111 protein-coding genes, 1 other RNA gene and 2 pseudogenes (1 of these 114 only partly in view) are annotated in these 113319 nt (G+C 69.5%); 45 read left to right on the plus strand and 69 right to left on the minus strand.

The features are described from left to right. Positions 1–465: 465 nt before the first annotated feature. A complete protein-coding gene (locus tag AAD496_RS07545; RefSeq protein ID WP_433913743.1) occupies positions 466–1176 on the minus strand; it encodes an SOS response-associated peptidase in 711 nt (236 codons plus the stop codon). A 121-nt stretch (positions 1177–1297) separates the two neighbouring features. Between AAD496_RS07545 and AAD496_RS07550 the strand changes: the two genes are divergently transcribed. The 6 genes from AAD496_RS07550 (at position 1298) to AAD496_RS07575 (ending at position 6912) form a co-directional block, all read left to right on the plus strand. After that, positions 1298–1792 (plus strand): MarR family winged helix-turn-helix transcriptional regulator, encoded by a 495-nt coding sequence (locus AAD496_RS07550; protein WP_349828047.1) that lies wholly within the window; start codon positions 1298–1300, stop codon positions 1790–1792. Positions 1793–1992: 200 nt separating this feature from the next. After that, a complete protein-coding gene (locus AAD496_RS07555) occupies positions 1993–3159 on the plus strand; it encodes an acyl-CoA dehydrogenase family protein (protein ID WP_349828048.1) in 1167 nt (388 codons plus the stop codon). A gap of 5 nt (positions 3160–3164) precedes the next feature. Continuing rightward, the gene (locus AAD496_RS07560; RefSeq protein WP_349828049.1) at positions 3165–4256 is read left to right on the plus strand and encodes an enoyl-CoA hydratase/isomerase family protein; all 1092 of its coding nucleotides are present in this window, start codon (positions 3165–3167) and stop codon (positions 4254–4256) included. Next, positions 4253–5047: an enoyl-CoA hydratase gene (locus AAD496_RS07565; protein ID WP_349828050.1), complete on the plus strand. Its 795-nt coding sequence runs from the start codon at positions 4253–4255 to the stop codon at positions 5045–5047. Before AAD496_RS07560 ends, AAD496_RS07565 begins: the two co-directional genes overlap by 4 nt. Before the next feature lie 182 nt (positions 5048–5229). Continuing rightward, positions 5230–6231, plus strand: a complete 1002-nt coding sequence (locus AAD496_RS07570; protein WP_349828051.1) for an NAD(P)H-dependent flavin oxidoreductase — start codon at positions 5230–5232, stop codon at positions 6229–6231. A gap of 84 nt (positions 6232–6315) precedes the next feature. Further along, positions 6316–6912 carry a hypothetical protein gene (locus AAD496_RS07575; protein ID WP_349828052.1) on the plus strand — a complete coding sequence of 199 codons (597 nt, stop codon included), beginning with the start codon at positions 6316–6318 and terminating at the stop codon, positions 6910–6912. Between the two features lie 169 nt (positions 6913–7081). Here the strand turns inward: AAD496_RS07575 and AAD496_RS07580 are convergent, their stop codons facing one another. The 7 genes from AAD496_RS07580 to nrdH all read right to left on the minus strand — a co-directional run bounded on the left by AAD496_RS07580 (position 7082) and on the right by nrdH (position 12911). Beyond that, positions 7082–7402: a type II toxin-antitoxin system PemK/MazF family toxin gene (locus AAD496_RS07580; protein ID WP_349828053.1), complete on the minus strand. Its 321-nt coding sequence runs from the start codon at positions 7400–7402 to the stop codon at positions 7082–7084. Further along, on the minus strand, positions 7399–7701 hold the full coding sequence (locus AAD496_RS07585; protein ID WP_349828054.1) for a hypothetical protein: 303 nt from the start codon (positions 7699–7701) through the stop codon (positions 7399–7401). Before AAD496_RS07585 ends, AAD496_RS07580 begins: the two co-directional genes overlap by 4 nt. Before the next feature lie 168 nt (positions 7702–7869). Then, entirely contained in the window at positions 7870–8466 is a 597-nt protein-coding gene (locus tag AAD496_RS07590) for an FkbM family methyltransferase (RefSeq protein WP_349828055.1), read from the minus strand. A gap of 514 nt (positions 8467–8980) precedes the next feature. Then, positions 8981–9955 (minus strand): class 1b ribonucleoside-diphosphate reductase subunit beta, encoded by a 975-nt coding sequence (nrdF, locus tag AAD496_RS07595; protein WP_349828056.1) that lies wholly within the window; start codon positions 9953–9955, stop codon positions 8981–8983. A 105-nt stretch (positions 9956–10060) separates the two neighbouring features. Continuing rightward, a complete protein-coding gene (nrdE, locus tag AAD496_RS07600; RefSeq protein ID WP_349828057.1) occupies positions 10061–12223 on the minus strand; it encodes a class 1b ribonucleoside-diphosphate reductase subunit alpha in 2163 nt (720 codons plus the stop codon). Then, positions 12193–12606, minus strand: coding sequence for a class Ib ribonucleoside-diphosphate reductase assembly flavoprotein NrdI (gene nrdI, locus AAD496_RS07605; RefSeq protein ID WP_349828251.1), 414 nt, complete (start codon positions 12604–12606; stop codon positions 12193–12195). The genes nrdE and nrdI overlap by 31 nt, the downstream gene beginning before the upstream one ends. Before the next feature lie 59 nt (positions 12607–12665). Further along, positions 12666–12911 (minus strand): glutaredoxin-like protein NrdH, encoded by a 246-nt coding sequence (gene nrdH, locus AAD496_RS07610; protein WP_349828058.1) that lies wholly within the window; start codon positions 12909–12911, stop codon positions 12666–12668. Between the two features lie 528 nt (positions 12912–13439). Here nrdH and AAD496_RS07615 point away from each other — a divergent pair. Genes AAD496_RS07615 through AAD496_RS07640 form a run of 6 tightly spaced genes read left to right on the plus strand, consistent with a single transcriptional unit; the run spans position 13440 to position 19052 of the window. After that, a complete protein-coding gene (locus AAD496_RS07615) occupies positions 13440–14600 on the plus strand; it encodes an AAA family ATPase (RefSeq protein ID WP_349828059.1) in 1161 nt (386 codons plus the stop codon). Further along, positions 14600–15502: a DUF58 domain-containing protein gene (locus AAD496_RS07620; protein WP_349828060.1), complete on the plus strand. Its 903-nt coding sequence runs from the start codon at positions 14600–14602 to the stop codon at positions 15500–15502. The genes AAD496_RS07615 and AAD496_RS07620 overlap by 1 nt, the downstream gene beginning before the upstream one ends. Further along, positions 15492–15950, plus strand: coding sequence for a hypothetical protein (locus tag AAD496_RS07625; RefSeq protein WP_349828061.1), 459 nt, complete (start codon positions 15492–15494; stop codon positions 15948–15950). Before AAD496_RS07620 ends, AAD496_RS07625 begins: the two co-directional genes overlap by 11 nt. Beyond that, positions 15941–16918 carry a vWA domain-containing protein gene (locus tag AAD496_RS07630; RefSeq protein ID WP_349828062.1) on the plus strand — a complete coding sequence of 326 codons (978 nt, stop codon included), beginning with the start codon at positions 15941–15943 and terminating at the stop codon, positions 16916–16918. Before AAD496_RS07625 ends, AAD496_RS07630 begins: the two co-directional genes overlap by 10 nt. Continuing rightward, positions 16915–18069 carry a vWA domain-containing protein gene (locus AAD496_RS07635; RefSeq protein WP_349828063.1) on the plus strand — a complete coding sequence of 385 codons (1155 nt, stop codon included), beginning with the start codon at positions 16915–16917 and terminating at the stop codon, positions 18067–18069. Before AAD496_RS07630 ends, AAD496_RS07635 begins: the two co-directional genes overlap by 4 nt. Next, complete coding sequence (locus AAD496_RS07640) at positions 18066–19052, plus strand: hypothetical protein (RefSeq protein WP_349828064.1); 987 nt, start codon at positions 18066–18068, stop codon at positions 19050–19052. The genes AAD496_RS07635 and AAD496_RS07640 overlap by 4 nt, the downstream gene beginning before the upstream one ends. Before the next feature lie 16 nt (positions 19053–19068). Here the strand turns inward: AAD496_RS07640 and AAD496_RS07645 are convergent, their stop codons facing one another. From AAD496_RS07645 to AAD496_RS07725, 17 genes are all read right to left on the minus strand, one after another. Next, the gene (locus AAD496_RS07645) at positions 19069–19314 is read right to left on the minus strand and encodes a hypothetical protein (protein ID WP_349828065.1); all 246 of its coding nucleotides are present in this window, start codon (positions 19312–19314) and stop codon (positions 19069–19071) included. Between the two features lie 16 nt (positions 19315–19330). Beyond that, positions 19331–19564 carry a DUF4258 domain-containing protein gene (locus AAD496_RS07650; RefSeq protein WP_349828066.1) on the minus strand — a complete coding sequence of 78 codons (234 nt, stop codon included), beginning with the start codon at positions 19562–19564 and terminating at the stop codon, positions 19331–19333. A 75-nt stretch (positions 19565–19639) separates the two neighbouring features. Beyond that, positions 19640–20350: a glutamine amidotransferase-related protein gene (locus tag AAD496_RS07655; RefSeq protein WP_349828067.1), complete on the minus strand. Its 711-nt coding sequence runs from the start codon at positions 20348–20350 to the stop codon at positions 19640–19642. After that, positions 20347–21249, minus strand: a complete 903-nt coding sequence (locus AAD496_RS07660; protein WP_349828068.1) for a serine hydrolase — start codon at positions 21247–21249, stop codon at positions 20347–20349. Before AAD496_RS07660 ends, AAD496_RS07655 begins: the two co-directional genes overlap by 4 nt. Positions 21250–21287: 38 nt before the next feature. Further along, the gene (locus AAD496_RS07665; protein ID WP_349828069.1) at positions 21288–22322 is read right to left on the minus strand and encodes a S66 peptidase family protein; all 1035 of its coding nucleotides are present in this window, start codon (positions 22320–22322) and stop codon (positions 21288–21290) included. Beyond that, on the minus strand, positions 22319–23971 hold the full coding sequence (locus AAD496_RS07670; protein ID WP_349828070.1) for an ATP-binding cassette domain-containing protein: 1653 nt from the start codon (positions 23969–23971) through the stop codon (positions 22319–22321). The genes AAD496_RS07665 and AAD496_RS07670 overlap by 4 nt, the downstream gene beginning before the upstream one ends. A gap of 106 nt (positions 23972–24077) precedes the next feature. Continuing rightward, positions 24078–25043, minus strand: coding sequence for an ABC transporter permease (locus tag AAD496_RS07675; RefSeq protein WP_349828071.1), 966 nt, complete (start codon positions 25041–25043; stop codon positions 24078–24080). After that, positions 25043–26092, minus strand: coding sequence for an ABC transporter permease (locus tag AAD496_RS07680; RefSeq protein WP_349828072.1), 1050 nt, complete (start codon positions 26090–26092; stop codon positions 25043–25045). The genes AAD496_RS07675 and AAD496_RS07680 overlap by 1 nt, the downstream gene beginning before the upstream one ends. Positions 26093–26094: 2 nt before the next feature. Next, on the minus strand, positions 26095–27966 hold the full coding sequence (locus tag AAD496_RS07685) for an ABC transporter substrate-binding protein (protein WP_349828073.1): 1872 nt from the start codon (positions 27964–27966) through the stop codon (positions 26095–26097). A 104-nt stretch (positions 27967–28070) separates the two neighbouring features. After that, entirely contained in the window at positions 28071–29033 is a 963-nt protein-coding gene (locus AAD496_RS07690) for a carbohydrate ABC transporter permease (RefSeq protein WP_349828074.1), read from the minus strand. 27 nt (positions 29034–29060) lie between these two features. Next, positions 29061–30023 carry a carbohydrate ABC transporter permease gene (locus AAD496_RS07695; protein WP_349828075.1) on the minus strand — a complete coding sequence of 321 codons (963 nt, stop codon included), beginning with the start codon at positions 30021–30023 and terminating at the stop codon, positions 29061–29063. Beyond that, entirely contained in the window at positions 30023–30736 is a 714-nt protein-coding gene (locus AAD496_RS07700; RefSeq protein WP_349828076.1) for a metallophosphoesterase family protein, read from the minus strand. The genes AAD496_RS07695 and AAD496_RS07700 overlap by 1 nt, the downstream gene beginning before the upstream one ends. A gap of 48 nt (positions 30737–30784) precedes the next feature. After that, on the minus strand, positions 30785–31255 hold the full coding sequence (locus AAD496_RS07705; RefSeq protein ID WP_349828077.1) for a tyrosine-protein phosphatase: 471 nt from the start codon (positions 31253–31255) through the stop codon (positions 30785–30787). Positions 31256–31260: 5 nt separating this feature from the next. Further along, positions 31261–31431, minus strand: coding sequence for a hypothetical protein (locus AAD496_RS07710; RefSeq protein ID WP_349828078.1), 171 nt, complete (start codon positions 31429–31431; stop codon positions 31261–31263). Continuing rightward, complete coding sequence (locus AAD496_RS07715; protein WP_349828079.1) at positions 31385–32185, minus strand: ABC transporter ATP-binding protein; 801 nt, start codon at positions 32183–32185, stop codon at positions 31385–31387. Before AAD496_RS07715 ends, AAD496_RS07710 begins: the two co-directional genes overlap by 47 nt. 188 nt (positions 32186–32373) lie before the next feature. After that, positions 32374–33300 carry a MurR/RpiR family transcriptional regulator gene (locus AAD496_RS07720; protein WP_349828080.1) on the minus strand — a complete coding sequence of 309 codons (927 nt, stop codon included), beginning with the start codon at positions 33298–33300 and terminating at the stop codon, positions 32374–32376. 229 nt (positions 33301–33529) lie between these two features. Next, the gene (locus AAD496_RS07725; protein WP_349828081.1) at positions 33530–34675 is read right to left on the minus strand and encodes an ATP-binding protein; all 1146 of its coding nucleotides are present in this window, start codon (positions 34673–34675) and stop codon (positions 33530–33532) included. Positions 34676–34826: 151 nt separating this feature from the next. On the opposite strand from AAD496_RS07725, the pseudogene AAD496_RS07730 reads away from it, so the two are divergent. Beyond that, positions 34827–35126, plus strand: a pseudogene (locus AAD496_RS07730) (amidohydrolase family protein); the annotation flags it as partial. A gap of 61 nt (positions 35127–35187) precedes the next feature. Beyond that, positions 35188–36609 carry an ABC transporter substrate-binding protein gene (locus AAD496_RS07735; protein ID WP_349828082.1) on the plus strand — a complete coding sequence of 474 codons (1422 nt, stop codon included), beginning with the start codon at positions 35188–35190 and terminating at the stop codon, positions 36607–36609. A gap of 53 nt (positions 36610–36662) precedes the next feature. Here AAD496_RS07735 and AAD496_RS07740 read toward each other — a convergent pair whose 3' ends face one another. The 17 genes from AAD496_RS07740 to AAD496_RS07820 all read right to left on the minus strand — a co-directional run bounded on the left by AAD496_RS07740 (position 36663) and on the right by AAD496_RS07820 (position 55539). Next, entirely contained in the window at positions 36663–37406 is a 744-nt protein-coding gene (locus tag AAD496_RS07740; RefSeq protein WP_349828083.1) for an SDR family oxidoreductase, read from the minus strand. Positions 37407–37545: 139 nt separating this feature from the next. After that, positions 37546–37922, minus strand: a transfer-messenger RNA (tmRNA) gene (ssrA, locus tag AAD496_RS07745). 139 nt (positions 37923–38061) lie between these two features. Then, positions 38062–38565, minus strand: a complete 504-nt coding sequence (gene smpB / locus AAD496_RS07750) for an SsrA-binding protein SmpB (RefSeq protein WP_433913745.1) — start codon at positions 38563–38565, stop codon at positions 38062–38064. A gap of 157 nt (positions 38566–38722) precedes the next feature. Beyond that, positions 38723–40039 (minus strand): peptidoglycan DD-metalloendopeptidase family protein, encoded by a 1317-nt coding sequence (locus tag AAD496_RS07755; protein ID WP_349828085.1) that lies wholly within the window; start codon positions 40037–40039, stop codon positions 38723–38725. A gap of 4 nt (positions 40040–40043) precedes the next feature. Next, complete coding sequence (gene ftsX / locus AAD496_RS07760; RefSeq protein ID WP_349828086.1) at positions 40044–40958, minus strand: permease-like cell division protein FtsX; 915 nt, start codon at positions 40956–40958, stop codon at positions 40044–40046. Beyond that, on the minus strand, positions 40955–41842 hold the full coding sequence (gene ftsE, locus AAD496_RS07765) for a cell division ATP-binding protein FtsE (protein WP_349828087.1): 888 nt from the start codon (positions 41840–41842) through the stop codon (positions 40955–40957). Before ftsE ends, ftsX begins: the two co-directional genes overlap by 4 nt. 235 nt (positions 41843–42077) lie before the next feature. Further along, positions 42078–43706 (minus strand): amidohydrolase, encoded by a 1629-nt coding sequence (locus tag AAD496_RS07770; protein ID WP_349828088.1) that lies wholly within the window; start codon positions 43704–43706, stop codon positions 42078–42080. Beyond that, entirely contained in the window at positions 43703–45343 is a 1641-nt protein-coding gene (locus AAD496_RS07775; RefSeq protein WP_349828089.1) for an amidohydrolase, read from the minus strand. The genes AAD496_RS07770 and AAD496_RS07775 overlap by 4 nt, the downstream gene beginning before the upstream one ends. Before the next feature lie 147 nt (positions 45344–45490). After that, positions 45491–46624 carry a peptide chain release factor 2 gene (gene prfB, locus AAD496_RS07780; protein WP_349828090.1) on the minus strand — a complete coding sequence of 378 codons (1134 nt, stop codon included), beginning with the start codon at positions 46622–46624 and terminating at the stop codon, positions 45491–45493. 342 nt (positions 46625–46966) lie between these two features. Next, positions 46967–48631, minus strand: a complete 1665-nt coding sequence (locus AAD496_RS07785; RefSeq protein ID WP_349828091.1) for an ABC transporter substrate-binding protein — start codon at positions 48629–48631, stop codon at positions 46967–46969. An 89-nt stretch (positions 48632–48720) separates the two neighbouring features. After that, complete coding sequence (locus AAD496_RS07790) at positions 48721–48984, minus strand: hypothetical protein (RefSeq protein WP_349828092.1); 264 nt, start codon at positions 48982–48984, stop codon at positions 48721–48723. 2 nt (positions 48985–48986) lie between these two features. Continuing rightward, entirely contained in the window at positions 48987–50084 is a 1098-nt protein-coding gene (locus AAD496_RS07795; RefSeq protein ID WP_349828093.1) for an ABC transporter ATP-binding protein, read from the minus strand. Further along, entirely contained in the window at positions 50084–51106 is a 1023-nt protein-coding gene (locus AAD496_RS07800) for an ABC transporter ATP-binding protein (RefSeq protein ID WP_349828094.1), read from the minus strand. The genes AAD496_RS07795 and AAD496_RS07800 overlap by 1 nt, the downstream gene beginning before the upstream one ends. A gap of 9 nt (positions 51107–51115) precedes the next feature. Beyond that, the gene (locus AAD496_RS07805) at positions 51116–52003 is read right to left on the minus strand and encodes an ABC transporter permease (protein WP_349828095.1); all 888 of its coding nucleotides are present in this window, start codon (positions 52001–52003) and stop codon (positions 51116–51118) included. Between the two features lie 31 nt (positions 52004–52034). Next, complete coding sequence (locus tag AAD496_RS07810) at positions 52035–52979, minus strand: ABC transporter permease (protein WP_349828096.1); 945 nt, start codon at positions 52977–52979, stop codon at positions 52035–52037. A gap of 8 nt (positions 52980–52987) precedes the next feature. Beyond that, positions 52988–53590, minus strand: coding sequence for a hypothetical protein (locus AAD496_RS07815; RefSeq protein ID WP_349828097.1), 603 nt, complete (start codon positions 53588–53590; stop codon positions 52988–52990). Positions 53591–53886: 296 nt separating this feature from the next. Further along, a complete protein-coding gene (locus AAD496_RS07820) occupies positions 53887–55539 on the minus strand; it encodes an ABC transporter substrate-binding protein (protein WP_349828098.1) in 1653 nt (550 codons plus the stop codon). A 275-nt stretch (positions 55540–55814) separates the two neighbouring features. On the opposite strand from AAD496_RS07820, the gene AAD496_RS07825 reads away from it, so the two are divergent. Further along, positions 55815–56150 (plus strand): hypothetical protein, encoded by a 336-nt coding sequence (locus tag AAD496_RS07825; RefSeq protein WP_349828099.1) that lies wholly within the window; start codon positions 55815–55817, stop codon positions 56148–56150. A gap of 12 nt (positions 56151–56162) precedes the next feature. Here the strand turns inward: AAD496_RS07825 and AAD496_RS07830 are convergent, their stop codons facing one another. Both AAD496_RS07830 and AAD496_RS07835 read right to left on the minus strand, forming a co-directional pair. Next, on the minus strand, positions 56163–57269 hold the full coding sequence (locus AAD496_RS07830; RefSeq protein ID WP_349828100.1) for a tyrosine-type recombinase/integrase: 1107 nt from the start codon (positions 57267–57269) through the stop codon (positions 56163–56165). Then, a complete protein-coding gene (locus AAD496_RS07835; RefSeq protein WP_349828101.1) occupies positions 57238–57900 on the minus strand; it encodes a helix-turn-helix domain-containing protein in 663 nt (220 codons plus the stop codon). Before AAD496_RS07835 ends, AAD496_RS07830 begins: the two co-directional genes overlap by 32 nt. A 101-nt stretch (positions 57901–58001) precedes the next feature. On the opposite strand from AAD496_RS07835, the gene AAD496_RS07840 reads away from it, so the two are divergent. From AAD496_RS07840 to AAD496_RS07920, 17 genes and pseudogenes are all read left to right on the plus strand, one after another. Then, complete coding sequence (locus AAD496_RS07840; RefSeq protein ID WP_349828102.1) at positions 58002–58187, plus strand: helix-turn-helix transcriptional regulator; 186 nt, start codon at positions 58002–58004, stop codon at positions 58185–58187. Positions 58188–58216: 29 nt separating this feature from the next. Next, on the plus strand, positions 58217–58480 hold the full coding sequence (locus AAD496_RS07845; protein WP_349828103.1) for a hypothetical protein: 264 nt from the start codon (positions 58217–58219) through the stop codon (positions 58478–58480). Continuing rightward, entirely contained in the window at positions 58477–58878 is a 402-nt protein-coding gene (locus tag AAD496_RS07850) for a hypothetical protein (protein ID WP_349828104.1), read from the plus strand. The genes AAD496_RS07845 and AAD496_RS07850 overlap by 4 nt, the downstream gene beginning before the upstream one ends. Continuing rightward, positions 58875–59204, plus strand: coding sequence for a hypothetical protein (locus tag AAD496_RS07855; RefSeq protein WP_349828105.1), 330 nt, complete (start codon positions 58875–58877; stop codon positions 59202–59204). The genes AAD496_RS07850 and AAD496_RS07855 overlap by 4 nt, the downstream gene beginning before the upstream one ends. Continuing rightward, positions 59201–61057 (plus strand): AICE element replication initiation protein, encoded by a 1857-nt coding sequence (locus AAD496_RS07860; RefSeq protein ID WP_349828106.1) that lies wholly within the window; start codon positions 59201–59203, stop codon positions 61055–61057. Before AAD496_RS07855 ends, AAD496_RS07860 begins: the two co-directional genes overlap by 4 nt. Before the next feature lie 148 nt (positions 61058–61205). After that, positions 61206–61436, plus strand: coding sequence for a hypothetical protein (locus AAD496_RS07865; RefSeq protein WP_349828107.1), 231 nt, complete (start codon positions 61206–61208; stop codon positions 61434–61436). Further along, positions 61433–61684 carry a hypothetical protein gene (locus AAD496_RS07870; RefSeq protein WP_349828108.1) on the plus strand — a complete coding sequence of 84 codons (252 nt, stop codon included), beginning with the start codon at positions 61433–61435 and terminating at the stop codon, positions 61682–61684. Before AAD496_RS07865 ends, AAD496_RS07870 begins: the two co-directional genes overlap by 4 nt. Next, a complete protein-coding gene (locus tag AAD496_RS07875; RefSeq protein ID WP_349828109.1) occupies positions 61674–62000 on the plus strand; it encodes a hypothetical protein in 327 nt (108 codons plus the stop codon). The genes AAD496_RS07870 and AAD496_RS07875 overlap by 11 nt, the downstream gene beginning before the upstream one ends. 14 nt (positions 62001–62014) lie before the next feature. Then, on the plus strand, positions 62015–62914 hold the full coding sequence (locus AAD496_RS07880) for a hypothetical protein (RefSeq protein ID WP_349828110.1): 900 nt from the start codon (positions 62015–62017) through the stop codon (positions 62912–62914). A gap of 1101 nt (positions 62915–64015) precedes the next feature. Continuing rightward, a pseudogene (locus AAD496_RS07885) lies at positions 64016–64987 on the plus strand (TadA family conjugal transfer-associated ATPase); the annotation flags it as partial. 101 nt (positions 64988–65088) lie between these two features. Further along, complete coding sequence (locus AAD496_RS07890) at positions 65089–65964, plus strand: type II secretion system F family protein (RefSeq protein WP_349828111.1); 876 nt, start codon at positions 65089–65091, stop codon at positions 65962–65964. Between the two features lie 6 nt (positions 65965–65970). Beyond that, complete coding sequence (locus AAD496_RS07895) at positions 65971–66912, plus strand: type II secretion system F family protein (RefSeq protein ID WP_349828112.1); 942 nt, start codon at positions 65971–65973, stop codon at positions 66910–66912. Positions 66913–67106: 194 nt separating this feature from the next. After that, complete coding sequence (locus tag AAD496_RS07900; RefSeq protein WP_349828252.1) at positions 67107–67292, plus strand: hypothetical protein; 186 nt, start codon at positions 67107–67109, stop codon at positions 67290–67292. Positions 67293–67320: 28 nt separating this feature from the next. After that, a complete protein-coding gene (locus tag AAD496_RS07905; protein WP_349828113.1) occupies positions 67321–67725 on the plus strand; it encodes a TadE/TadG family type IV pilus assembly protein in 405 nt (134 codons plus the stop codon). After that, a complete protein-coding gene (locus AAD496_RS07910) occupies positions 67722–68189 on the plus strand; it encodes a hypothetical protein (RefSeq protein ID WP_349828114.1) in 468 nt (155 codons plus the stop codon). The genes AAD496_RS07905 and AAD496_RS07910 overlap by 4 nt, the downstream gene beginning before the upstream one ends. Continuing rightward, positions 68186–68644: a pilus assembly protein TadG-related protein gene (locus AAD496_RS07915; protein ID WP_349828115.1), complete on the plus strand. Its 459-nt coding sequence runs from the start codon at positions 68186–68188 to the stop codon at positions 68642–68644. Before AAD496_RS07910 ends, AAD496_RS07915 begins: the two co-directional genes overlap by 4 nt. Positions 68645–68720: 76 nt before the next feature. Next, positions 68721–69263, plus strand: a complete 543-nt coding sequence (locus tag AAD496_RS07920) for a hypothetical protein (protein WP_349828116.1) — start codon at positions 68721–68723, stop codon at positions 69261–69263. A gap of 39 nt (positions 69264–69302) precedes the next feature. On the opposite strand, the gene AAD496_RS07925 is transcribed toward AAD496_RS07920, so the two are convergent. Both AAD496_RS07925 and AAD496_RS07930 read right to left on the minus strand, forming a co-directional pair. Then, entirely contained in the window at positions 69303–71135 is a 1833-nt protein-coding gene (locus AAD496_RS07925; protein WP_349828117.1) for a phospho-sugar mutase, read from the minus strand. Then, positions 71135–71980, minus strand: coding sequence for a purine-nucleoside phosphorylase (locus tag AAD496_RS07930; RefSeq protein ID WP_349828118.1), 846 nt, complete (start codon positions 71978–71980; stop codon positions 71135–71137). Before AAD496_RS07930 ends, AAD496_RS07925 begins: the two co-directional genes overlap by 1 nt. A gap of 52 nt (positions 71981–72032) precedes the next feature. Here AAD496_RS07930 and AAD496_RS07935 point away from each other — a divergent pair, with 52 nt between their 5' ends. After that, a complete protein-coding gene (locus AAD496_RS07935; protein WP_349828119.1) occupies positions 72033–73025 on the plus strand; it encodes a histone acetyltransferase in 993 nt (330 codons plus the stop codon). A gap of 51 nt (positions 73026–73076) precedes the next feature. On the opposite strand, the gene AAD496_RS07940 is transcribed toward AAD496_RS07935, so the two are convergent. After that, entirely contained in the window at positions 73077–73484 is a 408-nt protein-coding gene (locus tag AAD496_RS07940; RefSeq protein WP_349828120.1) for a hypothetical protein, read from the minus strand. 88 nt (positions 73485–73572) lie between these two features. Next, positions 73573–73767 (minus strand): helix-turn-helix transcriptional regulator, encoded by a 195-nt coding sequence (locus tag AAD496_RS07945; RefSeq protein ID WP_349828121.1) that lies wholly within the window; start codon positions 73765–73767, stop codon positions 73573–73575. Between the two features lie 153 nt (positions 73768–73920). On the opposite strand from AAD496_RS07945, the gene AAD496_RS07950 reads away from it, so the two are divergent. Next, complete coding sequence (locus AAD496_RS07950; RefSeq protein WP_349828122.1) at positions 73921–74445, plus strand: hypothetical protein; 525 nt, start codon at positions 73921–73923, stop codon at positions 74443–74445. A gap of 467 nt (positions 74446–74912) precedes the next feature. Here the strand turns inward: AAD496_RS07950 and deoC are convergent, their stop codons facing one another. The 7 genes from deoC to AAD496_RS07985 all read right to left on the minus strand — a co-directional run bounded on the left by deoC (position 74913) and on the right by AAD496_RS07985 (position 82802). Next, a complete protein-coding gene (gene deoC, locus AAD496_RS07955) occupies positions 74913–75587 on the minus strand; it encodes a deoxyribose-phosphate aldolase (RefSeq protein WP_349828123.1) in 675 nt (224 codons plus the stop codon). Positions 75588–75598: 11 nt separating this feature from the next. Continuing rightward, a complete protein-coding gene (locus AAD496_RS07960; protein ID WP_349828124.1) occupies positions 75599–76912 on the minus strand; it encodes a thymidine phosphorylase in 1314 nt (437 codons plus the stop codon). A 12-nt stretch (positions 76913–76924) separates the two neighbouring features. Then, positions 76925–77398: a cytidine deaminase gene (locus AAD496_RS07965; RefSeq protein ID WP_349828125.1), complete on the minus strand. Its 474-nt coding sequence runs from the start codon at positions 77396–77398 to the stop codon at positions 76925–76927. Positions 77399–77446: 48 nt separating this feature from the next. Further along, positions 77447–78700: an ABC transporter permease gene (locus tag AAD496_RS07970; protein WP_349828126.1), complete on the minus strand. Its 1254-nt coding sequence runs from the start codon at positions 78698–78700 to the stop codon at positions 77447–77449. Further along, a complete protein-coding gene (locus AAD496_RS07975) occupies positions 78697–79983 on the minus strand; it encodes an ABC transporter permease (protein WP_349828127.1) in 1287 nt (428 codons plus the stop codon). Before AAD496_RS07975 ends, AAD496_RS07970 begins: the two co-directional genes overlap by 4 nt. Further along, on the minus strand, positions 79980–81551 hold the full coding sequence (locus AAD496_RS07980; RefSeq protein ID WP_349828128.1) for an ABC transporter ATP-binding protein: 1572 nt from the start codon (positions 81549–81551) through the stop codon (positions 79980–79982). The genes AAD496_RS07975 and AAD496_RS07980 overlap by 4 nt, the downstream gene beginning before the upstream one ends. 168 nt (positions 81552–81719) lie before the next feature. Next, positions 81720–82802, minus strand: a complete 1083-nt coding sequence (locus AAD496_RS07985) for a BMP family lipoprotein (protein ID WP_349828129.1) — start codon at positions 82800–82802, stop codon at positions 81720–81722. A 294-nt stretch (positions 82803–83096) separates the two neighbouring features. Here AAD496_RS07985 and AAD496_RS07990 point away from each other — a divergent pair, with 294 nt between their 5' ends. Further along, positions 83097–83645 carry a MarR family winged helix-turn-helix transcriptional regulator gene (locus AAD496_RS07990; RefSeq protein ID WP_349828130.1) on the plus strand — a complete coding sequence of 183 codons (549 nt, stop codon included), beginning with the start codon at positions 83097–83099 and terminating at the stop codon, positions 83643–83645. A gap of 9 nt (positions 83646–83654) precedes the next feature. On the opposite strand, the gene AAD496_RS07995 is transcribed toward AAD496_RS07990, so the two are convergent. From AAD496_RS07995 to rsmA, 3 genes are read right to left on the minus strand one after another with little or no spacing between them, the layout of a single operon-like run. Then, complete coding sequence (locus AAD496_RS07995) at positions 83655–85535, minus strand: ABC-F family ATP-binding cassette domain-containing protein (protein ID WP_349828131.1); 1881 nt, start codon at positions 85533–85535, stop codon at positions 83655–83657. Between the two features lie 52 nt (positions 85536–85587). Continuing rightward, positions 85588–86601 (minus strand): 4-(cytidine 5'-diphospho)-2-C-methyl-D-erythritol kinase, encoded by a 1014-nt coding sequence (locus AAD496_RS08000; RefSeq protein ID WP_349828132.1) that lies wholly within the window; start codon positions 86599–86601, stop codon positions 85588–85590. Further along, positions 86598–87512: a 16S rRNA (adenine(1518)-N(6)/adenine(1519)-N(6))-dimethyltransferase RsmA gene (rsmA, locus tag AAD496_RS08005; RefSeq protein ID WP_349828133.1), complete on the minus strand. Its 915-nt coding sequence runs from the start codon at positions 87510–87512 to the stop codon at positions 86598–86600. The genes AAD496_RS08000 and rsmA overlap by 4 nt, the downstream gene beginning before the upstream one ends. Positions 87513–87549: 37 nt before the next feature. Between rsmA and AAD496_RS08010 the strand changes: the two genes are divergently transcribed. The 5 genes from AAD496_RS08010 (at position 87550) to AAD496_RS08030 (ending at position 92097) form a co-directional block, all read left to right on the plus strand. Then, the gene (locus AAD496_RS08010) at positions 87550–88752 is read left to right on the plus strand and encodes a THUMP-like domain-containing protein (RefSeq protein ID WP_349828134.1); all 1203 of its coding nucleotides are present in this window, start codon (positions 87550–87552) and stop codon (positions 88750–88752) included. A gap of 49 nt (positions 88753–88801) precedes the next feature. Then, positions 88802–89707, plus strand: coding sequence for a sulfurtransferase (locus AAD496_RS08015; RefSeq protein ID WP_349828135.1), 906 nt, complete (start codon positions 88802–88804; stop codon positions 89705–89707). An 83-nt stretch (positions 89708–89790) separates the two neighbouring features. Then, positions 89791–90375 (plus strand): SRPBCC domain-containing protein, encoded by a 585-nt coding sequence (locus tag AAD496_RS08020; protein ID WP_349828136.1) that lies wholly within the window; start codon positions 89791–89793, stop codon positions 90373–90375. Further along, positions 90372–91520, plus strand: a complete 1149-nt coding sequence (gene tsaD / locus AAD496_RS08025; RefSeq protein ID WP_349828137.1) for a tRNA (adenosine(37)-N6)-threonylcarbamoyltransferase complex transferase subunit TsaD — start codon at positions 90372–90374, stop codon at positions 91518–91520. Before AAD496_RS08020 ends, tsaD begins: the two co-directional genes overlap by 4 nt. After that, on the plus strand, positions 91504–92097 hold the full coding sequence (locus AAD496_RS08030; RefSeq protein WP_433913744.1) for an NUDIX domain-containing protein: 594 nt from the start codon (positions 91504–91506) through the stop codon (positions 92095–92097). The genes tsaD and AAD496_RS08030 overlap by 17 nt, the downstream gene beginning before the upstream one ends. 15 nt (positions 92098–92112) lie before the next feature. Here AAD496_RS08030 and AAD496_RS08035 read toward each other — a convergent pair whose 3' ends face one another. Continuing rightward, positions 92113–93225 (minus strand): glutamate--cysteine ligase, encoded by a 1113-nt coding sequence (locus AAD496_RS08035; RefSeq protein ID WP_349828138.1) that lies wholly within the window; start codon positions 93223–93225, stop codon positions 92113–92115. Between the two features lie 59 nt (positions 93226–93284). Between AAD496_RS08035 and AAD496_RS08040 the strand changes: the two genes are divergently transcribed. After that, entirely contained in the window at positions 93285–95072 is a 1788-nt protein-coding gene (locus tag AAD496_RS08040; RefSeq protein WP_349828139.1) for a glycoside hydrolase family 3 N-terminal domain-containing protein, read from the plus strand. Positions 95073–95075: 3 nt separating this feature from the next. On the opposite strand, the gene AAD496_RS08045 is transcribed toward AAD496_RS08040, so the two are convergent. The 9 genes from AAD496_RS08045 to phnE all read right to left on the minus strand — a co-directional run bounded on the left by AAD496_RS08045 (position 95076) and on the right by phnE (position 105155). After that, positions 95076–95624, minus strand: a complete 549-nt coding sequence (locus AAD496_RS08045; RefSeq protein ID WP_349828140.1) for a GNAT family N-acetyltransferase — start codon at positions 95622–95624, stop codon at positions 95076–95078. Then, positions 95621–96427 (minus strand): tRNA (adenosine(37)-N6)-threonylcarbamoyltransferase complex dimerization subunit type 1 TsaB, encoded by an 807-nt coding sequence (gene tsaB, locus AAD496_RS08050; RefSeq protein ID WP_349828141.1) that lies wholly within the window; start codon positions 96425–96427, stop codon positions 95621–95623. The genes AAD496_RS08045 and tsaB overlap by 4 nt, the downstream gene beginning before the upstream one ends. After that, the gene (gene tsaE / locus AAD496_RS08055) at positions 96424–97014 is read right to left on the minus strand and encodes a tRNA (adenosine(37)-N6)-threonylcarbamoyltransferase complex ATPase subunit type 1 TsaE (RefSeq protein WP_349828142.1); all 591 of its coding nucleotides are present in this window, start codon (positions 97012–97014) and stop codon (positions 96424–96426) included. The genes tsaB and tsaE overlap by 4 nt, the downstream gene beginning before the upstream one ends. Continuing rightward, positions 97011–98312 carry an alanine racemase gene (locus AAD496_RS08060; RefSeq protein ID WP_349828143.1) on the minus strand — a complete coding sequence of 434 codons (1302 nt, stop codon included), beginning with the start codon at positions 98310–98312 and terminating at the stop codon, positions 97011–97013. The genes tsaE and AAD496_RS08060 overlap by 4 nt, the downstream gene beginning before the upstream one ends. A gap of 196 nt (positions 98313–98508) precedes the next feature. Further along, a complete protein-coding gene (locus AAD496_RS08065) occupies positions 98509–100062 on the minus strand; it encodes a bifunctional ADP-dependent NAD(P)H-hydrate dehydratase/NAD(P)H-hydrate epimerase (RefSeq protein WP_349828144.1) in 1554 nt (517 codons plus the stop codon). 76 nt (positions 100063–100138) lie between these two features. After that, positions 100139–101401 carry a M20 metallopeptidase family protein gene (locus tag AAD496_RS08070; RefSeq protein WP_349828145.1) on the minus strand — a complete coding sequence of 421 codons (1263 nt, stop codon included), beginning with the start codon at positions 101399–101401 and terminating at the stop codon, positions 100139–100141. A gap of 30 nt (positions 101402–101431) precedes the next feature. Continuing rightward, the gene (locus tag AAD496_RS08075) at positions 101432–101872 is read right to left on the minus strand and encodes a holo-ACP synthase (RefSeq protein WP_349828146.1); all 441 of its coding nucleotides are present in this window, start codon (positions 101870–101872) and stop codon (positions 101432–101434) included. A 2-nt stretch (positions 101873–101874) separates the two neighbouring features. Continuing rightward, positions 101875–103749, minus strand: coding sequence for a glutamine--fructose-6-phosphate transaminase (isomerizing) (gene glmS, locus AAD496_RS08080; protein ID WP_349828147.1), 1875 nt, complete (start codon positions 103747–103749; stop codon positions 101875–101877). Between the two features lie 155 nt (positions 103750–103904). Next, positions 103905–105155 (minus strand): phosphonate ABC transporter, permease protein PhnE, encoded by a 1251-nt coding sequence (gene phnE / locus AAD496_RS08085; RefSeq protein WP_349828148.1) that lies wholly within the window; start codon positions 105153–105155, stop codon positions 103905–103907. On the opposite strand from phnE, the gene coaA reads away from it, so the two are divergent. Next, positions 105154–106233, plus strand: coding sequence for a type I pantothenate kinase (gene coaA, locus AAD496_RS08090; protein WP_349828149.1), 1080 nt, complete (start codon positions 105154–105156; stop codon positions 106231–106233). The two genes, phnE and coaA, sit on opposite strands and share 2 nt — an antisense overlap. Before the next feature lie 219 nt (positions 106234–106452). Here the strand turns inward: coaA and AAD496_RS08095 are convergent, their stop codons facing one another. Further along, on the minus strand, positions 106453–107199 hold the full coding sequence (locus tag AAD496_RS08095) for a phosphonatase-like hydrolase (RefSeq protein WP_349828150.1): 747 nt from the start codon (positions 107197–107199) through the stop codon (positions 106453–106455). Between the two features lie 137 nt (positions 107200–107336). Here AAD496_RS08095 and AAD496_RS08100 point away from each other — a divergent pair, with 137 nt between their 5' ends. From AAD496_RS08100 to AAD496_RS08110, 3 genes are all read left to right on the plus strand, one after another. Then, entirely contained in the window at positions 107337–108476 is a 1140-nt protein-coding gene (locus AAD496_RS08100; protein WP_349828151.1) for a TIGR03364 family FAD-dependent oxidoreductase, read from the plus strand. 163 nt (positions 108477–108639) lie between these two features. Next, positions 108640–111348 carry a nitrite reductase large subunit NirB gene (nirB, locus tag AAD496_RS08105; RefSeq protein ID WP_349828152.1) on the plus strand — a complete coding sequence of 903 codons (2709 nt, stop codon included), beginning with the start codon at positions 108640–108642 and terminating at the stop codon, positions 111346–111348. Positions 111349–111443: 95 nt separating this feature from the next. Continuing rightward, positions 111444–113319 carry the 5' portion of a uroporphyrinogen-III synthase gene (locus AAD496_RS08110; protein WP_349828153.1) on the plus strand. The gene runs 665 nt beyond the window's last position, so the window shows 1876 of its 2541 coding nt (coding positions 1–1876); the start codon lies at positions 111444–111446; the stop codon falls past the right edge of the window.

Genomic DNA, 113319 nt, shown 5'->3' on the forward strand with positions numbered 1-113319 from the left:
GTGCGACACGCGGGTGAAATAGTTGGCCTGGAGACCAATTGTTTGGCACCATCACGAATGGAAGTACTAGGTACGCTATTGAGTTCTCAAAGAACAGACGCTCACCACCACTACCCCCGGCACATCCAGACGCATGGACCCGAAGGTTCATGTCCTGTTCGTGTCGGCCTCGTGGTGAGGCAACTTCTCCATCCTAGACCCGGACCGGCATCCGGTCCAAACCCTGCCCGTGTGACCCTGACCACGTGATCGTGGCCGGTACCCGGACTGACCAGGAGAAACACGGACACGTAACGCCCTGCCCGTCACCCGGTCGGGTGGAGATTCGATTGTCGTTCCCCGCCTACCGTGGCGGCGAACGAGGTAAAACTCTACTCACCAGTTCGGGCTACGCGCAACTCGGATTCGAGTGACCCGCACCACAGCTGCAGGGAACCCTCACCACAGCTCCAGGAATCCCCGACATCACTCCTCGACCGGCTCCATGAGCTCAGCCCCTTGGTTCCGCACGTTCCCCACGGCTTTCCCGACCCGGTACCGGGCGACCGCGTCCACGTCCATCCGCTCGATCCGATCGAAGAGCACCCCTTGGGCCTCCTTCCCGGAGAGCGACCCGTCGGTCCACTGCCCCACACCCGCCGCATCGACCATGACCGGCATGCGGTCGTGCACCTCGGCCAGATGACCGTGCGCCTCGGTCGTGAGGATCGTCGTCGACACGAGCCAGCCGTCCTGCACCGAGGGATCCATCGTCTCCCGCTCGTCCTCCCCGCGCTTACGGAACTCGAACAAGCCGAGCATGTACAACGCCGGCGCCTTAGCCGCGTGCATGAGCCACGGCTGCTTGTCGTCACCGACCTTCTGCCACTCGTAGTACCCCGTCACCGGGACCACGCACCGTCGCTCGGCGAAGGCCTTGCGGAACATCGGCTTCTCGGCCGCCGTCTCCGACCGCGCGTTGAAGGCACGGAACCCGATTTTCTCGTCCTTCGCCCACCCGGGCACCAGTCCCCATCGCGCCGTCTCCATGCGCCGCACGAGCGCGCCGTCCTCCCCGGGCCGGTCGACCACGATCGGCAGCGGCGCTCCGGGCGGCACGTTGTACCGCGGCGTGTAATGGTGCGTCATCATCTCGATGCGCAGTTCGTCGGCCAGCGCCGCCGGGTCACCGGACATGTTCAGGCGTCCACACATACACCGATCGTCCCACCACTCCCCCGCGCCGTACAGGTCCGCGCCCCGCTCCCCCGGTAGAGTGCTTCGGACACCATCACCGTCGTCCCGACCGAGGAGCACCGTGCCCGCTTTCGACCCGATCGAGGAATCCCGCAAGCAGTGGATCGCCCACGGATGGACCGACGAGGCGCCCGGGATGACCCTCGTGACCTCGATCATGCGCGCACACCAGCTGCTTCTCGGCCGCGTCGACCGCACGCTCCGCCCCTTCGAACTCACCTTCTCCCGGTACGAGGTCCTCCAGCTCCTCTCCTTCACCAAGCGCGGCTCCCTCCCGATGAACAAGATCACCCGCCGCCTCCAGGTCCACGCGACCTCGACGACCAATTCGGTCGACCGACTGGAGAAGGCCGGCCTGGTCGCCCGCCGCCCCCACCCCACCGACGGTCGCACCACCCTCATCGAGATCACCGAGGCCGGCCGAGACCTCGCCGCCCAGGCGACCCACGCCCTCAACGCGGACGTGTTCTCCTCGCCGGGCCTCCCGGCGGACGCACTCGACGACCTCCTCTCCGGTCTCACCGACCTCCGCTCCGGCCTCGACGACCACCACTGACGTGATTGCCGCCCAACCCCCGGCACCCCACCGCTGACCTACCTGCCGCCGAGGCGCCCTCCCCTCGTGCACCTCACCTGCACACCTGTGCACCCTCCTCGTCCGATTAGTCGGACGTCCGACTTTTTCGCGTATGCTGGGATCCGGCCATCCGGGACAAGGACGTCCCGGCACGAGCGCGCACGAACGAAGGAGTCACCGTGGCACGCAGCACCGCAGCAGCCCTCCCTTTCGGGTTGTCGGAGGACCAGGCCGAACTGGCCTCGATGGTCCGTGATTTCGCGGACGCCGAGATCGCTCCCCACGCCCTGGAATGGGACGAGAAGCATCATTTCCCGGTCGACGTCATCAAGCGGACCGCCGAGCTCGGGATGGGCGGCATCTACGTCTCGGAGGAGTACGGGGGCTCCGGACTGGGACGGATGGACGCCGCCGTCATCTTCGAGACCCTGTCGACCGGCTGCCCCGCCGTCGCCAGCTACATCTCGATCCACAACATGGTCGCGTGGATGCTCGACAAGTACGCGAACGAGGAACAGAAGGACAAGTTCCTCCGCCCGTTGGCCTCGATGGAGAAGCTCGGTTCCTACTGCCTCACCGAGCCGAACGCCGGGTCGGACGCCGCCGCGCTGCGCACCACCGCCCGCAAGGACGGCGACCACTACGTCCTCAACGGCGTCAAGCAGTTCATCTCCGGCGCCGGCGACACCGAGCTCTACCTCCTCATGGCCCGCACCGGCCAGGAGGGTTCGCGTGGGATCTCCGCCTTCGTCCTCGAGAAGGGGATGGAGGGTCTGAGCTTCGGCGCCAACGAACAGAAGATGGGGTGGCGCGCCCAGCCCACGCGTCAGGTCTTCATGGAGAACGTCCGCGTGCCGGCGGAGAACCTGGTGGGTGAGGAGGGTCAGGGCTTCAAGATCGCCATGTCCGGCCTCGACGGCGGGCGCCTCAACATCGCTGCCTGCTCGCTGGGCGGCGGACAGGCCGCCCTGGAGAAGGCCGTCGAGTACATGGGCGAACGCCAGGCCTTCGGCTCCGACCTCACCGGGTTCCAGGCCCTGCGGTTCCGGCTGGCCGACATGCAGGCGAAGCTCGAGGCCTCCCGCTCCCTGCTCCACCGCGCGGCCCGCGCCTACGACGTCGGGGACCCGGACACCTCACTCCTGTCCGCGATGGGCAAGCTCACCGCCACCGACGCCGGCTTCGAGGTCGCCAATTCCGCCCTCCAGCTGTTCGGCGGTTACGGCTATCTGACAGAGTACGGAATCGAGAAGCTGGTCCGTGACCTGCGGGTCCACCAGATCCTCGAAGGTACGAACGAGATCATGCGGGTGATCATCTCCCGCCGGAGCACAGGAGTTGGCTGAAGACGATGGAGTCGAACCACACGAGCACCACGGCCGCCGCGCCGCCCGAGGAACCCACGGTCGTCGTCGGCCGTACGGCCGGGACCGGGCGGATCGAGCTCAACCGCCCGCGGGCCATCAACGCGCTCGGCAACGACATGGTCGCGATCATCGACGGCGCCCTGCGCCAGTGGCGTGACGACGCCGAGGTGGCCCGCGTCCTCATCACCGGGCGCGGCGAACGCGGCCTGTGCGCCGGCGGCGACATCAAGGCCATCCACGCCTCCATCACCGCCGGGGACGAGGACGCCATGCTGTTCTTCGCCACCGAGTACGCGATGAACCACGCGATCGCCGACTACCCCAAGCCCTACGTGGCGATCATGAACGGCATCACGATGGGCGGGGGCGTCGGCGTGTCCGCGCACGGCTCGCACCGCATCGTCACCGACAGCACGAAGGTCGGCATGCCCGAGACCGGCATCGGCCTGTTCCCCGACGTCGGCGCCACCCACCTGCTGGCCCGCGTGCCCGACCACGTCGGCACGTGGATGGCCCTCACCGGTGATCCTGTCGGTCCCGGCACCGCGATCGCCCTCGGTCTCGCCGACACCTTCGTGCCCGACGCCCGGGTCCCCGACCTCGTCGCCGCTCTCGAGGCGCTGCCCGCCGAGGGCGACCTGGAGGCGACCATCGCCCGCTTCGCCGCCGAGGCGCCCGCCGACCCGACGGCCGCCGACCGCGAGTGGATCGCCGCCTGCTTCGATCAGCCGACCGTGCCGGAGGTCCTCGCGGCCCTCGACGCCGCGGGCTCGTCCGGGAACGAGGCAGCCGCCTCGGCCGCGGCGACGATCCGCACCAAGTCCCCGCGCTCTCTCGCGGTGACACTGGAGATGCTGCGCACCGCGCCGGGCATGACACTCGCCGAGGTGCTCGAACGCGACCTGCGCACCGGCCTGGGCCTCGCCCGGCGCCCCGACCTGGTCGAGGGCATCCGCGCCCAGGTCATCGACAAGGACCGCAACCCGCAGTGGAACCCCGCCACCCTGGAGGAGATCTCGCCCGCCGAGGTCTCCGACATCCTGGACACCCCCGTCGAGAGGACAGTCTTCGCATGACCACCGAGAACACCCCCACCGAGTACGCCACCGTCCTCGTCGAGAAGAAGGACGGCACCGGCCTCATCACGCTCAACCGGCCCGACGCCCTCAACGCGCTCAACCTCCGGGTCATGCAGGACGTGACGGCCGCGGCCGCCGCCTTCGACGCCGACCCCGAGGTCAAGGCGATCGTCATCACGGGTGCCGGCCGGGCCTTCGCCGCCGGGGCCGACATCAAGGAGATGCAGCCGCTGGGCTTCTCCGAGGCGTACAAAGCCGACTGGTTCGCCGGCTGGACCGCACTGACCGAGGTCCGCACCCCCGTGATCGGTGCCGTCAACGGCTTCGCGCTCGGTGGCGGCTGCGAGCTCGCCATGATGTGCGACGTCCTCATCGCCTCCGAGAAGGCCAAGTTCGGCCAGCCGGAGATCAACCTCGGCGTGCTGCCCGGCATGGGTGGATCCCAGCGCCTGACCCGCGCGATCGGCAAGGCGAAGGCCATGGACCTGTGCCTCACCGGCCGGTTCATCGACGCCGCCGAGGCCGAGCGTTCCGGTCTCGTCTCCCGGGTCGTCGCCCCCGAGGCGCTCATGGACGAGGCCCTGTCCGTGGCCGCGACGATCGCCTCGAAGTCGGCCGTCGCGAGCGCGCTCGTGAAGGAGGCGGTGAACCTGTCCTTCGAGACGACCCTCGACCAGGGCCTGAAGTTCGAGCGCCGTCTGTTCCACGCCTCTCTCGCGACCGCTGACCAGAAGGAGGGCATGGCCGCCTTCGTCGAGAAGCGCGACCCGGAGTTCACGGACTCCTGACCTCGGATTCCGGTTCGGGCGCGGCATCCGCCGCCGGGCCTGAAACCACCTGAACGAATGTTCGGTCACGGTGTAACCTGACGGGGACACCGTGACCGTTCTTCGCTCCGCGCGACCCGCACACTGCTGTCACCACGGCCCGCGCGGAGACGTCAACACCGACGACCGACAGGAGAATCACCATGGGCAACCTGCCCGCAGCACTCGACGTTCCCCTCCGCATCCCCGCGATCGCCTCGCCGATGTTCATCGCCTCGGGGCCGGAACTCGTGAAGGCGGAGTGCCAGGCCGGCATGATCGGCTCGTTCCCCACCCTCAATGCCCGCCCGGACTCGCTGCTGGCCGAGTGGTTCGACGAGATCAATGAGTCGAACGCCGCCTACGCCGCGGCCCACCCGGAGGACCCGGTCGCCCCTGTGGCCGCGAACCTCATCGTGCACAGGACCAACAACCGGCTGGACCACGACCTGGGCGTCGTCGTCGACAAGAAGGTGCCGATCGTCATCACCTCGCTCGGTGCGCGTGAGGAGGTCAACGAGGCGGTCCACTCCTACGGCGGTGTCGTCCTCCACGACGTCATCAACGACCGGTTCGCCCGCAAGGCGATCGAGAAGGGCGCCGACGGTCTCATCCCCGTGGCCGCGGGTGCCGGCGGTCATGCCGGTTCACAGTCGCCCTTCGCCCTCGTCCGCGAGATCCGGAACTGGTTCGACGGGCCCGTCGCCCTGTCCGGTGCGATCGCGCACGGCCGGTCGGTCCTCGCGGCGCGGGCGACCGGCGCGGACTTCGCATACATCGGCTCGGCACTCCTGTCGACGCCCGAGGCGAACGTCGTCGAGGACTACCGGAACATGATCGTCGACTCCGGCGCCGACGACATCGTGTACTCCAACCTCTTCACCGGGGTGCACGGCAACTACCTCAAGGGTTCGATCCGTGGGGCGGGCCTCGACCCGGACAACCTGCCGAGCTCGGACCCCTCGGCGATGAGCTTCTCCACCAGGGCCGACGGCGAGCGCGAGGTGAAGGCCTGGAAGGACATCTGGGGCTCCGGCCAGGGCGTCGGTTCGATCACCGCCTCCGTCCCCGCGGGCGACCTCATCCGCCGCTTCGCCGACGAGTACGAGCAGGCCAAGCGCGACTTCGTCGCCGAGGTGCTCGGCGCGGACCTCGCCGGGGTCTGACCCGCGGTACCCGACACCGCCCGGGGCGCCTCCTCCACGTCGAGGAGGCGCCCCGGGCTTTCCGTCGGTACCTAGGATGCTCGCATGTCGATCTACGCCGGACGGATCTTCCTCGTCGCCTGCGGACTCCTCACCGTCGCCGGCGGGGTATGGACGGCGTTCGGGGTCCGGGCGGATCCCGACGGTGCGCTCGCAGGAACCGTCGGGATCGCTGCGGTCTGTACCCTGCTCGGTGTCGTCGGGGCGATCGCGGGCCTCCTGGTCTTCCCCGCCTATGTCGAAGCCTACGTGAACCGTCGCCGTGTGCTCCTGCGGTACGTGCTGCGTGGCCCGCGTGAGATCCCGGCCGATCGGATCGACGAGGTCCTCGTGCTCAGTGCGCTCCAGATCCCCGGTCGGAACGGCCCGGTGAGCACGCCCCGGTTCGTCTTCCGTGGCAAGGGCAGGGTGCTCGGCGCCTACTCGCCCTGGAGGAGTTGGGAGGTCGAGAGGGAACTCCGGGCACTCGGGATCGCTCCCCTCGTCGACAACGACCCCCTGACCCCCGGGCAGGCACGCCGGCGTTACCCGGGTTCCGTGACCCTGTCCGAACTCTCGATGCGTCCGGCCGCCTTCCTCGTGATCCTCCTCGCGCTCGGCGGCATCAGCTGGCCCCTGATGGCACTCGCCGGCGTGTTCTGAACCGTGATCCGGGAACCAGGTGCTGGATGGTGGAAGAATGCGCGGCCGGATTCCGCAGGTTTCTCGGCAGCTGATGGGCGCGGTATCCGATGTTCCAGCAGGTGATGGGCCCAGCCTCGGAAACTCCAGCACCTGCCCGCACAATCCCGCTGGGCCGGGACAGCAGGGATCAGGTCAGGTCCAGTGCCGCCTTGAGTCCAGTGTTCAGGGCCGAGATCTCGTGGGGCGAGAGCACCCCGATGACCCCGATCACTTCGTCCTCGTACACCTCGACGATGTCGTCGCAGACCACCCGCCCGGTGAACGAAGGGTGACTCGACAGCTCGACGATGCTCGGGATCGCAGGTTTCGCACTCGTCGTCAGTCGAGCGGCGAGCACCTGCGCGAGCCGCGAATTGCGCCGATTGTTCGAGACCACCACCAGCAGTTTCGGCTCGTCGAGTCCGATGTCGGCGCGGACCACCTGGCCGCGCAACAGCGGCCAGTTCATGATTCGTCCGCCCAGGACTGGCGTCTCCGTCGAGCAGCCGCCCGACGGGACGACACGTCCTGCTGAACGGCCATCTCGGCGTACCCGTCTTCCTCCACGCGGGCACGAACTGCTGCCAACCCGGCCTCCCACACGGCGTGGAGAATCGCGGCATCGCTCGCATCCGCGGCGAGGTCGACGCCGGAGGCCGCGGACAACGCCGCACGCCGATCAGGCGACGTGCGCAGCGCAGCCAGATCCACCAGGTCCCGCTCACTCATGGGCAACGACTTCCGCACGGTGGTCCTGCTGATCTTCATGCCTCACAGTATGCAGCACTTTCTGCATCACTACCTGTGTCCTTACTCGGGTCTGTTCCACCATGGGCGTGAACGGTCTGCCGGGGTACACATCGATGGATGTCGACATGTGGAGAACCGTACTGGGCCCCTCCGACACACATTCAGCGGCCGCACAGCGGAGGTGGCTCAGCCGCGGACGGGGATTCCGAGCGCGTCCAGGTCCTCGGGGGTGCGGGTCGAGAAGAGCCAGTCACGGACGGAGGGGTCCGGTTCGATGCGCGGGCGTTCCCGGAGTCCGTCGGTACCGACCTGGTAGAAGCGGTAGCCGTGGGGCTCCAGGAGGGACTCGATCGCGGGGCCGTCCGCCTCGGCGAGCACCTCGCACAGCATGTCCGGACGGTGTGCGGCCAGGAACTCCCGACCGTGGGACAGGACGTCCACCTCACCGCCCTCGACGTCGATCTTCATGACGACCGGTCCTTCGACGGCCTCCGTGAAGTCGTCGAGTGCCCGTGATCCGACGGTCTGTCCGTCATCGAAGGTCATCGCGGTCGAGAGGAAGGACGGCAGAGCGGACCCGCTGTCGACCGAGGGCATGCGGGCGGTGAGTTCCGGGTCCCCGACCGCGTGCAGGTGCACCTCGGCGCGGTCCCGGAATCCGTTGCGCGCCACGTTCTCCTCCAGCACCGCGACGACCGGCGGCACCATGTCGAAGGCATGGGCCCGCAGCCGGGGGTGTGCCGCGAGGGTCGCGAGGGTGAGGACCCCGGTGTACGCCCCCACGTCGAGGAAGGTCCGGGCATCCGCGCACAGGCGGACGACGAGGTCGATCGCGTAGGCGTCGGCGGGCGGCGGCCGTTCCCCCAGTACAGTTCCTTGGCGATCTCGCAGCGGTCCGGGCGGACCATGCGGAAGCTCCCGCCCTCGACGTAGGCCTGGACCTCCCGCAGCGCCCGAGGCGCCGGCAACCGGCCCACCCGGATGCGCGGGACGTGCGGGGCCAGGGCTCGCAGCACCGGGTGGACGCCCGGCAGGCTCAGGGCCGTCTTCACGTGCTTCTTCGCCCCGTACCAGCTCTGGCGCCGGATCCGGTCGAGTGTCTGCTCGCTCATCGCCACCACGTCCGTTCCACTCGGACCCTCGAGGCCTCAAGGGAGGTTGTCCGGTGAGTCTAGACACATCACCTGCCCTCAGGTGGCAACCCCGTACGGCGCGTCCGGGGACGAGAAGAGGCCCGGGCGCCTCGCGTGCGGAGCCGCCCGAGCCTCTCACCAGGGATGTCAGTGGGATCTGAGGATCAGAAGTCCCAGTCCTCGTCCGTCGTGTTCTCGGCCTTGCCGATCACGTAGCTGGAACCGGAGCCGGAGAAGAAGTCGTGGTTCTCATCGGCGTTCGGCGACAGCGCGGAGAGGATCGCGGGGTTCACGTCCGTGACGGTGGACGGGAACATCGCCTCGTAGCCCAGATTCATGAGGGCCTTGTTCGCGTTGTAGTGGAGGAACTTCTTGACGTCCTCGCTCAGTCCCACACCGTCGTAGAGGTCGTGGGTGTACTGGACCTCGTTCTCGTAGAGCTCGAACAGCAGCTCGAACGTGTAGTCCTTGATCTCCTGCTTCCGGGCCTCCGACTGGGTCTCCAGACCACGCTGGAACTTGTAGCCGATGTAGTACCCGTGCACGGCCTCGTCACGGATGATGAGGCGGATGAGGTCCGCCGTGTTCGTGAGCTTGGCGTGCGAGGACCAGTACATCGGCAGGTAGAAGCCGGAGTAGAACAGGAAGGACTCGAGCAGCGTCGAGGCGACCTTGCGCTTGAGCGGGTCGTCACCCCGGTAGTAGTCCATGACGATCTCGGCCTTGCGCTGCAGGTTCTGGTTCTCCGTCGACCAGCGGAAGGCGTCGTCGATCTGCTTGGTGTCCGACAGGGTCGAGAAGATCGACGAGTAGGACTTCGCGTGCACCGACTCCATGAACGCGATGTTCGTGTAGACGGCCTCCTCGTGCGGGGTGAGAGCGTCGGGGATGAGCGAGACCGCGCCGACGGTGCCCTGGATGGTGTCGAGCAGCGTGAGGCCGGTGAAGACACGCATGGTGAGCGTCTTCTCGTCCTCGGTCAGCGTGTTCCACGACTGGATGTCGTTCGACAGCGGCACCTTCTCCGGCAGCCAGAAATTGGCGGTCAGACGGTCCCAGACGTCCGCGTCCACCTCGTCCTGGATGCGGTTCCAGTTGATCGCGTCCACGTGGGACACGAGCTTGAGCTTCTCACTCATGAGGTCCTTCGTCCTTCTCCTGATCGTTCCTGCACGTCGTGGTCGTCACCGGTGCTGACACACCCGCCGGTGTCCGGGAACCATTGTCCCGGACACCGCGGGGGCTCAGAGCATGCAGGAGACGCAGCCCTCGACCTCGGTGCCCTCGAGCGCCATCTGCCGGATGCGGATGTAGTAGATCGTCTTGATGCCCTTGCGCCACGCGTAGATCTGCGCGCGGTTGATGTCGCGGGTCGTCGCGGTGTCCTTGAAGAACAGCGTGAGCGACAGGCCCTGGTCCACGTGCTGCGTGGCCTCGGCGTAGGTGTCGATGATCTTCTCGTACCCGATGTCGTACGCGTCGGCGTAGTAGTCGAGATTGTCGTTGTCCATGAACGGCGCGGGGTAGTACACGCGGCCGATCTTGCCCTCCTTGCGGATCTCGATCCGCGAGGCCACCGGGTGGATGGAGGACGTCGAGTTGTTGATGTACGAGATCGAACCGGTCGGCGGGACCGCCTGCAGGTTCTGGTTGTAGATGCCGTGCTCGGCGACCTGCTCCTTGAGCTCCAGCCAGTCCTCACGGGTCGGGACGTGCACACCGAAGTCGGCGAACATCCGGGCCACGCGTTCGGTGCGCGGCGCCCATTCCTGCTCGGTGTACTTGTCGAAGTACTTGCCCGAGGCGTAGTCGGAACGCTCGAAGCCCTCGAAGGTCCGGCCGCGCTCGCGGGCGATCTCCATCGAGGCACGTACACAGTGGAAGGCCACCGTGTAGAAGTACATGTTCGTGAAGTCCAGGCCCTCCTCGGATCCGTAGTGGATCCGCTCGCGGGCGAGGAAGCCGTGGAGGTTCATCTGACCCAGCCCGATGGCGTGGGACATGTCGTTGCCGCGAGCGATCGACGGCACCGAGGTGATGTCGGAGGTCTCGGAGACCGCGGTGAGACCACGCACAGCGGTCTCGACGGTCCGGCCGATGTCCCCGGAGTCCATGGTGAGCGCGATGTTGAGCGACCCGAGGTTGCAGGAGATGTCCTTGCCGATCTCGGTGTAGTTGAGGTCGGCGTCGTAGGTGCTCGGTTCGGAGACCTGGAGGATCTCCGAGCACAGGTTGGACATGGTGATCTTGCCGTCGATCGGGTTGGCCCGGTTCACGGTGTCCTCGTACATGATGTACGGGTAGCCGGACTCGAACTGGATCTCGGCGAGGGTCTGGAAGAACTCGCGGGCATTGATCTTCTTCTTGCGGATGGCCGGGTTGTCGACCATCTCCTCGTACTTCTCCGTCACGGAGATCTCCGTGAAGGGCACGCCGTAGACCTGCTGCACGTCGTAGGGCGAGAAGAGGTACATGTCCTCGTTGCGCTTGGCCAGCTCGAACGTGACGTCCGGGATGACGACACCCAGCGACAGGGTCTTGATCCGGATCTTCTCGTCGGCGTTCTCCCGCTTGGTGTCGAGGAACTTGTAGATGTCCGGGTGGTGCGCGTTGAGGTACACCGCGCCGGCACCCTGCCGGGCACCGAGCTGGTTGGCGTAGGAGAAGGAGTCCTCGAGGAGCTTCATCACGGGGATGACTCCGGAGGACTGGTTCTCGATCTTCTTGATCGGGGCACCGGACTCGCGGATGTTCGTGAGCGAGAAGGCCACACCACCGCCGCGCTTGGACAGCTGCAGCGCGGAGTTGATGGAGCGACCGATCGACTCCATGTTGTCCTCGATGCGCAGCAGGAAGCAGGACACGAGCTCGCCGCGCTGCTTCTTTCCGGCGTTGAGGAAGGTGGGGGTTGCCGGCTGGAACCGACCGCCGATGATCTCCTCGACGAGGCGGGTGGCCAGTTGCTCGTCACCGCGGGCGAGGAACAGCGCGACCATGACGACACGGTCCTCGAAGCGCTCCAGGTACCGCTTCCCGTCGAAGGTCTTGAGCGTGTACGAGGTGTAGAACTTGAAGGCGCCGAGGAAGGTCTGGAACCGGAACTTCTTCGAGTAGGCGAGCTCGGACAGGCCCTTGATGAACTCGAAGGAGTACTGGTCGAGGACCTCGGGCTCGTAGTAGTCGTGGTCGACCAGGTACCGCAGCTTCTCCTTGAGATCGTGGAAGAAGACGGTGTTCGTGTTGACGTGCTGGAGGAAGTACTGACGCGCCGCCTGCTTGTCGCGCTCGAACTGGATGCGACCCTCGGCGTCGTACAGGTTCAGCATCGCGTTGAGTGCGTGGTAGTCGAGATCCGTGTCCTCGCGGATGATCGCTTCTAGATCGCGGGCTTCAGCCGTTGCTGCCACAGTGAATCCAATCCTTGGTCTACGTACGTGACGTCCTCGTCGGTGCCCAGCAGCTCCACCCGGTGGAGCAGCGGTACCCGGCACTTCGCGGCCACGATGCGTGCCGCCTTGCAGTAGTCCTCACCGAAGTTCGTGTTCCCGGCACCGATGACGCCGAGGAGCCGGTCACGGTTGTCCTTCACGTTGAGGAACGTGATGACCTGTTTGGGGACGGCCCCGCGGTGGGGGCCGGCCCCGTAGGTCGGGGTGACGAGCACGAAGGGCTCGTCGACGAGCAGGGTGTCCTCGTTCGTCGACTGCGGGATGCGGACCGCGGGGTGCCGCAGCTTGCCGACGAAGCGGTGGGTGTATTCGGAATTGCTCGAGTAGTAGACGACGAGCACGTCGTTCGCCTCCACGTCGGTGTGGTCACCGGCGGGTGCCGGTGACCGGTCGGGAGGGATCAGGCCACGCCCGCTGCGGCGCGGTCCGACCCGAGGGTCGCGATCTTGTCCGGGCGGAAGCCCGACCAGTGGTCGTTGTCGGTGACGACGACCGGAGCCTGCATGTACCCCATGGCCTTGACGACGTCGAGGGCGTTCGGGTCCTGGGCCAGGTCGACCGAACGGTACTCGATGCCCTTCGCGTCCAGGGCGCGGTGGGTCGCGGTGCACTGGACGCAGGACGGCTTGGTGTACACGGTGATCATGGGCTTCCTCCGCTGGGTCTCACTGGCGTTCTCACTGACATCGTCCGCGTCGGCGGCGGGCGGGACGGGCCCCGGGGACTGTTCCACGGTTCCGGGCGACCGACCACTAGATGTTGTGTTCGGTGACGAGGTTACCCCTAGATGGTGTGTCACACCAGTGTGATTCGCCCGTGTCGGAAAGAGTTTTCACAGGTTCGTGACACCCGGTGAGCGGCCCTCCACAGACCGGTGTACGACAGGTCCGCGAGGCGGATTCTCGCGGCTCGTACGGTACTGGTCGACCGGTTCCCACCGCCCCGTCCACCGTGCCGTCCACGCCTCCCGGAGGGTTGTCCACAGGAAGAAATTTTTCTGTGAACTTCATCCACACACAAGTGTTCCCGGACCCCTTCCGTGGACTCTCCCGGCGTGGTATCGGACCGCCGCCGAGGCGCACGTTCCGGGACTGCGACACCGTGTCTCCACTTCGGTGTCCGTACCCCCGTCTAGGCTGGTGGAACACGCCAGCCCGACCCCGGAAGGACCCTCATGTCGCAGGCCCCGCAGCCGAACCGTCCCGTCCAGGCACCGGCCGCGCCCCCGCAGGGCGGACCGACGGGTGGGGACAGCGCGCCCGCCCGGGGCACCTCGGCGGCGCAGTCCCCGCAGGCACGTTCTCCGCAGCCGCAGACCTCCCCGCCACAGGGGACCCCGAACCCCCACCAGGCGCCGGCGAACACGCAGGAGATCGGGCACGCGCAGGGGATCCTGTCCTCGGTCGAGCAGTACCTCGACCACTTCGTCGTCGGGCAGCGACGGCTGCGTGAGACCCTCGTGCTCGGTCTGCTCACCGGCGGCCACGTGCTCCTGGAGAGTGTGCCGGGTCTGGCGAAGACGACGGCGGCCAGCGCCCTGGCGAACGCGGTGCGCGCGGACTTCGCCCGGATCCAGTGCACGCCGGACCTCCTGCCCAGCGACATCATCGGGTCCCAGATCTACAACTCCTCGACGGGTGATTTCGAGATCCGGCTCGGCCCCGTCCACGCCAACCTCGTCCTCCTCGACGAGATCAACCGGTCGAGCGCGAAGACGCAGTCGGCGATGCTCGAGGCGATGCAGGAGAAGCAGACGACGATCGGCGGGCACCGTTACGAGATGCCCTCGCCCTTCCTCGTGATGGCGACCCAGAACCCGATCGAGCAGGAGGGCACGTACCAGCTGCCCGAGGCCCAGCTCGACCGCTTCATGATCAAGGACGTCCTGGAGTACCCGACCCCCGACGAGGAGATGGAGATCCTCCGGCGCCTCGACGCCGGTGTCTTCTCCTCGGAGGAGCGGCCCTCGCCGGCCTGTTCGCTCGACGACGTGCGGATCCTCCAGGAGACCGCACGGAACATCTACATCGACCCGGCGATCAGCCGCTACCTGGTCGAGATCGTCACCGCCACACGCAACGCCGGGCGGTACATCGGTCCGCTCGCCAAGTACATCGAGTGCGGGGCGAGCCCACGTGCCTCGATCGCGTTCACCAACGCCGCCCGGGCCCTGGCCATGATCCGGGGCCGCAACTACGTGGTTCCGGAGGACGTCAAGGACCTGGCCGTCCGCATCCTCCGCCACCGCGTGATCCTCGGGTTCGAGGCCGTGGCGGAGAACATTCCGGTCGAACGCGTCATCACCGATCTGCTCAAGGCCGTCCGGACGCCCTGATGGCGGCCCTGCTCACGAAGGTCAAGGCGCGCATGTCGATCCATGCGCACCGGCGGACCCGCGGTCTGCTGGAGGGCGAGTACGCCTCCGTCTTCCACGGCCACAGCATGGATTTCGACGACCTGCGGGAGTACGTGCCCGGTGACGAGATCCGGGACATCGACTGGAAGGCGACCGCCCGCCACACGACCCCGCTCGTCAAACGTTACGTCGCCCACCGACGCCACGCGCTGGCGATCGTCACGGACACCGGGATCGGTCTCGACGCGGTCTCCGCCTCCGGGGAACCCAAGCGCGAGGTCGCCATCATGCTCGCCGGCATGGCCGGATACCTGGCGGTCCGCCACGGTGACGACGTCATGCTCGTCGACGGGTGGGGGCAGCACACCCGCCACTCGGAGAAGAAGGGCACCGAGGCCCACCTCGAACAGCTGTTGCGCCGCATCCAGTCCGCCCAGGCCCCGGCGGGGTTCCCGGCCGACCGGTCGAGCGACATCGGCGTCCGGCTGCAGTGGGTGGCCGAGCACCTGCGCAAGCGCATGCTCGTCATCGTGCTCGCCGACGACGCCCCGCTCGACCGCCTCGACCCACGCCTGTTGCGGCGTCTGGACGTCCAGCACGAGCTCATGTGGATGACGATCGCCGACGCGGACCTCGAATCCTTCTCCCGCGGCACGGACAGCCCCTTCGACATCGTCGACCCGACCGGGACCGGGCTGCCCCCGGAGATCCTGCGCGGGGCCGGTCTGTGGGAGGAGTACCGGGCCGCCGAGGCGCGCAGGATCGCGGCGAACGAAGAGGTCCTGCGCACCGCGGGCATCCCATTCACCCGCGTCGCCGGGACCGACGACTCCCTCGAACAACTGCGACGACTCATGAGGAGGCAGCACGGTGGGCGGTGAACTCTACCCGGCGATGTCGCCCTCCTCGTGGTGGGTGGCCCTGGCCGTCCTCGGCCTCCTCATCGCCGTCCTGTTGCTCGGGATGCCCCTGTGGCGGGCACTCGTCCGGGCCCGGCGCAGTGCCGGGGAACTCGGCGCGGTCCCGCAGCACGTGGCGTTCACCTACCGGAACCGGATCTCCGAGGTCGAGACGCGGTGGCGGTCCGGTGAGCTCGACGACCGGGCGCTGGCGCAGCAGCTGGGTGTCGTCGTCCGTGACTTCGCCCGGTCGGCCTGGGACATCCGGATCGACCACCTCACGCTGCGGGACCTGCGTGCCCGGCGGATCAGACCGATCGCCGAGGTCGTCGAACTCCTCTACACCGCGGAGTTCTCCCGGCGCGGGTCGAGCAGCGGTGGACAGGACGAACTACGTGCGGTGAAGGAGTTGGTGGGCCGATGGAGCTGATCTTCTGGTGGGTCTCCGTCATCCTGCTCGTCGCGGCCGCCCTCGCCGTGTTCCTCCTGTCCCGACCCCGCCGCCGGACCGGCGGGAACGTGCCGGTGGCGCACCTCGACCGCGTGACCGCCCTGCCGGCCTTCGCCCGGCGGCGGACGGTCCTGCTGCTCGGTGCCGTCGCCGCGTTCCTCGTCGTCGTCCTCACCGCGCTCGTCGCCCTCGTCGGGATCGCCCGTCCGGTACGGATCGAGGCGGTCTCCCCCGAACGTGAACGCCGTGACGTCATGCTGTGCCTCGACGTGTCCGGTTCGATGCTGCCCTACGACGCGGAGATCATCGACTCCTACCTGGAGATGATCGAGTCCTTCGACGGCGAGCGGATCGGGATGACGGTGTTCAACCAGTCGGCGATCCTCTCGTTCCCGCTCACCGACGACTACGACATGGCCACCGAGTACCTCACGGAGGCCCAGGAGGCCGTGAGCTCCTGGGAGTTCGAGTCCAGCAGCATCGCCCAGGGCACCTTCGACTGGAACATCCCCGGCGCCTCGCTCATCGGTGACGGACTGGCCTCGTGCATCGACAACTTCGACCGCGACGAGGAGGACCGGTCGCGGTCCGTGGTCTTCGCCACCGACAACGTGGTGAGCGGTGTCGAGACCTTCACCGTCCCGGAGGCCACCGAACTGGCCGTCGACATCGGCGCGCGCATCTACCCGCTCTACCCCGACAGCTTCTGGGCCGGGTCCGAGATCGAGGAACTCGTCGCCGCCGCAGAGGACACCGGGGGTGTCGACTTCCCCATGAGCTCCGCCTCGGCCGCCGAGGACATCGTCTACGAGATCCAGGCGCAGGAGGCCGCACTCACCGACGCGGAACCGATCGTCCTCGTCCACGACCGGCCCGTCGTGTGGTTGGTCCTCACCCTGTTCGGCCTCGTCGCCGTGCTCGTCCTGTCCTGGAGGTTCCGGCTGTGAGACTCGGTGGACTGCTCCTCGACCCCGTGTGGCCCCTGTGGCTGGTGGGGCTCCTCGTGCTCGTGCTCGGGGCCGGCTGTGTGTTCCTCGCCGTGACGGTGAAGGAGAACCGGTGGAAGTGGCTGTGCCGCACCGGTGCCCTCGTGCTGTTGGCACTCGCCTTCGTCCGGCCCGCGGTGCCCGTGTCCTCGACGGCGCACACCGCCGAGAGCGCGGTCGACGTGTTCCTCGTCGTCGACACCTCGGCTTCCATGGTCGCCGAGGACTGGGGTGGACAGGAGCCCCGCCTCGACGGGGTGAAGGAGGACCTCGACGCCCTCATCGGCCAGTTGCCGGGGGCGCGGATCAGCATGATCACCTTCGACTCGGACGCAGCCGTCCGGGTGCCGCTCACCACCGACCACGCGGCGGTCCGGTCCGCCGTCGACACCCTGCGCCCGGAGATCACGCGCTACTCCGGTGGGTCGTCCGTCACCGCCTTCACCGAGGTGCTCCGTGACCGTCTCGACGCCGCCGCCGAGCAGAACCCGGCCAACGCCCGGGTCGTCTACTACTTCGGTGACGGCGAGCAGACCTCGCAGGATTCCCCCGCCTCGCTCGCCGAGTTCGGGTCCGAGGTGTCCGAGGGCGCAGTGTTCGGCTACGGCACCGTGGCCGGTGGCCCGATGAAGGAGACCCGCCTGGCCGAAGGGTTGGCGGATCCCACCGGCGGGGGTGAGGGCGGCGAGGAGGCCGAGGGCCCGACGTACATCCAGGACCCCGCGACGGGCAAGAACGCCGTCTCCCGGATCGACGAGCCACAGTTGCGGGCGATGGCCGGCGAGCTCGGTGTCGGATACGTCCACCGGGGTGCGATGACCGGCTTCGACTCCGCCTACGCCGCGCCGACCTTCGAGACCCAGCTCGTCGAGAAGGAGATCGCCGGGGGCACGCGGGAGTTCTTCTGGATCCCGCTGATCCTCGTCTTCGGTTGGATCGCCGCCGAGGCGGTCTTCTCCCTCACCCGCGTCCGCTCGCTCTCGACACTCGGGAAGGGCGGTCCCCCTGCCGGACGAGTCCGCGGTGCGCCCGTTCACCCCGGTGCCACCGGACGTCCCGTCGCACCCGGACCGGCAGGTCACCCCGTTCCGCCGAGGAGGTACGGCGCATGAACCCGCAGGACCCGACGACCGGAGCCGCCCCGAAGAAGGGGAAGAAGGCTCTGAAGAAGGGCAAGACGGCCCCGCAGGAAGGGACGAGGACCCGCCGGGCGCCGGCGTGGCTCGCGAAGATGCGCCCCGGACCGGACAACCCCCTGCGTCAGGTCCGGATGGGGGTGAGCGGGTGGCTCTCGGTGAGCACCGGCGCCGTCCTCGCCCTCTTCTTCGGGTCGATGTTCGTCCCCTGGGGCATCCTCACCGGGTCGTCGCAGGCCTTCGCGGCGGGCGACTCCCAGAAGACGATCGAACGAGCCGATCAGTTCGAGGACATCAGTCCGACCGAACGGCACAAGCCGCCCTTCAACCGAGGAACGACCGCCGCGGTGGACGGTGACTACGACACCGCGGAGTCCGAACTGAGGGTCGCCCTCGAACGGACCCCCGAGGCCGACGAGTGCGCGGTGCGCCTCAACCTCGCCTGGGTGGTGGAGCAGAAGGCCGGGATCGCCCGGGCCGACGACGACATCGACACCGCGAACGAACGGTACGACGAGGCCCAGACGCTCCTGGCGGAGGCACCCGAGTCCTGCCGCCCGGAGAACTCCCCGCAGCAACAGGCCAACGAGAACGCCCAGGAGCGGACCGAGAACGCCCAGGAGGAGATGAACCAGGAGGGCTCCGGCGAGGGCTCCGAGGGTGAGGGCGAAGGATCCGAGGGAGAGAACGAAGGAGAGAGCGGATCCGAGGGCGAGAACGGCGGGTCCGGCGACAGCGGGAACTCCGGTGGCTCCGGCGACGAGGACGAGGGGTCCGGTGGTGGCTCCGAGGACGAGGAGAACCAGGCACCGAAGGACCCACTCGAGGGTGGCGAGGTCCCGGACGATCCGGAGGAGAAGAAGCGCATCCTGCGCGAACGCTCCGAGAAGGGCCAGGAACGCCAGGACCAGCAGGACCAGGCCGAGGACGGCTCCTCCGGCTACGACAAGCCCTGGTGACGGAGCCCAGACGTGGTCAGTTCTTCTGACCGTACTTCCGGTAGGCGTTCTGCTTGGAGGTCCGTAGGGCCATACCGATCGCGGTCCAGGAATCTCCGGCGTCCCGTGCCTGGTCGACAGCGTGCTGGAGCCTGGACTGGGACTCTTCGACCGCCTTGCGCGCGGCCGCGACCGCCCGCAAATGCTTGCCGTCACGCATCGAGTCGGGGTCGATGCCATCGATGAAGTCGTCGATGTCGCTGCGGATCGGAAGTTCGGACATGGTAATCACCCCTCGCTCAGAGGAAGTCGTAGTGGCTGGGTCTGAGAATGTCTGCAGGGATGACCCGCATCGGATCGTCCATCGGGACCACGACGAGCTCGAGGAACCTGCCGTGTTGGTCAGCACCGATGACGAACAGTCGCAGTTCCCCGTCGTACTCCTGCTCGCGGTACCGGATCGCGTTGTCGAGCGCGTGGAAGATCTCCTCGTCCGTGATCCCGTGTTCACGAGCACTGTCCAAGATCCTCACATCGTCATCATAATGTTGACGATGTGCCAGGATAAATGCCGTCGGCGAACCCCCACTACAACCTGTCGGGTCCAGTCAGGTCGTGGTGCGGCGGACCTCTCGCACGAAGCCGTCGACCAGGGCTTCGGCGTCCGGGACGACACGGTCGGAGATCTCCCTGGCCCGGGCGAGGAGCTGCTCCTTGTCGAAACCGAGCGCGGCGAGGCGGTCGCCGTCCCACCGGGTGAGGTTCTCGGCCCCGGCTTCCGGGTGGAACTGGGTGCCCCACGCCCGGCCGACACGGAAGGCCTGGTTCTCGCACAGTTCGCTCGTCGCCAGAAGCACGGCGGAATCCGGCAGTCGGGTGATCCTGTCGACATGGCTCTCGACGAAAGCCGTCTCCCGGGTCACGCGAGCGAACACCGGGTCCTCGGCGGCCGCCGGCGTCATCGTCACGTCGGTGTACCCCTTCTCCGGTGCACCGGTGCGGGCTTTCACCTCTCCCCCGGCCACGTGCGCGAGCATCTGGCCACCGAGGCAGATACCCAGTTGCGGGACGTCCTCGGCGAAGGCCCGTTCCACCAGGCGCCTCTCGTCGGCCAACCACGGCGCGGTGTCGTCCTCGTCCGGCATGAGACCTCCGCCGAGCAGCACGAGACCGTCGTAGTCGCCGAGCGCCGTGGGCTCCGGGAAGGGGCTCACCCCGGCGATCCGCAGGTCGAACTCGACGTCCCGGGCCACGAGCCACGGCACGAGAGCGCCGGGCTTCGAGTCGGTGTCGTTGACGATCATGAGCAGGCGGGTCATCGGGTCCCCTCGTCGGTGGTGGATGCGGTTTCATGTGCGCGGGCGGTGCCCGGATAGCTCCCGGGCAGGAGCGCCTCGTGGATCGCCTCGCCGGCGCGGCGCATGATCGGCATGACCTCGCGGACCCGGTCGGTCCCGGTTTCCCAGTTGGCGATGACGGCGTACGCGATCCGCTTCTCGCGCGTCATGGCGATGCCGATGTCCGCCCGGATCGTCCCGTTCGTCCCGGTCTTGTTCACCACCCACGCCCCACGGTCGTATTCGTAGTGTGCGAGCGGGTCCGGGTCGAAGGCGGAAGCGACCATCGAGGTGTCGGTCCCCGCGCCCAACCACCGGCGCAGCACCTCGGACAGACTCTCGTCGAAGAAGGCGTCACGCGAGACACCTGCCATGAAATCGGACAGCTCCGCCGCCGTCCCCGAGGACAGTCGTGCCGGGGCCCCTGCGGGCCGGGGCCATCGCAGGTAGTCGTGCAGCCCCGAGGACGTGTACCCGAGCGCGGCCGTGTCGCGGTGGACCCGGTCGAGGCCCACGCGCCGGGCGAGGACGTTCGTCGCGAAGTTGTCACTCACCGCCCCGATGAGCATGCCGATGTCGAACACGCTGAGGCTGTCCTGCTGCAACAGGTACCAGAGCCCGGAATCGGCCACCCGCTCGGAAGGCCGCCGCCGGAGCTTCTCGTCGAGCGAGAGCTCGCCGTCGCGGACCATCGCGAGCGCGGAGTACAGGAGGAACACCTTCGGCACGCTCGCGGTGCCGAGTTCCAGGTCCGGCTGATGACTGAACAGCACCGCTCCGGAGTCGATGTCGTAGGCGTGTGCGGAGAACTCGACACCGTCGAGTGCGGTGAACGACTCCGGGGAGAAGGGTGGGGTGTCGAAGTACGGGGAGGACGTCACGGGGTCTCCTTCGAGGAGGTCGGTACGGCGAAGGCAGGTCAGGGAAGGACGGTGAGCGTGGGCGTCCCACCGGCCGGGGCGTCGAGACATACCTCAACGCCGAGCGGCGCCGAGAGCGCGTGGGGATCGTGGCCGAAGCCCAGCTCGCCGACGACGGGCACACCGCGGGACTCCAGACCGGCGGCCCGGGCGTATTCGAGTGCGAGCGCCTCGACCTCGGCGACCGGCGGGCAGTCGTCCCAGGACCCGAGGACGAGCGCCTCGATCCGGTCCAACTGCCCCGAGCGCAGGAGGTGCAGCCAGAACCCGTCGAGGCGGTAGGTCTTCTCGCCGACGTCCTCGACGAGCAGGACGGAACCGGTCGGGGCCCCTCCGTCCCCGCTCCCTGCGGGCACAGCTCGCGAGGTGCCCTCCCCGGTCCCCCGCTCGTGGCGCAGGCTCTCCGGTGCACCGACGGCCCCGGCCAACAGGGCGAGGTTCCCGCCGGTCGTCCGGCCGGTCGCACTCCCCGGCAGGAGGGTGAGGGCGTCCGGACCGGAGACGGTCCGTCCTCCCCAGGGCTCGAACATCCACCGGTGCACGTCCGCGGGGATCCTGTCGGACTCCCGGAACACGGCATTGCCCGGCATCGGGCTGAAGAGGCTGGGGACACCGACGTGGTGCTCGATCGCCCGGTGGAGTGCGGTCACGTCGCTCGATCCAGTGAGCAGGGTCGGACGTCCGTCCGCCCGCCACGCACGGGACCGCATCCGGTCCCAGTCGATCCCGTCGAGCAGACGCATGGCCCCGTATCCTCCACGCAGGCAGACGACGGCGGCGACATCCGGATCGCACCAGGCCTCGACGAGATCGGACCGCCGTCCCTCGTCGGTGCCGGCCAGGTAGTCCGCCGCCCGCGGATGGCGGTCCTCGACGTGGGCACCGACCTGCACGTCGAGTCCCCAGGACTCCAACACGTGCACCGCATGGTCGAGTCCCTCCCGGTCGGTCGGCCCCGAGGCGGCCACGAGGGCCACGCGGTCACCGCGGGTCAGGGGCGCCTCGGCGGCGTAGGGGGAGGTGGCCGCGCTCACAGTGCACCGACCCGGTCGGCGCGGAAGGACGGGACGGCGGCGAGGAGTTCCTTCGTATAGGCGTGCTGCGGGTCGAGGAGCACCTGTTCGACGGGGCCGCGTTCGACGATCCGGCCGGCGCGCATGACGGCGACGGTGTCCGCGATGTTCCACGCGAGTCCGAGGTCGTGGGTGATGACGAGGGTCGACGTCCCCCGGTTCTTCCGCAGGGCCAGGAAGAGCGAGAGGATCTCGCCACGCACGCTCGCGTCGAGGCTCGCGACCGGTTCGTCGGCGACGAGGATCTCCGGTTCGAGGGCCAGGGCACCGGCGATGACGACGCGTTGCCGCTGCCCGCCGGAGAGCTCCTGGGGAATCGAGGAGAGGTACCGTTCCGCGGGCAGGAGCTCGGCGGCTTCGAGCGCCTCGATCACCCGGGAGTGCTCGTCCCCGGAGAACTTCTGGACACGCAGGCCCTCGGCGACCGACTCGTAGACGCTGAGCTTCGGGTTGAGCGATCCCGAGGGGTCCTGGAGCACCATCTGCACCGACCGCCGGAACTCCCGTAGTGCCTTCGCCTTCCGGCCCAGGGGCTTCCCGCGGTACTCGACCCGGGAACCCGCGTCGGCCTCCTGGAGCCCCAGGAGTGTCCGGGCGAGAGTGGTCTTGCCGGACCCCGACTGGCCGACGACCGCGAGGATCTCCGCATGGTGGAGGTCGAGGTCGACGTCCGCGACGGCACGGACCGCGTGGCCGCGTCCGCTGAAGGTGACGTTCACCCCGGTGGCGGAGAGCACGACCTCCTCGGTCATCTCCTGCGGATCCTCCACGGTGATCCGCGCGGGATTCCGGGTCACCGGCTCCAGGCGGCTCGTGCGGTCGCCGATCGTGGGGAACGCCTCGGCCAGCTGGCGGGTGTAGTCCTCCTGTGGAGCGGCGACGACCCGTGCGGACGGACCAACCTCGACGAGCTCGCCGTGGCGCATGATCGCCAGGTCCTCACACACGTAGGCGAGGACCGAGAGGTCGTGGGAGATCATGAGCAGGCTGATGCCGTGCTCGGCGACGAGGGAGGAGATCTCGTCGAGGATCTGCTTCTGGACGATGACGTCGAGGGCGGTGGTCGGTTCGTCGGCGATGATGACGTTCGGCTCACAGGCGAGGGCCATGGCGATCATGATCCGCTGCTTCTGCCCACCGGAGAGTTCGTGCGGGAACGACTCCGCCTTCGCGACCGGCAGATCGACCTGGGCGAGCAGATCCTCCATGCGCTTCTTCCGCGCCGCGGCACTGCGCCAGGAGTCCTTCACGTGGAGTTCCAGCGCCTCGATGATCTGCGCCCCGACCTTGCGGACGGGGTTGAGGGAGTGGAGGGCTCCCTGGAACACGATCGAGGCCTCCGACCAGCGGACCGCGCGGATCTGCCCGAAGCTCAGCTCGGCCAGGTCCTGGCCGCCGAGCAGCACCCGGCCCGTGACCTCGGCGTTGCGCGGCAACAGGCGCAGGGCAGAGAGGATGAGCGTCGACTTGCCCGAGCCGGACTCCCCGGCGATGCCGAGGGACCCGCCGGCCGGGAGCTCGAGGGACAGGTTCTTGACCGCCTCGACCCGCCCGCGGCCCGTCCGGGTGCGGTAGGTGATCGAGACGTCCTCGAAGACGAGGGATTTCATGTGGGGACTCCCGGGACGTCGGGTGGGGTGGGGAGGACGAGGGGTGTGGCGCGCGGGCCGCACCCGTGGGGCACGGTACGCGCGGTGCTCGCAGGACGCACGGGGCTCACCGCGCCCGCAGCGTCGGGTTGGCGATCGCCTCGAAGGCACGACCGACGAGGGTGAAGGCGAGGACGACGAGGACGATCGCGATGCCGGGTGTGAGGATGTACCACCAGTAACCGGCGGTCGTCGCCGAGGCGTCCATCGCGTTCTTGAGGATCGTGCCCCAGGACTGCTGTCCGGCGCCACCGAGCCCGAGGAAGGCGAGGGTCGACTCCGCGATGATCGCGGATCCCACGGTGAGCGTCGTGTTCGCCATGACGAGCGGCATGACCGCCGGCAGCAGGTGCCGACCGATGATGTGCCAGTGGCCGGCCCCGAGCACCCGGGCGCGTTCGACGTAGAGCCGTGACTCCGCGGACAGGGTCTGCGCACGGACGACACGGGCCGTTCCCGCCCAACTCGTCGCCCCGATCGCGATGACGACCGTGAGCAGACCCCGATCGAGGACCGCGGTGAGGACGATCGCGAGAATGAGCGAGGGGATGACGAGGAAGAAGTCGATGAGTCGCATGACCACTCCCCCGACGAATCCGGTGAAGTGTCCGGCGGCCAATCCCATGACGGTGCCGATCACCATCGACATCGCGGTCGCGGCCACGCCGACGATGAGCGAGATCCGTGCGCCCCAGACCATGCGGGCCCACAGCTCCCTCCCGAAGTTGTCGGTCCCCAGCGGGTGTTCCCAGCTCGGCGGGGCGTAGCGCGGGGAGTCGAGTTGCTGGGTGACGTCGAGCATCTCCCGCGGGGCGATGAGCGGGGCGCACACCGCGACGAGGACGAAGAGGGCGAGCACGACCGCGCCCACCATCCCACCGGTGTCCGCACGGAACTGCGTCCAGGTGTCCTTGGCCGCGGCGATCCGCCGCTGACGTGCGACGGCCGCCGCCGAGGCGCCCTGTCCCCCGGTGCCGACCGTGGCGGTCTCCGTCCGGGGCGTGTCCTGTGGTGACGTGTGCTGCGGGGTCATCAGGCCCTCCTCACGCGGGGGTCGAGTGCGCGGTACACGAGGTCCGCGAGGAAGTTCATGACGATGATGATCGCGGAGAACACGACGAAGGTGCCCTGCAGCAGTGGCAGATCCGGACCGGCGAGCGCTTCGAAGGTGAGTTTGCCCAGGCCCGGCCAGGAGAACACCGTCTCGACAGTGACGGCCCCGGCGATGAGCCCACCGATGTGCATGAACACGAGTGTCACGGTCGGCAGGAGTGCGTTGGGCACGGCGTGGCGGGAGCGCACCCCGTCCTCGTTGAGTCCCTTGGCCCGGGCGGTCGTGAGGTAGTCGGCCGTCATCTCCTCCAGCAGCGAGGCCCGCATGACGAGCAGGTACTGGGCGTAGACGACCGCGACCATCGTGAGCACGGGTAGGACGAGGTGGTGGGCGACGTCGAGCACGTAGGCCGGTGTCCACGGGTCGACACCGGAGGACACCATGCCGCCGGTGGGGAACCAGTGGAGCGTCCCACCGAAGACCATGAGGAGCAGCAGGCCGAGCCAGAAGGTCGGGACCGACCACAGGATGAGGGAGGTGCCCGTCGTCAGCCGGTCGAACCAGGAGTTGCGGCGCCACGCGGCCCGCTGGCCCATCCAGAGTCCCAGTCCGATCGCGAGTGCCGCGGCGGAGGCGGTGAGCACGATGGTGGGCCAGAAGAACTCCGCGATGAGCTCGGAGACCGGCCGCGAGTACACGTAACTGGTCCCGAAGTCCCCGGTGAAGATCCCTCGGAGGTAGTCGAGGAACTGGACGTACCAGGGATCGTTCAGGCCGAGTTCCTCCCGCATCGCCGCCTGTTGCTGGGCGGACATGGGCCGGGTGGCGGCGAGTTTCGAGACCGGGTCACCGGGCAGGAGTTTGAAGGCGAAGTAGCCGAGGGCGACGACCATGAGCAGGCTCACGGCCGCGCCGCCCGACTTGCGCAGGACGTAGGAGAGGAACGAGGAACCCGCCGGAGGGGCGTCCGCCGGGGTCTCCCCCGTCGTCGCCCCTCCGGTGTCCTCGACCGTGGTGTCGGTCGACATGGTCACTCGCGGTCGTCCGCCGACTTCTTGCGCTTGGCGGCGAAGGCGCCACCGCCGCCGATCGCGACGACGAGTGCCACGCCGATGGCGACCCACGCGCCGGTGCTCATTCCACCGCCGGAGTCACCGCCGCCCTCGACGGGCTGCACCGCCGCGTAACCCCAGGGACCGGAGGCACCGGAGATCTGGCCGCCCTCGGCGGGCATGCCCTGGAACCCGGTAAACCGGTCCGACCGGTAGGCCTCCAACTGGTTGGGGTACCACAGGTAGATCGCCGCGGTGTCGGTGTAGTGGATGCGCTGGGCCTCGCGGACCAGTTCGGCGCGCCGCTCGGGATCGAGTTCGACCTTCTGCTGGTCGTAGAGGGCGTCGAACTCCTCGTTGCACCAGCCGTCCTGGGTCGTGCCGCCCTCGCCCTCGGCGTTCGGGCGCACGCCACAGGTGTTGATACCCAGCTGGTAGTCGGGGTCCGGACCGACCGACCACGAGGAGATCCGCAGGTCGTAGTCGCCGGCGGTCGTCCGTTCGTCGTCGGTGCCCGAATCGGTGGGTTCGGGGACGAGGTCGACGCCGATCTCCTCCAGCCAGGGCTCGAGGAACTGCACGGCGTCCGAGGTGTAGGAGGCCTCCGCGTTGAACATGAGGCGGATCTGCAGGGGCTCGCCGTCCTTGTCCCGGATGCCGTCACCGTCGGTGTCGGTCCAGCCCGCGCCTTCCAGGAGTTCCTGGGCGGCCTCCGGGTCGTAGGAGAGGATCGCCTCGTCGTCGGCCGGCAGGTTGTACTGCGGGTAGGAGGGCGGGATGAGTTCGGTGCCCGGGACCGCGTAGTCGCCGACGATCTGCTGCCGGAGCGTGTCCGCGTCGATGCCCTGGCGGATGGCCTGTCGGACGTCCGGGTCCTTGAGGGCCTCGGCGCCGGTGCCGAACTCCTGTCCGTCGGCGCCCGCCTTCCCGGAGTTGAAGGAGATCGCGTAGAACTTGCGGCCCACACCGTTGTTCACGGTGATGCCGTCCTCACCCTCCAGCGCCTCGTACTGTTCCGGCGAGAGACCGGTGACGAAGTCGACCTCGCCGGCCCGCAGGGCGGCGACCTGGGCCTCCGCGTCGGTGTAGTAGATGTACTCGATCCGGTCGACGCCCGGCTGCTCGCCGTAGTACTCGGGGTTCTTCACGAGGCTGATGCGCTGGTTGGGCTGATAGCCCTCGAGGAGGTAGGGCCCCGAACCCACGACGTCCGCGTCCACGGCCTCCTCGACCGGGTTCTCGAACTCCTCCCACACGTGCTTCGGCACGATCGGGATCTCCTCGCCGGGCACCGCGGCCTGCGGCTCCTTCATCGTCACGACGAGGGTCGAGTCGTCCGGCGCTTCGACGGACTCGAAGTTCTGCACGAGGCTGCCGTTGGCACTCGCCATCCCCGACTGCTCCGTGTCGGCGACCATCTGGTCGTAGGTCCACTTGACGTCGGCCGCGGTGATCGGCTCACCATCGGACCAGGTGGCGCCCTCCCGCATGGTGAAGGTCCACGTCTTCGCGTCCTCACTCGCCTCCCAGGACTCCGCGAGGCCGCCGACGGGCGATCCGTCCTCCTGCGAGTACAGGACGAGGTTGTGGTAGACGTACCGGTTGATCTGCGTGGGCGTGAGGTAGACGGAGGTGAAGGGGTTGAACGAGTCGACGAAACCGCTGGTGGCGATGCGCAGCGTCGTCTCGGCGGCCTCGACGGCCACGGGGGTCTCGGGGATCTCCTCGGTCGCGGAGGCGGGGCCGGCGAGAACGGCCGGGGCGAGCGCCAGGCCGACGGCGGTGGCTGCGGCGACGAGGCCACGGCCCGCGCGACTCACGACCCGGCGGGGATGACCGGTGACGGACATGGGGACTCCTCAGGGAAGAAATGCTTCAGGGGATCAATTGTGACCCACTGAACATACCCGCAGGTGACTCACAGCACAAACTCATTGACACCCGCAAGCTCCCCTCACTTCATGCCGGATCGTACGAAGGCCGCGACCACGTACTTCTGCAGGAAGATGTAGAGCAGGAAGACGGGCAGGCACGCCATGCCGGCCGCCGCCATGACCGCACCCCAGTTGTTGCCCTCGGCGGTGAGGAAGGACCGGATACCCACCTGGATGAGGGCGTCGGTCTGCCGCAGGATGAGCGAGGGCCACAGGTAGTCGTTCCACGCGCTGATGAACAACATGATCGTGAGCGCGGCGAGCGCCGGCTTCATGTTCGGCACGACCACCGACCACAGTGCCTGCCACGACGAGCGACCGTCGATCTTCGCCGCGTCGAGCAGCTCGCCCGGGAAGGCCCGCATGTGCTGGACGAGCATGAGCACACCGAAGGCCGAGACGAGGTTGGGCACGACGACACCGGCGATCGTGTTGAGCAGACCCATCTGCGAGACGAGCAGGTAGTTGGGGATCATCGTGATCTGGAAGGGCACCAGCCACGACCCGATGAACAGGAACTGCGCCACCGGCTTGCCGAAGAAGTCGAACCGCGCGAACGCGTAGCTGGCGAGGATCGAGGTGAGCAGCTGGAACACCGTGAGGACGACCGCCATCACCAGGGTGTTCCACATCATCGCGAGGATCGGGATCTGGTCGATGACGTCGAAGTAGTTCTGGACGCTGAAGGGCCACGGGACCGGGCTCTGCGACAGCTGGTCCTCCGGCCGCCGGAACGACGTGGCGAACAGCCAGTACACGGGGAACACGGCGACGACGGCGAGCACCACGTGCCCGATCGCCAGTCCCCCGGAGCTGCGCGCGCCGACCGGCAGGTCGCTGTCGCTGCCCTTCCGGACCTTCCCCGCGCCCGAGGAGCCCTGTCCTCCGGTCTCCGGCGTGCCCGCGAGCACGGGGTCCCGGTGGACGCTGCGGGTCCCGGCCTCCTGGTCGGCCGGTCCGCTCGTGTCGATGACGAATGCCATGGGATCTCCTGATCGAGTGGACGACGCTCAGTCTTCGTAGAAGGCGAACTTGCGGGTGAGGCGCAGGTACAGGACCGCGATGGCACCGAAGACGAGGAAGAGCAGCACACCCGCGGCGCTCGACAGACCGGAGTCGAAGTTCCGGAAGCCGAACTGGTAGAGCAGGTAGTAGATGTTCGTCGTCCCGTTCGAGGGCCCACCCTGGGTGAGGACGTCGATGAGCGGGTAGGTCCACTGGGCGGCGAGCAGCACCGTCATGAGGCCCAGGAAGACGAGCGTGGGCGAGAGCAGCGGCAGGATGATCCACCGGATCACGGTCCACGTGCCGGCACCGTCCAGGCTGGCCGCCTGCCCGTACTCGGGGCTGATCCCCGCCATGCCGGCGGAGACGACGAGCACACCGAATCCGAGCATCTGCCAGCCGACCATGAGGACGATCGCCCACAGTTCCATCGTCGGGTCGCGGAAGACATTGCCCAGGTCGCCTCCGAAGAACCCGACGACCTGCGGGATCGTGCCGCCGTTCGGGGCGAACAGCCAGCGCCACACCGCCGCCGAGGCGACCGGGGTGAGCAGGAACGGCACGAAGATCATGGCCTGGTAGAAGGTCTTCCACCGGCCCCGCACGTGCTGCGAGAGCAGGGCGATGAGCAACGGCAGGCCGAGAGAGAAGACCGCGAATGCGACCGTGTAGAGCACGGTGTTCCACACCGCCTGCTGCATCTCCGGCAGGGTGACGACGTCGACGAAGTTCTGGGCGCCGACGAACTCCTTGGGGCTCGTGGGCAGCATGTTCCAGTCGTAGGTCGACAGGGAGAAGGTCTGCGCCAGCGGCCAGTAGGTCCACAGGATCAGCATGGACAGGGCAGGCAGCAGGTAGAGGTACGGGGCAACACGCTGGAGGAAGGTCGCCCGCGACCGGTGGTCGAGGTCCTTGTGCTCGACCAGCGACTCCGCGCTGCGCTTCTCCTCCTCGACGGGGGCGAACATCAGGCGGACTCCCCCGCCGAGGCGCCGGCGAGGACCTGCTCGGAGTCCTCGGTCCGGTTGGCCGCGTCCACCATGGCCGCCTGTTCCTCGGCGGACTTCTCCATGAAGGCCTGCAGGATCTCCGGGGTCATCTCGTAGACCGTCGGGTGCGCGGCGATCGGGACGACGGTGTGGAGCACCCGGTCCTCGTAGACGTGGACGAGGTTGTACCCCTGGGCGCCGTCCATGCCGCAGGCACCGGGGAAGACGACCTGCAGGTCCTGCGTGTAGCAGGTGGCCGAGGCGACGGAGACCGGGATCCCGCCGGCGAAGGTCGAGGTCGTGTTGTAGTGCAGGTGACCGCCGAGCACTCCGCGCACGTCGGTGCCCTCGATCACCCGGGCGAAGCGCTCCTGGTCCTTGAGCTCGACGAGCTCGATGAGCCCGAGGGGGCTGGGCACCGGCGGGTGGTGGAGGCCGACGAGCGTGCCGTGCTCGGCGGGGGTCGTGAGCTCCTCGGCCAGCCAGTCGAGCTGCTCGTCGGTGAGTTCACCGTGGTGGTGCCCCGGGACCGTCGAGTCGGGCGTGATCGACGAGGCGCGCAGACGCTCGAAGAGGAGCTTCAGGTTCGCGTCGGAGTCCACCTTGTCGTGGAGGAGGGCATCGTCCTCGACGAAGTGGGTGTCGGAGATGTGGAGGATCGTGTGGGACGGGGTGCCGTGCTGGGAGGTCATGGGGTCTCCTCGGTGAAGAACGGGTGTGTGGTGCGGACGGGTGTGGTATCAGGCGGTGAGGCGCTCGCGGAGGGCCTTCAACTGGACCGGGCCGAAACCGTGGGCCTCCAGGTAGGCGACGGCGCCGTCGAACTCCTCGTCCAGACGGTGCAGCAGCGCCTCGATGAGCGGGGCCGGGCTGGCGGTCGTGATGCCGACGACGTCGATGCCCTGGGCCTCGGCGGCCGCGAAGACCGGCATGTGGAGCACCTCGACGGCGTCCCGGCCGACGGCCGAGGGCATGTCGGCCAGTTCGCCGTCGTGCCGCAGGTCGACCATCCGGGTGATCCCGAGCTCGGCCATGTGTGCACGGCCGGCCTCGGCGACCAGGTGGAAGGCGTCGGAGCGGAACACCTGACCGGAGGCCACCACTCCCCCGCGCCGCAGCGGGATCCCGCCGAGGTCACGGAAGTTGTGGGTGCCGGTGACCGGCAGCGGCGCGTTCGGGACGAAGGTGGGGGCGTAGGTCGTGTCGGTCATGGTGCTCACTCCTCGATGAGGTCCTGGGCGCGGGAGGCCGCCTCGGGCAGGGTCTCGTAGGGGTCCTGCCCCTGGAAGATCGCGTCCTGGATGGCGACGTCGAGCAGACGGTCGACCTCCTGGAACTGATCACCCGGGTAGGCCTCGGTTGCGACGAGGCGGTCCAGCTGGGCCATGTTCGGATCGTCGAGGTCGGTGGCCTCGGACCACTCGTGGAGCGGGCCGCCCTCCTCGGTCATCGAGTTCCGCAGCGGCAGGTAGCCGATGCCCGCAGTGATCGCCTCGTAGGCCTCCGGGGAGGTCATGTGCTTCATGAACTCCCGGGCCGCGGACCCGAGCGTGCGCAGACGGGTGCGGGGCGCCTCGGGAGCGGTGGAGGGCCGTGAGCTCCTGCCGGGTCTGCGTGCGCAGGGCCGCGTCGAGGTTGGACAGCGGCTCGTCCATGAGGAAGGCCTTGGGCTCCCGGACGAGGGCGCGGCCGACGGCCACGCGCTGGCGCTGACCGCCGGAGAGCTGCTTGGGCAGGCGGTCGAGCAGGTGATCGATCTCCAGGGAGGCGGCGACCTCCTGGATCCGGATGTCCATCTGCGCAGGCGTGTACTTCGGCCCGCCGTTCTTGTGGGCCTGGGTGAGCGGGAAGCGGAGGTTCCGGCGGACGGTCAGGTGCGGGCAGAGCGCGTAGCTCTGGAACACCATGGCGATGTCGCGCTTCTTGGACGGCACGTCGGTGATGTCGCGGCCGTCGAGGTCGATGGTGCCCAAGGTCGGCTCGAGCAGCCCGGCGAGCATGCGGAGGAGGATCGTCTTCCCGCAGCCGGAGGGCCCGAGGAGGACGCAGAAGTCGCCGTCGGCGATCTGCAGGTCGATGGCGTCCACGGCCTCCGTGCCCTTGAAGGCACGGGTGAGGCCCGTGATGGAAATGGTGCCCATGTCTCACCTCGTGTGTCGGGTCCCCGGAGGATTCGGGAACCGTATGGAAGGTTTTTACATGGATCAGTGTTCACAGGGAACGTGAATACATGGCGGCCTGGGGACGAACACGGCCCCCGACCACGGTGAACCCGTGGCGAGGGCCGGCGAACTGTGATGACGAGGGCGCATCAGTGGGGTGAGGGCGGTCACTCCCCGGACGGGCGGTCACCGTCCTCGGCACCCACGGCACCGCTCTCGTCGTCCGAGGTGACGGTCGCGACGGTCGCGATGAACCGGTCGGAGTTGCGGGTCGTCCCGCGCAGACGGTCCATGACGGCGGAGTGGAGGGCACCGAGGAGCAGGATCTGGACGATGTTGCCGCCCACCCGGTCCTCCTGCCACTGGTTGTAGGTGGCGCCGGCGACGAGGGCGACGTCGGCGAGGTCCGTGAGCGGTGTCCGCCCGAAGGCTGTGAGACCGACGACCGCGGCGCCCGCCGCCTTGGCACCCCGGGCGGCCTCCAGGGTCACGGAGTTCGACCCGGACTCACTGATGACCAGGCACACGTCTCCGGACCGCAGGGAGTTGGCGGCGAAGAGCTGGAGGACGGCGTCGGCCGGCGCCTCGCACAGCAGTTCCGAGGCGACGAACCGCACCGCGACACCCTGGGCGAGCGGGGCCGATCCCCCGGTGCCGATGACGAGCAGGCGGGGTGCCGCGGCCACGAGGTCGGCGGCCCGGGAGAAGGCGGCGACGTCGAGCGTGCCGACCGCCTCGGCGAGTGCCCGGGAGGCGCTGTCGTAGGTGGCGTGCACGATCCCGGCGTCCCCGGACTCGACCGGCGCGGACGCCTGCGCCCGCCGGGACCCGATGTCCCGGGCCAGCAGGAGGCGTAAGTGCTGGTAGCCCTGGAAGCCCAGGTTCTTGCAGGCCCGGCTCACCGTCGCCGCCGAGGTGCCCGTCCGGGCGGCCATCGCCGCCGCGGACAGGTCGAGGACCCCCTCCGGGTCGTCGGCCACGCACTGCGCGACCCGCTGTTCACTCGGGACGAGGGAGGGCAGGAGTGACCGGATCCGGTCGAGCACTCCCCCGGCGTCCGGGAGCTCTGCGGGATCGGCCTCGGCAGTCGTCATGTCTCGTCCTCGTGGTGTCGGATGTGGGCGCCGACGGCGTACTGGACACCGTCGAGGCGCCGGGTGCGGCGGAGGTTGGCACGTCCCGCAACGTGGAATGTCCGCAGGACGCTACCGGATGCACGGTGGCCGTCGGCCACCACCCGGCGACCTGCGGGCGACGCCCGGGTCAACTTTCCCTGAACAGGTACATGTGAGCCGTCTCGCCACGGCGTCGCATCACGGCACGTCACCTCGACCGTACCCGCAGGTGTTCCCGCAGATAGGGCACCGCGAGATCGACGAGCCCGTGCCCGGCCGGGACGACCACCCCGGCGTCGACCAGCCGCCTGCGGTAGGTGCTCGCGTACTTGTCCGTCACGGACATCCGGCGGGCGATCTCGACGGTGCGCGAGGGCCCGTCGTCGAGGGCCATGGCCCGCAGATAGTCGAGGTCCCGGGCCGAGAGCGGGTCGAGTGTGGGCTCGTGGATCTGCCTGCCCATGATCTCCCGGGCCTGCCCCACGGCCGCCTCGACGTGCTCGACCGCGATCGCGGACGCCGCGCCCGCGGCCTCCCAGGCGAGATCCCCGAGGAGCTGGACGAGGTAGGGGTAGTACTCGCTGCGGTCGGTGGCGAGCGCGAGCGCGTCCTCGTCGATCGTCTTCCCGGCCTCCTCGATCGGGGTGCGGATCGCATGGGCCGAGGACTCCCGGTCGAAGTACCCGAGTTCCACCCGCTCGGCCCGGCGCAGGTAGGTGGAGACCTCGTCGTTGACGAGCCCGTTGATGGAGTGCGGCAGGCCGGCGGCGACGAAGGCGAGCGGCGCGCCCTCCCCGATCGCGTGGGCCATCGCGTCGGTGACGACGCGCAATTCGTCGATCGTCGAGCGGTGTACCTCGTCGAGGGTGATGAGCAGGCCGGTTCCTCGTTCCTCGAGGAGCCCGAGGAGTGTCATGAGGGTCGTCCGGATGTCCGGGATCCCCATGTGGTCCTTCTCGTCGCGCCAGGAGACCCCGCCCAGACCGGCCGGCAGGGTCAGGCCGATCATCTTCGCCTTCGAGGTCGTCGCGGCGTCGAAGGCCTCGAGGACCTCCGGCAGCCGGGCCCGGGCGAGCCGCTGGGCGAACCCGGGCGAGGCCTGCTCCTGGACCGTGATCCACTGCCGGGTCGAGGCGACTTCCCGGAAGGTGCCGAGCAGCACCGTCTTGCCGACGCCACGCTGGCCGGTCACGAGAGTCGCCCGACCCCGCGCGCCGGGCCCGCCGTCGATCGCCCGGGCGAAGGCGTCGACCTCGGCCTGCCGCCCGACGAGCGTGGGCGGTTGCGTCCCGAAGCCCGGGGTGAAGGGGGACGCGGAACCGGAGGAGGGCGGGGGCGGGATGGTGACGGTCACGGTCCCCACGGTAGTCCCGGAACACCTCGGGCGCGGGGAAGGGCACGGCCGCTACCAGGACGTCACAGAATGTCACGATGTGGTCACGATCACGATAGTTTCCCAGGATCCTGCCACTTCCCGAAACAGGTACGTGATGTTCTTCACTCCCATGACCTCCCCCACCCTCCTCGTCGCCGGCGGCCGGGTCGTCGACCCGGAGGCGGGCACTGTGACCGCGGCCGACGTCCTCGTCACCGGCGACACGATCACCGGCCTCGTGCCGCCCGGTGCACACTCCCCCGGTGCACGCTCCCCCGGTGCACTCGCCGACGACGCCGGCACCCGCGTGATCGACGCCGCGGGCCGGTACGTGATGCCGGGCTTCGTCGACCTCCACTCCCACGCCCAGGACCTCACGGGGCACCGACTGCAGGTGCTCGACGGGGTGACGACGAGCCTCGAGCTGGAGGCCGGGACCGCCGACCTGCCCACCTTCCTCCGTGCCGCGGCCGCGGAGCCTCGACCCGCACATGTCGACGGCCGAGGCGACCTACGACATCACCCGGGGTGTCTTCGAGGGCCTGGTCGCACTCGACGACGCCGGGGTGCCCCAGCCGCAGCTCGCGGAGTCCGTGGAGGTCAACGACGATTACACGGAGTTCGTCTTCCACCTGCGCGAGGGCGTCACCTTCCACGACGGGTCCGCGCTCGACGCCACCGACGTCGTCGACTCGCTCACCCGCTGGCAGGAGAACTCCCCCGCCGGTGCCGCCTTCGCCGAGGTCACCTTCGAGGCGACGGACGAGTCGACCATGACGTTGACGTCACCGACCTCCTTCTTCGCCGCGCTCACGATGCTCGCCAACCACCAGAACCAGTACCCGGCGATCACGTCCTCCGAGGCGATCGCCTCGGCAGGTGCCGCCGGCATGGAGGACATCGTCGGCACCGGGCCCTACGCCTATGTCGAATGGCAGGACACCCAGCACGTCCAGCTGGAGAAGTTCGCGGACTACACGCCCTACGAGGTCGACACGACCGGCGGCGCAGCTCCGTCGGTGGCGCACTACGACGAGATCTGGTTCGACTTCGTGCCGGACCCCTCGACCGCGCTGTCCGGGTTCCAGGTCGGGGACTACGACGTGTACGCGAGCCCGAGTGCCGACCAGCTGGTCCAGTTGAGCGAGATGCCCGATGTCGCCTCGGCCACCCAGGTCCGTGGCGTCAGCGGCATCACGATCAACCGGACAGCGGACTCCGTGTTCGGGGACAAGCCGATGCGTCAGGCACTCGCCATGGGGCTCGACAACGAGGCGGTCCTCCAGGGTGCCTACGTCGACCCGATGTTCTACTCGGCCGACGGCTCCCTCGCCCTGCCGGGCCAGGAGGACTGGATGACCGAGGCCGGCCTGGAGAACTACGACCGGGTGGACGTCGACGGCGCCAAGGACCTCATCGAGTCCGCCGGGAACACCGGCGCCGAGCTCACCCTCGTCACCACCCGCGAGTACCCGACCCTCTACGACATGGGCGTCGTGATCCAGCAGGAGCTCGAGGGCCTGGGCTTCACCGTGTCGATGGAGACCTACGACTGGGCGACGATGCTCGACATCCTCTCGAACTCGCCGGACGCCTGGGACCTCAGCCCCATGGCCTGGTCCCCGCAGTCGATCCCGACCCGGTACACGTACATGTCCCCGAACGAGGACGGTGCCGGTGAGGAGACCGCCTACTACGAGGCGATCGACGCGGTGAACCACGCCGCCGGCGAGGAGGAGGCGCAGGCCGCGATGGCCGACCTCCAGGAGGTCTTCTGGGAAGAGGTGCCGATGGCCAAGACCGGTACCTACAACGCGATGATGTTCTGGGACTCCGCCTCCGTCCAGGAGATCACGCTCCAGACGGGTGCCGGGGCGACCGGCCTGTACTACCTGGCCGAGCCCGCGAGCTGAGTAACGCCTCCCCTGTCGAGTGGCTCGTCGTCACGCTGATCGCGCCGGAGCGATCAGCGGGCGGCGAGCCACTCGTCGAATGTGGGGCCGCGCAGGTCCGCGTCCTCCCCGGGCAGGACGTCCCCGAGCGCGAGACCGCGCATCATGCCCGTCGGCAACGACATGGGTGGGATCCACCCCCGGCGGCCCTCGTCCCGGGCGACGGCACGCACCATCTCCTCCAGGGACTCCTCACGGGGACCGGCCAGGTCCGTCGCGCGGCCCTGTGCCTCACCGAGCGCGAGTTCGGCCAGCCGTTCCCCGACCACCGCGGCCGCGACCGGCTGGACCCGGCCCTTGGGCGGGAACTGGACGCCGCCGAACCGTGACCGATCGAGCATCTGGAGCGCGAACTCGTGGAACTGGGCGGCCCGCAGGATCGTCCACGGCAGGTGCGAGGCCTGCACCACCGCCTCCTGCGCGACCTTGCCGGCGTAGTAGTCGTGGGGCACGCGGTCGATGCCGACGATCGAGAGGACGACCGCATGGCGGACCCCGGCCGCGGCCGAGGCGCCCAGCAGGTTCCCGGTCGCCGCGGCGAAGAAGTCGATGGCCGGCCGCGCCCCCATGGTCGTCTTGTTCGCGGTGTCCACGACTGCTTCGACCCCCACGAGCGCCTCGGCCAGGCCCGCGCCCGTCACGAGGTCGACCCCGGTGGAGCGGGAGAGCACGCGGGCCTCGTGTCCGGTGGAACGCAGGGCCTCGACCGTGGCACGGCCGACCACCCCGGTCCCTCCTGCGACGGCGACGACAGTCATCGGGAATCCACTCCTTCGTGGTCGGACGGTTCCGATCACGTCCATTGTGTCCGCGTCGAGGCGCCCTGACCGGGCCGCCTGCCAGGTGCTGAATACACGACGGGCCCCGACCGTGTGGTCGGGGCCCGTCGTGAGGGGTACGTGGAGATGGCGGGAATCGAACCCGCGTCCGTCGGCATGTCATCAGGTCTTCTCCGGGTGCAGTCCGTGAATGGCTGTCTTAGGTCCAGGTCCCGTGCACGAACACACGGACCAACGGACGGATTCGGCTGAAAGTCCCCCTGACACCACCGACGAGTGGCAGGAGCAGTGGCTTCCTAGCTGACGCCAGGAACCGGAGCGGAAGCTACCCCGGGCTGACGGCTACGCAGCTCGCTCGATCAGGCGGCGAGGGCGTATGCAGTGCGGTCGTTAGACTTAGCACTTATTGGTTTGCGAAGAGCGTTAACGAGATGACTTCGCATTCTCGACCCGCTTCCCCTGAATCAATGACCGGCGTCGAAACCGATCATCCCCCTATGTGATTACCAAGTCCCGCGCGATCCACCGGACCTCTCGGACCCGCTCTCGCGCGGACCTTCAACGGTACCACTGCAACGTCGCGGACGTCCAGTGGTATTCCAGACCCACCGGGCCGGGGCGCCTCGGCGGCGGATCAGCGGTTGCGTTTCCGGGCGTCGGACATGGCCCGCTGGGCCTCGCGATTGTCCTGCTTCTCGCGCAGGGTCTGCCGCTTGTCCCAGTCCTGCTTACCGCGGGCCACCGCGATCTCGACCTTGACACGGGACCCGTCGAAGTAGAGCTCCAGCGGTACGAGGGTCCGCCCGGGCTCCTTGATCTTCTGGTCGATCCTCCGGATCTCCTCGCGGTGCAGCAGCATCTTGCGCCGCCGCCGCGCGGCGTGGTTGGTCCACGTCCCCTGCAGGTATTCGGGAATGTAGGCGTTCTCCAGCCAGGCCTCACCCTGGAAGATGAGACCGAACCCGTCGACCAGGCTCGCCCGGCCCTCCCGCAGGGACTTCACCTCGGTCCCGGTGAGGACGAGACCGGCCTCGTAGGTGTCCTCGATGTGGTAATCGAAACGCGCCTTCTTGTTCCGGACGATGGACTTCTTGTCGCCCTTCGCCTCCTTGGCCGCCGCCTTGCGGACGGACTTCATCTTGGCCATGTGTTCCTCCTCCCCGGTGAGATCGGTCGTGAGTCCCGGCTCACTCGGGCCGTGCCTCTCCCGGCACGGATCGTGTGTACGTTCGATCCGTCCGCCACTTCCGTGACGCACGGACCCTCCAGTCTACCCGCCACCAGGGGTTCTGGTCTCAACTGATGTAGGGCACCGGGTCGACGTAGGTCCCGTCCTCGATGATCTCGAAGTGCTGGTGGCACCCGGTCGACGAACCGGTGGTCCCCGAATAGGCGACGAGGTCGCCCTGCGCGACCGTCTGTCCGGCGGAGACCTCGACGCTCTGGTTGTGGTTGAGGGTCGACTGGATCGAGTGACCCCCGATGGTGCCGTGGGCGATGACGACGCGGTACCCGTACCCTCCGGCCCACCCCGCGGAGACGACGGTGCCGTCCCCCGGTGCCTTCATCGGGGTGCCGCAGGGCACGCCGTAGTCGGTGCCGTTGTGCAGGCGCCGGGTGCCGGAGATCGGGTGGATGCGGTACCCGAAGTCCGAGGTGATCGGGTACCCGGAGACCGGGCTCGCGAGCACCCCGTCTCCGTCGCTGCCGCTGCCCTGGCCGACGTCCGGCAGGGACTCCCCGTGCTCCTCCTCCCAGTCCTCGATCTCCTGGAGCAGGCGGTCCTGCTCGGCCTGCTGTTCCTCCAGCTCGAGGGCCACCGCGTCACGGTTGTCCTCGATCGTCTGCGAGGCCTCGTCCTTCGTGAGGATGAGCTCGTCCAGTTCGTCCTTGCGGTCCTGTGCGGCCTGCTCCGCCGCCTCCTTCGTCAGCACGGCGGCGGCCGCCTCCGACTGCAGGTCGGAGACCTCCCCGGACACCGCGTCGAGACGCAGCAGGTTGTTCTCGTTGACCGTCCGCTGCTCGCTCAGCGTCGTGAGCGTCCGCTGCTGCGACCGCACCGCGGAGTCGACCCGCACCAGGCCGTCGGCGCCGTTCTCCTCGGTCGCCATCTGCAGCAACAACGCCACGTCCGAGGTGATCCCCGAGTTCTTGTAGGCCTGCAGACCGATCGTCGTGACGGCGTCCTCGCTCTCGGCGATCGCGTCCTCGTCGTCGGAGATCGTCTCCTCCAGATCGTCCTCGGCGTTCTCCGCCGAGGTGAGCCGGGCGGAGAGCTCTTCCTCCTCCTCGATCGCGTCCTGGAGTTCCTGCTGTGCCTCGTCCAGGGCGTCCTCGGCATCGGGCAACTGTTCGTTGGCGTCCTCGAGTTCGGCCACGACCCGGGCCAGGTCCTCGTCGAGTCCCTCGAACTCCGTCATGAGTTCGTCCACCCGGGTGTCGATGTCCGACTTCTCCGTCGCGAGGTCCGCCCTCGATTCCGTGGCGTGCACCGCGCTCATCGGCATGAGCAGGGCGAGACCCAGGGCGGTGCCGGCCAGGCACCGGCGGGCACCGGAGGACAGGGCGCCTCGGCGGGCGGGGTGTGGGGTGCCGGAACGCAGCAGGGCCATCGCGTCAGACCTTCATGTACCGACGGAGGGTGACGACGGAGGAGACCCCGGCGAGCACGATGCCGGTGCCGATGAGTGCGGGTGAGACGAGCAGGACGTCGCCGACGCCGACGAGGTCGAAGCCGGGCGTCCGGCCCTGCAGCCAGCCGTCGACGCCGAAGTACACGACGCCGGCGAGCGACAGGCACGCGAGCACGGCACCGAGGGCGGCGGCCAGCACCCCTTCGAGCACGAAGGGCAGTTGGATGAACGTGTTCGACGCGCCCACCAGACGCATGATGCCGGTCTCACGTCGGCGGGAGAACGCGGAGAGGCGGATCGTCGTGGCGATGAGGAGGACCGCGCACAGGAGCATGATGGCGGCGATCGCGATCGCGACCATGGTGAGCACGTTGAGGACGGTGAACAGGCGGTCGAGGAGTTCGTTCTGGTCGACCACCTCGTCGACGCCGGCGGTCGCGGAGAAGTACTCGGCGATGATCTCGTACTGCTCGGGATCGACCAGGCGGACGCGGAAGGACTCCTGCATCTGGTCCTCGGTGACCGCGCCCTCCAGCGAGGTGCCCTCGAACTGCTCCTGGTAGAGCTCGAAGGCCCGGGCCTTGTCCTCGAAGTACACCTGGTCGACGTAACCGGCGAGATCCGGACCGTCGAGCGCCGCCTCGATCTCGGCCTTCTGTTCCTCCGTGACCTCGCCGTCGGCGCAGGTGGCCTGGGGTGAACCCTCGGGGCAGAGGAAGATGGCGACCTGGACCCGGTCGTACCAGAAGTCCTTCATCCCGTTGATCTGCATCTGCATGAGCGCGGCCGTGCCGACGAAGACGAGGGACACGAAGGTGACGAGCACGACGGAGACGACCATCGAGACGTTGCGGCGTAGGGCCGAACCGACCTCGCCGAGGATGAAACCGAACTTCATCGCGTCGCGTCCTCCTCGTTCGTCGTCTTCCCGGTCCGTTCCGCCGACTCCGCTGCGGCTTTCTCCTCCTTGCGGCGCCGTTCGGCCGCCCGCATCTCCGCCCGGGTGCGGGGACGGCTCCGACCAGCACCGGACCCGATGGACCCCGCGGAGCCTCCGGCATCCGCATCCTCCGCCTTCACGACGGGGATCATGCCCGTGCGGACCTCGTACCGACCGTGCTCGACATCGCTCATCATCCGGCCGTCCTCCAGCCGGATCACCCGCTTGTCGAGGCGGTTGACGATCTCCTCGTCGTGCGTGGCCATGAGGACGGTCGTCCCCGTCCGGTTGATGTCGAGGAGGACCTTCATGATGTCCTCGCTGGTGACGGGGTCCAGGTTGCCCGTCGGCTCGTCCGCGAGCAGGATCCCTGGCTTGTTCACGACCGCCCGGGCGATCGCCACGCGCTGCTGCTCACCGCCGGAGAGTTCGTGTGGGTACCGGCGTTCCTTGCCGGTGAGACCGACCGTCGACAGCACGTCAGGCACGAGCGTGGAGATGGCCGCCCGCGACTTCCCGATGACCTGGAGGGCGAAGGCGACGTTCTCGAACACCGTCTTGTTCGGCAGCAGGCGGAAGTCCTGGAAGACCGTGCCGATGTTGCGCCGCAGGTAGGGGACCTTCCACGAGGCCATCCGCACGATCGACCGGCCGGCCACCCGGATCCGCCCGCGGGTGGGCACCTCCTCCCGCAGGGCGAGGCGGATGACCGTCGACTTCCCCGATCCCGAGGCGCCCGTGAGGAATACGAACTCCCCGGCCTCCGCCGTGAAGGACACGTCGGCCAGGGCCGGCTCGGACTTGGTGTCGTACGTCTTGGAGACGGACTCGAAGGTGATCACGGTGTTCGGTGGGTCTCCTGCACAAGTCGGACCGAGGGACTCGGCGGCCGGGAAGGGGCGAGGGAGGACATCCGGGTGGACGTCCTCCCCCACTGTAGAACTCCTACCCGTGAGTACCCCGAGGCGCCCACCGTGCGGTGTGTCGTCGGTGGGGTGCCGGGGCGTGGGCGGCGTTCGGTGCAGTCGTGGCCGGGTGCCGGCGCCCCGCCGCTTCCGAGGCGCCCTGGCCCCGGTCCTACCCGTGCACCCGCCGGCCGGCCGTCCACACCGCGGTCGGCGCGAGGTCGAGGAGCGCGTCGGGGTCGGAGTCACCGAGGACGACGGGGTCCATCTCGTAGGTCTGGAGATCGGCGAACATGCCCGGGGCCAGGTGCCCGGCACGGTCCTCCTCCATCGCGGCCCAGGCGGCCTCCGTCGTGTAGAGCGAGATCGCCGTGGCCGTGTCGATCGCCTGGTCGGCGCCGAGCACCGCCCCGCCACGGGTCCGCCGGGTCACGGCACCGTGGATGCCCTCCCACGGGTTCCCGTTGGTCACTGGGACGTCGGAGTTGCCGACGGCGCGGACCCCGGCGTCCAGGTAGTCCCGGTGCGGGAAGACGCGGTCGGCGCGTTCCGGGCCGAGCGCCTGCAGGTAGGAGTCGCCGAGGTGGTGGAGGAAGCTGATCGACGAGGAGGCCACGACTCCCCACTCGGCCATCGTCCGGATGTGGTCAGGGGTGGGCAGCGAGGCGTGCTCGATCCGGATGCGGTTGTCCTTGATCCAGTCGAGTTCCCCGCACGCCTCCATCGCCTCGAAGGCCTGGTCGATCGCGGCGTCTCCGATGGCGTGGATCGCCATCCGCAGGCCCGCCCGCGCCGCCCGTCCGAAGGAGATCACGAGCTTCTGCGTGTCGTGGGTGAGGATCCCGTGGTCGTCCTCACTGCCGTGGAAGGGACAGGAGACCGCGGCCGTCCGTCCGCCCATCGCCCCGTCGAGCTGGTACTTCATCCCCTGGAGGCGGACCATGTCGTCGCCGTACCCGGACGTGAGGCCCACGTCGATCGCGTGACCGAGCATGGCGGGGTAGGCGGCGAGCGCCTCGGCGTAGAGCCAGGGGCGGACCCGGACGTCCAGGAGACCCGAGGTCGACAGGTCCGTGTACAGGCGCATGGCATCGGCGGTGGCGATGAGGTCGTGGACGGTCGTCACACCCCAGGCGGTGAACATCCGCTGGGCGCCCAGGAACCCCTCCCGGAGTTCTGCCGTGGTGACCTCGGGGACGGCGATCGCGGTCTTCGCGTCCTCCTGGACGAGGCCGGTGAGGCGCCCGGCTCCGTCCCGGACGAACCGACCACCGGGCGGGTCGACGACCTCCTCGTCGACACCCGAGCGTTCGAGCGCGAGCGAGTTGCACGCGTACATGTGTCCGCAGGTCCGGGTGAGGACGACGGGGTGGTCCGGGGCGGCGGCGTCGAGGTCGTCCCGCGTGGGGTACCGGCCCTCGGGCAGCGCCGTCTCGTCCCAGCCCCGACCGCGGATCCACTCCCCCGCCTGGGTGTGTGCCGCGCGTTCGGTCACGGCCTTGCACAGGGCTTCGAGGTCGGGGGCCGTGCCCGGGCGCAGGTCCACGTCGAGGAGCGAGGTGCCGAGTGCGGTCGGGTGTCCGTGGGACTCGGTGAAGCCGGGGAGCACGTAGGCGCCCGCGTGGGCCTCCCGCCCGGGTTCGGGGAGCCGGGAGGTGCGGGGCGCCTCGGCGGCGAGGGCCTCCGCCTGCTCGCCGAGGGCCCGGATCCGTCCGTCGAGGACGAGGAAGGAGGTCGGTTCCGAGAACCCGGTGCCGTCGAACAGGCGGGCGTCGGTGTGGAGGGTGGGGGTGGTCGTCACAGCAGTCGCTTCCCGGCCAGCCAGACCTGCTCCGGGGAGAGGTCGAGCCAGGCCTCGGGTTCGAGGTCGAAGGGGTTGTGTGCGTAGACCTGCAGGTCGGCGAACTTCCCGGGTTCGACCGTACCGGCGCGGTCCTCCTCGCAGGTGGCGTAGGCGGCGTCCGAGGTGTAGGCGCGCAGGGCCGCGGCGAGGTCGATGTTCTGGACGGTGTCGAGGACCCGGCCTGTCTTCGTCGTGCGGGTGACGGCACCGTAGATGCCGGCCCAGGGGTTGCCGTCGGTCACCGGCAGATCGGAATTGCCCGGGGCGACGATGCCACGTTCCTGATAGGAGCGGTGTGGGAGCAGGCGCTCGATCCGGTCGGCGCCGAGGACCGACGGGAAGGAGTCGCCGAGGTGGTAGACGAACCCGATCGACGAGGAGGCGATGAGGTTCCACTCGGCCATGGTGTCCAGCTGGGAGGTCGTCGGCAGTGAGGAGTGCTCGATGCGGATCCGGTTGGCCTTGATCCAGTCGAGTTCACCGGTCGCCTCGAGCGCGCGGAGGGCCTGGTCCATCGCGCCGTCGCCGATCGCGTGGATGGCCAGGCGCAACCCGCCGCGGACGGCCCGGCCGAAGGTGTCGACGAGGAGGTCGAAGTCGTGGGCGAGGATGCCGGTCTCCTCGGTGCCCTCGAAGGGGCAGCACATGGCGGCGGTCCTCGGCCCCATCGCCCCGTCGAGCTGGTACTTCACACCCTGGATCCGCAACATGTCGTTGCCGAATCCGGAGGAGATCCCCGCCCCGAGTGCCGCGTCGAGCATGCCCGGATAGTCGGCGAAGGGGACGGCGTAGAGCCAGGGACGCATGCGGACCGCGAACTCTCCGCGGGCGTCGAAGCGTTCGTACACGCGCATGATCTGCGGAGTGACGATGCAGTCGTTCACGGTCGTGACACCCCAGCGGGTGAAGTCCTGCTGGGCCAGGCGGAAGCCCTTCTCCATCCGGGCGTCGGTGGCCGCGGGCTTGGCGATGAGCTTCTTCGCGTCCTCCTGGACGAGCCCGGTCAGGCGCCCGGCGGCGTCCTTCACGAGCGTGCCACCCTCCGGGTCCGGGGTCGACTCGTCCACACCGGAGACTTCCAGTGCCTTCGAGTTCACCACGCCCATGTGGGTGCACGTGCGTTCGAGGTAGACCGGGACGTCGGGGGCGACCTCGTCGAGATCCGCGCGGGTGGGCATGCGGCCTTCGAGGATGTAGGTCTCGTCGAAACCGGCGCCGAGCACCCACTCGCCTTCCGGGGTGTCCTGGGCGGCGATCTGCACGACCTTCTGGATCTCGGTGATCGACTGGACCGCGCTCGGGCGCACGTCGAGGTTGAGGAGGTTGAGGCCGTAGAAGGTGGGGTGTGCGTGGGACTCGACGAAGCCGGGCATCAAGTAAGAACCGTCGAGGTCGACGATCTCCGATGCGGTGGGGGCGGACGCTGCTGGGGTGGTGGCGGAGGTTCTCGCGGCCGGGGTGGTGTTCGCGGCCGGGGTGACGGCGGCGATGCGTCCGTGGGAGACGTGGACGTCCAGGGGTTCCGAGAACCCCTCCCCCGTGAACACGCGGGCGTTCGTGAAGGTGACGGGCGGGGAGGATGCTGCGTGCGGCACGGGGATCGGTCCTTCTGCGAGGGGGCGTGGAGGTGTCGTACCCCACAGTCCTACCGCACTTCGCGCCCGCGCACGAATGGACGGGCCCGGGAACGCCGGAGCGCCCTCCCACACTCGCGTGTGGACGGGCGCTCCGGACGGCTTCGCTCAGGGCTGTGCGGCCTCTTCCGCGGCCTTCTTCTGCTCCTCCTTGCGCCAGCGGATGCCGGCCTCGAGGAAGCCGTCGAGGTCACCGTTGAAGACGGCCGAGGGGTTGTTGACCTCGTGCCCCGTCCGCAGGTCCTTGACCATCTGGTAGGGGTGCGTGACGTAGGAGCGCATCTGGTCGCCCCAGCTCGCCTTGATGTCGCCGGCCAGTTCCTTCATCTGGGCGTCCTCCTCCTGCTTCTTCAGCTGGAGCAGGCGGGACTGGAGGACGCGCATAGCGGCCGCGCGGTTCTGGATCTGGGACTTCTCGTTCTGCATCGAGACGACGACACCCGTGGGGTTGTGGGTGATGCGGACCGCCGAGTCCGTCGTGTTCACGGACTGACCGCCGGGGCCGGAGGACCGGAAGACGTCGATGCGCAGGTCGTTCTCGTCGATGTCGATGTGGTCGGTCGACTCGATGAGCGGGACCACCTCGACCGCGGCGAAGCTGGTCTGGCGACGCCCCTGGTTGTCGAAGGGGCTGATGCGGACCAGGCGGTGCGTACCGGCCTCGACCGACAGCCACCCGAAGGCGTAGGGGGCGTCGATCTGGATGGTCGCGGACTTCACGCCCGCACCCTCCGCGTAGCTCGTGTCGAGCTCCTGGACCTTGTACCCCTTGGCCTCGGCCCAGCGGACGTACATCCGGGTGAGGGTCTGGGCGAAGTCGGTCGCGTCGTCACCACCGGCACCGGACCGGATGGTCATGACGGCCGAACGCTCGTCGAACTCACCGGAGAGGAGGGTCGCGATCTCCAGCGCCCCGATCTCCTCCTTGAGCTTGTCCAGCTCTTCCTCGGCCTCCGTGAGGAGCTCGGGCTCCCCCTCGTCCTCGGCCATCTGCACGATGAGCTCGACGTCGCCGATCCGCTCCTCGAACTTCGTGAGCTTCGCCAGCGTGCTCTGCTTGGCCGACAGCTTGGAGGTCACCTGCTGGGCGGACTCGGGGTCGTCCCACAGGTCCGGCGCGGCCGCGGCTTCCGTGAGCTCGGCCACCTCGGACCGCAGCTGTTCGACGTCGGACACCTCACGCACGGAGGCGAATGTCTGCTGCAGGGCAGCGATCTCGGAAGCGAAGTCAATGGAGGCCATAGACGCCCATCCTATCGCCCGCGGACCGGGCACACCCAGTCGTCCGCATCACGACCGTCCTCCCAGGCGGGACGGGTCGCGGCCGGTGATCCCACTCACAGGTCCCAGGACATCCGCCGTGACTGGAAGTGATCACCGGGTCACGAGTGCTACGGTTCCCCTCGTGACCTTTGTGAGAGGGGGTCATGGCGAGGCGCCCGTCCGTTCTCCTGGAGAGCGGACGGGCGCCTCGGCTCATTCATCCGTGCTCCCCGGCCGGAGAAGGCACTCAGGGCAAGGCCGAGGAGCGAAGACGTACGTGGGCTTGGTACTTCGAGCGACGAGAACGCCGCCCTGGGTGCCTTATCCGGCCGGGGTGGCGAGGTACCAGAGGCCCATGGAGCCGGCACCCTCCTGGATCTGGATGGGCGCGAGGTCCGCGCTGTAGCCGACGGTCCCGGTCTTCTTGCCGAAGATGATCGCCGGCAGGAAGTCGTAGAACGCGGTCTGCTGCTCGTCGAGTGCCGTCTGCGCGGACTCCAGGGAGTCCGTGTAGTGCACGGCCTTGACGGCTTCGTAGTACGGGTCCCCGATGAGCGCGCCGGAGGCGTTCTCGCCCTGGAAGGTGTACCGCGTCGGCATGGACTGCGGCGACCACGAGGAGAAGGAGATCTCCCATGCGCCCGGCTCGTCCTTGGCGGTCGCGAGCACGGTCGGCCAGTCGGAGACGACCAGTTCGGCCGCGATCCCCATCTCGTTCAACTGCTGCTCGACGACGACCGCCGTGTCGTAGTGGTCCTGGTAGTCGCGGGTGACGTTGAGGCGCACCGGCTCCCCGTCGTAGTCCGACTTCTCCAGGTATTCCTGCGCCAGCTCCTGGTCCTGGACGTTGTACTCCTCCGTCCCGGCATCGGTGTACCAGTTGGTCTGGAGTTCGGTCGCGATCGCGCCCTCGACCGTGAAGAAGTCCGGGCCACCGTAGGCGCCGGTGAGGATCGCCTCCATGTCGAGACCGGTGAGCACCGCGTGGCGCAGGTTCTTGTCCGCCATCGGCCCTTCGTTGAGGTTGAAGTACATGCCGGACAGACCCTTGCCGAAGGTCTCCTGCTGCGCACCGGCGCCCTCGACCTGCGGGATCTGGTCGGACAGGATGTGCGAGGCGATGTCGTACTCGCCGGACTGCAGACCGGAGACCCGGGTCGAGGGGTCGGACACCACGTTGAGCGTCACCGTGTCGTAGACGACCTCCGAGGGCGAGGCCCCACCGGTGGAGTCCACCTCGTAGGGCACGTAGTCCTCGTTCTTCTCCAGCTTCACGTACTGCGAGTCGACCCACTCGACGAAGGAGTACGGGCCGGTGCCCACGAACTCGCCGAGTCCCTCGGGACCGGCCGCCTCGATCGCCTCGGAGGTGGTGACCGCCGGGTACTGGTTCTGGTGGTTCGCCATGAGGGTGAGTGCCGCGTAGAAGGGCACCGGCGAGGTCATCGTCACCGTGAGGTCGTCGACGGCCTCCCAGGTGACATCGGAGAAGGAGCCACCGGCCGGGGCCAGTTCCGTCCACCGTTCCATCGTGTCGACGACGTCCTGCGCGTCGAGCGCGGAGCCGTCGTGGAAGGTGATGCCCTCCCGCAGGTGGAACGTGTACTCCGAGTAGTCCTCGTTCGTGTCGATCGACTCGGCCAGCTGCGGCTGCGGCACACCCTCGTCGTCGAGGGCGACGAGGCCCTCGTACACACCGCGCATGAAGTCGAAGGTCGCCTCGGCGGTGCTGATGTGCGGATCGAGCGAACCCGGCTGCGCCGAGTAGGCGATGGACAGCTCGGTGGTGTCCACCTCGCCGCCGGAGCCGCCGGATGTGCCGGAGCCTGAACCGCAGGCCGCGAGGGCCACGGCCGAGGCGCCCGCCACGACGGCGAGCCCGAGTCGGCGGGCAGGGGTGCGGTACCTCCGGGAGGTGTCCCGCGGACGGGGCGCCTCCGAGGTGGCGGTGGAGATCCCGGTGGGATCGGAGTGTAGAGGGGTCATGGCGTCGTGCCTTTCCATCGATCGACGTGAGTCGTGTGTACAGGGTCTGTGGGGCGTCGGGCCCGGTGTGCCGGGGCGCGGGCCGGGCCTCAGGCCGGGGCGACGGCTGCGGCGAGCCACCGCGCCGGACGGTGGGTGAGCGGGGTCTCCGGAGTCCGGGGCGCCTCGGGAGCGGCCCCGGCACCCGCGGTCCGGTTGCGTCGGAGATCGGGCCCGGGCGCCTCGGGAGCGGCCCCGGCACCCGTGTTCTGGTTGTGTTGGAGCTCGGGCCCGGGCGCCTCGGGAGCGGCCCCGGCACCCGTGTTCTGGTTGTGTTGGAGCTCGGGCCCGGGCGCCTCGGGAGTGGGGGTCATGGTCAGCTCCCCGCGTCCGAGGCGCCCGGAGAGGGTGCCACGGTCGGCGTCGGGAGGGCGGTGGTGCCGTCGGGGTGGACGGCCGCCCGCGTCGCGTCCTCGGTGTAGAGGTGGCAGGCGACGCGGTGGCCGTCACCGAGGGTGACGGTCGTCGGTTCCTTCGTCGCGCACACGTCCATCGCCATCGGGCAGCGGGTGCGGAAGACGCAGCCACTGGGCGGATCGAGCGGGGAGGGGACGTCGCCCTGGAGGATCTGGCGGTCCTCCTTGTCCCGTGGGTGGTGGACGGGGACCGCCGAGAGCAGCGCCTTCGTGTAGGGGTGCTTGGGGTCGGCGTAGAGCTCCTCGGTCGGGGCCGACTCGACGATCTTGCCGAGGTACATGACGGCCACCCGGTCGGCGATGTACTTGACGACGGACAGGTCGTGGGAGATGAACATGTACGTCAGGCCCTGCTCGCGCTGCAGCTTGCGCAACAGGTTGAGGACCTGCGACTGGATGGAGACGTCGAGGGCGGAGACCGGCTCGTCGCAGATGATGACCCGCGGGTTCACCATGAGGGCCCGGGCGATCCCGATGCGCTGACGCTGACCGCCGGAGAACTCGTGCGGGAAGCGGTGGTAGTGCTCCTCGGAGAACCCGACGGTCTCGAGGACCTCGATCACCCGCTCCCGCAGGACCTTCCGGTCGCGCACGCCCTGGATCCGCAGTGCCTCCTCGAGGATCGACCCGACGCGCTTGCGCGGGTTGAGCGAGGAGTAGGGGTCCTGGAAGATCATCTGGACCGCGGCGCGGTACTTCTTGCGTTCCTCGGCGCTCGCGTCGTCCAGGTCCTTGCCGTCGAAGGTGATCGACCCGGTGGTCTTGGGGATGAGGCTCTGGACCAGGCGACCGGTCGTGGACTTGCCACAGCCGGACTCACCGACGATGCCCAGGGTCTCCCCCTCGTACAGGTCGAAGCTCACGCCGGCCACGGCTTTGACCGCGCCGGTCCGCAGGCCCAGGGAGTTCCGGACGACGAACTCCTTGGTGAGGTCGGTGACCTGGACGACGGTCCGTGGCGTGGTGCCCGTCCGGCTCGTGGTGGATGGGGAGGTCATCACTTCAGCTCCTCGATGTCCTCGGCGCGGTGGCACCGGACGGTGTGGCCGGGCGCGATCTCGCGCAGTTCCGGTGCGGTTTCCCGGCAGTGGTCGGTGGCGAGCGCACACCGATCGGCGAACCGGCAGCCGGTGGGCACGTTGGCCAGCGTCGGGACGCGGCCGGGGATGATGTGGAGTTCCTGGGACCGGTCGGCCTCCATGTCCGGTGTCGACCGGATGAGTCCCAGGGTGTACGGGTGCTTGGGATCGTCGAAGAGCGACTGGACGTTCGTCTCCTCGATGACCTGCCCGAGGTACATGACGACCACCCGGTCGCAGATCTCCGCGACGACCCCGAGGTCGTGGGTGATGAAGATCGTGCCGGTGTCGAACTCCCGGCACAGGTCCTCGACGAGATCGAGGATCTGCGCCTGGGTGGTGACGTCGAGCGCGGTCGTCGGCTCGTCGGCGATGAGCAGCCGGGGCCGGCAGGCGAGCGCCATCGCGATGACGACGCGCTGCCGCATCCCGCCGGAGAGCTGGTGCGGGTACTCCTTGAACCGCTTCTCCGGCGAGGGGATCCCGGTGAGCCGGAGCATCTCGATCGCGCGGGCCTTGGCCGCCTTCTTGTCGAGGCCCATGTGCCGGAGGATCCCCTCGACGATCTGGTCGCCGACGGGATAGACGGGGTTGAGAGAGCTCATGGGGTCCTGGAAGATCATGCCGATCTTCCCGCCCCGGTACTCCTGCATCTCCTTCTCCGACAGGTCGAGCAGGTTCTTCCCGTCGAAGTGGACCTCCCCCTCGTAGTGGGTGTGCTTCTCGTCGGGCAGGCGCATGATCGACTCGACGGTCACGGACTTGCCGCACCCGGATTCGCCGACGACGCCGAGGACCTGACCGGGGGCGACGGAGAACGACACCCCGTCGACGGCGGTGACGGCCCCGGTCTCGGTGGTGAACCCGGTGCGCAGGCCCTCGACCCGCAGGACGGGGTCCGCCGTGGCCCGCGGACCGGTGGTGGTGGCTTCAGCGGTCATGACGGGACCTCACTTCTTGTACTTCGGGTCGAACAGGTCGCGCAGACCGTCGCCCAGCAGATTGATGCCGAGGACCGTCGCCATGATGGCCAGGCCCGGGAAGACCGTCATCCACCAGCCGTTGTAGATCATCGTCTTGCCGTCGAGCAGGATGTTGCCCCAGGACGGGGCCGGCGGTGGCACACCGGCGCCGAGGAAGCTCAGGGCGGCCTCGGTGATGATCGAGTCGGCGAAGACGAAGGTCGCCTGGATGATGAGCGGCGAGACGATGTTCGGCGCGATGTTGATGAACAGGATGCGGAACAGGCCGGCACCCTGGGCGCGCAGCGCCTCGACGAAGGTCTGTTCCTTCACGGAGATCGCCGCCGAGCGGACGATGCGGGCGACGTAGGGCGTGAAGACGATGACGAGCGCGATGACGACGTTCGAGGTCTGCGGCCCGAGAGCGGCCATGATGGCGATCGCCAGGAGGATCCCGGGGAAGGCCATGAGGCCGTCCATGATCCGCATGAGCACGGCGTCGGCGACCCGGTTGTACGCGGCGATCAGGCCGATCACCATGCCGGTCGCCGAGGTGAGCAGGGAGGCGAGGAACCCGACGGTGAGCGAGACCCGGGCACCCTCGATGACGCGGGCCAGCAGGTCACGGCCGTAGTTGTCGGTGCCCAGCCAATGTGCACCGTTCGGTGCCTGCAGGCGGTTGGCGGTGTCGACCGCCAGGGGGTCCTGCGGATAGACGAATGGGCCGAGGATCGCGAGCACGGTGAAGAACAGGAGGATGCTGCCGCCCGTCATCACCATGGTGTTGCCGCTGATGCGGCGCCACAGGAGACCGGCCCGCGTGGGGTTGACCCGCGGTATGACCGCGGAGGTGGGTTCGACGGTGACTGTCGACATGGATGGAGTCCCTTTCTCGAATCAGTCGGATTCAGTCGAACCGGACCCGCGGGTCGAGCACGCTGTAGAGCAGGTCGACGACGAGGTTCACGAGGACGTAGACGACCGCGATCATGAGCACGACACCCTGGATGACGACGAAGTCCCGTCGTTCCACGGAGTTGACGATGAGCTGGCCGATGCCGGGGATGTTGAAGACGGTCTCGACGACGGCGGCACCGGCGATGAGGACGCCGAATCCCTGGCCGACAACGGTGAGCACCGGGAGTGCCGCGTTACGGAAGGCGTGCTTGATCACCTGAATCCACTCGCTCAGGCCCTTGGCCTTCGCCGTTTTCATGTAGTTCTGCGAGAACACGTCGAGCATGGAGGACCGGGTCATGCGGGCGATGAGTGCGGCCTGCATGGTGCCGAGCGCGACGGCCGGGAGCACGAGGAACTGCAGGTGACGGCCGAGCCCCTCGGACAGGGGCGCGTAACCGGCGACCGGGAACCACTGCAGCCACACCGCGAAGACGAGCATGAGGAGAAGACCGAGGAGGAAGCTGGGCACCGAGATGCCCAGGAGCGCCCCGCCCATCATGCCCTGGTCCACGAGGGTGCCGCGGCGCCGAGCGGCGATGATACCGGCCGGGATCGCGATGAACAGGGCCAGGAGCTGGGCGAGGACCGCGAGGCTCACCGTCGGGCCGAGTGCGGTGACCAGCATCTGCGTGACGGGGTCCCGGGTGAACACGGAGGTCCCGAGGTCACCGGTGAGCACGTCCCCGAGCCACGCGAAGAACTGCACGTAGAGCGGGGCGGTGAGTCCCAGCTCCTCGCGGAGTGCCTCGATCTGCTCGGCCGTCGCCTCGGGGCCGAGGATCACGGCCGCGGGGTCGCCGGGCATCATGTGGATGAGGGCGAAGGTCACGATCGCGACCACCGCGAGGACGGGGATCAGCGCGAGGACGCGTTTGATGACGTAGGTCGTCATGGGGTTCCTTATTCGGTGGGAGCCGCGTTGTAGTAGATGCCGATCGACCCGGCACCGGACTGGATGTCGTAGGGGGCCAGTTCCTCACTCACGGCGACGGCCGCGGACTTGTTGCCGAACTTCACCATCGGCAGGAACCGGTAGAACTCCTCCTGGGTGCGGGCCATGGCCTCCTGGGCGGCGGCCTCGGAGTCGGAGAAGTTCACGTCGTGGATCGCGCCGAAGAACGCCTCGTCGTCGACGCCCTCGGCGGACTGCTGGGACATGAACGTGTACCGCGTCGGGATCGACTGCGGGGACCAGGCGGCGAAGCCCAGCTCCCATCCGGTGTTGCTGTTCATCGTGTCGAGCGTCGTGGGCCAGTCGGCGACCGTCATCTCGAGGGCGGTGAGGCCCTCGTACACGCCGCGCATGTAGTCGAAGGTCGCCTCCGCCGTCGACAGGTGCGGGTCGAGCGTCGAGGGCTGTGCGGCATAGGCGATCCGGAGTTCGGAGGTGTCGGAGGCGGCCTCCGTCTGCCCACCGCCACAGGCGGCGAGCGCGGCGAGCGCCACGGCGGATCCACCGGCGAGGACCGCGCGGGTCAGGCGGGAACGGGAGTGCGTCGTCATGGGGATGGAGTCCTTCGGTACTGACACGGGCCCCGCGGCGAAAGGCGCCCTGCCGGGAGGCAGGACACCCGCAGTCCGCTGCGGGTCCGGGGAACCACGGGGTGGGCCGTGACGCGGGTGAGAGGGGATCACGGTGACGGTGTGAGAGGGGTCCGGAAGGTGGTGTTCCGGGCCGCCGCCGTGGGTGAAACGCTACGGCCTGACCGTTTCATGTGAGTTACATCATGGGTAGATGTATTCACATGCCGTTCATCGCCGTCAACGCAGATCCGCCCAGTCCCACGATGTGGGATGGATCACTCGACCGGGGCGATGTCCGCATAGATCGCCGTGACGCCCAGGGGTGTCTCGACGTTCGCGATCTCGGTGCTCCACGCGACGGTCGACGTGTAGTCGCCAAGCTTCATCATCGGCAAGTACCGGTCGAACTCCTCCTGGAGGGCGGGCATCGCTGCCTGCGCCGCCTCGGCGCTCGGTGCGTGATGGACGGCGTCGACCGCGGCGAACAGGTCCGGGTCGTCGGTCACCCCGTTGCCGAGCGTCGACATGAAGGTGTACTTGGTGGGGATCGCGGCCGGTGCCCAGGAGGACATGTACATGTCCGTCGCGGACTCCTCGCTCGCCATCTGCAGGACGGTCGGCCAGTCGTAGACCTCGAGGGTCACGTCGATCCCCAGGTCCTTCATCTGCTGCTCGACGACGACTCCGGCGTCGTAGTGGTCGACGTAGTCGCGGGTGGCGATGAGCTTCACCGGCTCACCGTCGTAGCCGGCGGCGTCGAGGTACTCCTGCGCCTTCTGCACATCCGCCCCCGCGTACTCCTCGCCGGGCTCCGCGTACCACGGTGTGTCCTCGAACCCGAGTGATCCGTTGAGGATGTAGTTGTCCTCGGCGGCATAGGCGCCGCGCAGCGCCTCCTCGACGTCGGTGCCGGCGACGACCGCGTGGCGCATGTTCTCGTCGGCGAAGATCTGCCCGGGCGCCTTGTTGAACACGGGACCGGCGATCCCACCGGGCTTCGTCACCATCTCGATCGTCGGGTCGTTCTCCAACTGCGGCTTCTGGTCGGGCAGGACCTGGGTGATGATGTCGTACTCGCCGGTCTGGAGTCCGGCCAGACGGGTGTTCGCGTCGGGGACGATGTCGAAGTAGATGTTCTCGTAGACCGGTTCCCGGGTCCCCGCGATGTTGCCGTACTCGTTCTCGACGGCCTGGTAATCGGCGAACATCTCCAGGTGGACGTACTGGTTGTCGGCCCATTCGACGAAGGAGTACGGACCGGTGCCCACGAACTCGGTGAGCCCCTCGGGACCGGCCGCCGCGATCGCCTCCGAGGACATGACGGCGGGGAACTGCGAGGGATCGGCCAGCAGAGTGAGTGCGGAGTAGAAGGGTTCCGGGCTGGAGAACACGAGCGTGCGGTCGTCCGGGGTCTCCCAGGTGACATCGGCGAAGTAGGAACCGGCGGGGCTCGAGGCCTGCCACCGTTCGATCGAGTCCTTCACGTCGGTCGAGTCGAGGGTCGACCCGTCGTGCATGGGCTTCTCAAGGATCGTGAAGGTGATCTCGGAGTAGTCCTCGTTCGGCACCATGTCCGAGGCGAGGACCGGTTGCACCTCGTCGTTCTCGTCGAGGGCCACGAGGGGCTCGAACACCCCGCGCATGAAATCCGCCGTCGCGTTGGCGGTCGACATGTGCGGATCGAGCGAGGGCGGCTGCGCGTTGTAGCCGACGTGGAGCTCGGTCACATCGGGCTCGCCCGCGGACTCCCCACCGCCACAGGCGGCGAGCAGGCCGAGGGCGCCGAGGGCCGCCACGGCAGGGGCGAGGAGGTGCACGCGACGGAACGGGGAGGACGGGACGGTACGACGGTGCATGGGGATCATCCGTTCGAGGTGGGGAATGGAGAGGGGATCGAGGGGACGGGGACGGGCGAGGAAGGGTGACACGGGTCACGCCTCCTCGCCGCCCACACTATGCGAGGGAGTGTTTCCCGGAGGTGACACCTGCACACCTCATCACCCCCGAATCACATCGATGGAAGCCATGCATGCATGGCAGAAATGGCCTGTTCGAGTCCTGTATCACATACGGCGCACTGAAAGTCCTTGACCGTGTCGTTCCTCTTTGATGATGTTTGTGCTCGTTCGCGGTGACTCCGATGCATCGCGGCCACCCCTGGACACCCTCCGCACGGAGGACCGAGCACGAACGGCAGGACCCCGTGGACACGGACACGACCACCGAACCCGGCAGCGGCACCCGGCAGGGTGCGGGCCCCGACGCCCGGGCGCTCGTGTACGCGGAGGTCACGGCCGCTGTCCGGGACCGGGGCCTGGACCCCCGGACGGACACCGCGGCGGTGCGGGACCTCGTCGTCGACGTCGTCCACGACTACGACGAGCGGACGCTGTCGGGTTCCCTGCCCCTGCTCCCCGACCTCGAGGCGACCGTCCACCACATCGTCGACGCCCTCACCGGGTACGGGCCGATCCAGACCTACCTGGACGACCCGGAGGTCGAGGAGATCTGGATCACCTCACCCATACCCGCGTTCTAGCAGGTGAGCGGCCTATTCGCCGTCAGCAGTCCGCAAATAGTCCGCAGGATTCGCCACGGAGTCCGCGAACATCGACGACACCGCCGTCCTCGTCCGCTCATCCGCCGTGGGCCACAGGTGGCTGTAGGTGTTGAGGGTGACGCTCGCGGACTTGTGCCCCAAGGCCCTCTGCACAGTGACGACGTCGCACCCCTGAGCAATGAGGCCCGAGGCGAAGTAGTGGCGCAGATCGTGACTCTGCACATCGACGCCGGCTGCCTTCGCGGTGACGCCGAATCGGTAGTCGAACGCCCGCGGCCACATCGGTCCCCCATCACGACCCAGCAGGAGCCATTCGTCGTCGCCGTAGACGCCGATCTCCTTCACGTGCCACGCGACCATGTCGAGCACTTCCGAGGGCAGATGGACGATCCTCTCCGACCCGTATTTCGGTGCGCGGATCTCGACCGGGCGCGGTGACCGGCGCTGTACCTGCCGCTGCACATGCAGCTCGCGCCGGAGGAAGTCGAAGTCGGACAGTTGCAGTCCGCAGATCTCGCCCTGCCGGAGGCCGGCGAATGCACCCAGGACGACAGCGACCCGGAAGAACGGGTCCGCTGACTTCACTAGCTGGGCCACGTCCTCCGGTGTCGGGATCCGCATGGCGAAGCTCTGTTGCCGGAGTCGCGGTGTGCGCACTCCGGTCGTCGGATCCAGTGTGATGATCCTGTCGGCCACCGCCGCCCGGAACACGGTCCGGCAGGCGACGAGTCGGTTGCGGATCGTCAAGGGCGCGAAGTCCCGGTCGATCATGCTCTTGACCCACTTCTCGATGTGGCTCTTGCGGATCTTCGCCAGCTCCATGTCGGCGAACGTCGCGCCGCTCACTGAGTGGTTCATGTGGTCTTCGGTGCCCGACGTCCACACCTGGTCAGCGGCCCACGAGTCGAAGAACGATCGGAACGTGACCTTTCCGGCCTTGGGGTCGACGTAGTCGCCGCGGACGATCGAGGCGGTGACGGTGTCCAACCACCCCTGCCCGTCGATCTTCCGGTCGAAGTGTCGGGCGTGTTCCTTGCCGTCGTCGTCCCGGTATCGCGCCCGCCACTTACCGTTCGGGCGCCTCTTGATGCTCGCCATTGTCGGCCTCCTCCAGGCGCTTCAATCGGCGCACGTATTCCCGCAGGGTGCACCCCTCGACGTACTCTCCGAGGTCTATCTCAGGCGTGTCGTGCGTTGCCAAGTCGTCCAGCCGATCCCCTACCAAATCCCAGAATGACGCCGAGTCCGCAGCGTCGAGCAGGGTGAAACGAACCGACTCGTCCAGGTGCTTGACGAGCTGCCCTCGCTCGCTCTCCGGAAGGGCTAGGAGGTTGCTGGTGTCGTCGATCCACACCCTCAACGCTCGTATGCGTTCGTGCCATGCAGCCCATACCGCTATCGCGTCGACCATCTCGTCAACGGAACGCTCCCACGCCGCAATCTGTGAGCGCACAACGTGTCCCGCCGTCCGTTGCTCAGGATCGGCAAGGAAGTCGAGCACGGACACCCCGAGCACCTCGGCCAAGTCCTGCGCCTCGGCAAGCTTGAGCGCCCGGTCGCCCTTCTCGACGGCCCAGACGGTCGCCTGTGACCACTTGTGTCCCATCTCGCGCATGTGATCGGCAAGCGTCGCTTGTGACGTGACTCCGCGTGCCTCACGAACGCGGGCACCGATCCATTCGTTCGCCTGTTCCGGTGGCGTACCCGTCGTCTCATCTGCACCACTCATGCCACCAGGCTACTAGAAACCTCAGTGACCCACCTTGCGAAAAATAGTCGAGCGAGTGCAGACTATAAATGTCAGTCATCACCACTAGGAAAGGTAGTCAGATGTCCGACAGACTTCTCTACGTCCCCGAGGTCGCCGAGATGATCCGCCGCTCGGAGGCCTCGCTCCGGTACATGATCCACACCGGCAATGCTCCCCGCTCAGCCAAGATCGGCGGCCGAGTCATGTTCCGGGAGTCCGACGTCCTCGCGTGGATCGAAGAACAGTTCGCAGAGGTGCCGGCATGACCGGCCGGCCGATCCCACGGGAGACCCCCGTGCGCACTTCGGATATGCGCCTCACGATCGACGACCTCGACCGCCTCAAGCGTGAGGCCGCCGAACACGGGCTCATCCTCACGACCCGGTGCCGGCACTGCGGGGCCGCGCTCACGAGGGACGAGTCGATCCTCGACCGTTCCGGACCCGTGTGCACCCGCAGACACGAGGAGACCCCCGCCGGTGCAACAGCCGCCAAGCACAGCACCGACGAGGGCCAGCAGTACACCGACCAGACCCCCAGCAAGGAGACCGAACGATGACCGCACGCAAGTCTGACAGCAAGGGTAGCCCGTTCCCCGAGGGTGTCGACCTCGACCAGGATTTCACCGTCCTCGACGCCGAAGGCATCCCGGACCACATCCTCAATCCCGCCGAGGTGATGAATGACGGGTGGACTCTCGCCCTGCGCATGGGTGCCGCACACGGTGACCAGGACACGACCCGCGACGCGCTCGTCGAGTACATCGACAAGTGGCGTCCCCACGAGGGCTACGTGCTCACATCCGCGCTCACACACCTTGCGTGCGATCTCGTGCCGATGGTCGCCGGACTCGCCCGTGCCGCTACCGGTGTCGACTTCCCGAAGCACTGCCAGGCGATGCTCGACAAGGGTGACGATTACGACCCGTCCACGGTCGACGGGGGTGAGGGCCGATGACTCTCGACACCAGCATTCCCGGTATTCGTCTCATCGCCGAAGGATCGTTCCGCGCCGGGTACGGGCTCGGGTACGACGAGGGTCGACGGTGCGGACTTCTCGACGGTTTCCGCGTCGGATACGACCGTGGCCACGCCGCAGGTGCCGCTTTCGTGACGGCCGGTGAGGACGAGTTCGCCGCCCTCGTCGCGGATCGGCTGGCCGTGCGTCTGCACAACGACGAGGAGATCACCGCGATCGTCAACGGGGCACCGGCACGCAAGGCGGCACGAGTCGCACGGGAACGCGGATTCACCCCGCGCACCACGGAACAGGAGGCCGCATGAGTGAGCCCGACATGGCCCTCGACGACATGCTCGACCTGGAGCCCTCGACCGGCTCCTCGTCGAGCGGGGACGAGAAGGACAAGAGGTCGGTGGCGGCGGTCCTCGTCGACATGGCCCTCGACCGCTACGAGTTCGGCGTCACGGACACGGGAGACCCGTACGCCCGTCCCATGCCCGGCGGTCACGTCGTGCGCCCCCTGCGTGGCGGGCGTACCTCGCTTAGGCACGAACTGTCGCTCGCGTATCGGAAGAAGACCGACAAGGTGGCCACTCAGGCCGCCCTGGCCGATGCCATGTCCGTCCTGCACGGTGACGCCCAGGACACCGACCCTGCCGAGGTGAACCTGCGGGTGGCCCAGCACGACGGGGTCGTCTACCTCGACCAGGGCGATGCCGAGGAGCACGTGATCCGCCTCGACCGCGACGGCTGGGACGTGGTGAACCGTGACGTGCCGGTGCTGTTCCGACGTACCAACCTCACCGGCGTCTTCCCGACCCCGGAGCGTGGCGGTGACCTCGACGCACTGTGGAGCCTCCTCAACGTGAAGGCCTCGGATCGTCCGCTGTTCCTCGCATGGCTCGTCGCCGCGCTCGTCGACCCGGGTATCCCTCACCCGGTGCTCGCCCTCATGGGGGAGCAGGGGACCGGCAAGTCATCCGCGACGCGCATGGCCGCCACGCTCGTCGACCCGTCGCCGGCACCTCTGCGGAAGCCGCCGAAGGACGCCGATGGATGGATGACCGCGGCGGCGGCATCCTGGGTCGTCGCCCTCGACAACCTGTCGACGATGCCCGATTGGCTCTCGGACACCATCTGCAAGGCGGTGACGGGGGACGGTGACGTACGCCGTGCGCTCTACACCGACGACGGGGTTGTCGCCTTCTCGTTCCGTCGCGTGATCCTGTTCAACGGGATCGACCTGGGGTCTCTCCGGAGTGACCTTGCGGACCGGCTCATCGTCGTCGAGCTCGACCGCATCCCGGAGGACGAGCGGCGGACCGAGCGGCAACTCACGGCGGACTGGGACGAGGCCCTTCCGGGCATCTTCGGGGCTCTCCTCGACCAGTGCGTCGCGGTCCTGCGGGAACGCTCGGGCACGCGCTTGGAGCGGTCGCCGCGTATGGCCGACTTCGCGCTCATCCTCGCCACGCTCGACAGGATCAACGGCACCGATGCTCTGGCCGACTACATGGGCCAGGCGGACAACATGGCCGCTGACGCGATCGACTCAGACCCGTTCCTCGCGGCGGTGAAGGCGGACGGTCGGGAGTGGGATGAGGTGAAGGCCGTCGACCTGTTCCGGGAGTTCGTCGAGCCCAAACAGTCCGCGTCGGGACGTGTCCCCGGCGGGTGGCCGAAGGACGCACGGCATGTCACGTCACTGTTGAAACGTCGTGCACCGGCACTGCGGAAACAGGGCTGGGAGGTCACCAAGGGGGAGGACCGCAACCACACGGTCGTGTGGACCGTCGTTCCCCCACAGGACGAGGAGCACCCCACGGGTGGAGAAGGTCAGGACGAGAAACACCCCTCGGACGTAGAAGGGTCGAAAACGACACCCGCAACACCCGCAACACCCGCACCAGGCCGCTCACCTGCGGAAACAGCGAAAAAATCTGCGGGTGACAGTGCGGGTGTCGATCCGGTGCGGGTGTCGCTGTCACCCGCAGTACCCGCAACACCCGCAGGACACCCGCACCCGGAAACAGACGTTTTCCCTGGTGAGAAGTCCAATGCGGGTAATGCGGGTGTTGCGGGTGACATTTCCCGACCTTCTACGTCTGAGGAGTGCCCGGAGCACGGACCTATGTACTTCCCCGGCCACTGCGCACAGTGCGAGACCGCAGCATGAGCGGCCGGTGGATCGACCCCGAGGGGCACGCATGGCCACTCACTGACACCTGGTGCGCCGGGTGCCGGCTACCCATGACGACCTACATGCCCGACCAGGACCGGCACCCCACGTGCACGGTCGACCCGACACGACAGGAGACACGACCATGACCGACTCACGCACCGCACTACGCGCTCAGGTGCTGGAGCTCACGGAGGAGGTGTTCGCACTCATCGCAGGCCCTTCGGGCGGCCCCGTCGAGCCCGGACACCTCGACGAGCTCGACGAGGACGGACTCCGCGACCGGATCGACGTGCTCGTCGACCTGGGCGCCCGACTCAGGCACCCCAGCAGCGGACTCCGGACCCGAGCGCGGAAAGAGGCAGGCCCCGCATGAGTCCGCACCTACCGCGCACACAGGACGAGCTCGACGAGCTCATCAAGACGCGACTCGAACGGGACCGGCGACGCAGGACCGAGGAGGCGGTCCTTCAGCCCCTCGAATCACGGTCCGCTCTCGCCCGTGCGATCCAGAAGCAGAGCACCCGCATTACAGAACTCGCGGATCGAGTCGACCGGCTCACCGTGAAGCTCACGATCCTCCTCGACCGGCTCGACAGAAAGGACAGGACCGATGACGAATGACCCACACCATGAGACCCCCGCCGCGGGGCACCTTCGGCAGTTCATCAACTCTCGACTCGGGACCCCCGACGCACCTGCACACGAGGCTCCGCACAGTCGTGGGGCGATCCTCGCAGCCCTGCGCAACGGCGGCACCCTCGACGGACTCGACCCCGAGGACATCGACGAGGACGACCAGAGCACCACGATCCTCGCCGCGATCCACGCGAAGGGCCGGACTGCGGAAGACGACGAACAGTCGACCGACATGCCCACGGGGGACAGGTTCGCCGCCTGGGTGAACACGGCTCTCGGTACCGGCAACAGCACGCACTGACGAAAGGACGAATCATGCCCATCTACATGCCCGACAACAACCCCGGATCCCACGCAGGACTCCCTGCGCCGGCTGTCAAGCAACACCATTCCAGCATCGCCAAAGCGTATGCGGCCGCGGGGCTCACCTACCCGAACGTGCACATGGCCCTGGCGGAGAAGATCCACGCCCTCCCGACCGTCGACCAGGTGGCCGCCCAGGTCGCACGGGAGGCCTATACGCCGGCCGCGGTGAAGGACCCGGAGAAGTTCCTCAAGGCTGCCATCGCCAACATCCGTGAAGCCCAGGCCGCCACGGCACTCAAGGAGGCATACCGACGCGCAGAGACGCAAGCCGGAATCGTCGCACTCTCCACGGCCATCGACCAGGCCCGCGACGACCTCGACGAGAAGGTGAGCACAGACATCGACATGCTCATCGAGGAGGCCGCACACCTCGACCGCGACACCCCGCTCGACGTGGAGAAAGCCCTCGCCCGCGACGCAGGGCAGAGCCTCACACGGGTACGGAACGCGCTCCTCGGACTCGCACGGTGGGCATCGATCCACGGGATTCCCACCGACGACCGGGTACCCCGTGAACTGCGTCGACTCCTGCCGGTGATCGACCTCCCCGAGACCGTCGTCGAAGTGTGTGAACGTGGCACCCTCAGCACCGAGGCGAAGGTCGTGAACCGTGCCGATCTCGCACCGACATACCTGGTGCGGAACACACTCGGACCCGACGCGAAGAAGGACATCGACACGGTGCTCGTCAAGGTCGCGCAAGGGCAGTACCCCGGCGTCACCCTGTCGCTCGCCACGGTCGACGGACTGCGGGAACGTCACGCACGAGCACGACGCGCATGGGAGCGAACGTTCGTCGACAACGCCGACGCGCAGCCGCGGGGCTCGGTGGCCGCCGGCACCAGGTGAGCCCGTGCGCCCTGAACGTCACGTGAGGGTGCACGATCGATAGACAGCAGCAGGTGTCCAGGACCGGATACCTCGACGGCCGGGAGAAGCAGTGGTGAGCACTCCCGGCCGTCGCGCTGTCCCCAATGTGGATACCGGCCCTGACCTTGTGACTCCGGCCGCTCGTCGTCATCGAGGGCAGGGGGATGCACCCCGGCCTCCCCCTCACTGCGCTTCAGCGGGCGTAGGCACCGAAAATCTACACGCTGAAAAAAACGGTCTGACATCGGAATGTTCGACGGTGAATAATCCGGCTCCACGGCGTGGTCTGACGCGGTGCCGGCAGGGTGCGAGCGGCGATGTCATACGGATTGAAACCTAGTTTGAAACCTGGGGAGGGAAGCTGCGCCTACGCCCGCTGAAGCGCAGCACCCCATCCCCGGGGGTTTCACCCCCAGGGGGTCAGTACCAGTCTGTCGTGACGACGGGTTTAGGTGTCGGTCCGATGTGCTCTCGTGATCCCCGTTTGGAGTTACAACTGCGGAGCTAATGTGCTGGGCGGAGTTCGCCCAGCATCGATCCTCCGTTCGCTATGGGCTTCACATGGTCAGCGGTGAAGCTGAGAGGGTGTTTCCATTCGACGGTCCAGTCGAAGGGTTCTCCACAGAGCCAACACGGTGCGTTCGTCGTGCGGGCTTTCCTGCGGAGTGCTTCACGTCGTTTCACGTACTCACGGTCGTTTCGCCAGGTCGCCATGGGTCCTCCTCGTGTTCGGTGTGATTCCAGTATCGCCCCCGACGCGACCCGCTCCCGAGTCCGACCCGAGTTCGGATCCGATCGCTTGTGCTCAGGTGAGCACAAGCGATTCTGCGCGTCTTCCGACTTGCGGTCCCCGCCTGCTTCCCGTTGCCGGTCTTTGGCGAGTCGCGCCTCGACAGCCTCAATCGCCGGTCGGCAACCTCCCCCGGTCGGGTGACGTACGCCAGGCGTATCCCACGGTTGTCCGCAAACGGTCCGCAGAAGGTCCGACAGCGGCCAGTACCCTGCAATCACCCACTGGAGAAACATCGCAGGTCAGACACCATATGCAACCACTGACAGTAAGCCCCAAACACGCATGTAGAGTTCTGGATCAACTCGCCGTCGGCCGTGTTCATCAGCCGGCGGGGCCTGAGCGAGCTCACGACGACGGTGCTCACCCCCACCCAGGTCGACGACCTCATCGAACGCATGCTGCGGTCCACCGGCCGTCGCGTCGACCTCTCCAGCCCCTTCGTCGACGCCATGTTGCCCTCGGGGGCGCGCCTGCACGTCGTGCTGCCGGACATCACCCGGGCCCATCCGGCCGTCAACATCCGCAAGTTCATCGCCCGCTCCCGGTCCCTCGACGACCTGGTGCGCACCGGCACCATGACCCCACACGTCGCGCGGTTCCTCCACCACGCCGTCCGCGCCGGGGCCAACCTGCTCGTCTCCGGCGCCACCCAGGCCGGCAAGACGACGCTCCTCAATGCGCTCACCGGGTCCCTGCCTGCCCGCGAACGGGTGGTCACCTGCGAGGAGGTCTTCGAGCTCAGCGTCTCCGCCCGCGACTGGGTGCCCCTCCAGTGCCGCCAGCCCTCCCTCGAGGGCACCGGCGAGGTGACGCTCAGACGCCTCGTCAAGGAGGCCCTGCGCATGCGCCCCGAACGGATCATCATCGGCGAGGTCCGCGAGGCCGAGTGCTTCGACCTCCTCGTCGCCATGAATGCCGGGATCGCCTCCATGGGTTCCATCCATGCGAACTCCGCCCGCGCCGCCGTCACCAAACTGTGCACCCTGCCGCTGCTCGCCGGGCCCAACATCGGCTCCTCCTTCGTCACCCCCACCGTCGCCGGGTGTGTGGACCTCGTCGTCCACATGCGCCGCGACCGGACCGGGCACCGGCGGGTCCACGAGGTCGTCGCCGTCCCCGGTGGCGTCGAGCACGAGGTCGTCGAGCTGGAGACCGTCTTCCACACCGACCCCTCCACCGGCACCCTCGTCCGCGGGTCCGGGTTCACCCACCTGGCGGAGTCCTTCGCCGACGCCGGGGTCGACGTCCACCGCCTCCTGGGCGACGATGCCGTCGAGGCGCCCTTCCCCTCCCCGGCCTCCGGCACCTCCCCGAGCCCCGCGGTCTCGCCCGCCCCCGCACCGACGGGTGGTACCGCCGGATGACGACCTCCCTCCAGGCCCTCGTCCTCGGTCTCATGACGGGGTGCGGGGCGCTCCTCGTCTTCAGTTCCACGTGGGTGCGCGCGCCCCGGCGGAGCACGCCGGAACCCCGGGTCGTCGCGGACCTGCGGGACGTCCTCGTGAATGCCGGACTCCCCCGCGTGACACCGGGACGGTTCGCCCTCCTGTCGCTCGGTCTCGCCGTCCTCGTCACCGCGATCGTGCTCGTGGTGAGCGGGTCGACGGTCATCGCCCTGTGTTTCGGACTGTTATCCTCGGGTCTGCCGCTCGTCGTCGTCCGCGCCCGGGCCGCGTCCCGCCGGGTCGAACGCAGGGTGCTGTGGCCGGAGGCGATCGACCACCTGCGCTCGGCCGTCCGCGCCGGGCTGTCCCTGCCCGAGGCGGTCGTCGGCCTCGCCGATCGCGGCCCCGAGGGACTGCGCCCCCTCTTCGCCGTGTTCGCCCGGGAGTACCGTGCGACCGGCCGGTTCGACCACGCGCTGGCCCGGTTCCGGGAGGCGAGCGCGGACCCCGTGGCCGACAGGATCGTCGCGGCGCTGGCCATCACCCGGCAGGTGGGCGGCACGGACCTCGGCACCATGCTCGGCACGCTCGGCACCTTCCTGCGGGAGGACTCGAGGACCCGGGCGGAGCTCACCGCCCGCCAGAGCTGGACCGTCGCCGGTGCCCGTCTGGCCGTCGCCGCCCCGTGGATCGTGCTCGCGCTCCTGTCCACCCGCCCGGAGACCGCCCGCGCCTACGACTCCGCCCAGGGTGCGGCACTCCTGTTCACCGGGCTCGTCGTCTCCGTCATCGCCTACGGGCTCATGAAACGCATGGGGCGTCTGCCGGCCGAGCCCCGGGTGCTGAGGTGAGCCGCCGTGCACGTCTCCCCTCTCCTCGTGCTCCTGTCGGGACTCGCCACCGGCCTGTCACTCACCGTTTTCGTGTGCGCCCTGCCGGTGTTCCGCCGCCCCACCCTCGGTGACCGGCTGGCACCCTACCTGCGGGACCGGGCCGGGCCCGGGGCGCCTCGGCAGCAGGTCGTCCCCACCGGGGAGGGGACCGGTGGTGTCACCGCCGCGGCCCGCCGGACCGTCCTACGCCTGGCGGACTGGCTGTCCGCGCGCCTCACGACGACCACCGGGGTGGCCGCCCGCCTGGCGCGGACCGGCGGCAAGGAGACCGTCGAACGGTTCCGCGTGTGGCAGGTGTTGTGCATCAGCAGCGGGCTCGCCGCGGGCGCGGGGCTGTCCGTCCTCGTGGCGTTCAGCCGCGGGTTCAACCCGGTCGTCGCCCTCCTGCTCGTCGGCATCGGCGGGGTGGCCGGCCACCTGTTCAACGACTGGCGTCTGTCCACGGTCGTCCGCCGCCGCGAACGCCTGATCCTCGAGGAGTTCCCCACCGTCGCCGAACTCCTGGCCCTCTCGGTGACCGCTGGGGAATCGACCGTCGACGCCCTCGAGCGCGTGAGCCGCACGACCCAGGGCGAGCTCGGCCACGAACTGGAGACCGCCCTGGCCGCCGCCCGCACCGGCACCCCGCTCGTCCAGGCACTCGACGGGATGGCCCGCCGCTCCGGGGTGCCCGGCATCGTCCGGTTCGTCGACGGGGTGGCCGTCGCGATCGCCCGCGGTACCCCGCTCGCCGAGGTCCTCCGCGCCCAGGCCGCCGACGTCCGCACCGAGGGACGCCGCCGTCTCATGGAGATGAGCGGCCGCAAGGAGATCCTCATGCTCGTGCCGGTCGTCGCGTTCGTCCTGCCCATCACCGTCCTCTTCGCCGTCTACCCGTCGCTCGCCGTCCTCGACCTCACGCCCTGACAACACCGCACCGATCTCATCGCCGTAATCTTCGTCGCCTCTCGATCCGGAAGGACCTCGCCATGACCCGCCGACTCCGCGCCGCACTCATCCTGCTCACTCTCGCGCTGCCCACGCTGCTGTTCGGCGGTCCCCCGCGCAGGGGCTCCCGAGGCGCCCTGTCCCTGGGACATACTCCGTCCTCGGGAGTTGCACTGTCGTCGGGACATGCTCCGTCCTCGGGAGGTGCCCGTCGGCACCTCCGGGACCGCGGGGACGTGCCTGGTTGGGTTTTGATCACCATGATGACAGCAGCACTTGTTGTGGCGCTCTGGGCACTGGCCGGCGAGGCATTCACGAGCATGTTCAGCGATTCGATGGACCTCGTGAACTCGCAGTGACATGTGCACCCGTAGTGACATGCGGTCCGTGCATCCCCGCCGAACACCGGCGCGGCGTCGCGATGCGGGAGCGGCCGTCACCGACTTCGTCCTCGTCGGGACCCTCCTCGCCCTCGTGTTCGCCGCGGTGCTCCAGTTCGGGTTGGCCCTCCATGTCCGGAACACGGTCGTCGACGCGGCGATCGCAGGGGCCCGGGTCGGCGCGATGGTGGACGCCGGGCCGGAAGCCGGCCGCGCCCACACCCGCATGCTCCTCACCGGCTCGCTCGGCTCCGCCTATGCGAAGGACGTGAGCGTGACCCGCACCGTCGAGGCCGGGTTGCCCGTCGTCACGGTGACCGTCCGGGCTCCGCTACCGGTGCTCGGACCCCTGGGTCCGGCCGGGGCGTGGGAACTCTCCGGCCGGGCGCTCGACGAGGGGTACACGGGATGAGGAACCGCGATTCCGGGAGTGCGAGCGTCGAGTTCGTGTTCGTCTCGGTCGTCCTGCTCGTGCCGATCGTCTACCTCGTCGTCGCCCTCGCCCAGATCCAGGCGGCGAGTTTCGCGACGACCGCGGCGGCCGTCACCTCGGCCCGAGCGGCAGCCCGGTTCCCCACCGAGGCCCAGACCCGGGCGCAGGCCGTCACGACCCTGCACTTCGACGACCACGGGGTGGATCCCGAATCCTGGTCGGTGTCCTTCACCTGCGACGGCCCGTGCGCCGAGCCCGGTTCCCTCGTCACCGCGCACATCGAGACCGAGGTGGCGGTCCCGGGGACACCCGTGCTCTTCGGCGGGTCCGGTCAGGCCCCGCACGTGACGGTCCGGGCCTCCCACACCGACCGGGTCGCCCCGTACACGCACAACCCGGCCGACCTGATGTACGGCCAGGGACCGGCAGGAGATCCGTCGTGAAGGAACCGATCCGGAGGCGCAGGGGTGTGGGGACCGGAACGACGGACCGAGGCTCCGTCCTGCCACTCGGCATCGGGTTCTCCGCGATCGCACTCGCACTCGTCGTGCTCGCCGCGGTCATCACCGACCACTATCTCGCGGCGACGCGGGTCCAGGCGGCGGCCGATTCCGCGGCCCTCGCGGCCGCGGAGTCCTTCGTCCCGGAGTACGGTGCCGATCCGGCCATCCTCTTCACCGACGCCCAGGTCGATGCCGCGGCCACGGCGTTCATGGCCGAATCGGGGTTGCTCGCGGCCTACAGCGACGTCCAGATCGTCGGCACCTCACCGGACGGTTCGAGCATCGAGGTGACGGTCCGCGCCGGCCACTCCCCCGTGCTCGTGAGCACCTTCGCCACCGGCCTCATCACCCACGAGGCGACGGGCACCGCCCGCGGCGCCCTCCGCGAGGGATGACGTACCGTGGCCAACAGCGTGTGACAGGTCACATGCGAATGAGATCGCACGGCCGGAGCCATCTACAGGAGGACACATGGGTGTCGGATTCGCCCGGACGCATCACCCGCCGATGTCGTGGGCGGTCAACTCGCGCCCGGGCCATGACGACCGGGACGACACGTGGGAACTGCACGCCTACGGCCCGTCGCCGAAGGAGACCGTCTCCTGCACTGCGATCGAACCGATCATCCCGGCCGCAGGACCGTCGGACGACAACATCCCCGACGACGAGAGCGGAGCACGACTCCTGGTCGCCCTTCGCCTCGTCCACAGTGAAGCCACATCTGAAACCCAGCGTGATTCACTCAAGGCCTTCATCATCGACGAATCCTCACCGGACCCCTCGCCCTGCGCCGTCACGATCGACGGCGATCCGCACGAGGCCACCGAGTGGTCCCGTGATGGTTGGACCATCTGGTCCACACGTGTCGACGACGTCCTCGTCGCAGCCGGGACCCTCGAAGGTGATCCGCAGGACTCCCTCCACTCGGTGGAGACCCTCGGTCCGGAGTATCTGTCCCGGTTCACCAAGGAACCCTTCTACGACCGGAACACGACGGTCATCCGCGACTGGTGACGCGGTGACGCCCGCTCAACCTCACAGTCCCGCCCCATTTCACAGTCCCAGGTAGGCGCCCAGGTCCATGCGGATACCGTCCAGACGCGCACGAGCCGCGTCGAGAGCGGCCGGGACGTCCGACTCGGCCCCGGAGGGCACCGCCTGAACGACCTCCAGGTAGCACTTGAGCTTCGGTTCGGTCCCCGAGGGCCGGACGACCACCCGGTCGGCCCCCATGTGGACCATGACACCGGTGGTCGGTGGCAGTGTGTCCGTCCCGACCGACATGTCGGTCACCCCACTCACCGGCACCCCACCGAGCGTGGCCGGCGGCGCGGTCAGCAGACCCCGGAGAACACCCGGGACGACGGACAGGTCGGAGAGCCGGAACGTGAGGGGCCCGGTGAGGTACACGCCGTCACGGGCGCGGATGCGGGCCAGTTCGTCCTCGACCGAGCGCCCGGCCGCGGCCAGACGGCTCACGAGACCGCAGAAGACGAGGGCGGCGGACATACCGTCCTTGTCCCGCACGACGTCCGGGTCGACGCAGTACCCGAGTGCTTCCTCGTAGCCGAACACGATCCCGGGCACACGGGAGATCCACTTGAAGCCGGTGAGGGTCGGTACGTGCGCGAGCCCGTGGGCCTGGGCGACTGCGGCGAGGCCCCGTGAGGACACGACGGAGGAGGCGAGAACGCCACCGGAGGAACGCGATGCGACCGTCTCCCCGAGCAGCAGACCCACCTCGTCACCGCTGAGCTGACGCCACCCGGCGGTTCCCCCGTCACCGGCCACGGGCACCGCGGCGGAGAACCGATCGGCATCCGGGTCGTTGGCGATCACGAGATCGGCGTCCACCTCGGCGGCGAGCGCGTAGGCCGCGTCGAGGGCACCGGCCTCCTCGGGGTTCGGGAAGTCGACCGTCGGGAAGTCCGGGTCCGGCTGGGACTGGGCGGGCACCTCGTGGAGGTCGGTGAACCCGGCACGGCGCAGGGCGGTGGCCATCGTGTGCCCACCGACGCCGTGGAGGGAGGTGAGGACGACCCGCAGGTCGCCGTCCCGGCGGGCACCCAGACGGTCCCCGAGGGCTTCGAGCGACTGCAGGTAGGACTCGGCGACCTCGTCACCCAACCGTTCCCAGCCCTCTTCCGCGCGCGGGACCGTGGCGACGGACTCGACGGCGGCGATCCGGGTGGCGATCATCGCGTCGAAGGGTGGGACGATCTGTGCCCCGGCACCGTCCGCGGCCAGCGCCACGGCGCGTTCGGGGTCGACGAACTCCGCAGGGGCATCGGGCAGTCGCCCGTCGTGGACGGCACGCAGCGGCGCCTCGCCCAGGTAGACCTTGTAGCCGTTGTCCTGGGGCGGATTGTGGCTGGCGGTCACCATGACTCCGGCGTCCGCGCCGAAGGCGGTGAGTGCGAAGGCGGTGACCGGGGTCGGCAGGTGCTCCGGCAGCAGCATGGCTCGTCCCCCGGCGGCGGTGACTACCGCCGCGGTGTCGCGGGCGAACTCGACGGACCCGTAGCGGGCATCGCACCCGATGACCACGCTGAATCCGGGACCGACGGCCTCGGACAGGAAGGCCGAGAGTCCGGCGGCCGCGCGGATGACGACCGCGCGGTTCATCCGGTGGGGACCTGCGCCGAGCGCCCCACGCAGTCCCGCGGTGCCGAACTCCAGGGGCCCGAGGAAGAGCGCCTCGAGGTCGGCACGTGCGGCGGCGGGATCCGTAGCGGTATCGACGCCGCTCGTGTCCGGACCCGCGAGCGCCGCGTCGAGGAGAACACTCAACTCCTCGCGGGTGACGGGGTCCGGGTCGTCGGCGATCCAGGCGCGGACCACCTCGGCGTCGAAGCCGGCGGTGAACCGGTCGGCCACGCGGACCATCAGGCGGCCATCCGCGCGACGATCTTCGACAGGAGCGCGGAGATCCGCGTGCCCGCCTCACGTCCGGCTTCGAGGACCTCCGCGTGGTCGAGCGGCTCGTCCGTGACGCCGGCGGCGTGGTTGGTCACGAGACTGATCCCCAGGATCTCCAGGCCGACGTGGCGGGCGGCGATCGCCTCGAGCGCGGTGGACATGCCGACCAACTGGGCACCGAGGACACCGGCCATGCGGACCTCGGCGGGGGTCTCGTAGTGAGGGCCGCGGAACTGTGCGTAGACGCCCTCCGGCAGATCCGGGTCGATCTCCCGGGCGAGGTCGCGCAGCCGCGTCGAGTACAGGTCCGTGAGGTCGACGAAGGTCGCGCCCTCCAACGGGGAGGCCGCCGTGAGGTTGATGTGGTCGTTGATGAGGACCGGCGTGCCCGGACCCCAGGCGGGGTCGAGGCCGCCGCATCCGTTGGTGAGGACCAGGCTCGTGCAGCCGGCCGCGGCAGCGGTGCGGACACCGTGGGCGACGGCGCGCACACCCTTGTCCTCGTAGAAGTGGGTACGTGCGCCGAGAACGAGCGCATGTTTGTCGGTCCCGGTGATCCGCACGGACCGCAGGGTGCCGGTGTGCCCGCTCACGGCCGAGGCGTGGAAGCCTGGCACCCGGGTCGCCGGGATCTCGACGACGGTCTCACCGATGAGGTCGGCCGCCTGGCCCCACCCGGAGCCGAGGACGAGGGCGATGTCGTGCTTCTCCACACCTGCTGCGGCATTGATCACGGTGGCGGCATCGGCTGCCGCATCGAAGGGATCTGCGGGTATTGCGGCGGTAGGATCGGGGCGTTCCGGGGTCGTCATGATCCCGACACTAATCGAACCGGACACGCCGAACCAGGGGAGCACCAGGCACATGGAGATCCGACCCTTCGCCGCACAGGACGACCTGGCTCTGGGGGAGCTCCTGCACGATCCCGCCACTCCCGCGGACCTCGTCGCCCGGGGCCTGTTGCGCCCGGACCAGGACTCCCCGGTCCTCCGCAGCGTCGCCGCCGTGATCGACGACACGGACGATCCGGCCGCTGCCGGTTCCGGTGTCGTCGTCGGTGCCGCCGTGCTCGCCGAGGCGCCGGTACACCCCACCCGGGCCTGGGCCCACGTCGAGGTCGCCGACACCGAACGCCGCCGAGGTGTGGGCCGACGGTTGCTCGCCGGCGCCCGGGCCCACGCCGCGGGGACCCCGCTCGCAGGACTGCCCCTGCGTGCCCGCGTGGCCGCGGGGTCGACCGGCGACGAGGTCCTCCGCCACCTCGGCGCGGCCGAACTGTTCCGCACCCGGGTGATCCGCGTGGAACCGGGGACACTCGCCGGCCTGGGTCACGGTCGAGAGGAGGACTTCGCGGTCACGACGACCGGGTCGGTCGTCCTCACCCAGCTCTTCGGCGAGTGGTACGCCGGGGTCAACCGCAAGGATCCGGCCGCCGAGATGTCGGTCGGTGAGGTCAACCGACGGTTCCTCTCCGAGGCGACCGGCGCCCACGGTGCCGCGATGCTCCGCCGCGACGGCGGCGTGAGCGGTTTCGCCGTCTCCTATGCACGCCCGGTGAGTGAGGAGCAGGTCGAGCAGATCGAGGAGGCCGGCGAGGAGTACCCGGCCACCGAGCTCACCCTCGCGTCCCTCTACGACGCCCGGGTCGCCGACGTCACGACGATCGACCGGGAGTCCGCGGAGTACCAGGCGGCCCTCGGCGACGCCGCCGTGCTCGTCGCATCCCTGTCCCTGGAGACCCCGGTGGAGATCGAGGTGACCTCCGAGATGCCGGTCGTCACCGAACTCCTGGACGGCCTCGTCTCCGCCGGTCAGGCCCGGGTCCTCTACGAGTACGTGACCTACGGGCCGGAGTGATCTCCCGAGGGTCCGGACACCGGAGGGCGGACCCTCCACACACGCTCCTCCTCACCCTCGGCGGGCGACGATCCAGTTCGCGATCGACCACACGATGCACAGCACCACGACGAGGAGCACGAGGCCCAGGAACACGCCGTGGACGAACGGGGACATCGCCACATCGAACACCTGCAGGGTAACGAAGGCGACGAACGCACCTCCTCCGATCGACAGGCCCGCCACACCGACGGCCGCGAGGCCGCGCACACCGAGCCGACGATCGCGTTCATCCGAGTATTCCAACGCGTTGAGGCGGGTGACATCGCCGCTCGACCCCGACCGTGCCCACAGCACACTGGCGATCGTGGCGACGAGGCAGACCGTCATGATGGCCCCGGAGACGATGTTCCCGTCGACGAAGAACAGCACGGCCACCAGCCCGAACATCACGGACAGGCCGATGTTCACCGGCGACATCGGCAGGCGACGCCCTTTCGCGCCTTTCCTCCCGACCGCCTCGGGTGGGAGTGTGCGCGGACGATCGGCTCGGGGCTCCCCCGGTCCCTCAGGAGTCGACATCGAAGACCTCCTCGACGGTCGACCCGAAGTAGCGGGCCAGATGGACCGCGAGGACGAGCGAGGGGTCGTACTTGCCCGTCTCGATGGCGTTGATGGTCTGGCGGGACACGCCCATCTCCTTCGCCAGTGCCTGCTGCGACAGACCGGCGCCCGTCCGCAGTTCCCGTACACGACTGATCACCTGTCCATTGTCGGGTTTCCCTCCGAAGCTGTAAAGCGTGCTTGACACCTCGGGGGCGCGGCGTCCACGATTGACCTGTCAAGCACGCTTGACACCCTGCACGGCGGACCACCCCGACGCCGGCACCCGATCCCTCACCATCCGGAGGTCACCATGTACGAGGCGCTCACCGATTTCACCCAGGGCTTCCCCCTCTGGCTCCAGTGGCTGGCCATCGTGCTGATCGCTGCCGTGCCCTTCATCGAGTCCTATGTCGGTTCCGCCGTCGGCGTGATCGCCGGCCTGCCCCTGTGGGTCGCGATCCCCGCCGCCGTCGTCGGCAACACGATCACGATGGTGATCGTCGTCCTCGCCGCCCACACCGGCCGCGAGAAGGTCCTCGCCCACCAGGAGCGCAAGGCGGCCGAGGCGGGCACCGACGTCGAGGCGCCCTCCCCCGAGGAACAGACCCGGAAGTCCCGGCGCCGGGCCCGGGTCAAGAGGATGTTCGACAAATGGGGCGTGCCCGGCGTGAGCCTGCTCGGGCAGTGGTTCCTGCCCAGCCAGATCACCTCCGGCATGATGGTCTCCTTCGGCGCCTCGAAGGACCGGGTGATCCTGTGGCAGATCATCTCGATCGTCCTGTGGGGCATCGGCGCCGCGGCCTTCGCCTACTTCGTCGTCCTCGGACTCTCCTGACCGGAACTACCGACCACACCGGCTCCCCACGGGCTCCGCACATACTCCTCGGATGTGTCGCTGGGACCCCTGCCCCAGGGCGATCGTCGGCCTGCTCCCGGCCCGACGCCCCGAAGGAAGGGACCCACTGTGGTACGGATCGTCGCATGGCTCACGGGGATCGTGATCGGAAGCAGTACGCTCACGTTCGCCTACTACTACGTATTCGCAGGACTGGAATATCGCCGGTGGGAAGCGAGCGGCGACCCGATTCACCCCGGGACCAGTGACTGGATCCTGATACCCACGTACATCGGATTCGGGATCTGTACCGCCGCGCTCCTCGCGCTCCTCGTCTGCGGAATCGTCGCCTCGGCCCGGGCCGGTAGACCGCGGAGCCCCGTGTGATCGTCACGCACATGACTGCGCCCCGGTCGGGATCCCGGCCGGGGCGCAGTCGTGTGCTGGAAAGTAGGAGGTGCGGCGGATCAGAAGCCGTCGAGGACGGCGCGGGAGCCTGAGAGGCCCAGGCGACTGGCGCCGGCAGCGATCATCTCGCGGGCGGCCTCGGCCGTGCGGATACCGCCGGAGGCCTTGACGCCCAGGCGATCGCCGACCGTCTTCCGCATGAGCGCCACGGCGTGGGCGCTCGCGCCGCCGGCCGGGTGGAACCCGGTCGAGGTCTTGACGAAATCGGCCCCGGCGGCCTCGGCCCGCTCACAGGCGGCGACGATCTGCTCGTCGGTGAGGGCCGCGGACTCGATGATCACCTTGACGAGTGCCGGATCGGAGGCCTCGACCACCCCACGGATGTCCGCTTCCATCGCGTCCCAGTCACCGGTCCGTGCCATCGACAGGTCGATGACCATGTCGACCTCCGCCGCACCGTTGGCCACGGACTCCGCGGCCTCGGCCGCCTTGACGGCCGGCTTGTGAGCACCGGAGGGGAATCCGCAGACGGTGGCGACGACGAGGTCACCGGTGTCGGCCAGGGGCAGCTGGTTGGGCGACACGCACACCGCGAGGGCACCCAGGTCCCGTGCCTCGGAGACGAGTGCCGCGACCTCCTCGGGCGTGCTCTCCGGCTTCAACAGGGTGTGGTCGATGAGGGCGGCGACGGACGCGCGCGTGGGCTCGGTGGTGGAATCGGGACCAGTGGTCATGACGGGGCTCCTCAGATCTTCTCGATGACGACGGACGCGCGGGCGTTCCCCGTCCAGGTGGTGGCGGCGTCGGACCCCTCGGTCGCGGCCTCGACGGTCACGTGACCGGCGAGTGCGTCGCGGGCCCGGGCGAACCGGTCCGCCTCGTCGGTGTGCAGGGTGAACAGGGGCTGCCCGGCGGTGACGGCCTCGCCCGGCTTCGCATGGATCTCGATGCCGGCACCCGCCTGCACCGGGTCCTCCTTGCGGGCCCGACCGGCACCCAGACGCCAGGAGGCCAGACCCACGGCGTACGCGTCGAGCTCCGTGAGCACACCGTCGGTCTCCGCGGTGACGACCTCGGTGTGGGCCGCCTGCGGCAGAGGCGCCTCGGGATCGCCACCCTGGGCGGAGATCATCCGCTTCCACACGTCCATCGCACGGCCGTCGTCGAGGGCGGCGGCGACGTCGACATCGGTCCGCCCGGCCCCGGCGAGCATCTCCTCGGCGAGTGCCACCGTGAGTTCCCGGACGTCGGCGGGGCCGCCACCGGCGAGCACCTCGACGGATTCCCGCACCTCGAGCGCGTTGCCGACCGTCCGGCCCAGGGGTACGGACATGTCGGTGAGCAGTGCCGAGGTGCGTACCCCGGCATCGGTGCCCAGGTCGACCATCGTGCGGGCCAACTGCCGGGCGGAGTCGAGGTCCTTCATGAAGGCACCGGACCCGACCTTCACGTCGAGGACGAGCGCGCCGGTGCCCTCGGCGATCTTCTTCGACATGATGGAGCTGGCGATGAGCGGGATCGACTCGACGGTGCCGGTCGTGTCCCGCAGGGCGTAGAGCAGCTTGTCGGCCGGCGCGAGCCCGGACCCGGCGGCGCAGATGACCGCGCCGAGGTCGTCGAGCTGTGCGAGCATCGCCGCGTTGTCGAGGGCGGCGTTCCAGCCGGGGATCGACTCCAGCTTGTCGAGCGTCCCCCCGGTGTGCCCGAGCCCGCGGCCCGACAGCTGCGGGACGGCGACGTCGAACACCGCGACGAGCGGGGCGAGCGGCAGTGTGATCTTGTCGCCCACTCCCCCGGTCGAGTGCTTGTCCGCCGTGGGGTTGCGCAGCGAGGAGAAGTCCATCCGTTCCCCGGAGGCGATCATCGCGGTCGTCCACCGGGCGATCTCCGTCCGCTCCATCCCGTTGAGGTAGACGGCCATCGCGAGCGCGGACATCTGCTCGTGGGCGACGACGCCCCGCGTGTACGCGTCGATCACCCAGTCGATCTGCTCGTCCGACAAGGTGCCGCGATCTCGCTTGGTCCGGATGACGTCGACGGCGTCGAAGGGTTCGGTCATGCGTCTGTCTCCTCAGGCTGGACGTGCGGTCATGTCGGTGGTGGGGCCCGCCCCCGAGGCGTCGGCGGCCTCGGTCCCGTCCGCGTATGCGGTCAGGTGGTCGGGTCCGAAGGCCTCCGGGAGCACCGCCGTCATCGGGGCGAGCCCACCGGGCATGTCGAGGACGAGGTCGGGGCCGCCGAACTCGTACAGCAGCTGGCGGCAGCGGCCACAGGGCACGAGTTTGGTGCCGTGCCCGTCGACGCACGCGAAGGCGACCAGTCTCCCGCCGCCGGTGCGCGCCAGGTCGGAGACGAGCCCGCACTCGGCGCACAGGGTCACGCCGTAGGCCGCGTTCTCGACATTGCTGCCGACGACGGTCCGACCGTCCGCGGTGAGCGCCGCGGCACCCACCGGATAGCCGGAGTAGGGCGCGTAGGCCCGGTGCATCGCCGCGGTCGCGGCCGCCCGCAGGTCCTCCCAGACCTGCGGTTCGAACTCACGCATGGTGATCACCTCACTTCTCGACGGACTGCTCACTGGACGACGGAGCGCTCACTGCTTGGCGTAGGGCTTGCCCTCGGCGGCCGGCGGGCGCACCCGGCCCACGAACCCGGCGACGGCGAACACCGTGACGATGTAGGGCAGCATGTGCAGGAAGTCGTCGGGCAGCGGGCTGTCGATCGAGCGGAACACGTTGCCCAGGTTCTTGGTGAAACCGAAGAGCAGGGCCGCGCACATGGCACCGACCGGGTTCCAGCGGCCCAGGATCATCGCGGCCAGCGCGATGTAGCCCTGCCCGGCGGACATCTCCTTGCCGAAGGCCAGACCCTCACCGACCGTGAGGTAGGCACCGCCGAGACCGGCGATCGCACCGGCGGCGACGGTGTTGATGACCCGCCACTTGTTCACGTGGATGCCCACGGTGTCCGCGGCCTTGGGGTGCTCGCCGATCGCCCGCATCCGCAGACCCCAGCGGGACCGGAAGATGTAGACGCTCAGGACGGCGACGATCACGTACATGAGGTAGACGAGGACAGTCTGGTTGAACAGCACCGGGCCGAGGACGGGGATCCCGGAGAGCACCGGGATCGGCAGGTCCGGCAGTGGCTGAGAGGAGTTCCACGTCGCGGAGTCCTGGGTGAGCACCGTCGAGTAGAGGAAGCTCGTGAGGCCGACGACGAGGACGTTGACGACGACACCGATGATGATCTGGTCGACCCAGTACTTCACCGCGAAGAACACGAGGATGACGGCCACCGCCATCCCGCCGAACAGGGCGGCGATGAGGCCCACGTAGGGGTTCGTCATCACCGAGGCGACGACTCCGGCGCAGAAGGCCCCGGCGAGCAGCTGACCCTCGATCGCGATGTTGATGATGCCCGAACGCTCACCGATGACACCGGCCATCGCACCGAACACGAGCGGCACGGACAGGGCCAGGGCGCCGGCGAGCAGGTACGTGAGGTCGATGAAGCCACGGTTCGAGGCACCCCAGGTCAGCAGCGAGAGGACGAAGAACAGACCGATGGCGATCGGCAGGACGCGCGCCGACCAGATCCCGGTCTCCCAGCGCTGCCAGGTCGCCACGAGGGCCGTCGCGGCCAGTGCCACGAGGACGAACGAGAGCGTGAGCGCCGTGGTCCTGGAGGCCACGGTGAGGTCGGGGATCGCGAAGAAGTCCCCGGCCGAGGCGAACCGGAACACGGTCTGTTCCCCGCCCGGCGTGCCGAATCCGAACACCGCGAGCGCCAGGAGCGCGAGCACCGCGTAGAGGACCGGCATCTTCCAGTTGCGCGGCGCGGTCATGCCGCCACCTCCTTCGCCTCGGTGGACCCGGTTCTCCGACCGCGGCCCAGCCTCTTGACCAACCGCGCGGGCGATCCCCAGATCGCGACGACGAGCGGCGGCGCGGCGATGAGGAGCACGATGATCGACTGCACGACGAGGATGATGTCGATGGGCGTGCCCGTCGCCGACTGCATGAGGTAACCACCGGCCTTGAAGGCGCCGAAGAGGAGACCTGCGAAGAACGTGCCCAACGGCTTGGACCGTCCGAGCAGGGCCACGGTGATCGCGTCGAAGCCGATGGATCCGGCGACACCGGCCGTCACCTTGTAGTCGGTACCGAGCACCACCGAGGCGCCGGCGATCCCGGAGAGCGCACCGGCGATGAGCATGGCGATGATCGTCACGCGACCCACGCTGATGCCCGCGGTCCGGGCGGCGTGCGGGTTCTCCCCGACGGCCCGCAGCTCGAAGCCGAGGGTCGACCGGGAGAGGATCCACCACACGAGCACCGTCGCGGCGATCGCCAACAGGAAGCCGAGGTGGAGACGGAAGGGTGCGGGCAGCAGGGCCGGGAGTTCGGCCACCGCGTCGATCTGGCGGCTCGCCGGGTTCGCCGACTCGGTGTGCGTGTACCAGCCCTGCTTGAGCAGGTACGCGAGGAGGAAACCGGCGATCGAGTTGAGCATGATCGTGACGATCACCTCGTTGGCGCCGGTCCGGGCCTTGAGGACACCGGCGATCCCACCCCACACGGCGCCGCCGAGTGCACCGGCGAGGAGGGCCACGACGAAGGCGATCACGGGCGGCAGTCCGAAGGCGTAGCCGGCGAATCCACCGACGGTGATCCCGAGGACCACCTGTCCCTGACCACCGATGTTGAACAGGCCCGAGCGGAAGGCCAGGGCGATGCCGAGACCCGTGAGGATGAGCGGGGTCGCCGCGACGAGGGTCTCCGTGAAGGGCATGACCGCCCGGACGGCGGAGCTCGCCTGCCAGTCGAAGACCGAACCCCGGAACAGCGCCCCGTAGGCCTCGAGGACGGTGCTGGTCGCCGTGGCGAAGAAATCGGTGGGCCGGGCGAAGAAGTACCCGAGCGTGCCCCGCACGCCCTCGTCCGCACCGACGATGAGGACACCGCCGACGAGGAGGGCGATGACGACCGCGCCGATCGGCACCCACACCGACTGAGAGAGCAGCATCGCCACGTAACGCGGCAGGAAGGAGGCCTGCGGACCGGCGGTGCCCGGTGCCGGGGTCTCGCCCGGAGTGGGCGCCTCGGCGGAGTTCGGGTCGGTGCTCATGCCAGTTCCCCCTCACCGGCGGTGGAGACCCGGGTGCCCTCGCCGTGGGCCACGCGGTCGAGCGCCTCCGCAGCGTCGACCCCGGCCATCATGAGACCGAGCGCGTCACGCGGGGTGTCCCCCGGGACGACGCCGACGATCCTGCCTTCGTACATCACTGCGATCCTGTCCGCGAGATTGATGACCTCGTCGAGTTCCGTCGAGACGATGAGGCAGGGCACCCCTTTGTCCCGTTCCTCGACGATCCGTTTGTGCACGAACTCGATCGAGCCGACGTCCAGGCCACGGGTGGGCTGACTGGCGACGAAGAGTTCCAGGGGGCGGCTGAGCTCACGGGCGAGCACGACCTTCTGCTGGTTGCCGCCCGAGAGCGTGGAGATGTGGTCCTCGATCGAGGACAGCCGGATGTCGAACTCCTCGACCTTCTGCTCGACTGTGGAGCGCACGACGTCGCGGCGGATCGCGACACCACCGGAGTAGGGCTCCCGGTCGTAGCGGTCGAGGATCATGTTCTCCTCGATAGAGAAGGAGGCGATGACGCCGTCGGTCGACCGGTCCTCGGGGACGAACCCGATCCCGGCGTCGAGGCGCGCCTTGACGCCGGCGCCGCGCAGGTCCCTGCCGGCGAGTGTGAGCGTGCCCGCGGTCGGGGTCTCCAGGCCGAGGATCGCCTCGGCGAGTTCCGTCTGCCCGTTGCCCTGGACACCGGCGACCGCGAGGATCTCCCCGGCCCGGATCCCCAGGTCCAGGTCGTCGACGACGGTGGTCCCGGCCTTGTCGACGACGGTGAGGCCCTCGATGCGGAAGGTCTCCTCCCCCGGGTCCGCCGGGGTCTTGTCGGTCTTCAGGTTGACCTCGCGGCCGACCATGAGACCGGCCAGCTCGTTCTCGCTCGACTCCGGTGAAGCCTCGCCGACGACCTTTCCGCGGCGGATGACCGTGATCGCGTCGGCGACCGCCCGGACCTCGCGCAACTTGTGGGAGATGAAGAGGATCGACGTGCCCGAGGCGCGCAGCTCGCGCATGATCTCCAGCAGTTCGTCGGTCTCCTGCGGGGTGAGCACCGCCGTGGGCTCGTCGAGGATGAGCACCTCGGCGTCGCGGGACAGCGCCTTGATGATCTCGACGCGCTGCTGCACGCCGACGGGCAGGTCCTCGATGAAGGCGTCGGGGTCGACGTGGAAGCCGAAACGGTCGGAGATCTCACGGACCCGCTTGCGGGCCTTGCGCAGATCGAGCAGTCCGGCACCGCGCGTGGGCTCGTAGCCGAGGGCCACCGACTCCGCGACGGTGAAGACCGGCACGAGCATGAAGTGCTGGTGGACCATGCCGATGCCCGCGGCCACCGCGTCACCGGGGCCGGAGAAGGTCACCGGGTCCCCGTCGACGAGGATCCGCCCGCCGTCCGGCGCGTAGAGCCCGTAGAGGACGTTCATGAGGGTGGACTTGCCGGCACCGTTCTCACCGAGCAGGGCATGGATCTGCCCGGGTTCGACGACGAGGTCGATCGCGTCGTTGGCGGTGAACGAACCGAACTTCTTGGTGATCCCACTCAGTTCGAGCTTCACGGATCTCTCCTGTGTCTCGGGCGGCCCCTCCGGGAAAGGGGATCGCGATGGCACGGGCCTGGTTCCGGACAGCTGCGGCCCGGGCACGCCACCGGGCCGGTGGGCACGGCAGGACGCGATCTCACGATACGTCCTCCGCGACCCACCGGCCCGGTTCCCGCTGCTATGTCAGGGGGCGTTCGGCGACTCGACGACGAGCTCACCGGCGGCGATCTGCGCACGCAGGTCGTCGATCTCGGTCTGCAGCTCGGCCGGGACGTCGCCCTCGTGGTCGTGGTACGGGGCCAGTCCCACGCCCTCGTTCTCGATGGTGCCGACGAAGGGCTCGGCGCTGAACTCGCCGTTCACGCCGGACTCGATCGTGTCGTAGACGGCGGTCGTGATGCCCTTCATCACGGAGCTGAGCATGACGTCGCCGTACTCGGTGGACTCGAAGCCGTCGGTGTCGACCCAGATGATCCGGGTGCCCTCGGCGTCCGCGGCGGCCTGGGCCGCGCCCTCACCGACGGGACCGGCGACCGGCATGATGACGTCCGCACCCTGGGCGATGAACTGCTCGCTGAGGGTCTTGCCCTGACCCACGTTCTCGAAGTCACCGGAGAAGGCGCCGTTCTGGGCGTCCTTGTCCCAGCCGAGGACCTCGACCTCGGTGCCGTGCGCCTCGTTGTAGGCGGCCACACCGTCGACGAAACCGTCCATGAAGATGGCGACCGAGGGGATCTGGATACCGCCGAAGGTGGCGACCTTGTCCGTCTCGGTGACACCGGCGGCCAGGTAGCCGCCGAGGTAGGCGGCCTCGGCCGTGTTGAACAGCAGGGGCTTGCCGTTCTCCAGCTCGACGGGGTTGCCGTCCGCGTCGGCGAAGGAGGAGTCGACGAGGGCGAAGTCGACGTCGGGGTTCGCCTCGGCGGCGGACTGCAGGGCGTCCTCGAGGAGGAAGCCCGCACCGATCACGAGGTTGCAGCCCTGCTGGACCATGGAGTCGACGTTCGGGGCGAAGTCGGAGTCACCGGCGGACTGTGCCTCGGCGGACTCGATACCGAAGTCGGCGACGGCCTGGTCGAGTGCCTCCTTGGTCGACTGGTTGAAGGACTGGTCGTCCCAGCCACCGGCGTCGGAGACGATGCAAGCCTTGTAATCGGTACCCTCACCGCCACCGGCGGTGGAGCCCTCCTCCTCCGGTGCGGCACCGCAGGCCGAGAGTCCGAGAACGGCGACGGCTGCCATCGACGGCAGAGCGAGTCGTTTCATCACGATGGGATCTCCTGTGGGAGTCGGGGCCCGGGTGGAGCGGTCTCACGGACGTCCGTGCGCACGAGCCGGGATGTCGTCGGGCACAGCCTAGACGCGGAACGGGGAGTTCGCACAGAGTTCCCCCGAAGGACTCTGTACTGTTGTCGAACCGCAACATAGGTGGGACGAAACGTCACGGACACCTCCTGTGCCCCGGACCCCGCGCACGAGGATCTCCCCAGGTCATGCCCCTGCGGACCGACATGCCGCAGACCTACCGAAATCGGACGAGTCGGGTCTAGCATGGAACGCATGCTGCCCGATCCACTCATCGAGCTCTTCGATGCGCGGTTGGCCGGCCTCACTGGCGAGGACCGGGACACCGACGCGCTCGAACGCAGCGAACACATGTCCGTCTTCGTCCACGCGGTGCAGATGGAGGCGATGGTCATGCGGACCGCGATGGCGCGGTTCGCCCAGACCAACGACCTCAACCTCATCGACTTCCAGGTGTTGCAGTCCGTCGTCACCCTCAGCGACGCGGGCCGGACCGCGACCCCCGGCTACATCAGTTCCATGCTGTCGATGTCCGCCTCGACGCTCACCTCGATCCTCGAACGGCTGGTCGCCCGCGGCCTGCTCACCCGGGAACGGGACTCCGCGGACCGCCGCCGGATCTCGATCTACTACACCCAGACCTCGCTCGAGCTCAGCCAGGAGTTCGACCGCCTGCTCGCCGCCGCCTACGAACCCTTCTTCGCACGCTCCAGCACGGAGGAGATCCGCGACCGGACGGGCTTCGTCCAGCTCATGGCCGAGTCGACACAGGACCTCATCGACGGCCTGGAGGCCGCCGACTGAGGCTTCCGGTCAGCCTTCCAGCCGTTCGCTCACGTCCAGCCACTCCATTTCCAACTCGTCCTTCTCGTCCGTCAGCGCCCCGCGCTCGGCCGAGAGGTCCGCGAGACCCGTGAAGTCGCTCGGGTCGGCCGCGGCCATCCGTTCGTCGAGGGCGGCGAGCTTCTTCTCCACCTTCTCGATCTTCCGGGTCAGACCCTGCGCCTGCTTGCGCAGCTGCCGCTCCTCCGCCGCGGACAGGCCGGTCCCGGCCCCGCTCTCCCCCGCGCCCGAGGCGCCCGCACCGGGGGCACCGGACGTGGCGGGCGCCTCGACGGCGGTGGCGTCTGCCGCCCCGGCGGCGGTGGCCGAGGACCCCGTCGGGAGGCCCTTGACCCGCTCGCGGTCGGCGGCCGCCCGCAGGTACTCGTCGACGCCGCCGGGCAGGTGGCGGACGTGGTGGTCGAGGAGGGCGAACTGGTGGTCGGTGACGCGCTCCATGAAGTAGCGGTCGTGGGAGATCACGAGCAGCGTGCCGGGCCAGGAGTCGAGCAGGTCCTCCATGGCCGCGAGCATGTCGGTGTCCATGTCGTTCGTCGGCTCGTCGAGGATGAGCACGTTCGGCTCGTCGAGGAGGATGAGGAGCAGCTGCAGGCGGCGCTGCTGGCCACCGGAGAGGTCCTTGACCCGGGACTGGAGCACCCCGCCGAGTCCCAGCTTCTCCAGCAACTGCGAGGGCGCGAGGTCACCGGCGTCCGTCGAGTAGCTCGCCTTCTTGCGGTCGAGGAGTTCACGGACCCGGTCCTCGGCCAGACCGTCCAGTTCCCGCAGCTGCTGGTCGAGGACGGCGACCCGGACGGTCTTGCCCCGCTTGATCCGGCCGACGGTCGGCGTGACCTCGCCGGTGAGGGTCTTCACCACCGTGGACTTGCCGGCGCCGTTGGGGCCGAGGATGCCGAACCGGTCACCGGGGCCGATGATCCACGTGACGTCCTCGATCGCCGGGGCAGGCGTGCCCGGGTACTGCACGGCCACGTCGGTGAGTTCGAAGACGTCCTTGCCCAGGCGGCTGGTCGCGGTCTTCACGAGTTCGACGGTGTCACGGACGGGTGGTTCGCCGGATATGAGTTCGTTCGCGGCGTCGACCCGGAACTTGGGCTTCGAGGTCCTGGCCGGGGCACCGCGGCGCAACCAGGCGAGCTCCTTGCGCATGAGGTTCTTCTGTTTCGTCCACTCGACGGCGGCCTGCCGGTCGCGTTCGACCCGCTGGAGGACGTAGGCGGCGTAACCTCCCTCGAACACGTCGACCGTCCCGTCGTGGACCTCCCAGGTGAGCGTCGTGACCTCGTCGAGGAACCACCGGTCGTGGGTGACGACGAGCAGCGCACCCTGACCGACCGGCCACCGCTTCTTCACGTGCTGGGCGAGCCAGCGGACACCCTCGATGTCGAGGTGGTTGGTCGGTTCGTCGAGCATGAGGACGTCCCAGTCACCGGCGAGCAGCCGGGCCAGCGCGACACGCCGTCGCTGACCACCGGAGAGACCGCCGACGGTCTCCTCCAGGTCGAGATCGCCGAGCAGCCCGGTCATGACGTCCCGGACCTCGGCACGGGAGGCCCATTCGTGATCGGGGACGTCACCGACGACAGACTGCCGCACCGTGAGGTCGCCGTCGAGGACATCCGTCTGTTCGAGGTAGCCGATCCGGGTCCCGCCGCGGGAGGTGACCCGTCCGGAGTCCGGTTCGAGGGACCCGGCGAGGATCCGCATGAGCGTCGACTTGCCGTCGCCGTTGCGACCGACCATACCGATCCGGTCCCCGGCGGCCAGTCCCACCGTGACGTCCGCGAGGACCGTGCGGTTCGGGTAGGACAGCGAGATCGTCTGGGAGCCGAGCAGATGCGTGGGAGCCATGGGAACCCACTCTATCCGCCGACCCGGGAGTACCGCTGTCCCGGGCGTGCCGTCAGCGGGCGTCGATGACTTCCGCGCCTGAGGCGGGGCCCGTGGTCCGGACCACGTGCCGGACGCCGCGGGTGGCCGCGAGGAGCACCGCGAGGTCGAGCGCGTGCTCGGGCCCGTCGACGAGGAACCCGACCGTCGGCCCCGAACCGGACACCAGCGCCCGCAGCGCCCCGGCCTGGCGTCCGGCCCCGAGCACCTCCGCGACATCGGGCAGCAGGTCCGCCGCGGCCTCGGTCATGTCGTTGTGGACGGCCGCCGCGAGGGCATGTGCGTCCCCGGCGGCGAGCGCGGAGAGCACCGCACGGACGCCGGCCTCGGTGTCGGCCGTGGAGTCGGTGTCTGCAGCCCCGGCCTCCGCGACCGCCGGTGTCGTCGTGGGATCCGGGACGGTGCCCGCCGCCCGCATCTCGTCGAGACGGGCGAAGACGGCCGGCGTCGAGAGCGTGCCGGTCGAGGTCGCCATCACCCAGCGGAAGGTGCCCCGTGCGAGCACCGGGGTGAGTTCGTCACCCCGGCCGGCCCCGAGCGCGGTCCCTCCGGTCAGCGCGAAGGGGACGTCCGCCCCGAGCGAGGCGGCGACCGTGTGGAGCACCTCGGCGTCGACCCCGCCGAGCAGGTGGGCGTACGCGACGAGCGCGGCGGCGGCATCGGCGGACCCGCCACCCATGCCCCCGGCCACCGGCACCTGCTTGTCGATCCTGAGGGCCACGGGGACCCGTCGGTCCAGCCGCTCCGCGAGGGCGTGGACGGCGGCGAGCGCCAGGTTCCGGGCATCGAGCGGGATGTCGCCGTCCTCGGCATAGGGACCGGTGACGGTGACGGAGTCCTCCTGACCGGCCGGAAGCACCCGGACGGTGACGGTCTCCGCGAGCGACACGGACTGGAAGACCGTGACGAGGTCGTGGTAGCCGTCGTCGCGGCGCGGACCGACGTGCAGGTACGGGTTGATCTTCCCGTGGGCGCGGGCCGTGACCTCGGTGTACGCGGTCCGCCCCGGGAAGGACAGGACGGTCATGACACCGTCACCTCCGCCAGCCGCACGAAGTCGTGGACGGTGAGGGTCTCGCCGCGGGCCTGCGGGTCGATGCCGGCGGCCGCAAGCGCCTCGGACGCGGCGGCCGCGGACCCGAACCGGTCCTTGAGTGCGGAGCGCAGCATCTTGCGCCGCTGTGCGAAGGCGGCGTCGACGAGGGAGAAGACACGGACCCGCAGGTCCTCGTCGCCCAGGGGTGTCTCCCGCAGCACGATCTTCACGAGACCGGAGTCGATGTTCGGGGCCGGCCAGAACACGTTCTTGCCGATCGTCGCCGCCCGGGTCACCTCGCCGTACCACTGCGCCTTGACGCTCGGGACGCCGTAGACCCGCGAGCCGGGGGCGGCGGCCAGCCGGTCCGCGACCTCCAACTGCACCATGACGAGCACGGTGTCGATCGTCGGGAAGGTGGCGAGGAAGTGCAGGAGCACCGGCACCGCCACGTTGTACGGCAGGTTCGCCACGAGTGCGCTCGGTGCCGCGGGCAGTTCCGTGACGTCCATCGCGTCGGCGTGGACGAGGTCGAATCCCGCCGCCGAGGCGCCCTGCCTGGGGGCACCGTCCGCGGCGGGCGCCTCGGGCGCGGTCCCCCCGCGGACGGTGGTGTCCCCGTGGAGTTCCGCGACGGTGCGGGGCAGGCGCCCGGCGAGGACGGGGTCGATCTCGACGGCGACGACGTGGTGACCGGCCTCCAGCAGGCCGAGCGTGAGCGACCCCAGGCCCGGCCCGATCTCCGCGACGGTGCGCGGGGCGTCGCCGAGGTCCGCCGCCTGGACGATCATCCGGACGGTGTTGGGGTCGATGACGAAGTTCTGGCCGCGCTGTTTGGTCGGGCGCAGGTCGAGTTCGTCCGCCAGTGCACGGACGTCGCGGGCGCTCAGGAGAGTGGTCACGTGGCCACCCTATAACCGGGACGCCTAGGCTGGAGGGATGACCCCGGAGACCCTCGCGCGCCTGCTCGACACCCGCACCCTCGACCGGATCGACACGATCGAGTGGGCACCGAGCACGGAACTCGCCCAGGCCACGGCCCTGCGGAAGGAGGGTTTCGACCCGGAGGTCGCCTCCGCGATGCTCCTCCAGGCCCAGTTGCGGACCGAGGCGGTCGACAAGTTCGGCCCCTTCGCCGCGGACATGCTCCTCACCCGCGACGGACTCGCCCAGGCCACCCGGCTGCCGGTGGCCGCCCACCACGCCCGGCGCATGCTCTCGGCGGTGCCGGGCCGGATCGCGGACCTCGGCTGCGGTCTCGGAGCCGACGCGCTGGCCTTCGCCGGGATGGACGGGGTCGTCGAGGCGGTCGAGGCCGACGAGGTCACCGCGGCCCTGGCGACCTGGAACCTCCGCCATCTGGAGAACGCCTCGGTCACCCACGGACTCGCCGAGGACTACGACCTGGACCGCGCCGACGCCGTGTGGCTCGACCCCGCCCGCCGCAAGGGCACGACGGGGAAGGGCGAGGCCTTCCGCCTGAACGACCCCGAGGCCTTCTCCCCGCCCCTCTCCTGGGCCTTCTCCGTGGCCGACCGGGTATCGGCCCTCGGCATCAAGCTCGGTCCCGCGCTCGACCACTCACTCGTGCCCGCCGGCTGGGAGGCGCAGTGGGTTTCGCACGGCCGGGACGTCGTCGAGGTGGCCCTCTACGCCGGAGCCGCGATCGAGGCGCCCGGCCGCAACGCCCTCGTGCTCGGACCCGAGGGCGCCGTCCGGGTCCACGAGTCGCAGGTGCCCGCCGATGACGAGGAGGGCATCGGCACGCTCGGCGAGTACCTTCACGAACCGGACGGGGCCGTCGTCCGCGCCGGGCTCGTCACCGCCCTGTGCGAACCGCTCGCCGCGCGCCGGGTCTCAGCCCCGATCGCCTATCTCACCGGGGACCGGCTGCCGGAGGGGCCCGCGGCCTCGCTCGTGCGGACCTGGCGCGTGCGCGAGGTGCTCCCGGCCGGGATGAAGCCCCTGCGCAAGGCGCTCGTGGCCCGCGGCATCGGCCAGGTCGTCATCAAGAAGCGCGGGGCCGACATCGTGCCCGATGCCGTGCGCCGCAAGCTCAAGCTCCCGGCGGGCTCGCGGGCTACCCTGGTCTTCACCCGGCTCGGGGAGGACCACGTCGTCCTCCTCGCCGACGAGGTGTGACGCCTTCCCCCGTCTATCCTCTCCCTTCGACCCACCTGCAGGAGCAACCATGACGGAGACGACGCGCAGTACCCCCGAGCCGTCCGCGGCACCTCGGGCGCGGGAGGAGGTCCTCGTGACCGCCGGTGATCTCGCGACCCTGCGGGACATGGGCATGTGTCCGGTCCTCCTCGACGTCCGCTGGTCGCTCGCGGTTCCCGGGTCCGCTCCACAGACACGGGCCGACTACGAGGCCGGGCACATCCCCGGAAGCCTCTACGTCGACCTCGGGCGGGACCTGGCCGACCACACGGAGACCGATCCGCGTGCCGGGCGCCACCCGCTGCCCACACCCGCGCAGTTCCAGGAGACCGTCCGCGGCTGGGGACTGGAGACGGACACGCCGGTCGTCGTCTACGACGACAACGCCTCCCAGGGTGCCGCCCGGTGTTGGTGGTTGCTCAAGTGGGCCGGGTTCACCCACGTCCGGGTCCTCGACGGGGGACTGTCCGCCTGGACCGGAGCCGGCGGGGACCTCTCGACCGAGGAGTCCGAGCCCGTCCCCTCGCAGGTGCCGATCACGCCGGGGTCCATGCCGACCCTCGACGCGGACGCGGTGGCGGCCCTTGCCCAGGACGCGGCCGCCACCGTCCTCGACGCCCGCGCCCCCGAGCGCTACCGCGGCGACACCGAACCGCTCGACCCGCAGGCCGGGCACATCCCCGGAGCACGCAATGCCCCGGTCACCGACAACGTCGACGGACAGATGTTCCGCAGCGGCGAGGAACTGGCCGGGATCTACGGCTCCCACGGCGCATTGGAGGGTCCTGTCGGGGTCTACTGCGGGTCCGGCGTCACCGCGAGCCTCGACGTCCTCTCCCTCCACCTGCTCGGTGTCGACGCCGCGCTCTACCCCGGCAGCTGGTCCGCCTGGTCGAACGACCCGGCCCGCCCGGTGGCGACCGGCGAGGAATGAGCGGATCGCGGTGAGCCGGTCCACCCGCGTGGGGTGAGCGCGTCCACCGGCACGGGTGTCCCCTCCCCCGTACCATGGACGGCATGATCACAGCTTCCGTCGTCACGTGGGAGAACGGCACCGACCTCGTTCTCCACGCCACCGCGCCCCTGCCCCCGGCACAGGTCTGGCGGGCGATCACGGACCCGGAGGTCGTCGCCGAGTGGTTCGCCCCCTTCACCCGGGACGACGCGGCCGAATCCGCAGCCGACACCGGCGCCACGGAGGACGGCGAGATCCTCACCTTCACCCTCGACGGCGAGGACCTGCAGGCCGAACTCCTCGCCTGCGAGGAGGAGGTCCACGTCCTCCTGGAGTTCCAGGCGCTCGGCCGGGTCGGCATCACCCTGGAGGCGCCCGATCCGGAGGACACCGCCTCGGCGACGCGGATCGTCGTGACGCACACCTACACGTCGCTCGCCGACGCCGCCGGTCTCATCGACGAGATCGGCCCGGTCTGGGAGACCCACCTGCGGTACCTGGGCGAGGTCCTGGGGCTCGAACTGATCGACGTGAGCGAGGACGAGCTCTACGCGAAGTACGCGCAGCTGGCCGCCGAGGTCCGCGACGAGGCCTTCGCGGACCAGGACGACGCGGAGGACCGGAATGACGCGGAGGACCGCGGATGAGCGCCGACGCACCCCTGGTCCTCGGCATCGAGTCCTCCTGCGACGAGACGGGCGTGGGGATCGTCCGTGGTCGCGAACTGCTCACCAACACCGTCGCCTCGTCGATGGACGAGCACGTACGGTTCGGCGGGGTCGTCCCGGAGGTCGCCAGCCGCGCGCACGTGCAGGCCATCGGCCCGTCGATCCACGCCGCCCTCGACGAGGCGGGGGTGACACTCGACGACCTCGACGCCCTCGCCGTCACCGCCGGTCCCGGACTCTCCGGGGCTCTCATGGTCGGCGTGAGTGCGGCCAATGGGCTGGCCGCCGCGACCGGGCTGCCGCTCCACGGGGTCAACCACCTCGCCGCCCACGTGGCCGTCGACCTCGTGGCACCGGACCAGGATCCGACAGGCCCCGGGCTCGTCACCCCGACGATCGCGCTCCTCGTGTCCGGTGGGCACACGGAGATCCTGCGGATCGGGGACATCGTCGACGACATCGAACTGCTCGGCGCGACGATCGACGACGCCGCCGGCGAGGCCTTCGACAAGACCGCCCGCCTCCTCGGACTGTCCTACCCCGGCGGGCCGAACATCTCGAGGGCCGCCGCCGGCCTGCTCGACGGGACCGGGATCCCGGGCGACCCGACGGCCGTCACCTTCCCCCGCGGACTCGCGACGAAGAAGGACCTGCGCGACCCCGCGCGCCGCTACTCCTTCAGCTTCTCCGGCCTCAAGACCGCCGCCCTGCGCTACGTCACCGCGGCCGAGGCGCGGGCTGGGTCGGCAGGGTCCGCGGGGGTCGGCACCGCGGGGCAGGGCGCCTCGGCGGCACCCCGGCTGGCCGACGTCGCGGCGAGCTTCGAGGAGGCGGTCGTCGACGTGCTCGTGAAGAAGACCCTCCTGGCCTGCGAGGACACCGGGATCGACCATGTCCTGCTGGGCGGAGGCGTGGCGGCCAACGGGCGGCTGCGCGAGCGACTCGCGAGTGCCTGCGACGCGGCCGGGGTCACCCTGCGCGTCCCGCCACTGCGCCTGTGCACGGACAACGGGGCGATGGTCGCGGCCCTCGGCGCGGAGATCGTACGCCGGGGACTGCCCGCCGGGGACTTCGGGTTCGGCGTCACCTCGGGACTGGAGGTCGATCATGTCCGGGTCGCCTGAGAACCCGCCGGAGAACCTGGGGGCGACGCCCCCGCGCCGGGAGGACCTGCGCAGGCTCGCCGGGGACGAGCAGGTGCCGGGGACCGGGATGACGCGCGACGAGCTCGTGGCGCACCTGCGGGGCAAGCGACGGTCCGGTGACGGCTGGGTCGAGACGCCCGAGGGCAGGTTCTGGGGAAAGTTCGGCGCCGCCGGACTCCTACTGCACGATCCCGCCCGCGGTGTTCTGCTCCAGCACCGTGCACTGTGGTCCGCCCAGGGTGGTACCTGGGGGATCCCGGGCGGTGCGATCGACGCGGGTGAGACCGCCGTGACCGGTGCGATCCGGGAGTGCCACGAGGAGGCCGGGGTCCCGGAGCTCGACGGCTCGGGTATCGAGGTGCTCGACACCCATGTCCTGGAGAAGACCGGGTGGAGCTACACGACGGTCGTCGCGCGGGCGACGGGGCACCTGGAGGAGTCGATCAACGACGTCGAGAGCCTGGAGTTGCGCTGGGTGCCCCTCGACGAGGTCACCGACTACCCGCTCCACCCCGGGTTCGCGGCCAGTTGGCCGCTGTTGCGCACCATGCTCTGAGCACGTCCCCGTTTCTCAGCCGAGTTCGTCGACGAGCAAGCGGGCGACGTCGACGAGCGAACCCTCCCGCTCGAAGACCTTCTTCTGCCGCTGGTACCCCGCGCCCGCCTCGCAGATCGCCAGCACGTCCTGCAGTTCGGCCACGCAGCCCAGTCGTTCGGCCACGGGGGTCAGGCGTGCCACCTCGTCGGCGAGCACCTCGGTGACCAGGCGTTCGTCCGCCCGGTCGTTCTCGATGATGATCGCGTCCATGCCGTAGCGGGCGGTCCGCCACTTGTTCTCCCGGTGGAACCAGTCGGGCATGGTCGGCAGGGTCTCGCCCGCGTCCAGGCGCTCCGACAGGTCGTCGACCAGGCACTGCGAGAGAGCGGTGATCGCACCGATCTCCTGCAGGCTCGACAGTCCGTCGCAGACCCGCAGTTCGATCGTCCCGTGGACGGGTGCCGGGCGCAGGTCCCAGCGGATCTCGTTGATCTCGTCGATGACCCCGGTGGTGAGCATGTCCCGCACGTAGGCGTTGTAGTGGTCCCAGTCGCGCAACTGGTACGGGATACCCGCCGTCGGCAACTGCTGGAACATCATCGCGCGGTTCGAGGCGTACCCGGTGTCCGTCCCGTCCCAGAACGGCGAGGACGCGCTGAGCGCCTGGAGGTGCGGGATGTACCGGAGCATGCTGTTGACGATCGGTACGGCCTTGGCCCCGTCGTCGATCCCCACGTGCACGTGCACGCCGTAGATGAGCATGTTCCGTCCCCACCACTGGGTCCGGTTCACCATCTCCGCGTAGCGGGCGGCATCGGTGATCTCCTGCTGCCACCAGCGCGAGAAGGGGTGGGTCCCGGCCGAGAGCATCTTCACGTCGAGCGGATCGGCGAGCCCGCGCACCAGCCCGAGCGCCTCCCGCAGGTCCCCGAGCGCACTGCCGACCGTCTCGTGGACACCGGTGACGAGTTCGACGGTGTTCGTGAGCATCTCACCGACCACACGCCCCTCCAGCTCGGGCACCCGGGCGGCGGCGCGCAGCAGGTCGGGACCGCGCGGCACGAGGTCCATCGAGTGCGCGTCGACGAGGGCGAGTTCCCACTCCACCCCGAGGGTCGAGCGGGCGGAGCGAGCGAAATCCACCATGCACGCAATCCTATGGGTATCGGAGCATTCCGGCCGTCCCCACCCGCTACCGTGGAACGGTGTCGACCTCCCCCGCCCGCCGTCGCTCCGGTCCGCCCACCCACCGGTGGCGCACCGTGCTCGCCCGCGCGGTCCTCACCGCGTCCCTGCCCGCAGTGTTCACCGCGTGCTCCGTCCTCCCCGGGTCCGCTCCCGAGGCGCCCTCCACCCCCGGCACGGGCACCGGGGACGGCACCCTGCCGCCGGTCGCCGTGACGGAACCGGCGCAGACACCCGACCCGGTGGTCCCGGAGGACTTCCGTCAGGAGGCCGCCGGGATCGTCGCGGACCTCTCCGATGAGGAACTCGCCGGATCCGTCGTCATGGCGACCTATGCCGGGACCGACGGGGCCGCGGCGGCCGATCTCGTCACCGACCTCCACCTGGCCGGTGTCATCGTCATGGGCACCAATCTGCCGGCGGGTGCGGGCCCGGCGGACGTCCACGCGATCGTGCAGGAGATCGGGCGGGGCACCTCGGCGGAGGCGGCCGCGGACGTCCCCGTCCTCGTCGGCGTCGACGAGGAGGGTGGTCCCGTCGCCCGACTCGACGGGGCGGGCCCCGTCGTCCCACCCCTGCTCGTCCACGGGGCGGCCGCGGACCCACAGGTGAGTACCGCCGTCACCCGCGCCCAGGGAGCCGGACTGCGGGACCTCGGTTTCACCCTCGACTTCGCGCCCGTCGCCGACGTGACGATCGGCGCGGCGGACCCCACCATCAACGTCCGCTCGGCGGGGTCCGATCCGGAGACGGTCGCAGAGGTCGTCGCCGGGGCCGTCACCGGATACGGGGCGGCCGGGATCGCGTCCTCGGCCAAGCACTTCCCGGGCCACGGCGCGCTCGACACGGACTCCCACCTGGCACTCCCGGAATCCGACCGGACCATCGCCGAGATGGCGAACACCGACCTGCCTCCCTTCGAGGCCGCGGTCGAAGCGGGCGTGAGCTCCGTGATGATGGGCCACATCGACCTGCCCGGCGGCGGGGCCCTCCCCGCCTCCCTCGACCCGGAGGCCTACGCGGAACTACGCGAACGGCTGGGGCCTGAGGTCGGCAGCGGTACGAGCAGCGACAGCACCGGGGGCGACAGAACAGGCTACGAGGGCGTCGTCGTCACGGACGCCCTCAACATGGGGGCGGTGACGCAGTCGGCCGGATCCACGGACGCGGCACTCCAGGCGATCGCGGCCGGGGCCGACCTCGCGCTCATGCCCTCGGACACCGCGGCGTCGGTGGCCGCGATCGAGGCCGCGCTCGACTCCGGGGACCTGCCCCGGGACCGTCTGGTCGAGGCGTCCGAGCGTGTCATGGCCCTGCGGTTGTGGCAGGCCGATGCCGCTGCCACCGCCCGGGAGGACGCCGAGGGTTCCGACGGCACCGAGGCGGCGCTCGACACCGCACTCGCCGATCTCGGCGCGGCCGCCCTCACCGTCGCGGCCGGACCCTGCCGCGTGGAGGACACCGGCGCCGGGATCCCGGGGTCCGTGGAAGTGGAGGGCGCCTCGGCGACGGACGTCGAGGTGTTCGCGACCGCCGCCGAGGACGCCGGGCTCGAGGTCGTCGAGGGCGGCGGGGACCTCAGGGTCGCGATCGACGGGACCGACGGCGACGTCCTCGTCTCGACGCAGGCACCCTGGGACGCGACCGCGCTCGTCGACGCCGCCGGGGACGACATCCCCGTCCTGTTCACCTACGACGACTACGCCCAGGGCCTGGCCGCGGCGGCGGACTGGGTGGCGGGCGAGGCGACCGCACCCGGCCGGCTCCCGGTCGAGGTCGACGGACTCGACCCACCCGACTGCGGCTGACTCTCAGAGGAAGGCGCGCATGAGGACCGCGTCGGGGGCGCGGCCGGTCGAGGGGTCCGGGGCGTAGTAACCGGGCCGGCGTTGGAGCTCCTCGAAGCCGCGCGAGGCGTAGAGACCGAGCGCGGGCGCGTTGTCGTCCCGGACGTCGAGGTGCACGACCTCGCACCCGGCCTCCCGTGCCCGGTCCATGAGGGCGTCGAGGAGGAGGCGACCCACTCCCCTGCCCCGCGCCTCGGGAGCGCTCGCGATCGTGAGGACGTCCGACTGCGGGCCGGAGACCGACAGACCCGCGAAGCCGACGAGGCGCCCCGCCGTCCCGTCCTCGCCGGGCGCGCCGTCCGCCGCGGGCGCCTCGGCGACGAGGAAGGTCCGTCCCGGGGCGGCCGTCTCGGCCCAGAAGTACGCGGTCGACCAGGCGTCGGGACCGAAGATGCGGGCGTCGAGTTCGGCGACCCCGGCGATGTCCCACCACCGCATGCGGCGCAGGGTCACGGGGGCCGGAGCGGTCACGGGGGCCGGAACGACCCCGGTGACAGGATCCTGCGCGCTCACCGGAAGACGCTCGGGCGCGCCGGAGAGGGCCGGGCGTCGGCCTCGCGCAGGTAGAGCGGCGAGGTGTCGAGCAGCGGCCGCCCGGCGGCCAGGCGACGCAGTGCCACCCGGCCCAGCCACGCCGCGGTCGGTTCGAGCGCCTCGGGGACGTCCTCGGCGGGGGCGCCGAGGACCTCGGCGTACAGCGCGAAGCCCCGGCCGTACCGGCGTGGTGAGGACCCGCCGGATGCCGCGTCGCCGAGGTGCCCCGACCCCGCGAGATCCGCCGGGGTGGCGACGGCGGGACCGGCCGAGACGACCGGCAGGCCGGCCTCGTCGAGACCCGCGAAGGCGGTCCAGTAGACCTCCTTGCGGCGGGCGTCGGTGGCGACGACCAGCGGATCGGCGGCGGGTGCCGTCGACGGCGTGGACTGCGACGTGGTGGAGAGGGAGTACGCACGGAGGGCGAGCGCCTCGTGACTCGGGACGCCGTACACCGGCACCCCCCGACCGATCGCGTAGCCGATCGCGGTGGCGATCCCGGCGCGCAGACCGGTGAACGGGCCCGGTCCCACCCCGGCGACGACGGCGAGCCCGCCGTTCTCGGTGTCGTTCCCGGAGGTCCTGTTCCCCGAGGGCCCGCTCTCCCCCGTGATCCCGGCCTCCTCCGCGACACGGAGGAGCGCGGGCCCGAGGAGTTCGGCGTGCTTCCGGGCCCCGAACTCGGTCCACTCGGCGTGCACGGTCTCGGTGCCGGTCGCCTCGTCCCGTTCGACGACGGCCACGGAGGCGGCCGCCGAGGTGTCCATCGCGACGACGATCATGCGTCCTCCTCGGAGTCGTCAGGGGTGGAGGTGTCGTCGGGCGCGGACGTGTCATCGGGTGTTCCCGCCCGGTACCACGCGGCGAGGTCCGCGACGCGCGCGGTCCAGTCGGTCCCGCTCGGCAGCAGGGTGATGCGACGGTTCTCGTCCTCGGTGTCGAGGTCGGTGAGGTCGGCGGGTGCCCAGGCCTCCTCGAACCGGCGGGTGATGACGATCTCCACGCGGTCGTCATTCAGCTGCTCGGCCATGCCGTGGCCCCATTCGACGACGGTGACGACCTCGGACAGGTCGGAGTCGAGGTCGAGGTCCGCGAACTCGTCGGCGTCGCCGAGCCGGTAGGCGTCGACGTGGACGAGTCCGGGGCCGTCGCCGGTGTTCGCGTGCTCCCGGGCGAGGACGAAGGTGGGCGAGGAGATCCGTCCGCCCACGCCGAGTGCCGTCCCGAGGAACTGCGTGAAGGTCGTCTTACCGGCTCCCAGGTCACCGGTGAGGACGAGGACGTCACCGCGGCGCAACCGCCCGGCCAGACCCTCGGCCAGGTGGCGCATGTCGTCCATGTCGGTGACGGCGAGGTCCGTACCCGTCATCGGCCCACTCCTTCCGACTCGCTTCGCACGTACTCGCGCCGGACGCGTTCACCCAACCGGGTGACGATCTCGTAGTTCACGGTCCCGGACCAGTCGCCCCATTCCTCGGCGGACGGACCGGTGTCCCCGCCCCGTCCGATGAGGACGACCGGGTCACCGACCTCCACCCGTGCGATCTCCTCGGCGGAGGCGACCGAACCGTCGGGCAGCGGCGCACCGAGGTCGACGACGACCTGGTCCATCGCGACCTTACCCACCTGCCGGTACCGCCGACCGCGGATGAGAACCTGGCCGTGGGTCGAGGAACTGCGCGGGATCCCGTCGGCGTACCCACCGGCGACGAGCGCGAACCGGGTGTCGCAGGGCGCCCGGTAGACGAGACCGTAGCTGGCGCCGTGGCCGGCCGGCGCCTCCTTCACCGCGAGCACCGTCGAGTGGAGCGTGAGAGCCGGGACGAGCCCGAGCTCGGCCGGGGCGACCCCGGCGAAGGGGCTGAGTCCGTAGGTGGACAGACCGACACGCGCCATCGTGCCGGGCACCGGGTCGAGCGACAGGGCGGCCGGCGAGTTCGCGCAGTGGACCTCGAGCGCGGCCGGGTCACCGAGCACTCCCCCGGCGGCTTCGAGGGCCACACGCACCCGGTCGGCCGCGACGTCGAGCGCGCGCACCTGCTCGTCGGTGACCGGGTGGTCCGTCTCGTCGGCGACCGCCAGGTGTGTCATCACCCCGACGACCTGCACGTGTGTCGTCCCGTCGCCGGACTCCGCTGCCGAGGCGCCCTGCCCCGGCATCCCCGCCGCCGTCGGTCCGTCCGACACCGTCAGTCCGTCCAACACCGCCCCGAGCTGGTCGGGGGTCAGTCCGTTACGTCCCAGACCCGTGTCGACCTTGAGGTGGATGCGGGCGGTCCGGCCCGCGGACCGCGCGGCGGTGACGAGACCGGGGAGCGCCTCGGGAGCGCCGATGCCCAGTTCGACGCCGCGGGCCACGCACTCGGTGAGGTCGGTGTCCGGGTCGTGCAACCAGCACAGCACCCGCTCGGCGCGGGTGTCCGGATCGACCCCCAGGTGATCGGTGAGGGTGAGTGCCTCCGGGACGGTCGCGACGCCGAGGTCGGTGACCCCGGCGGCCCGGCAGGCGTCGACGACCGGCAGCAGACCGTGTCCGTAGGCGTCGGCCTTGACGACGGACATGAGGCGTGCCGGGGCGACCCGCGCGGCGAGGGTGCGCACGTTGTGCTCGATCGCGCCCAGGTCGATGCGGGCTCTCACGAGGGTGGACGGATGTGGCTGCGGCATGGATCCATCATCTCACCCAGTGGGGAGTGCGCCGGGTCACCCCGCCACTGAGCCCGACACCGCCCAGATGTGCTCGACGGCCCTCGATATGCCATGACATATCGAGGGCCGTGAAGGATTCCGGGGCGGTTCTGGCCCGCGGGCAGGCGGGTCGGCTTCAGCAGCGGTGGGGTGCCGGGGTCAGGGCGGCGTCAGATCAGCCCAGGAAGTGCCGGTCAGGGGCACCCACGTGGTCTGGACCGAGTGTCGCCGAGGCGAGTTCGAGCACGGTCCGTTCCACCTGCGGCGGGATCCCCGAGGCGTGCGTGACGGTGGCCCCGGCCCGCGCGTGGACGAGGACGGCGAGCCCGGCGAGGAAGGCGAGGTCGGTGTGCTCGGCGACCGGATGGTCCCGGGAGGTCGCGCACAGGGAGCCGAGCATGCCCGTGAGGACGTCCCCGGAGCCCGCCGTCGCGAGGTTCGCCACCCCCACCCCGGGTGCGACGACGGTCCGGTCGGGCCGGGCGATGATCGTCCGCCGCCCCTTGAGGAGGACCGTCGCTTCCATCGCCTGCGCCGCGCGGATCGCCGCCCGCACGGGCTGCGCCTCGACCTGTTCGCGGGTCGGCGCACCGGTCGTCACCCGGCCGAGCAGCGCGGCGAGCTCCCCGGCGTGCGGGGTGAGCAGGGCGGAGGTGTGCAAGGGCCGGGTGAGGAGGTCGAGGCCGCCGGCGTCGACCACGATCGGCAGTCCGTGCGAGACGGCATCGGTGATCGCGTGCCGCATCCGGGGTTCCTCGGGTGTGCCCGGCCCCATCGCCCAGGCCTGCACCCGTCCGGTCCCCACGACGATCTCCGGGTACCGTTCGAGAGCGGGCCAGGACACCTCGCCGGTCGTGTGCAATCGGACCATGCCGACACCCGTCGACACGGCCCCGGCCGCCGCGAGCACCGCCGCACCGGGGTACCGACCCGACCCGGCGACGAGCCCGAGCACCCCGCGGGTGTACTTGTGCACCCCCGCCCGGGCGGTCTCCGCGAGCGGCCACCGGTCGAGGACGTCCTGGGGTTCGGGGATCTCGACGGCCGGCGTCCGGTCGCTCATGTCGAGCCCGATGTCGACGTAGTGCACGGTCCCCGCGACGTCCGCCCCGCCGGGCAGGAACATCCCGGCCTTGTCCGCGCCGAAGGACACCGTCCGGGTGGCCCGCACGTGTCCGTCCGACAGTTCCCCGGTCGTCGCGTCGACCCCCGTGGGCACGTCGACGGCGACGACCTCCTGGGCGGGCCCGTCCCCTGCCGTCGAGGTGCCCTGGCCGCCCTCGACGCCCTGCCAGCGCTGCACGAGGTCCCGCACCTGCTCCGGCAGACCCGGTCGGGCGCCGGTGCCCAGGATCCCGTCGAGGACGAGGTCGGCCTCGCGCAGGAGAGCGAGGGTACCGTCGTCCGGTTCGCGCACGCGGCCACCGGCGGCCAGAAAGGCGGCGAGTCCCGCCGCGTGGGGCCGGGAGAGCACCGGGACACAGACGGCCAGGGCGCCTCGGTCGAGGAGGTTCGCTGCGGCGAACAGGGCGTCGCCGCCGTTGTTACCGGGACCCGTGAGGACGACGACGCGCGCACCCGTGACCGCACCCCGGTTCTCGATGAGCGCCCGACGGCAGACCGTGGCGAGCCCGGCCGCGGCGGTGCGCATGAGCGCCTCCCCGCGGCCGGCGGCGAGGAGGGGTTCCTCGGCGCGGCGGACCGCCTCGGCGGTGTATCCCTGTCTCATCGGGCTCCCGTCAGTTCGTGGTGCAGTCGGTTCGTGGTGCAATCAGTCCTGGATGCGGTCAGTTCCCGGTACGCGGTCAGTCCCGGATGCCCAGTCGCCTCTCGGCCAGGGTGGCGAGGAAGAGGGCCTGGTCGCCGAGCGCGTCGTCGGAGTGCCGCACGAGCGGCGAGTGGTTGGAGGGCTGCGCGGCAGGATCCTCGCCGGCCGGGGCCACGCCGATGTGCCCGTAGGTCCCGGGCACCCGCTGGAGGATCTTCGAGAAGTCCTCGGAGCCGGACTTGGGGTTCGGCATCACATGGACGCGGGAGGATCCGAAGAGATCGGTGAAGGTGTCGAGGAAGAAGGCGGTCTCGGCCTCGTCGTTGATCGTCGCGGGGAGCCCGACGGTGAACTCGACCTCGGCCTCCAGACCGTAGGTACGCGCGGTGTTGCGCATGAACTCCGGCAGTTCGGTCAGCACCCGCTCGGTCGTGTGGTTGCTGAAGGTCCGGACGGTCACCTCCATGCGGGCGGTGTCCGGGATGACGTTGACGGCGGTGCCGCCCTCGAACACGCCGACGGTCGCGACGACGGGGTCGAAGATGTCGAACCGGCGGGTGATGTACTCCTGCAGGCCGGTGACCATGTGGGCGCCGGCGTGGACGGGGTCGCGGCCGGTGTGCGGGCGGGTGCCGTGGGCGCCCCGACCGCGGATCGTCACGTTCATCATCGAGGCGGCGGACATCCACGTCCCCGGGCGCGTGTAGAGGTGCCCGAGTTCGTTGTCACCGGACACGTGCACACCGAAGGCGGCCACGACGGGGACGCCGGCGGCCTCGAGGACACCCTCCTCGATCATCTTCCCGGCGCCGTCGTGTCCCTCTTCACCGGGCTGGAACATGAAGACGACGTCACCGGCGAGCCGGTCCTTGATGCCGTGGAGCAGATGCACGGCGCCGACGAGGCCGGCGGTGTGGAGGTCGTGACCGCAGGCGTGCATGGCCCCGTTGTCGCTCGCGAAGTCGAAACCGCTGCCCTCGGTGACGGGCAGCGCGTCCATGTCGCCGCGCAGGAGCACCGCCTGTGCACCGGTGGCCGGTCGCGCGCCGCCCCGGAGCACGACGACGAGGGAGGACAACCCCTCGCCGCGGGTGATCTCCAGGCCGTCGAGGTGCTCGATCTCGCGCAGCACCCGGTCCTGGGTGCGCGGCAGGTGGAGGCCGACCTCGGGGAACCGGTGGAGGTCCCGGCGCAGTGCGACGAGCGCGGGCTGGAGATCGGTGCGGACCGCCTCGGGAGCGGGAAGGGAGGAGGTCGTGGGGGCGACAGTGGGATTCGGGGATTCGGTGGGGAGTGTCATGCCGCCAGTCTAGGAGGTCGGTGGCGAGTCTCAGTCCTCCAGTGGGCGCCCCGGCATCGGAGGCAACGGTTGGTCGACGGGCGGACTCAGCGGTTCCCCGTCGCCCTCGCAGATGACGTAGGTCATCGTCACATTCGCGTCGTGGGTGATCGACAGGTGCAGGCGGTCGGCACCGATCGACCGGAAGTGTTCGAGGACCGGGCCCGACAGCCGGAAGCTCGGCGCACCCGAGGGGGCCGAGACCACCTCCGCGTGCTGCCAGTTCATCCAGCCGGGGTAGCGGATGGCCTTGGTGAGTGCCTCCTTGGCGCTGAACCGCGCGGCGAGCGACTCGTAGGTGCGCCGCTTGCCGTTGCGCTTGAGCTGCTCACGCGGGGTGAGAAGCCGGTCGAGCAGTTCCGGGACACGTTCCACGTGCTCCTGGAACCGCGGGACGTCCGCGATGTCGAGCCCGATCCCCATGATGGCCATGGTCACTCCACCGTGACGGACTTGGCGAGGTTGCGCGGCTGGTCGACGTCCAGACCCTTCTCCGTGGCCAACTGCATGGCGAACACCTGCAACGGCACCGTCGTCAACAACGGCGCCATGAGCGTCGGGGTCTCCGGCACGTAGAACACCTCGGACGCGTAGTCCTCGACGTCCGTGTCACCCTCCTGCGCGATCACCACCGTGTTCGCACCCCGGGCCCGCACCTCCTGGATGTTCGAGATCACCTTGTCGTGCAGGTGGTCCCGCCCACCGGCGGCCGGCACCACGATGAACACCAACTGGCCCTCCTCGATCAACGCGATCGGCCCGTGCTTGAGCTCACCGGCAGCGAACCCCTCGGCATGGATGTACGCCAGCTCCTTGAGCTTCAACGCCCCCTCCATCGCCACCGGGTACCCGACATGACGACCCAGGAACAACACCGACGTCGTGTCCTTCACCTGCTCCGCCAACGCCAACACCTGGTCCTTGCGCTCATCCAGGACCCGCTGGATCTTCGCCGGGATCGCCTGCAACTCCGACAGGATCGCCGTCACCTCGTCGCGGAACTTGTTGCCCCGCAACTGTGCCAGGTACAGGCCCAGCAGGTAGCAGGCGACGATCTGCGACAGGAACGCCTTCGTCGAGGCCACCGCGATCTCCGGACCCGCATGCGTGTACAACGCACCATCGGACTCCCGCGGGATCGTCGACCCGTACGTGTTGCAGATCGCGATCACCTTCGCCCCCTGCTCCCGGGCGTGCCGGACCGCCATGATCGTGTCCATCGTCTCCCCCGACTGGGAGACCGCGACGACCAGCGTCTTCTCCGTGACGATCGGATCCCGGTACCTGAACTCGTGGGCCAGTTCGACCTCGACGGGGATCCGGCACCAGTGCTCGATCGCGTACTTCGCGACCTGCCCGGCATAGGCGGCCGTGCCACAGGCGATCACGATGATCTTGTCGATCGACTTCAGCACCGTCTCGTCGATGTGCATCTCGTCGAGGATCAGTTTCCCCTCGGTGTCCATCCGCCCCAACAGGGTGTCGGCCACCGCCTGCGGCTGATCGTGGATCTCCTTGTCCATGAAGGACGGGAACCCGCCCTTCTCCGCACTCGCCGCATCCCAGGTCACCTCGTAGGCCTCACCGTCGACCGGGTTGCCGTCACGGTCGACGATCGCCACCGACTCCGGGGTGATCGTCACGATCTCGTCCTGACCGACCTCGACGGCCTTGCGCGTGTGGTCGATGAACGCCGCGACGTCGGAGCCCAGGAAGTTCTCCCCCTCGCCCAGACCGATGACCAGCGGGGAGTTCCGGCGGGCGGCGACCACGGTGTCCGGCACGTCGGCGTGCACGGCCAACAACGTGAAGGCACCCTCCAGTTCACCGGTCGTGACCCGCATCGCCTCGGTGAGGTCACCGGTCGCCCGGTAGTTCTTCGCCAACTGGTGGGCGGCGACCTCCGTGTCGGTCTCCGAGGCGAACTCGACACCCTCGGCGACCAGCGCGGCCTTGAGGCGGGCGAAGTTCTCGATGATCCCGTTGTGGATGAGCGCGAGTTTCCCACCGTCGGCCAGATGCGGGTGGGCGTTGCCGTCGGTGGGGCCACCATGGGTCGCCCACCGGGTGTGCCCGATCCCGGTCATCGCCGGGTTCATGGGCTCGGCTGCCACCAGGTCCTTGAGTTCCTGCAGCTTGCCCGACTTCTTGCGCATCTCCAGCGTCCCGTCACCGGGGATGAGGGCGATGCCCGCGGAATCGTAGCCGCGGTACTCCAGACGGGTGAGACCGCCCATCGTCACGTCGAGCGCCGTGTGGTCGGCGTTCCGGGGGTTGGACGAGGACACATATCCGACGATTCCGCACATGAGGCCCGAGTCTACCGATCCGGGCTGGGAACCGGCCGCACCCGCGGTGCCGCCCGTGTCACGTCCCCGGGACCCGCGGGCGGGAACGGGACAGGCCCGCTCCTTCAGGCGCCTGAAGGAGCGGGCCTGTACGTGGCCTCCGGCACGCGGTGGCGTCAGCGCACCACCCGGCGGGTCCACACCGACAGACCCTCCACGAGGAGGACGACGAGAAGGATCATGAGGATGAGCGCGGTGACGACGTCGTACTTCATGACCCGCGAGGACTCCAGCAGGTAGTAGCCGATGCCACCGGCGCCGACGATGCCCAGCAGGGTCGCTGCCCGGATGTTGACGTCGAGCTGGTACAGGATGTGCGCGACGAAGGCCGGCAGGGACTGCCGCAGGGTCGCGGAGAAGAACACCTGTGCCGGTGACGCGCCGTTGGCCCGCATGGCCTCCTGCGGCCCCGGGTCCGTCTCCTCGATGGAGTCGGCCAGGAGTTTGGACAGCAGCCCGATGGAACCGATCGCAAGGGCCAGCACACCCGGCACCGGACCGAGACCCGTGATGACGATGAAGATGATCGCGAGGATCAGCTCCGGGAAGGCACGGACGCACACGATGAAGGTGCGGAAAGCGCCGTTCACGGCCCGGTTCGCGACCACGTTCTTCGCCGCCACGATCCCGATCGGTACGGAGATGATCATTCCGAGCAGGGTCGCGGCCAGACCGATCTGGATCGTCACGAGCATCGCCTCGGCGAACAGGACGAAGTTGCCGTCCCACCCCGGCGGGAAGAACATCGCGATCGTGCTCGGCATCCGCTCCAGACGACCGAAGGGATCACTGCCGGCCAGATCGGTCACGAGGAACGAGGTGACGATCAGGGCGGCGATCAGCACCGCGGTCGCCGTGTTCCGGACCCGGTCGAGATCCCAGTAGGGCGTCGTCCGGACCTCACCGTTCTCGTACCGCTGTGGTTCATAGGGTGCCGAGGGGTCGATGTCCGCGGTCACCGGTCCGCGGACACCGCTGATCCTCTCCCAGGTCCGGGAGACGAGACCGTACAGGCCCTCCTTCTCCGCCTCGGCGTGGCCGAGCAGACGGGCCCGGATCGACCCGGAGATCATCTCGACGACGACACAGAGGACGAGCACGATGAGCGCCCAGGCCATCCCGCGATCGTAGTTGAGCGTCTGCATGGAACTGGAGATCTCGTGTCCGATCCCGATGACGCCCACGTATCCGAGGATCACCGAGGTCCGCAGGTTGATGTCGAACCGGTGCAGGGCCGTCGCCACGAACTGCGGCATCACCTGGGGGAAGACCCCTGCGAAGATGGCCTGACGGCGGGTGCCGCCGGCGGCCCGGATGCCACGCCCGCCCGAACGTCGGGTGAACGACCGTGGAAGAATGACGGCCATGACGTCCGCGACCCGGGGCACCGACGCCCGCACCACCGGCGCCCTCACTCCCGACACCACCGGCCTGGAATCCGCCCGGCGCCTGGCAGGCCTCGCCGCGACCCGGCGGGACACGGAACCGGCTCCCTCGCCGTACTGGGACTTCGACCGCGAGGAGTGGTCCCACCTGGCGCAGAACTCGGAACTCCCGCTCACCTCGGCGGACGTCGAGCGACTGCGCGGCCTGGGCGAGACGATCGACCTCGACGAGGTCGCGACCGTCTATCTCCCGCTCTCCCGCCTCCTCAACCTCTACAACCGGGCGCAGGCCCACAAGCACTCGCTCACCCGCCAGTTCTTCGAGCCGCTGTCCGATCTCGGCGAGGACCCCGTGCCCACCCGCACGCCCTTCGTCATCGGGGTCGCCGGGTCCGTGGCCGTCGGCAAGTCGACGACCGCCCGTGTGCTGCGTGAGATGCTCTCGCGCTGGCCGGACACCCCACGGGTGCAGCTCATCACCACCGACGGGTTCCTGCTCACCAACGAGGAACAGTCCCGCCGTGGGCTGCACGGCCGCAAGGGGTTCCCGGAGTCCTACGACCGCCGCGCCCTCCTGCGGTTCATGGCCGCCGTGAAGTCCGGCGCTCCGGAGGTGCGCGCCCCCGTCTACTCCCACCACACCTACGACCGGGTCCCCGGCGCCGAGGTGACCGTCCGCACTCCCGACGTCCTCATCGTCGAGGGGCTCAACGTCCTCCAGCCCTCACGCCCCCGGGCCGACGGGCGGATGGGACTGTCGGTGAGCGACTACTTCGACTTCAGCATCTACGTCGACGCGTCCACCCAGCACATCCGCGAGTGGTACATCGACAGGTTCATGAAGCTCAAGCAGGGCGCCTTCACCGACCCCGACTCCTACTTCCACCGTTACTCGCAGCTGAGCGACGAGCAGGCCCGGGACCTCGCGCAGGAGATCTGGGCGACGATCAACGAGCCCAATCTGCGGCAGAACGTCCTGCCCAGCCGCGGTCGCGCCGATCTCGTCCTCCACAAGGGCGAGGACCACCAGGTGCGTCGCATCCAGCTGCGCAAGCTCTGACCTGAGCGATTCGACTGTGCGGAGAATGGCGTTATGGCCCCCGTCCGACGCCGTTCTCCGCACAGTCGATCCGCGGACCTCGATTCAGAGGGAGAGGAGCGCGGGGATCCCCGCGCTCCGCTCCCTCTGAATCGAGGTCCGCGGATCGACTGTGCGGAGGATGGCGTTATGGCCCCCGTCCGACGCCGTTCTCCGCACAGTCGATCCGCGGACTTCGATTCAGAGGGAGCGGAGCGCGGGGATCCCCGCGACGCCGTCGAGCACGTGGGTGGCCCCTGTGCCCGCGAAACCCTCCCGGTCGAGCTTGCCGGTGAGGACGCCGATCACGTACGCCGCGCCCGCGGCCCTGCCCGCCTGTGCGTCGACGACCGTGTCGCCGGCGACGAGCACGCGCGCGACGTCCCGGACACCCGTGCGTTCCATCGCCCGGTGGATCATGTAGGGCGCGGGCCGTCCGGCGGCCACCTGGTCGGAGCACACGAGGGCGTCGATCACGACCCCCGCTCCCGAGGCGCCCCGCCCCTCGCTCTCCCCCGTGACCTCCCAGCCGAGGACCTTCAGCACGGCGGTGGCGACCTCGGTGTCGAAACCGGTGGTGAGCGCCACGCGGATCCCGGCGGTGCGGAGGGTCACGAGTGCCTCCTCGACCCCGGCGAGCGCCCGCGGCGGCGTCGCTGCGTACGACTCGTGGAGGATCTCGCGGAACCGGGTGAAGCAGGCGGCGACGGTGTCCCCGTCCGCCGCGTGGCCACCGGCGGCCAGGAGGCCCGCGATCGCCTCGGTCTTGTCGGCGCCCATCCAGTGCTGGAGGTCCGCCGCGGACACACCGGTGCCGGTCTCCTCGACACACCGCTGCAGGGCCTCGTAGACGAGTCCGTGCTCGTCGGCGGTCGTCCCGGCCATGTCGAGGGCGACGAGTTCGACCGGCGGGGTGGTGGATTCGGGGGCGGGCACAGAAGTGGTCATGGAGGACCACGCTAGGCGGCGCCGCGCGGTGGAGGTCGGCCTGTGGTGGGACTCGGGGCGAACTGTCGGTGAACGCTTGCCCAACCGGCCCCGGTTCCGACCCGGGCCACCCGACGCGGCGCACCAGACTGGAGGCCATGACCTCCACCGATGCACAGCTGCCCACCACCGACGTCCTCGTGATCGGGGCCGGGATCGTGGGGCTCGCCCACGCCTGGGCCGCCCGCCGCCGGGGACTGAGTGTCACCGTCGTGGAGGAGGCCAGTGCGGTGGTCGGGGCGAGCGTGCGCAACTTCGGACACTGCTGTGTCACGGGGCAGACCGGGGAGTTCGCCCGCTACGCGGACACCGCGCGGGAGTTCTGGCTGCAGGGCGCCTCGGCGGCGGGGTACTGGGCCCGCGAGTCCGGGGCCTACATGGCCGCCCGCAACGACGCGGAACTCGCCCTGCTGGAGGAAGCCGCGGGGAGCGCCGGTCCCGGTCCGGAGGCGGTCCGCCCCGTCGACCGCGCAGGCATCACGGCGGTGCTCGGGTCCCCACGCAGCTCGGCGGTCGGGGGCGCCTACCTGCCGCGGGACATCCGCGTCGACCCGCGCGACGCGGCGCCGCGGCTGGCGGCCTGGCTGGCGGAGGACCAGGGGGTCACCTTCCACTACGGCACCCGCGCGCTCGTCGTCGAGGACGGCGTCGTCCTCACCACCCGCGGCGGCCTGCGCGCCGCGCACGTCTTCCTGTGCGCCGGGCACGGACTGCGCGGGGTCCGGCCCGAGGTCGCCGAGGCCTCCGGGGTCCGCGAGTGCGCCCTGCAGATGGTGCTCGCCCGGGCGCCGGAAGGGTTCACGATCGACTCGGCGGTGCTCACCGGGACCTCGCTGCTGCGGTACCCCGCCTTCGCCGGGCTCGCCGGTGCGGCCGCGGTGCGCGCCCGTTTCGCGGAGGACTCCCCCGAGCTCCTGGAGGTCGACGCGAACGTGATGTTCACCAGGCGGCCGGACGGGACCCTGATCCTCGGCGACTCGCACATGCGGGCGGGGACCGTCGCGCCCTTCCAGGAGGAGGCGACGACCGAGGTGCTCCTGCGCGAGCACGCCGCGATCCTGGGTGTGCCCGGCTTCTCTGTGCTCCAACGCTGGCAGGGGGTCTACGCGTCGAGCGACTCGACGGACCTGGTGTGCGAACGACTGGACGACCGGACGACCGCGGTGACGGTGTCGACCGGGATCGGCATGACGATCTCCCACGGCCTCGCCGAGGAGAACCTGTCACAACTGCGCTGAACGCCGCCCGCACCCCGGCACCCCACCGCTGCTCAGGGCTGAGCCCTCTCACGGTGGGCGCGGGAGGTGTGAGAGGACCGTGACGGTGGGTCAACGTCCCCGGACACGGTCCGTGATGTGGCACACGTAACGTCGGACGCGACGCCACGGAAGGGACCCCGCCATGCCGCACAACTCCAGCACCGCCGACCTGCCCGTCCACCACACGCTCCCCCTCGACGACGCACGGTCCGGGGCCGGACGCCGGATCGTCGTGATCGGTGCCGGCCCGGCCGCCCACCGCTTCGTCACGGCCCTGCGGGACCGCGGTGACACGAGCCCCGTCGTCGTGATCGGCGAGGAGGCGCACCGTCCCTATGACCGGGTGAACCTGGCCAAGCGGTGGCTGCCGGACCACGACCTCACGCTCGTCGACGACGACCTGTGGGACGACCGGACGACCCTGCTCACCCACACGCGTGTGGTGAAGGTGCTCCCCGATTCCCGCGAGGTCGTGCTGTGCAGTTCCGCTCTCGCCGACGACGCCCCGGCGGCCCGCACCTCGACCGCGGCCCGGACCGAGGACCCGGACTTCCGCGCTCAGTGCACGCTGCTGCCCTACGACGAACTCGTCATGGCCACCGGTTCCGACGCGACCCTCCCGCCGATCCCGGGCAACGACCTGGACGGTGTGTTCGTCTACCGCACCCTCGCCGACGTCGACCGGATGCAGGAGCGCGTCGACGCCCTGCGGGCCGAGCGCGGCGTCATGGCCAATGCGAAGGCCGTGGTCATCGGCGGCGGTGTACTCGGCCTCGAAGCGGCCGGGGGCCTGCGCGACCACGGCTTCGACACCCATCTCGTCCACTCCCGTGAATGGCTCATGTCCTCCCAGCTCGACGAGGGCGGAGGCCGGGCGCTCAACGCCGCGATCCGTGACCGCGGGATCTCCCTCCACCTGGGCAAGCGCCCCGACGCCGTCGTCGAACTCCTCGACGACTCGGGCGACGGGACCGGCCAGGTGTACGGCGTCGAGGTGGGCGGCCGGTTCGTCGCCGCGGACCTCGTCGTGTGGGCCGTCGGCATCACCCCACGTGATGAACTGGCCCGCGACGCCGGCCTCCAGGTCCACCCGCGCGGTGGTCTGCCGATCGACGAGGCCTGCAGCACCACCACCCCCGGTGTCTGGGCGATCGGTGAGGTGGCGAGCGTCGACGGCTGGACGCACGGCCTCGTGGCCCCGGCCAATGCGATGGCGGAGGTCGTCGCCTCCCGTCTCACGGGTGGGGACGACGAGTTCCTCGTCGTCGACGACGCGGTGAAGCTCAAGCTCGCCGGGCAGGACGTCGCGACCTTCGGCGACTCCCTGTCCCGGGCACCGGGCACGCTCGACGTCGTCATGTCCGATCCCGTCGCCGGGATCTACCAGAAGCTCGTCCTCTCCGACGACGCCCGCACGCTGCTCGGCGGTGTCTTCGTCGGCGACGCCGAACCCTACGGGGCGCTGCGACCGCTGCTCGGCCGGAAGCTCGAGGCCGAGCCCGCCGCCTTCCTCTCCGGAGGCGGCGAGATGCCCGAGACCGATCTGCCCGACGACGCCGTCGTCTGCTCGTGCAACAACGTGACCGCGGGCTCCGTCCGCGATGCCGTGTGCGAGGGCAACCACGACCTCGCCTCGGTGAAGGCCTGCTCGAACGCCGGCACCCAGTGCGGGTCCTGCGTGGGCCTCGTGCAGAAGATCGCCGACAAGGAGATGGAGAACCAGGGCCTCGAGGTCGCCTCCGGCATCTGCGAGCACTTCGAGCTCACCCGCCCCGAACTGTTCGAGGCCATAAAGGTCGGGCGGCTGGAGAGCTTCTCCCAGGCGCTCGAGACCGTCGGCACCGGCGGCCACGGCTGTGACATCTGCAAGCCGGCCGTCGCCAACATCCTCGCGGTGCTCTTCAACGAGCACGTGCTCGACGCCGAGCGCGGCGGCCTCCAGGACACGAACGACCGGGCCCTGGCGAACATGCAGAAGGACGGCACCTATTCGATCGTCCCGCGCGTGCCCGGCGGCGAGATCACGCCCGAGAAGCTCATCGTCATCGGCGAGATCGCCCGCGAGTACGGCCTGTACACGAAGATCACCGGCGCCCAGCGCATCGACATCTTCGGTGCCCGTCTCGAACAGCTCCCGGAGATCTGGGAGAAGCTCATCGACGCCGGGATGGAGTCCGGCCAGGCCTACGGCAAGTCGCTGCGCACGGTGAAGTCCTGCGTGGGCTCCTCCTGGTGCCGCTACGGCGTGCAGGACTCCGTCGGCATGGCCGTCGAACTGGAGCTGCGCTATCGCGGCCTGCGCAGCCCCCACAAGCTCAAGTTCGGTGTCTCCGGCTGTGCCCGCGAGTGCGCCGAGGCCCGCAGCAAGGACGTCGGCGTCATCGCCACCGACAAGGGGTGGAACGTCTACGTGGGTGGCAACGGCGGCTTCACCCCGCGCCACGCCGAGCTGTTCGCCCAGGACCTCGACGACGCCGAACTCATCCGGGTCATCGACCGGTTCGTCATGTACTACATCCGCTCGGCGGAACGCCTGCAGCGTACGGCACCCTGGATCGAGTCCCTGCCCGGGGGCATCGACCACGTCAAGGAGGTCGTCCTCGAGGACTCCCTGGGCATCGGCGAGGAACTGGAGAAGGAGGTGCAGTCGTTCGTCGAGAACTACCAGGACGAGTGGGCGGCGACCCTGCAGGACCCCGCCCGCCTGGCCCACTTCCGTCCCTTCGTCAACGCGCCCGAGGCGTCCGACCCCTCGATCCTCCACGTGCCCGAACGCGACCAGGTCCGTCCGGCCGCCCCCGAGGAGCGGGCGCAGCTCATCGCCGGTGCGACGCTCCCGGTACGGGGCTGATCCGAATGCCGCTGCTGTGCCCCACGCCGCCCCAACCCCGGCACCCCACCGACTAAAGTCGTTCCGGTAGTCCGTCCCTCGAAAGGTGTCCCCCGGTGACCCCGTCCCCGTCCTTCCACGGTTTCGACCTCTCCGACCGTCCCGTGCTCCTCGTGGGCACGGGACGGTCCCGCCTGCCGGTCCTCGCCCGTCTGCACCGGGCCGGGGCCCGGCTCACCGTCGCCGATTCCGTCGACCGTCTGATCGCCGTCCACCAGGACCTCTCCCTGCTGGCCGCCGGGCACGGGCTCACGCCCTCGCACGCCTGGTCGTTCCTCGCCACCGCGCTCCACGACCTGCACTTCGTCTCCGCCGCCCGGGCGGTCTCCACCCTCCCCGACCACGCGCTCGTCGTCTGCGTGCCCCGGGACGACGCCGAGGCGTCCTTCTGGGCCGAGCAGTGCGCGCGCCTGCGAGTCCTGTCCATCCCGGTGTGGTCCGCCGAACCCGGTGTGTCGCTCGTGGGCGGCGGACCCGGACCGGTCGACCTCATGACACTCGGTGCCCAGCACGACCTCCGCCACGCCGATGTCGTGTTCGCCGACCGCCTCGGCCCCCGGGAGTCGCTCGACGAGCTGTGCCCCGGTGCGCTGGTCGTCGACGTCGGGAAGGACCCCGGGTACCACCGGATCCCGCAGGACCGGATCGAGGAACTCCTCGTCGAGTTCGGACGCTCCGGGTACCGGGTCGTCCGTCTCAAGGGCGGCGACCCCTATGTCTTCGGCCGTGGTGCCGAGGAACGGCGCACGCTCCTGGCCTCCGGTGTCCCGGTGACGGTCCGCCCGGGCATCACCTCGGCCGTGTCGGTGCCGGCCGCCGCCGACGTCCCCGTCACCTGCCGTGGCATCTCGACCTCCTTCACCGTGCTCTCCGGCCATCAGGTGCCCGAACCCCGGGTGCTCGAGGGCCTCGTCAAGGTCGGCGGCACCCTCGTGCTCCTCATGGCGGTGAACAACCTCGTCCCGATCCTCGACGGACTGCGTGCGCACGGCCTCGACGCCGAGGTGCCCGCCGCCGTCGTCGAGAACGGTTGGGCCGCCGACCAGCGCGTGTTCACCGGGACCGCGGCCTCGATCGTCGGGATCGCCGCCCAGCACTCCGTGCGGTCCCCCGCCGTCGTCGTCATCGGTGAGGTCGTCCGCCTGCGCGACGAACTCCTGGCCATCGCGACCGAGGCGTCCGCCCGCCTCGACCCCGAGCCGCCTCTCGAACCCGGCGTCGACGGCGAGGTGCCCGTCCGCGGTGCTCTCGACGCCGTGGCCGCCGGGACCGGGGTCATCGGTACGGCCCTGCCGGCAGGAGACGCCCCGACCGACGGGGCGACGGAGGCAGGTGTCGGACAGGGCGCCTCGGGAGCGGATCCGCTCGACTCCCCCGCGGTGCAGGCCGCAGCGGCCGGTGGTGAGGAGGAACCCGCCGCTCCCCTCGACACGGTGCTCGCCGGCTTCACGATCGGGGTGACCGCCTCGCGGCGGGCGACCGACCAGGCCAACGCGTTCCGACGGCGCGGGGCCCAGGTGGTGTCCGCACCGACCCTGCGCATCACCCCGACCGAGGGCGATGCGGATCTGCTCGACGAGACGCGCAGCGTCATCGACGGCCCCCCGGACCTGCTGCTCGTCACCACCGGGCACGGGCTCAACGGATGGTTCGAGGCCGCGGAGGCCGCCGGACTCGGGGACGACCTGCGGGCCGCCCTGGGGTCGACGACGATCCTGGTGCGCGGGGCCAAGGCGCGGGGCGCCGTCCGGGCGCAGGGATTCAGTGACGCGGGCATCAGCGCGGACGACTCGACGACCTCGCTCGTCGACGTCGCCCTGGCACACGGGGTGGCCGGACGGCGGGTGGCGGTCCAACAGCACGGTGTCATCGACCACGGACAGATGGCCCGGATGGTCGAGGCCGGTGCCGACCTCGTGACGATCCGGCCCT

The organism is Brevibacterium litoralis, assembly GCF_040212315.1.
GTDB classification, from domain to species: domain Bacteria; phylum Actinomycetota; class Actinomycetes; order Actinomycetales; family Brevibacteriaceae; genus Brevibacterium; species Brevibacterium litoralis.

Bases quoted from the DNA above. Each gene is read 5' to 3' on its own strand.
- ftsX (WP_349828086.1), bottom strand. From the start codon at position 40,958: ATGAAGTTCGGTTTCATCCTCGGCGAGGTCGGTTCGGCCCTACGCCGC.
- AAD496_RS07710 (WP_349828078.1), bottom strand. From the start codon at position 31,431: ATGGCCCAGCTGGACCGCCTCGTCGCAACCGAGGCCTACCCGGGTGAT.
- AAD496_RS07720 (WP_349828080.1), bottom strand. From the start codon at position 33,300: ATGACGACTGCCGAGGCCGATCCCGCAGAGCTCCCGGACGCCGGGGGA.
- AAD496_RS07970 (WP_349828126.1), bottom strand. From the start codon at position 78,700: ATGACCGCGCCGCGCAACTGGAAGATGCCGGTCCTCTACGCGGTGCTC.
- AAD496_RS07920 (WP_349828116.1), top strand. From the start codon at position 68,721: ATGGGTGTCGGATTCGCCCGGACGCATCACCCGCCGATGTCGTGGGCG.
- AAD496_RS07800 (WP_349828094.1), bottom strand. From the start codon at position 51,106: ATGACCGCTGAAGCCACCACCACCGGTCCGCGGGCCACGGCGGACCCC.
- AAD496_RS07580 (WP_349828053.1), bottom strand. From the start codon at position 7,402: ATGAACTGGCCGCTGTTGCGCGGCCAGGTGGTCCGCGCCGACATCGGA.
- AAD496_RS07715 (WP_349828079.1), bottom strand. From the start codon at position 32,185: ATGGGCACCATTTCCATCACGGGCCTCACCCGTGCCTTCAAGGGCACG.
- tsaD (WP_349828137.1), top strand. From the start codon at position 90,372: ATGAGCGCCGACGCACCCCTGGTCCTCGGCATCGAGTCCTCCTGCGAC.
- tsaE (WP_349828142.1), bottom strand. From the start codon at position 97,014: ATGACGGGTACGGACCTCGCCGTCACCGACATGGACGACATGCGCCAC.
- AAD496_RS08035 (WP_349828138.1), bottom strand. From the start codon at position 93,225: ATGGTGGATTTCGCTCGCTCCGCCCGCTCGACCCTCGGGGTGGAGTGG.
- AAD496_RS07755 (WP_349828085.1), bottom strand. From the start codon at position 40,039: ATGGCCCTGCTGCGTTCCGGCACCCCACACCCCGCCCGCCGAGGCGCC.
- AAD496_RS07545 (WP_433913743.1), bottom strand. From the start codon at position 1,176: ATGTCCGGTGACCCGGCGGCGCTGGCCGACGAACTGCGCATCGAGATG.
- AAD496_RS07860 (WP_349828106.1), top strand. From the start codon at position 59,201: ATGAGTGAGCCCGACATGGCCCTCGACGACATGCTCGACCTGGAGCCC.
- AAD496_RS07810 (WP_349828096.1), bottom strand. From the start codon at position 52,979: ATGACGACCTACGTCATCAAACGCGTCCTCGCGCTGATCCCCGTCCTC.
- AAD496_RS07960 (WP_349828124.1), bottom strand. From the start codon at position 76,912: ATGACCGAACCCTTCGACGCCGTCGACGTCATCCGGACCAAGCGAGAT.
- AAD496_RS07585 (WP_349828054.1), bottom strand. From the start codon at position 7,701: ATGAAGATCAGCAGGACCACCGTGCGGAAGTCGTTGCCCATGAGTGAG.
- AAD496_RS08000 (WP_349828132.1), bottom strand. From the start codon at position 86,601: ATGACCGTCCTGTCCTTCCCGGGGCGGACCGCGTACACCGAGGTCACG.
- AAD496_RS07965 (WP_349828125.1), bottom strand. From the start codon at position 77,398: ATGCGTGAGTTCGAACCGCAGGTCTGGGAGGACCTGCGGGCGGCCGCG.
- AAD496_RS07890 (WP_349828111.1), top strand. From the start codon at position 65,089: ATGACGACCTCCCTCCAGGCCCTCGTCCTCGGTCTCATGACGGGGTGC.
- AAD496_RS07870 (WP_349828108.1), top strand. From the start codon at position 61,433: ATGAGTCCGCACCTACCGCGCACACAGGACGAGCTCGACGAGCTCATC.
- AAD496_RS07795 (WP_349828093.1), bottom strand. From the start codon at position 50,084: ATGACCTCCCCATCCACCACGAGCCGGACGGGCACCACGCCACGGACC.
- AAD496_RS07705 (WP_349828077.1), bottom strand. From the start codon at position 31,255: ATGACCGACACGACCTACGCCCCCACCTTCGTCCCGAACGCGCCGCTG.
- AAD496_RS07855 (WP_349828105.1), top strand. From the start codon at position 58,875: ATGACTCTCGACACCAGCATTCCCGGTATTCGTCTCATCGCCGAAGGA.
- AAD496_RS07680 (WP_349828072.1), bottom strand. From the start codon at position 26,092: ATGTCGACCGACACCACGGTCGAGGACACCGGAGGGGCGACGACGGGG.
- AAD496_RS07865 (WP_349828107.1), top strand. From the start codon at position 61,206: ATGACCGACTCACGCACCGCACTACGCGCTCAGGTGCTGGAGCTCACG.
- AAD496_RS08095 (WP_349828150.1), bottom strand. From the start codon at position 107,199: ATGACCACTTCTGTGCCCGCCCCCGAATCCACCACCCCGCCGGTCGAA.
- AAD496_RS07930 (WP_349828118.1), bottom strand. From the start codon at position 71,980: ATGACGACCCCGGAACGCCCCGATCCTACCGCCGCAATACCCGCAGAT.
- AAD496_RS07740 (WP_349828083.1), bottom strand. From the start codon at position 37,406: ATGACTGTCGTCGCCGTCGCAGGAGGGACCGGGGTGGTCGGCCGTGCC.
- AAD496_RS07985 (WP_349828129.1), bottom strand. From the start codon at position 82,802: ATGAAACGACTCGCTCTGCCGTCGATGGCAGCCGTCGCCGTTCTCGGA.
- AAD496_RS07560 (WP_349828049.1), top strand. From the start codon at position 3,165: ATGGAGTCGAACCACACGAGCACCACGGCCGCCGCGCCGCCCGAGGAA.
- AAD496_RS07840 (WP_349828102.1), top strand. From the start codon at position 58,002: ATGTCCGACAGACTTCTCTACGTCCCCGAGGTCGCCGAGATGATCCGC.
- smpB (WP_433913745.1), bottom strand. From the start codon at position 38,565: ATGAAGTCCGTCCGCAAGGCGGCGGCCAAGGAGGCGAAGGGCGACAAG.
- AAD496_RS07685 (WP_349828073.1), bottom strand. From the start codon at position 27,966: ATGTCCGTCACCGGTCATCCCCGCCGGGTCGTGAGTCGCGCGGGCCGT.
- AAD496_RS08070 (WP_349828145.1), bottom strand. From the start codon at position 101,401: ATGACACTCCCCACCGAATCCCCGAATCCCACTGTCGCCCCCACGACC.
- AAD496_RS07950 (WP_349828122.1), top strand. From the start codon at position 73,921: ATGTACGAGGCGCTCACCGATTTCACCCAGGGCTTCCCCCTCTGGCTC.
- AAD496_RS07940 (WP_349828120.1), bottom strand. From the start codon at position 73,484: ATGTCGCCGGTGAACATCGGCCTGTCCGTGATGTTCGGGCTGGTGGCC.
- AAD496_RS07850 (WP_349828104.1), top strand. From the start codon at position 58,477: ATGACCGCACGCAAGTCTGACAGCAAGGGTAGCCCGTTCCCCGAGGGT.
- AAD496_RS07790 (WP_349828092.1), bottom strand. From the start codon at position 48,984: ATGACCCCCACTCCCGAGGCGCCCGGGCCCGAGCTCCAACACAACCAG.
- AAD496_RS07875 (WP_349828109.1), top strand. From the start codon at position 61,674: ATGACGAATGACCCACACCATGAGACCCCCGCCGCGGGGCACCTTCGG.
- AAD496_RS07735 (WP_349828082.1), top strand. From the start codon at position 35,188: ATGTCGACGGCCGAGGCGACCTACGACATCACCCGGGGTGTCTTCGAG.
- AAD496_RS07785 (WP_349828091.1), bottom strand. From the start codon at position 48,631: ATGACCCCTCTACACTCCGATCCCACCGGGATCTCCACCGCCACCTCG.
- AAD496_RS07645 (WP_349828065.1), bottom strand. From the start codon at position 19,314: ATGTCCGAACTTCCGATCCGCAGCGACATCGACGACTTCATCGATGGC.
- AAD496_RS07570 (WP_349828051.1), top strand. From the start codon at position 5,230: ATGGGCAACCTGCCCGCAGCACTCGACGTTCCCCTCCGCATCCCCGCG.
- AAD496_RS07835 (WP_349828101.1), bottom strand. From the start codon at position 57,900: ATGAGTGGTGCAGATGAGACGACGGGTACGCCACCGGAACAGGCGAAC.
- AAD496_RS08075 (WP_349828146.1), bottom strand. From the start codon at position 101,872: ATGGCCATCATGGGGATCGGGCTCGACATCGCGGACGTCCCGCGGTTC.
- AAD496_RS07805 (WP_349828095.1), bottom strand. From the start codon at position 52,003: ATGTCGACAGTCACCGTCGAACCCACCTCCGCGGTCATACCGCGGGTC.
- AAD496_RS07990 (WP_349828130.1), top strand. From the start codon at position 83,097: ATGCTGCCCGATCCACTCATCGAGCTCTTCGATGCGCGGTTGGCCGGC.
- AAD496_RS07695 (WP_349828075.1), bottom strand. From the start codon at position 30,023: ATGTTCGCCCCCGTCGAGGAGGAGAAGCGCAGCGCGGAGTCGCTGGTC.
- AAD496_RS07815 (WP_349828097.1), bottom strand. From the start codon at position 53,590: ATGACGACGCACTCCCGTTCCCGCCTGACCCGCGCGGTCCTCGCCGGT.
- AAD496_RS07575 (WP_349828052.1), top strand. From the start codon at position 6,316: ATGTCGATCTACGCCGGACGGATCTTCCTCGTCGCCTGCGGACTCCTC.
- AAD496_RS07565 (WP_349828050.1), top strand. From the start codon at position 4,253: ATGACCACCGAGAACACCCCCACCGAGTACGCCACCGTCCTCGTCGAG.
- tsaB (WP_349828141.1), bottom strand. From the start codon at position 96,427: ATGATCGTCGTCGCGATGGACACCTCGGCGGCCGCCTCCGTGGCCGTC.
- AAD496_RS07615 (WP_349828059.1), top strand. From the start codon at position 13,440: ATGTCGCAGGCCCCGCAGCCGAACCGTCCCGTCCAGGCACCGGCCGCG.
- AAD496_RS08100 (WP_349828151.1), top strand. From the start codon at position 107,337: ATGACCTCCACCGATGCACAGCTGCCCACCACCGACGTCCTCGTGATC.
- glmS (WP_349828147.1), bottom strand. From the start codon at position 103,749: ATGTGCGGAATCGTCGGATATGTGTCCTCGTCCAACCCCCGGAACGCC.
- AAD496_RS07880 (WP_349828110.1), top strand. From the start codon at position 62,015: ATGCCCATCTACATGCCCGACAACAACCCCGGATCCCACGCAGGACTC.
- AAD496_RS07935 (WP_349828119.1), top strand. From the start codon at position 72,033: ATGGAGATCCGACCCTTCGCCGCACAGGACGACCTGGCTCTGGGGGAG.
- AAD496_RS07690 (WP_349828074.1), bottom strand. From the start codon at position 29,033: ATGGCATTCGTCATCGACACGAGCGGACCGGCCGACCAGGAGGCCGGG.
- AAD496_RS07630 (WP_349828062.1), top strand. From the start codon at position 15,941: ATGGAGCTGATCTTCTGGTGGGTCTCCGTCATCCTGCTCGTCGCGGCC.
- AAD496_RS07910 (WP_349828114.1), top strand. From the start codon at position 67,722: ATGAGGAACCGCGATTCCGGGAGTGCGAGCGTCGAGTTCGTGTTCGTC.
- coaA (WP_349828149.1), top strand. From the start codon at position 105,154: ATGACGTCCGCGACCCGGGGCACCGACGCCCGCACCACCGGCGCCCTC.
- AAD496_RS07655 (WP_349828067.1), bottom strand. From the start codon at position 20,350: ATGACCCGCCTGCTCATGATCGTCAACGACACCGACTCGAAGCCCGGC.
- AAD496_RS07925 (WP_349828117.1), bottom strand. From the start codon at position 71,135: ATGGTCCGCGTGGCCGACCGGTTCACCGCCGGCTTCGACGCCGAGGTG.
- phnE (WP_349828148.1), bottom strand. From the start codon at position 105,155: ATGGCCGTCATTCTTCCACGGTCGTTCACCCGACGTTCGGGCGGGCGT.
- AAD496_RS08020 (WP_349828136.1), top strand. From the start codon at position 89,791: ATGATCACAGCTTCCGTCGTCACGTGGGAGAACGGCACCGACCTCGTT.
- prfB (WP_349828090.1), bottom strand. From the start codon at position 46,624: ATGGCCTCCATTGACTTCGCTTCCGAGATCGCTGCCCTGCAGCAGACA.
- AAD496_RS08065 (WP_349828144.1), bottom strand. From the start codon at position 100,062: ATGAGACAGGGATACACCGCCGAGGCGGTCCGCCGCGCCGAGGAACCC.
- AAD496_RS07700 (WP_349828076.1), bottom strand. From the start codon at position 30,736: ATGACCTCCCAGCACGGCACCCCGTCCCACACGATCCTCCACATCTCC.
- AAD496_RS08015 (WP_349828135.1), top strand. From the start codon at position 88,802: ATGACGGAGACGACGCGCAGTACCCCCGAGCCGTCCGCGGCACCTCGG.
- AAD496_RS08010 (WP_349828134.1), top strand. From the start codon at position 87,550: ATGACCCCGGAGACCCTCGCGCGCCTGCTCGACACCCGCACCCTCGAC.
- AAD496_RS07675 (WP_349828071.1), bottom strand. From the start codon at position 25,043: ATGACCCCGCAGCACACGTCACCACAGGACACGCCCCGGACGGAGACC.
- AAD496_RS07830 (WP_349828100.1), bottom strand. From the start codon at position 57,269: ATGGCGAGCATCAAGAGGCGCCCGAACGGTAAGTGGCGGGCGCGATAC.
- AAD496_RS07670 (WP_349828070.1), bottom strand. From the start codon at position 23,971: ATGAAATCCCTCGTCTTCGAGGACGTCTCGATCACCTACCGCACCCGG.
- AAD496_RS07640 (WP_349828064.1), top strand. From the start codon at position 18,066: ATGAACCCGCAGGACCCGACGACCGGAGCCGCCCCGAAGAAGGGGAAG.
- deoC (WP_349828123.1), bottom strand. From the start codon at position 75,587: ATGACCACTGGTCCCGATTCCACCACCGAGCCCACGCGCGCGTCCGTC.
- nrdH (WP_349828058.1), bottom strand. From the start codon at position 12,911: ATGATCACCGTGTACACCAAGCCGTCCTGCGTCCAGTGCACCGCGACC.
- AAD496_RS08030 (WP_433913744.1), top strand. From the start codon at position 91,504: ATGTCCGGGTCGCCTGAGAACCCGCCGGAGAACCTGGGGGCGACGCCC.
- AAD496_RS07620 (WP_349828060.1), top strand. From the start codon at position 14,600: ATGGCGGCCCTGCTCACGAAGGTCAAGGCGCGCATGTCGATCCATGCG.
- nirB (WP_349828152.1), top strand. From the start codon at position 108,640: ATGCCGCACAACTCCAGCACCGCCGACCTGCCCGTCCACCACACGCTC.
- nrdF (WP_349828056.1), bottom strand. From the start codon at position 9,955: ATGAGTGAGAAGCTCAAGCTCGTGTCCCACGTGGACGCGATCAACTGG.
- AAD496_RS07995 (WP_349828131.1), bottom strand. From the start codon at position 85,535: ATGGCTCCCACGCATCTGCTCGGCTCCCAGACGATCTCGCTGTCCTAC.
- AAD496_RS07975 (WP_349828127.1), bottom strand. From the start codon at position 79,983: ATGAGCACCGACCCGAACTCCGCCGAGGCGCCCACTCCGGGCGAGACC.
- AAD496_RS08060 (WP_349828143.1), bottom strand. From the start codon at position 98,312: ATGCCGCAGCCACATCCGTCCACCCTCGTGAGAGCCCGCATCGACCTG.